Annotated in this window: 107 protein-coding genes (2 of these 107 running past the window's edge); 60 read left to right on the top strand and 47 right to left on the bottom strand. The window is 65.0% G+C overall.

Annotated elements, in window-relative coordinates; genetic code table 11:
- The 5 genes from odhB to sucC form a co-directional block, all read right to left on the bottom strand.
- Positions 1 to 642: the 5' end (the start) of a 2-oxoglutarate dehydrogenase complex dihydrolipoyllysine-residue succinyltransferase gene (gene odhB / locus KTQ37_RS01705; protein WP_218628730.1), read on the bottom strand. Its footprint begins 882 nt before the window's first position; 642 of the gene's 1,524 nt are visible here — the first part of the coding sequence; its start codon is at positions 640 to 642; the stop codon falls past the left edge of the window.
- 3 nt (positions 643 to 645) lie between these two features.
- Complete coding sequence (locus KTQ37_RS01700) at positions 646 to 3,612, bottom strand: 2-oxoglutarate dehydrogenase E1 component (RefSeq protein ID WP_218628729.1); 2,967 nt, start codon at positions 3,610 to 3,612, stop codon at positions 646 to 648.
- Between the two features lie 318 nt (positions 3,613 to 3,930).
- Positions 3,931 to 4,818 carry a succinate--CoA ligase subunit alpha gene (gene sucD / locus KTQ37_RS01695; protein ID WP_218628728.1) on the bottom strand — a complete coding sequence of 296 codons (888 nt, stop codon included), beginning with the start codon at positions 4,816 to 4,818 and terminating at the stop codon, positions 3,931 to 3,933.
- Between the two features lie 10 nt (positions 4,819 to 4,828).
- Positions 4,829 to 5,542, bottom strand: a complete 714-nt coding sequence (locus KTQ37_RS01690) for a sulfotransferase family 2 domain-containing protein (RefSeq protein ID WP_218628727.1) — start codon at positions 5,540 to 5,542, stop codon at positions 4,829 to 4,831.
- A gap of 12 nt (positions 5,543 to 5,554) precedes the next feature.
- Entirely contained in the window at positions 5,555 to 6,748 is a 1,194-nt protein-coding gene (gene sucC, locus KTQ37_RS01685; RefSeq protein ID WP_218628726.1) for an ADP-forming succinate--CoA ligase subunit beta, read from the bottom strand.
- 242 nt (positions 6,749 to 6,990) lie between these two features.
- Between sucC and KTQ37_RS01680 the strand changes: the two genes are divergently transcribed.
- Positions 6,991 to 8,061: a glycosyltransferase family 2 protein gene (locus KTQ37_RS01680; RefSeq protein ID WP_218628725.1), complete on the top strand. Its 1,071-nt coding sequence runs from the start codon at positions 6,991 to 6,993 to the stop codon at positions 8,059 to 8,061.
- Here the strand turns inward: KTQ37_RS01680 and KTQ37_RS01675 are convergent.
- Together KTQ37_RS01675 and mdh are read right to left on the bottom strand one after the other, a co-directional pair.
- Complete coding sequence (locus KTQ37_RS01675) at positions 8,042 to 9,256, bottom strand: hypothetical protein (RefSeq protein ID WP_218628724.1); 1,215 nt, start codon at positions 9,254 to 9,256, stop codon at positions 8,042 to 8,044. The two genes, KTQ37_RS01680 and KTQ37_RS01675, sit on opposite strands and share 20 nt — an antisense overlap.
- A gap of 87 nt (positions 9,257 to 9,343) precedes the next feature.
- A complete protein-coding gene (gene mdh, locus KTQ37_RS01670; protein WP_218628723.1) occupies positions 9,344 to 10,306 on the bottom strand; it encodes a malate dehydrogenase in 963 nt (320 codons plus the stop codon).
- Between the two features lie 252 nt (positions 10,307 to 10,558).
- On the opposite strand from mdh, the gene KTQ37_RS01665 reads away from it, so the two are divergent.
- From KTQ37_RS01665 to KTQ37_RS01610, 12 genes are all read left to right on the top strand, one after another.
- Positions 10,559 to 11,296, top strand: coding sequence for a sulfite exporter TauE/SafE family protein (locus KTQ37_RS01665; RefSeq protein WP_218628997.1), 738 nt, complete (start codon positions 10,559 to 10,561; stop codon positions 11,294 to 11,296).
- A 94-nt stretch (positions 11,297 to 11,390) separates the two neighbouring features.
- On the top strand, positions 11,391 to 12,254 hold the full coding sequence (locus tag KTQ37_RS01660) for an HpcH/HpaI aldolase/citrate lyase family protein (protein WP_218628722.1): 864 nt from the start codon (positions 11,391 to 11,393) through the stop codon (positions 12,252 to 12,254).
- Between the two features lie 10 nt (positions 12,255 to 12,264).
- Positions 12,265 to 12,810: an NnrU family protein gene (locus KTQ37_RS01655; protein WP_218628721.1), complete on the top strand. Its 546-nt coding sequence runs from the start codon at positions 12,265 to 12,267 to the stop codon at positions 12,808 to 12,810.
- 4 nt (positions 12,811 to 12,814) lie between these two features.
- Entirely contained in the window at positions 12,815 to 13,018 is a 204-nt protein-coding gene (locus KTQ37_RS01650) for a DUF1737 domain-containing protein (RefSeq protein WP_218628720.1), read from the top strand.
- Positions 13,018 to 14,052, top strand: coding sequence for a MaoC family dehydratase (locus KTQ37_RS01645; RefSeq protein ID WP_218628719.1), 1,035 nt, complete (start codon positions 13,018 to 13,020; stop codon positions 14,050 to 14,052). The genes KTQ37_RS01650 and KTQ37_RS01645 overlap by 1 nt, the downstream gene beginning before the upstream one ends.
- A 321-nt stretch (positions 14,053 to 14,373) precedes the next feature.
- A complete protein-coding gene (gene sdhC, locus KTQ37_RS01640) occupies positions 14,374 to 14,757 on the top strand; it encodes a succinate dehydrogenase, cytochrome b556 subunit (protein WP_218628718.1) in 384 nt (127 codons plus the stop codon).
- 11 nt (positions 14,758 to 14,768) lie between these two features.
- Positions 14,769 to 15,167, top strand: coding sequence for a succinate dehydrogenase, hydrophobic membrane anchor protein (sdhD, locus tag KTQ37_RS01635; protein WP_218628717.1), 399 nt, complete (start codon positions 14,769 to 14,771; stop codon positions 15,165 to 15,167).
- A 15-nt stretch (positions 15,168 to 15,182) separates the two neighbouring features.
- Positions 15,183 to 16,988 (top strand): succinate dehydrogenase flavoprotein subunit, encoded by a 1,806-nt coding sequence (sdhA, locus tag KTQ37_RS01630; protein WP_218628716.1) that lies wholly within the window; start codon positions 15,183 to 15,185, stop codon positions 16,986 to 16,988.
- Complete coding sequence (locus KTQ37_RS01625; RefSeq protein ID WP_218628715.1) at positions 16,988 to 17,269, top strand: hypothetical protein; 282 nt, start codon at positions 16,988 to 16,990, stop codon at positions 17,267 to 17,269. Before sdhA ends, KTQ37_RS01625 begins: the two co-directional genes overlap by 1 nt.
- Before the next feature lie 18 nt (positions 17,270 to 17,287).
- A complete protein-coding gene (locus tag KTQ37_RS01620; protein ID WP_218628714.1) occupies positions 17,288 to 18,064 on the top strand; it encodes a succinate dehydrogenase iron-sulfur subunit in 777 nt (258 codons plus the stop codon).
- Between the two features lie 181 nt (positions 18,065 to 18,245).
- On the top strand, positions 18,246 to 18,422 hold the full coding sequence (locus tag KTQ37_RS01615) for a hypothetical protein (RefSeq protein WP_218628713.1): 177 nt from the start codon (positions 18,246 to 18,248) through the stop codon (positions 18,420 to 18,422).
- A 93-nt stretch (positions 18,423 to 18,515) separates the two neighbouring features.
- Positions 18,516 to 19,376, top strand: coding sequence for an urea carboxylase-associated family protein (locus KTQ37_RS01610; protein WP_218628712.1), 861 nt, complete (start codon positions 18,516 to 18,518; stop codon positions 19,374 to 19,376).
- A gap of 77 nt (positions 19,377 to 19,453) precedes the next feature.
- On the opposite strand, the gene KTQ37_RS01605 is transcribed toward KTQ37_RS01610, so the two are convergent.
- Positions 19,454 to 19,801: an ArsR/SmtB family transcription factor gene (locus KTQ37_RS01605; protein ID WP_218628711.1), complete on the bottom strand. Its 348-nt coding sequence runs from the start codon at positions 19,799 to 19,801 to the stop codon at positions 19,454 to 19,456.
- Positions 19,802 to 20,016: 215 nt separating this feature from the next.
- Between KTQ37_RS01605 and KTQ37_RS01600 the strand changes: the two genes are divergently transcribed.
- From KTQ37_RS01600 to KTQ37_RS01580, 5 genes are all read left to right on the top strand, one after another.
- The gene (locus KTQ37_RS01600; protein WP_218628710.1) at positions 20,017 to 20,358 is read left to right on the top strand and encodes an AtpZ/AtpI family protein; all 342 of its coding nucleotides are present in this window, start codon (positions 20,017 to 20,019) and stop codon (positions 20,356 to 20,358) included.
- Between the two features lie 29 nt (positions 20,359 to 20,387).
- Positions 20,388 to 21,128: a F0F1 ATP synthase subunit A gene (locus KTQ37_RS01595; RefSeq protein WP_218628996.1), complete on the top strand. Its 741-nt coding sequence runs from the start codon at positions 20,388 to 20,390 to the stop codon at positions 21,126 to 21,128.
- Positions 21,129 to 21,183: 55 nt separating this feature from the next.
- The gene (locus KTQ37_RS01590; RefSeq protein ID WP_009157477.1) at positions 21,184 to 21,420 is read left to right on the top strand and encodes a F0F1 ATP synthase subunit C; all 237 of its coding nucleotides are present in this window, start codon (positions 21,184 to 21,186) and stop codon (positions 21,418 to 21,420) included.
- Positions 21,421 to 21,493: 73 nt separating this feature from the next.
- On the top strand, positions 21,494 to 22,066 hold the full coding sequence (locus KTQ37_RS01585; RefSeq protein WP_375546094.1) for a F0F1 ATP synthase subunit B': 573 nt from the start codon (positions 21,494 to 21,496) through the stop codon (positions 22,064 to 22,066).
- Positions 22,067 to 22,070: 4 nt separating this feature from the next.
- Positions 22,071 to 22,625, top strand: coding sequence for a F0F1 ATP synthase subunit B (locus KTQ37_RS01580; RefSeq protein WP_218628994.1), 555 nt, complete (start codon positions 22,071 to 22,073; stop codon positions 22,623 to 22,625).
- 46 nt (positions 22,626 to 22,671) lie between these two features.
- Here KTQ37_RS01580 and KTQ37_RS01575 read toward each other — a convergent pair whose 3' ends face one another.
- The 3 genes from KTQ37_RS01575 to KTQ37_RS01565 form a co-directional block, all read right to left on the bottom strand.
- Positions 22,672 to 23,442, bottom strand: a complete 771-nt coding sequence (locus tag KTQ37_RS01575; protein WP_218628709.1) for a FadR/GntR family transcriptional regulator — start codon at positions 23,440 to 23,442, stop codon at positions 22,672 to 22,674.
- Positions 23,443 to 23,552: 110 nt separating this feature from the next.
- Positions 23,553 to 24,206 carry an OmpA family protein gene (locus KTQ37_RS01570; RefSeq protein WP_218628708.1) on the bottom strand — a complete coding sequence of 218 codons (654 nt, stop codon included), beginning with the start codon at positions 24,204 to 24,206 and terminating at the stop codon, positions 23,553 to 23,555.
- A gap of 104 nt (positions 24,207 to 24,310) precedes the next feature.
- Positions 24,311 to 25,186 carry a methylated-DNA--[protein]-cysteine S-methyltransferase gene (locus KTQ37_RS01565; RefSeq protein ID WP_218628707.1) on the bottom strand — a complete coding sequence of 292 codons (876 nt, stop codon included), beginning with the start codon at positions 25,184 to 25,186 and terminating at the stop codon, positions 24,311 to 24,313.
- Between the two features lie 113 nt (positions 25,187 to 25,299).
- On the opposite strand from KTQ37_RS01565, the gene nth reads away from it, so the two are divergent.
- Together nth and KTQ37_RS01555 are read left to right on the top strand one after the other, a co-directional pair.
- On the top strand, positions 25,300 to 25,944 hold the full coding sequence (nth, locus tag KTQ37_RS01560; RefSeq protein WP_218628706.1) for an endonuclease III: 645 nt from the start codon (positions 25,300 to 25,302) through the stop codon (positions 25,942 to 25,944).
- Positions 25,941 to 26,927, top strand: coding sequence for an adenosine kinase (locus KTQ37_RS01555; protein WP_218628705.1), 987 nt, complete (start codon positions 25,941 to 25,943; stop codon positions 26,925 to 26,927). Before nth ends, KTQ37_RS01555 begins: the two co-directional genes overlap by 4 nt.
- Before the next feature lie 55 nt (positions 26,928 to 26,982).
- Here the strand turns inward: KTQ37_RS01555 and KTQ37_RS01550 are convergent, their stop codons facing one another.
- Entirely contained in the window at positions 26,983 to 28,263 is a 1,281-nt protein-coding gene (locus KTQ37_RS01550) for an acetylornithine deacetylase/succinyl-diaminopimelate desuccinylase family protein (protein WP_218628704.1), read from the bottom strand.
- Between the two features lie 148 nt (positions 28,264 to 28,411).
- Between KTQ37_RS01550 and KTQ37_RS01545 the strand changes: the two genes are divergently transcribed.
- From KTQ37_RS01545 to KTQ37_RS01515, 7 genes are all read left to right on the top strand, one after another.
- Positions 28,412 to 29,488, top strand: a complete 1,077-nt coding sequence (locus KTQ37_RS01545) for a coiled-coil domain-containing protein (RefSeq protein ID WP_218628703.1) — start codon at positions 28,412 to 28,414, stop codon at positions 29,486 to 29,488.
- Positions 29,489 to 30,610, top strand: a complete 1,122-nt coding sequence (locus tag KTQ37_RS01540) for a hypothetical protein (RefSeq protein ID WP_218628702.1) — start codon at positions 29,489 to 29,491, stop codon at positions 30,608 to 30,610.
- A gap of 85 nt (positions 30,611 to 30,695) precedes the next feature.
- A complete protein-coding gene (locus tag KTQ37_RS01535; RefSeq protein WP_218628701.1) occupies positions 30,696 to 32,630 on the top strand; it encodes an AAA family ATPase in 1,935 nt (644 codons plus the stop codon).
- A complete protein-coding gene (locus tag KTQ37_RS01530) occupies positions 32,627 to 32,932 on the top strand; it encodes a hypothetical protein (RefSeq protein ID WP_218628700.1) in 306 nt (101 codons plus the stop codon). Before KTQ37_RS01535 ends, KTQ37_RS01530 begins: the two co-directional genes overlap by 4 nt.
- Before the next feature lie 30 nt (positions 32,933 to 32,962).
- Positions 32,963 to 34,354: a DUF6638 family protein gene (locus KTQ37_RS01525; protein ID WP_218628699.1), complete on the top strand. Its 1,392-nt coding sequence runs from the start codon at positions 32,963 to 32,965 to the stop codon at positions 34,352 to 34,354.
- On the top strand, positions 34,351 to 34,629 hold the full coding sequence (locus tag KTQ37_RS01520; RefSeq protein ID WP_218628698.1) for a hypothetical protein: 279 nt from the start codon (positions 34,351 to 34,353) through the stop codon (positions 34,627 to 34,629). Before KTQ37_RS01525 ends, KTQ37_RS01520 begins: the two co-directional genes overlap by 4 nt.
- Positions 34,630 to 34,636: 7 nt before the next feature.
- Positions 34,637 to 35,311: a DUF1523 family protein gene (locus KTQ37_RS01515; protein ID WP_218628697.1), complete on the top strand. Its 675-nt coding sequence runs from the start codon at positions 34,637 to 34,639 to the stop codon at positions 35,309 to 35,311.
- A 33-nt stretch (positions 35,312 to 35,344) separates the two neighbouring features.
- Here the strand turns inward: KTQ37_RS01515 and KTQ37_RS01510 are convergent, their stop codons facing one another.
- From KTQ37_RS01510 to KTQ37_RS01485, 6 genes are all read right to left on the bottom strand, one after another.
- Positions 35,345 to 37,684, bottom strand: a complete 2,340-nt coding sequence (locus KTQ37_RS01510; protein ID WP_218628696.1) for an aldehyde dehydrogenase family protein — start codon at positions 37,682 to 37,684, stop codon at positions 35,345 to 35,347.
- A gap of 7 nt (positions 37,685 to 37,691) precedes the next feature.
- Entirely contained in the window at positions 37,692 to 38,639 is a 948-nt protein-coding gene (gene deoC / locus KTQ37_RS01505; RefSeq protein ID WP_218628695.1) for a deoxyribose-phosphate aldolase, read from the bottom strand.
- A 173-nt stretch (positions 38,640 to 38,812) separates the two neighbouring features.
- Positions 38,813 to 39,172: a Grx4 family monothiol glutaredoxin gene (gene grxD / locus KTQ37_RS01500; protein ID WP_218628694.1), complete on the bottom strand. Its 360-nt coding sequence runs from the start codon at positions 39,170 to 39,172 to the stop codon at positions 38,813 to 38,815.
- 90 nt (positions 39,173 to 39,262) lie between these two features.
- On the bottom strand, positions 39,263 to 39,505 hold the full coding sequence (locus tag KTQ37_RS01495; protein ID WP_218628693.1) for a BolA/IbaG family iron-sulfur metabolism protein: 243 nt from the start codon (positions 39,503 to 39,505) through the stop codon (positions 39,263 to 39,265).
- 164 nt (positions 39,506 to 39,669) lie between these two features.
- On the bottom strand, positions 39,670 to 41,832 hold the full coding sequence (purL, locus tag KTQ37_RS01490) for a phosphoribosylformylglycinamidine synthase subunit PurL (RefSeq protein WP_218628692.1): 2,163 nt from the start codon (positions 41,830 to 41,832) through the stop codon (positions 39,670 to 39,672).
- 376 nt (positions 41,833 to 42,208) lie between these two features.
- Positions 42,209 to 43,117: a LysR family transcriptional regulator gene (locus KTQ37_RS01485; RefSeq protein WP_218628691.1), complete on the bottom strand. Its 909-nt coding sequence runs from the start codon at positions 43,115 to 43,117 to the stop codon at positions 42,209 to 42,211.
- A 147-nt stretch (positions 43,118 to 43,264) separates the two neighbouring features.
- On the opposite strand from KTQ37_RS01485, the gene KTQ37_RS01480 reads away from it, so the two are divergent.
- From KTQ37_RS01480 to KTQ37_RS01455, 6 genes are all read left to right on the top strand, one after another.
- Complete coding sequence (locus KTQ37_RS01480; protein ID WP_218628690.1) at positions 43,265 to 46,660, top strand: indolepyruvate ferredoxin oxidoreductase family protein; 3,396 nt, start codon at positions 43,265 to 43,267, stop codon at positions 46,658 to 46,660.
- 88 nt (positions 46,661 to 46,748) lie between these two features.
- A complete protein-coding gene (locus KTQ37_RS01475; RefSeq protein ID WP_218628689.1) occupies positions 46,749 to 47,561 on the top strand; it encodes a glutamate racemase in 813 nt (270 codons plus the stop codon).
- A gap of 27 nt (positions 47,562 to 47,588) precedes the next feature.
- Positions 47,589 to 48,617 carry an N-acetyl-gamma-glutamyl-phosphate reductase gene (gene argC / locus KTQ37_RS01470; RefSeq protein ID WP_218628688.1) on the top strand — a complete coding sequence of 343 codons (1,029 nt, stop codon included), beginning with the start codon at positions 47,589 to 47,591 and terminating at the stop codon, positions 48,615 to 48,617.
- Between the two features lie 67 nt (positions 48,618 to 48,684).
- Positions 48,685 to 49,128, top strand: coding sequence for a cytochrome c maturation protein CcmE (gene ccmE / locus KTQ37_RS01465; protein ID WP_218628687.1), 444 nt, complete (start codon positions 48,685 to 48,687; stop codon positions 49,126 to 49,128).
- 70 nt (positions 49,129 to 49,198) lie between these two features.
- The gene (locus tag KTQ37_RS01460) at positions 49,199 to 49,810 is read left to right on the top strand and encodes a holin-associated N-acetylmuramidase (RefSeq protein WP_218628686.1); all 612 of its coding nucleotides are present in this window, start codon (positions 49,199 to 49,201) and stop codon (positions 49,808 to 49,810) included.
- Positions 49,801 to 50,277: a holin family protein gene (locus tag KTQ37_RS01455; protein ID WP_218628685.1), complete on the top strand. Its 477-nt coding sequence runs from the start codon at positions 49,801 to 49,803 to the stop codon at positions 50,275 to 50,277. The genes KTQ37_RS01460 and KTQ37_RS01455 overlap by 10 nt, the downstream gene beginning before the upstream one ends.
- A 3-nt stretch (positions 50,278 to 50,280) precedes the next feature.
- Here KTQ37_RS01455 and rocF read toward each other — a convergent pair whose 3' ends face one another.
- The 5 genes from rocF to KTQ37_RS01430 form a co-directional block, all read right to left on the bottom strand.
- On the bottom strand, positions 50,281 to 51,201 hold the full coding sequence (gene rocF / locus KTQ37_RS01450) for an arginase (RefSeq protein WP_218628684.1): 921 nt from the start codon (positions 51,199 to 51,201) through the stop codon (positions 50,281 to 50,283).
- Between the two features lie 95 nt (positions 51,202 to 51,296).
- The gene (gene metG, locus KTQ37_RS01445; protein ID WP_218628683.1) at positions 51,297 to 53,006 is read right to left on the bottom strand and encodes a methionine--tRNA ligase; all 1,710 of its coding nucleotides are present in this window, start codon (positions 53,004 to 53,006) and stop codon (positions 51,297 to 51,299) included.
- A 74-nt stretch (positions 53,007 to 53,080) separates the two neighbouring features.
- A complete protein-coding gene (locus tag KTQ37_RS01440) occupies positions 53,081 to 53,725 on the bottom strand; it encodes an SDR family oxidoreductase (RefSeq protein ID WP_218628682.1) in 645 nt (214 codons plus the stop codon).
- Positions 53,726 to 53,816: 91 nt separating this feature from the next.
- Complete coding sequence (locus tag KTQ37_RS01435) at positions 53,817 to 54,248, bottom strand: DUF1178 family protein (protein ID WP_218628681.1); 432 nt, start codon at positions 54,246 to 54,248, stop codon at positions 53,817 to 53,819.
- A gap of 53 nt (positions 54,249 to 54,301) precedes the next feature.
- Positions 54,302 to 55,534 carry a 3-deoxy-D-manno-octulosonic acid transferase gene (locus KTQ37_RS01430; protein ID WP_218628680.1) on the bottom strand — a complete coding sequence of 411 codons (1,233 nt, stop codon included), beginning with the start codon at positions 55,532 to 55,534 and terminating at the stop codon, positions 54,302 to 54,304.
- 200 nt (positions 55,535 to 55,734) lie between these two features.
- On the opposite strand from KTQ37_RS01430, the gene KTQ37_RS01425 reads away from it, so the two are divergent.
- Positions 55,735 to 57,330 (top strand): GMC family oxidoreductase, encoded by a 1,596-nt coding sequence (locus tag KTQ37_RS01425; RefSeq protein ID WP_218628993.1) that lies wholly within the window; start codon positions 55,735 to 55,737, stop codon positions 57,328 to 57,330.
- Between the two features lie 35 nt (positions 57,331 to 57,365).
- Here KTQ37_RS01425 and KTQ37_RS01420 read toward each other — a convergent pair whose 3' ends face one another.
- Together KTQ37_RS01420 and KTQ37_RS01415 are read right to left on the bottom strand one after the other, a co-directional pair.
- Positions 57,366 to 60,434 carry an efflux RND transporter permease subunit gene (locus KTQ37_RS01420; protein WP_218628679.1) on the bottom strand — a complete coding sequence of 1,023 codons (3,069 nt, stop codon included), beginning with the start codon at positions 60,432 to 60,434 and terminating at the stop codon, positions 57,366 to 57,368.
- A gap of 10 nt (positions 60,435 to 60,444) precedes the next feature.
- Positions 60,445 to 61,539, bottom strand: coding sequence for an efflux RND transporter periplasmic adaptor subunit (locus KTQ37_RS01415; RefSeq protein ID WP_218628678.1), 1,095 nt, complete (start codon positions 61,537 to 61,539; stop codon positions 60,445 to 60,447).
- A 347-nt stretch (positions 61,540 to 61,886) separates the two neighbouring features.
- Between KTQ37_RS01415 and KTQ37_RS01410 the strand changes: the two genes are divergently transcribed.
- From KTQ37_RS01410 to KTQ37_RS01395, 4 genes are all read left to right on the top strand, one after another.
- Positions 61,887 to 62,207 carry a hypothetical protein gene (locus KTQ37_RS01410; RefSeq protein ID WP_218628677.1) on the top strand — a complete coding sequence of 107 codons (321 nt, stop codon included), beginning with the start codon at positions 61,887 to 61,889 and terminating at the stop codon, positions 62,205 to 62,207.
- Between the two features lie 58 nt (positions 62,208 to 62,265).
- Complete coding sequence (locus tag KTQ37_RS01405) at positions 62,266 to 62,589, top strand: hypothetical protein (RefSeq protein WP_218628676.1); 324 nt, start codon at positions 62,266 to 62,268, stop codon at positions 62,587 to 62,589.
- Between the two features lie 131 nt (positions 62,590 to 62,720).
- Entirely contained in the window at positions 62,721 to 62,906 is a 186-nt protein-coding gene (locus tag KTQ37_RS01400) for a CTP synthetase (protein WP_218628675.1), read from the top strand.
- Positions 62,907 to 62,979: 73 nt separating this feature from the next.
- Positions 62,980 to 63,471, top strand: coding sequence for a cytochrome b (locus KTQ37_RS01395; RefSeq protein WP_218628674.1), 492 nt, complete (start codon positions 62,980 to 62,982; stop codon positions 63,469 to 63,471).
- A gap of 3 nt (positions 63,472 to 63,474) precedes the next feature.
- On the opposite strand, the gene KTQ37_RS01390 is transcribed toward KTQ37_RS01395, so the two are convergent.
- A complete protein-coding gene (locus KTQ37_RS01390) occupies positions 63,475 to 64,242 on the bottom strand; it encodes an alpha/beta fold hydrolase (protein WP_218628673.1) in 768 nt (255 codons plus the stop codon).
- 77 nt (positions 64,243 to 64,319) lie between these two features.
- Here KTQ37_RS01390 and KTQ37_RS01385 point away from each other — a divergent pair, with 77 nt between their 5' ends.
- Positions 64,320 to 64,685, top strand: coding sequence for a hypothetical protein (locus KTQ37_RS01385; protein ID WP_218628672.1), 366 nt, complete (start codon positions 64,320 to 64,322; stop codon positions 64,683 to 64,685).
- Between the two features lie 5 nt (positions 64,686 to 64,690).
- Here KTQ37_RS01385 and KTQ37_RS01380 read toward each other — a convergent pair whose 3' ends face one another.
- Together KTQ37_RS01380 and glyA are read right to left on the bottom strand one after the other, a co-directional pair.
- Positions 64,691 to 65,536: a DUF817 domain-containing protein gene (locus KTQ37_RS01380; protein WP_328799679.1), complete on the bottom strand. Its 846-nt coding sequence runs from the start codon at positions 65,534 to 65,536 to the stop codon at positions 64,691 to 64,693.
- Between the two features lie 70 nt (positions 65,537 to 65,606).
- Positions 65,607 to 66,899: a serine hydroxymethyltransferase gene (glyA, locus tag KTQ37_RS01375; RefSeq protein WP_218628671.1), complete on the bottom strand. Its 1,293-nt coding sequence runs from the start codon at positions 66,897 to 66,899 to the stop codon at positions 65,607 to 65,609.
- Between the two features lie 168 nt (positions 66,900 to 67,067).
- On the opposite strand from glyA, the gene KTQ37_RS01370 reads away from it, so the two are divergent.
- Entirely contained in the window at positions 67,068 to 67,829 is a 762-nt protein-coding gene (locus KTQ37_RS01370; RefSeq protein WP_218628670.1) for an NAD kinase, read from the top strand.
- Between the two features lie 49 nt (positions 67,830 to 67,878).
- On the opposite strand, the gene KTQ37_RS01365 is transcribed toward KTQ37_RS01370, so the two are convergent.
- Both KTQ37_RS01365 and KTQ37_RS01360 read right to left on the bottom strand, forming a co-directional pair.
- The gene (locus KTQ37_RS01365) at positions 67,879 to 69,774 is read right to left on the bottom strand and encodes a propionyl-CoA synthetase (protein ID WP_218628669.1); all 1,896 of its coding nucleotides are present in this window, start codon (positions 69,772 to 69,774) and stop codon (positions 67,879 to 67,881) included.
- A gap of 229 nt (positions 69,775 to 70,003) precedes the next feature.
- Complete coding sequence (locus KTQ37_RS01360; RefSeq protein WP_218628668.1) at positions 70,004 to 72,280, bottom strand: NADP-dependent malic enzyme; 2,277 nt, start codon at positions 72,278 to 72,280, stop codon at positions 70,004 to 70,006.
- 181 nt (positions 72,281 to 72,461) lie between these two features.
- Here KTQ37_RS01360 and KTQ37_RS01355 point away from each other — a divergent pair, with 181 nt between their 5' ends.
- From KTQ37_RS01355 to KTQ37_RS01335, 5 genes are all read left to right on the top strand, one after another.
- On the top strand, positions 72,462 to 72,854 hold the full coding sequence (locus KTQ37_RS01355; protein WP_218628667.1) for a cytidine deaminase: 393 nt from the start codon (positions 72,462 to 72,464) through the stop codon (positions 72,852 to 72,854).
- Positions 72,854 to 74,176, top strand: coding sequence for a thymidine phosphorylase (locus KTQ37_RS01350; protein ID WP_218628666.1), 1,323 nt, complete (start codon positions 72,854 to 72,856; stop codon positions 74,174 to 74,176). The genes KTQ37_RS01355 and KTQ37_RS01350 overlap by 1 nt, the downstream gene beginning before the upstream one ends.
- Positions 74,173 to 75,396: a phosphopentomutase gene (locus KTQ37_RS01345; RefSeq protein ID WP_218628665.1), complete on the top strand. Its 1,224-nt coding sequence runs from the start codon at positions 74,173 to 74,175 to the stop codon at positions 75,394 to 75,396. The genes KTQ37_RS01350 and KTQ37_RS01345 overlap by 4 nt, the downstream gene beginning before the upstream one ends.
- 16 nt (positions 75,397 to 75,412) lie before the next feature.
- Positions 75,413 to 76,045: a uracil phosphoribosyltransferase gene (upp, locus tag KTQ37_RS01340; RefSeq protein WP_218628664.1), complete on the top strand. Its 633-nt coding sequence runs from the start codon at positions 75,413 to 75,415 to the stop codon at positions 76,043 to 76,045.
- A 64-nt stretch (positions 76,046 to 76,109) separates the two neighbouring features.
- Positions 76,110 to 76,772 carry an SPOR domain-containing protein gene (locus KTQ37_RS01335; RefSeq protein WP_218628663.1) on the top strand — a complete coding sequence of 221 codons (663 nt, stop codon included), beginning with the start codon at positions 76,110 to 76,112 and terminating at the stop codon, positions 76,770 to 76,772.
- Position 76,773: 1 nt separating this feature from the next.
- Here the strand turns inward: KTQ37_RS01335 and KTQ37_RS01330 are convergent, their stop codons facing one another.
- Both KTQ37_RS01330 and KTQ37_RS01325 read right to left on the bottom strand, forming a co-directional pair.
- Complete coding sequence (locus tag KTQ37_RS01330; RefSeq protein ID WP_218628662.1) at positions 76,774 to 77,787, bottom strand: hypothetical protein; 1,014 nt, start codon at positions 77,785 to 77,787, stop codon at positions 76,774 to 76,776.
- Between the two features lie 124 nt (positions 77,788 to 77,911).
- Positions 77,912 to 79,537: an AMP-binding protein gene (locus tag KTQ37_RS01325; protein ID WP_218628661.1), complete on the bottom strand. Its 1,626-nt coding sequence runs from the start codon at positions 79,535 to 79,537 to the stop codon at positions 77,912 to 77,914.
- A gap of 122 nt (positions 79,538 to 79,659) precedes the next feature.
- On the opposite strand from KTQ37_RS01325, the gene KTQ37_RS01320 reads away from it, so the two are divergent.
- Both KTQ37_RS01320 and KTQ37_RS01315 read left to right on the top strand, forming a co-directional pair.
- A complete protein-coding gene (locus tag KTQ37_RS01320; RefSeq protein WP_218628660.1) occupies positions 79,660 to 80,562 on the top strand; it encodes a DMT family transporter in 903 nt (300 codons plus the stop codon).
- Positions 80,563 to 80,621: 59 nt separating this feature from the next.
- A complete protein-coding gene (locus KTQ37_RS01315; protein ID WP_218628659.1) occupies positions 80,622 to 81,278 on the top strand; it encodes a Hint domain-containing protein in 657 nt (218 codons plus the stop codon).
- 48 nt (positions 81,279 to 81,326) lie between these two features.
- Here KTQ37_RS01315 and KTQ37_RS01310 read toward each other — a convergent pair whose 3' ends face one another.
- The 10 genes from KTQ37_RS01310 to KTQ37_RS01265 all read right to left on the bottom strand — a co-directional run bounded on the left by KTQ37_RS01310 (position 81,327) and on the right by KTQ37_RS01265 (position 89,962).
- Entirely contained in the window at positions 81,327 to 83,516 is a 2,190-nt protein-coding gene (locus KTQ37_RS01310; RefSeq protein ID WP_218628658.1) for a 3-hydroxyacyl-CoA dehydrogenase NAD-binding domain-containing protein, read from the bottom strand.
- Positions 83,509 to 84,009 (bottom strand): cupin domain-containing protein, encoded by a 501-nt coding sequence (locus tag KTQ37_RS01305; protein WP_218628657.1) that lies wholly within the window; start codon positions 84,007 to 84,009, stop codon positions 83,509 to 83,511. Before KTQ37_RS01305 ends, KTQ37_RS01310 begins: the two co-directional genes overlap by 8 nt.
- Complete coding sequence (locus KTQ37_RS01300; protein WP_218628656.1) at positions 84,009 to 84,467, bottom strand: cupin domain-containing protein; 459 nt, start codon at positions 84,465 to 84,467, stop codon at positions 84,009 to 84,011. The genes KTQ37_RS01305 and KTQ37_RS01300 overlap by 1 nt, the downstream gene beginning before the upstream one ends.
- Positions 84,468 to 84,470: 3 nt before the next feature.
- Positions 84,471 to 85,682, bottom strand: a complete 1,212-nt coding sequence (locus KTQ37_RS01295; RefSeq protein ID WP_218628655.1) for an acetyl-CoA C-acetyltransferase — start codon at positions 85,680 to 85,682, stop codon at positions 84,471 to 84,473.
- Between the two features lie 9 nt (positions 85,683 to 85,691).
- Positions 85,692 to 86,318 carry a glutathione S-transferase family protein gene (locus tag KTQ37_RS01290; RefSeq protein ID WP_218628654.1) on the bottom strand — a complete coding sequence of 209 codons (627 nt, stop codon included), beginning with the start codon at positions 86,316 to 86,318 and terminating at the stop codon, positions 85,692 to 85,694.
- A 137-nt stretch (positions 86,319 to 86,455) separates the two neighbouring features.
- Positions 86,456 to 86,668, bottom strand: coding sequence for a hypothetical protein (locus KTQ37_RS01285; RefSeq protein ID WP_218628653.1), 213 nt, complete (start codon positions 86,666 to 86,668; stop codon positions 86,456 to 86,458).
- The gene (locus tag KTQ37_RS01280; RefSeq protein ID WP_218628652.1) at positions 86,668 to 87,114 is read right to left on the bottom strand and encodes a GFA family protein; all 447 of its coding nucleotides are present in this window, start codon (positions 87,112 to 87,114) and stop codon (positions 86,668 to 86,670) included. Before KTQ37_RS01280 ends, KTQ37_RS01285 begins: the two co-directional genes overlap by 1 nt.
- Positions 87,115 to 87,153: 39 nt before the next feature.
- Complete coding sequence (locus tag KTQ37_RS01275; protein ID WP_218628651.1) at positions 87,154 to 88,929, bottom strand: acyl-CoA dehydrogenase C-terminal domain-containing protein; 1,776 nt, start codon at positions 88,927 to 88,929, stop codon at positions 87,154 to 87,156.
- Positions 88,930 to 88,953: 24 nt separating this feature from the next.
- Positions 88,954 to 89,352: a MerR family transcriptional regulator gene (locus KTQ37_RS01270; RefSeq protein WP_218628650.1), complete on the bottom strand. Its 399-nt coding sequence runs from the start codon at positions 89,350 to 89,352 to the stop codon at positions 88,954 to 88,956.
- A 241-nt stretch (positions 89,353 to 89,593) separates the two neighbouring features.
- Positions 89,594 to 89,962, bottom strand: coding sequence for a MerR family transcriptional regulator (locus KTQ37_RS01265; RefSeq protein ID WP_218628649.1), 369 nt, complete (start codon positions 89,960 to 89,962; stop codon positions 89,594 to 89,596).
- 193 nt (positions 89,963 to 90,155) lie between these two features.
- Between KTQ37_RS01265 and KTQ37_RS01260 the strand changes: the two genes are divergently transcribed.
- Genes KTQ37_RS01260 through KTQ37_RS01250 form a run of 3 tightly spaced genes read left to right on the top strand, consistent with a single transcriptional unit; the run spans position 90,156 to position 92,432 of the window.
- Positions 90,156 to 90,602: a PaaI family thioesterase gene (locus KTQ37_RS01260; RefSeq protein WP_218628648.1), complete on the top strand. Its 447-nt coding sequence runs from the start codon at positions 90,156 to 90,158 to the stop codon at positions 90,600 to 90,602.
- Complete coding sequence (locus KTQ37_RS01255; RefSeq protein ID WP_218628647.1) at positions 90,599 to 91,111, top strand: PaaI family thioesterase; 513 nt, start codon at positions 90,599 to 90,601, stop codon at positions 91,109 to 91,111. Before KTQ37_RS01260 ends, KTQ37_RS01255 begins: the two co-directional genes overlap by 4 nt.
- A gap of 7 nt (positions 91,112 to 91,118) precedes the next feature.
- A complete protein-coding gene (locus KTQ37_RS01250; RefSeq protein ID WP_218628646.1) occupies positions 91,119 to 92,432 on the top strand; it encodes an MATE family efflux transporter in 1,314 nt (437 codons plus the stop codon).
- Positions 92,433 to 92,478: 46 nt separating this feature from the next.
- Here KTQ37_RS01250 and trpS read toward each other — a convergent pair whose 3' ends face one another.
- On the bottom strand, positions 92,479 to 93,519 hold the full coding sequence (gene trpS, locus KTQ37_RS01245; RefSeq protein ID WP_218628645.1) for a tryptophan--tRNA ligase: 1,041 nt from the start codon (positions 93,517 to 93,519) through the stop codon (positions 92,479 to 92,481).
- A 98-nt stretch (positions 93,520 to 93,617) separates the two neighbouring features.
- Between trpS and KTQ37_RS01240 the strand changes: the two genes are divergently transcribed.
- Entirely contained in the window at positions 93,618 to 94,301 is a 684-nt protein-coding gene (locus tag KTQ37_RS01240; protein WP_218628644.1) for a rhomboid family intramembrane serine protease, read from the top strand.
- Here KTQ37_RS01240 and murJ read toward each other — a convergent pair whose 3' ends face one another.
- The 3 genes from murJ to KTQ37_RS01225 form a co-directional block, all read right to left on the bottom strand.
- Positions 94,302 to 95,849 (bottom strand): murein biosynthesis integral membrane protein MurJ, encoded by a 1,548-nt coding sequence (gene murJ, locus KTQ37_RS01235; RefSeq protein ID WP_218628643.1) that lies wholly within the window; start codon positions 95,847 to 95,849, stop codon positions 94,302 to 94,304.
- Positions 95,849 to 98,560, bottom strand: a complete 2,712-nt coding sequence (locus KTQ37_RS01230; protein WP_236021030.1) for a [protein-PII] uridylyltransferase — start codon at positions 98,558 to 98,560, stop codon at positions 95,849 to 95,851. The genes murJ and KTQ37_RS01230 overlap by 1 nt, the downstream gene beginning before the upstream one ends.
- A 100-nt stretch (positions 98,561 to 98,660) precedes the next feature.
- Positions 98,661 to 99,833: a penicillin-binding protein activator gene (locus KTQ37_RS01225; protein ID WP_218628642.1), complete on the bottom strand. Its 1,173-nt coding sequence runs from the start codon at positions 99,831 to 99,833 to the stop codon at positions 98,661 to 98,663.
- A 144-nt stretch (positions 99,834 to 99,977) separates the two neighbouring features.
- Here KTQ37_RS01225 and rsmI point away from each other — a divergent pair, with 144 nt between their 5' ends.
- Genes rsmI through gshB form a run of 3 tightly spaced genes read left to right on the top strand, consistent with a single transcriptional unit; the run spans position 99,978 to position 102,192 of the window.
- Positions 99,978 to 100,838 carry a 16S rRNA (cytidine(1402)-2'-O)-methyltransferase gene (rsmI, locus tag KTQ37_RS01220; protein ID WP_218628990.1) on the top strand — a complete coding sequence of 287 codons (861 nt, stop codon included), beginning with the start codon at positions 99,978 to 99,980 and terminating at the stop codon, positions 100,836 to 100,838.
- Positions 100,835 to 101,191: a YraN family protein gene (locus KTQ37_RS01215; RefSeq protein ID WP_218628641.1), complete on the top strand. Its 357-nt coding sequence runs from the start codon at positions 100,835 to 100,837 to the stop codon at positions 101,189 to 101,191. The genes rsmI and KTQ37_RS01215 overlap by 4 nt, the downstream gene beginning before the upstream one ends.
- 59 nt (positions 101,192 to 101,250) lie before the next feature.
- The gene (gene gshB, locus KTQ37_RS01210; RefSeq protein ID WP_218628640.1) at positions 101,251 to 102,192 is read left to right on the top strand and encodes a glutathione synthase; all 942 of its coding nucleotides are present in this window, start codon (positions 101,251 to 101,253) and stop codon (positions 102,190 to 102,192) included.
- Here gshB and KTQ37_RS01205 read toward each other — a convergent pair whose 3' ends face one another.
- Positions 102,193 to 103,698: a YifB family Mg chelatase-like AAA ATPase gene (locus tag KTQ37_RS01205; RefSeq protein ID WP_218628639.1), complete on the bottom strand. Its 1,506-nt coding sequence runs from the start codon at positions 103,696 to 103,698 to the stop codon at positions 102,193 to 102,195.
- 205 nt (positions 103,699 to 103,903) lie between these two features.
- Between KTQ37_RS01205 and KTQ37_RS01200 the strand changes: the two genes are divergently transcribed.
- The 6 genes from KTQ37_RS01200 to KTQ37_RS01175 all read left to right on the top strand — a co-directional run.
- Entirely contained in the window at positions 103,904 to 104,782 is an 879-nt protein-coding gene (locus KTQ37_RS01200; RefSeq protein WP_218628638.1) for an RNA polymerase factor sigma-32, read from the top strand.
- The gene (locus KTQ37_RS01195) at positions 104,779 to 105,606 is read left to right on the top strand and encodes a ChaN family lipoprotein (RefSeq protein WP_218628637.1); all 828 of its coding nucleotides are present in this window, start codon (positions 104,779 to 104,781) and stop codon (positions 105,604 to 105,606) included. Before KTQ37_RS01200 ends, KTQ37_RS01195 begins: the two co-directional genes overlap by 4 nt.
- A gap of 61 nt (positions 105,607 to 105,667) precedes the next feature.
- Positions 105,668 to 106,873 carry a bifunctional phosphopantothenoylcysteine decarboxylase/phosphopantothenate--cysteine ligase CoaBC gene (coaBC, locus tag KTQ37_RS01190; RefSeq protein WP_218628636.1) on the top strand — a complete coding sequence of 402 codons (1,206 nt, stop codon included), beginning with the start codon at positions 105,668 to 105,670 and terminating at the stop codon, positions 106,871 to 106,873.
- Position 106,874: 1 nt separating this feature from the next.
- On the top strand, positions 106,875 to 107,345 hold the full coding sequence (dut, locus tag KTQ37_RS01185) for a dUTP diphosphatase (protein ID WP_218628635.1): 471 nt from the start codon (positions 106,875 to 106,877) through the stop codon (positions 107,343 to 107,345).
- Positions 107,346 to 107,348: 3 nt separating this feature from the next.
- A complete protein-coding gene (locus KTQ37_RS01180) occupies positions 107,349 to 108,389 on the top strand; it encodes a HesA/MoeB/ThiF family protein (RefSeq protein ID WP_218628634.1) in 1,041 nt (346 codons plus the stop codon).
- Positions 108,390 to 108,456: 67 nt separating this feature from the next.
- Positions 108,457 to 109,363: the 5' portion of a M3 family metallopeptidase gene (locus KTQ37_RS01175; protein ID WP_218628633.1), read on the top strand. 1,112 nt of this gene lie beyond the right edge of the window; the window shows 907 of its 2,019 coding nt (coding positions 1-907); its start codon is at positions 108,457 to 108,459; its stop codon lies beyond the right edge, outside the window.

Genomic DNA, 109,363 nt, shown 5'->3' with positions numbered 1-109,363 from the left:
GGGCGCATCCTCGACATCCTTGCCTGCGGCTGCGGCGGCCGGTGCTGGCGCTGCGGCGGGAGCGGCGGCCGGCGCTGCGGCGCCAGCCGAGGCGCCTTCGGCCACGACGGCGAGTTTCGCCGAGGCGTCAACGGTGGTGCCTTCGGGCGCGACGATCTCGGTCAGGACGCCCGCGACCGGCGAGGGAACCTCGACCGACACCTTGTCGGTTTCGAGCTCGCAGAGCATCTCGTCCTGGGCGACGGTATCGCCGACCTTCTTGAACCAGGTGGAAACCGTGGCTTCCGACACGCTTTCGCCCAGGGCGGGCACCATAACGTCCGTCATTTTGACCTCATTGGATTGCGGCGCGGTTGCAGAGGGGCTGGCGCCTTCGGATTTCGGTTGCGAAGGGGCGGCGGCCGCGCCCGCTTCGGAAAGGATGGCAAGGAGAGCGTTGACGCCGACCGTCTCGCCCTCGGCGGCGACGATCTCGGTCAGAACCCCGGCCGCGGGGGCCGGGACCTCGACGGTCACCTTGTCGGTTTCAAGCTCGCAAAGCATCTCGTCGACCGCGACCGTGTCACCCGGTTTCTTGAACCAGGTGGCGACGGTCGCCTCGGTCACGCTTTCGCCCAGAGTGGGGACGCGGACTTCGGTCATGGATCAGCCCTCCAGCGCGTCGTTGACGAGAGCTTCCTGCTCGGCCTTGTGGCGGCTGGCGAGACCCGTCGCGGGCGAGGCCGAGGCGGCGCGACCCGCGTAGCGCGGACGACCGTGCTTGGCGTCGATCTTCGAGAGCACCCATTCGATGTTCGGCTCGACGAAGGTCCAGGCGCCCTGGTTCTTCGGCTCTTCCTGACACCAGACGATCTCGGCGCCCTTGAAGCGGCTGAGCTCGTTGACCATCGAATGCGCCGGGAACGGGTAGAACTGTTCGAGGCGCAGGATGTAGACATCCTCGAGGCCGCGCTTGTCGCGCTCGGCCAGCAGGTCGTAATAGACCTTGCCCGAGCAGATCACGACGCGCTTGATCTTGGCGTCGTCCGCGAGCTTGAACTCCGAGTTGCCCTTGTGCTGCGGATCGGCGTCGTCCCACATCACGCGGCGGAAGAACGAGCCAGTGGTGAATTCCTCGGCCTTCGACACGCAGAGCGGGTGGCGCAGAAGCGACTTCGGCGTCATCAGGATCAGCGGTTTGCGGAACTTGCGGTGAATCTGGCGACGCAGGATGTGGAAGTAGTTCGCCGGGGTCGAGCAGTTCGCCACGATCCAGTTGTCTTCCGCCGACAGTTGCAGGAAGCGTTCCAGGCGTGCCGAGGAGTGCTCGGGGCCCTGACCTTCGAAGCCGTGCGGCAGCAGGCACACGAGGCCCGACATACGCAGCCACTTGCGTTCGCCCGAGTTGATGAACTGGTCGAACATGATCTGCGCGCCGTTGGCGAAGTCGCCGAACTGGGCTTCCCACAGGGTCAGCGCATTCGGTTCCGCCAGCGAGTAGCCGTATTCGAAGCCCAGAACCGCGTATTCCGACAGCGCCGAGTCGATGACCTCATAGCGGGCCTGACCGGGTTTGATGTGGTTGAGCGGGTAGTAACGCTCTTCGGTGGTCTGATCGACAAGGCCCGAATGGCGCTGCGAGAAGGTGCCGCGGGTACAGTCCTGCCCCGACAGACGCACACCAAAACCTTCCGAGAGCAGCGAACCGAAGGCAAGCGCCTCGGCGGTTGCCCAGTCGAAGCCGGTGCCGGTCTGGAACATCTTCTTCTTGGCCTCGAGCTGGCGCGAGACGGTCTTGTGGATGTCGAAACTGTCCGGGTAGCTGGTCAGCGCATTGCCGACCTCGGCCAGCAGTTCGGGCGCGATCGGGGTGGTACCCGCGTCGTAATCCTCATGCTCGCGTTCGAGGTGCTTCCAGCGACCGTCGAGCCAGTCGGCCTTGTTCGGCTTGAACTGCTTGCCGGCCTCGAACTCTTCGTTGAGGCTTGCCTGGAAAGCGGCCTTCATGTCCTCGATCTCGCCTTCCGGGATCAGCCCGTCGGCAACGAGGCGCTCGGTATAAAGCTGGAGCGTGGTCTTGTGGCCCTTGATGTTCTTGTACATCTGCGGGTTGGTGAACATCGGCTCGTCGCCTTCGTTGTGACCGAAGCGACGGTAGCAGAACATGTCGATTACGACGTCCTTGTGGAACTTCTGGCGGAACTCGATCGCAACCTTGGCGGCGTGAACCACGGCCTCCGGGTCGTCGCCGTTCACGTGGAAGATCGGCGCTTCCACCATCAGGGCGATGTCGGTCGGGTAGGGCGAGGTGCGCGAGAAGTGCGGCGCCGTGGTGAAGCCGATCTGGTTGTTCACGACGATATGGATGGTGCCGCCGGTGCGATGGCCCTTGATGCCCGAAAGCTGGAAGCCCTCGGCCACGATGCCCTGGCCCGCAAAGGCCGCGTCGCCATGCAGCAGGATCGGCAGAACCGCGATGCGGTCGACGTCGCCCAGTTGGTCTTGCTTGGCGCGGACCTTGCCCAGAACGACCGGGTTCACCGCCTCGAGGTGCGAGGGGTTGGCGGTCAGCGAAAGGTGCACAGTGTTGCCGTCGAAGGTGCGGTCCGACGAGGCGCCGAGGTGGTATTTCACGTCGCCCGAGCCATCCACGTCATCGGGCTTGTACGAGCCGCCCTGGAATTCGTGGAAGATCGCGCGGTAGGGCTTCATCATCACGTTGGCAAGCACGTTCAGGCGGCCGCGGTGCGGCATGCCGATGACGACATCTCGCAGGCCGAGTTGCCCGCCGCGCTTGATGATCTGTTCCATCGCCGGGATCAGCGCTTCGCCGCCATCAAGGCCAAAACGCTTGGTGCCCATGTATTTGACGTGCAGAAACTTTTCGTAGCCCTCGGCTTCGACCAGTTTGTTCAGGATGGCGCGGCGGCCTTCGCGGGTGAAGGCGATCTCCTTGCCGTAGCCCTCGATGCGCTCTTTCAGCCAGCCGGCTTCCTCGGGGTTCGAGATGTGCATGTATTGCAGCGCGAAGGTGCCACAATAGGTGCGCTTGAGCACGTCGAGGATCTGGCGCATCGACGCGATCTGCAGGCCCAGAACGTTGTCGATGAAGATCGGGCGATCCATGTCGACTTCGGCGAAGCCGTAGGATTTCGGATCAAGCTCGGGGTGCAGGCTGGCGTCGCGCATCCCCAGGGGGTCGATGTCGGCGATCAGGTGACCACGGATGCGGTAGGCGCGGATGATCATCAGCGCGCGGATCGAGTCGAGCACGGCGCGCTTGACGGCCTCGTCGCTAACCTCGACGCCGGCGGCCTTGGCGGCCGACTTGATCTTGTCGCCCGCAGCCTTGCCTTCCTTGGGCGCGGCCACCGGCCATTCACCGGTCAGAGCGGCGGTCAGATCGTCATTGGGCGACACCGGCCAGTCGGTGCGGTCCCAAGAGGCGCCCTGGGCGGATTTCTTCACATCCAGTTCGGGATCGCCGAGCGAGGCGAAGAAGGCGCCCCAACTGGGATCGACCGAGTTCGGGTCGGCGGCGTAGCGCGCGTAAAGCTGTTCGACATAGTCCGAGTTGGCGCCTTGCAGGAAGCTCGACGCGTGGAACTGGTCGTTGGGGGATTGGTCGTTCATGACGGTTATCCTTGGAAACGGCTGAGGGGCCAGTGAGGGGCGGGGGGCGGATCAGCTTGCGGAGTCCGCCGCGAAAGAGCGGGGCGATCGCCCAAGGTCGGCGGTGGAGCGAAGGGGAGGGGCAGCGGCAAAGCACCCGACCGGCACGAAATGCGCCGCGGCCAAATGGGCCATCTGGGACAAATTAGCGTCCATTATTCCTCCCGCTCCGGCAAAGCCGGCCTTTGAGCGTCACTCAGAAGGGCGAAAGAGGGCACACCCTCCTTGGCACTTGTGAGTGGGGTGGAGGTCGCGGTAGCCCGCGACCTCCGGCAGGGATCATTCGCCCTTGATCGCCTTCATCACGGCTTCGCCGAGATGCGCGGGGCTTTCCGCGACAACGATACCGGCCGAGCGCATCGCCTCGATCTTCGACTCGGCGTCGCCTTTGCCGCCCGACACGATCGCGCCGGCGTGGCCCATGCGGCGGCCGGGAGGAGCGGTGCGGCCGGCGATGAAGCCAGCGGTCGGCTTCCAGCGGCCTTTCTTCTTCTGCTCCTTCAGGAACTCCGCGGCTTCCTCTTCGGCCGAACCGCCGATTTCGCCGATCATGATGATCGAGGTGGTTTCCGGGTCGTCCAGGAACATGTCGAGCACGTCGATATGCTCGGTGCCCTTGATCGGGTCGCCGCCGATGCCGACAGCCGAGGACTGGCCGAGGCCAAGGTCCGAGGTCTGCTTCACGGCTTCATAGGTCAGCGTGCCCGAGCGCGAGACCACGCCGCACGAGCCGCGACGGTGGATGTGGCCCGGCATGATGCCGATCTTGCAGGCGTCGGGGGTGATAACGCCGGGGCAGTTCGGCCCGATCAGGCGCGACTTGGAGTCGATCAGCGCGCGCTTGACGCGCATCATGTCGAGCACCGGGATACCCTCGGTGATGCACACGATCAGTTCCATCTCGGCGTCGATCGCCTCAAGGATCGAGTCGGCCGCGAAGGGCGGCGGAACGTAGATCGCGGTGGCGTTCGCGCCGGTCACGGCTTTCGCCTCATGGACCGAGTTGAACACCGGCAGGTTCAGGTGCGAGGTGCCGCCCTTGCCGGGGGTCACGCCGCCAACCATCTTGGTGCCGTAAGCGATTGCCTGTTCCGAGTGGAACGTACCCTGCGAGCCGGTGAAGCCCTGGCAGATGACTTTGGTGTTTTCGTTAACGAGGACTGCCATGTCTGATCCTTCATTGAATGGGCTGGGCCACGGCGGGCCCGGCATTGTCCGTTTGCGGTTGCCCCTGGTCATCGAAGGTGAATCCAAAGGCTTCGATTTCACGCCGGTACCAACTGGCGACAAGATCGCGGCTGGCCGGAGTGTAGTAGCTCGAATAGTGCTGGCGCTCTCCGCCGTGCCCGAAGTTGCGGCGCGGCAGGACCAGATCCCGGGGCAGCCCGATCCGGTCGAAGAGACCGGGCAGCGCATCGTTGAGGTCTTCGTAACGGATCACCTGATCCGCGACGATTTCATCGCCGATGGCATAGACGCCCCAATTGTTCAGGCGGTTGTGGTGCAGAAGGTTGTACGTCAATGAGCGTTGCGCGCGGTCGAAATCGCCCGGCACACCACCGTCGCGACCGCGGCGATGGTAGAAGAGCGAGATCTGCCGTTCCCACGGATTCCGTTCGACAGCGAACTTAAAGTAGCTGTCCCAGACCTTGGGGCCGAGGATCCGGCGCACCTGTTCGGCGGTCGCGTGGTAGTGGAGGCCGAAGACCTCCGGGAACCGACGCTGCAGCCCACCCGAAATCCACGGCAAATGCCGCGAGATCGGGGTCCGCAAGTTCGCCTTCAGGTTCTCTTCACGCCCACAGTACTGTGCCAGCGCAGCGGTCAAGGCGGTGCTACCCGTCTTTTCCGTGCGGAGGTAGATGAACTTGTGGGCGTGCGAGACGATCATGACGCGACAGCCTTAGCCTTTCACCGCTTTCACGATCTTCTGGGCGCCGTCGGCGAGGTTGTCCGCCGCGATCACGTTCAGACCCGAGTTCTTGATGATCTCTTTGCCGAGCTCGACGTTGGTACCTTCGAGGCGCACAACGAGCGGAACCTGCAGGCCGACTTCCTTCACCGCGGCGATCACGCCCTCGGCGATGATGTCGCAGCGCATGATGCCGCCGAAGATGTTCACGAGGATGCCTTTGACGTTCGGATCCGAGGTGATGATCTTGAAGGCCTCGGTCACTTTCTCTTTCGTGGCGCCGCCGCCAACGTCGAGGAAGTTCGCCGGCTCAGCGCCGTAGAGCTTGATGATGTCCATGGTGGCCATCGCCAGACCCGCGCCGTTCACCATGCAGCCGATCTCACCGTCGAGCGCGATGTAGTTCAGGTCGAACTTCGACGCTTCGAGTTCCTTGGGGTCTTCCTCGGTGGTGTCGCGCAGCTCCATGATGTCCTGGTGACGGTAGAGCGCGTTGTTGTCGAAGCCCACTTTGGCGTCGAGCAGCTTGAGGTTGCCGTCGGTCATCACGATCAGCGGGTTGATCTCGAGCATCTCCATGTCCTTGTCCATGAAGGCGCGGTACATGTTGCCGAGGATCTGGGTCATCTGCTTGACCTGACCGCCTTCGAGGCCGAGGGCGAAGGCCACGCGGCGACCGTGGTAGGGCATGTAGCCCACGGCCGGGTCGATGGTCAGGGTCAGGATCTTCTCGGGGGTCGAAGCAGCGACCTCCTCGATGTCCATGCCGCCTTCGGTCGAGCACACGACCGAGACGCGCGACGAGCCGCGGTCAACCAGCAGCGCGAGGTAAAGTTCGCGCGAGATGTCCGAGCCGTCTTCGATGTAGATGCGGTTGACCTGCTTGCCGGCCGGGCCGGTCTGGTGCGTCACCAGGGTCTTGCCAAGCATTTGGCGGGCCAGTTCGGCCGCCTCAGCAACCGACTTGGCCAGGCGCACGCCGCCCTTCTCGCCGGCTTCGGGCTCTTTGAACTTGCCCTTGCCGCGGCCACCCGCGTGGATTTGCGACTTCACGACCCACAGCGGGCCGTCGAGTTCGCCCGCGGCGGTCTTGGCGTCTTCCGCCTTGAGAACCACGCGGCCGTCGGAGACCGGGCAGCCGTAGCTCTTGAGGAGCTGCTTCGCCTGATATTCATGAATGTTCATGGCAGTTGTCCCATGCTGGTGCGATTTGGAGGGTTTAGTGGCATATTCGGCCCCCGTAACAAAACGATAAATGCGCCTCGAAGCCCTGTATCAGCAGAAAATTGCACTTTGTGATCACAGGCTGAAAAAGTGTGATCACAAATGCCGCAGTGCAGCATTGCCTGCGAGCGATAACGACTCGGGTTGCGCCTCTGAGCGGGCGGTGCGAAAGTCGCCGCGGCCAAGAAATGCACGAGAAAACGATGCCCGAAACCGCTGTTCTGCCCAGTTGGGGAGTGGTTGCCACGATCGACGAACCTCCTGCGTTGGTTGCTGCATTCGTGGCGTATCATCTCGCGGTCGGCGCGCGAGAGGTGCATGTTTTCCTGGACCGGCCGAACCCCGAGACCGAGGCGCTGCTGCACGGTGTTCCCGGCGTTGTGCTGCGCCATTCCGGCGATGATGGATGGGTGCGCGGCTGGAAAGCGCTCCGGCCCGTGCGACACGAAACGCGGCAGAAATACAATGCAACGCGTGCGCTGGCCGAGGCGGGGCTGGACTGGCTGGTTCATTGCGACGCCGACGAATTCGTGCACCCGCAAAGGTCCTTCGCGCTTGATCTGGCCTCCGCGGGCCCCGAGAAGGCCTGGATCAAGTTTGAGGTCGAGGAGCGTTGCTTTCTGCGCCGCCGCCCGCGTGCTTTGTTCGAAGGTGTCTTCCGTTCGCCTTGGCCCGATTTCGAGGAGGACGGCGCCGAGATCTACGGCGACCGGGCGCGGTTTCTCAACCGAGGCGTGGCGGCGCATTCGGCGGGCAAAAGCTGTACCCGCGCCGCCGAAGGGCGGGTGATCGGCGTGCATTATCCGCTGGCCCATTGGGATGATAGCCGCAACACACTGCCTTATCGGCCCTCGTATAATGCGCGGCTGCGCCATTTCGACGGGCTGACGCCGCTGCATTACATTCTCAAGATTCTGCGACGGGCCACGACAGAGGTCCGCGGCCAGCCGATCCCCCATGGCGCGCCGCGTCTGGCGCAGATGGCGGCGGCCGCCCGGCGGGTGCGCAACCCCGAGGGGCTGGCGCGGCTATGGTGGAAGGTGCTCGGGCTGCGCAAGCCCGAGGCCGAGGCTCTGGAAGCGCGCGGGATGCTCACGCGCGGCGACACGGGGATCGAGGCAACGGTGACGGAGCTGTTCGGCGCGCGCGTGGATCTGAGCCCCGCGGCTTTCGACCGCGCGCTGGTGGTGCATCAGGCCGAACTGATCGACCAGTTGCACGACCGGCTGGGCTTCGACCCCGCGCCGCTGATGCTCAGTTCAGAAACACCATGAACAGCGGCGCCTCGCCCGACACCAGGCGTTCGAATTGCAGCATGTTCTGCGCGGTGACCTGGGGGGCATCGCTCAGATAGGGCAGGGCGGCCCAACCCTGGAACCAACCGACGATATCGACCGGGCGCGGCTCGGTGAAGAGCTTCGATATATCGAGACCGGGTGGCACCTGCGTGGTGGCGCGGCCAAAGAAGATGTCTTTCGGATAGGGCGCGGCAAGGCGGCCGGTCAGCAGCCCCTCGGCATCGTCGAGCACCGCAAGCCAGCTGGCGCCGATCCCTTTGGGGAAGGTCAGCCCGGTAGCCGAAACCTGAGCGTCATTCGGGATCCATTCGCGGTCATTGTCCGTCTCCTGCGCCACCAGCGCCCAGAAGCGGCGGTTCTCGGACACCATCGACAGGTAGTGATCGCGCGCGGCGAGGGTGCGCGTGGCGTCGGGTTCGTGCCGCAGCGTGCCATCGACGATCGCGAACATGTCGACAAAGTTCGAATAGCCATAGGGATCGGACTCGTTGTCTTTCTTGCGCAAGATCGCGCTTGCCTCACCTACCCGGGCAATCGCCGGGGCGGGGTCATAGGCCCGGATCATCTGCGTCGTGCCGGAGATGAGATGCGTATAGGCTGCAAGCCAGGGCGCATCGGCGGCGTCGAAACGCACGGCGGGCAGCGCGCCTTGGGTCTGCTGGCGCTCTTGCCATTGCCAGCCGAAGAGTACCGGCCCCGCGATGTCGCTGAGCGATTCCGCCAGACCGCGCTTGCCGTCGCCATCCGCATCGAGCCACAGATCGGCGAAATCAAGCTCGAACCCGAAGGCGCTGTCGTCGGGAAGATCGGCCAGCGCGGCGCGGGCGCGCTCCATCCCGGCAAGCGTGTCGTCGAGGATCGCGGTGATCTCGGCAGGGTCGAGTTGGCGCGGGTTGGGGTTGTTGCCAAGCTGCCCGGCCATGCCGAATATCATGTCCATGCCGCGCCCCATGCCGACCTGCCAGCGCAGCTGGTAGACGCGCTCCAGCGCGGCCAGAAATTCAAGCCCGCCGATGGCAAAGCGTTCCTCATCGGTGGGCGTGGGCAGGGCCGAAAGGCGGGCGAGTGTGGCGGTGATGCCGGTTTCGCCGATCTCGGCGCTCAGGCCGGTGCCCGCGAGGGCCGGAATGGGCAGGATGGCAAGGGCCGAGGCGAGCAGCAGGCGGCGCATGGCGGGTTCTCCTCACGAAATGCAAAGGCTTAAATGCAAAAGGCGCACCCGGGGGGTGCGCCTTCCACTGTAACCGCTGATCGGCGATCAGGCCAGCGACGGGTCGATGCCCTTGCAAGCCGCGACGAGGCCTTTGACCGCATCGACCGACTTGTCGAACATCACCTGCTCGTCTTTGTTGAGCTTGATGTCCACGATCTTCTCGATGCCGCCGGCGCCGATGATGGTGGGAACGCCGACATACATGCCGTTCAGGCCGAAGGCGCCATCGACATAGGCCGCGCAGGGCAGCAGGCGCTTCTGGTCTTTCAGATAGGCTTCCGCCATCTCGATGGCCGAGGTGGCCGGGGCGTAGAAGGCCGAGCCGGTCTTGAGCAGGCCGACGATCTCGGCGCCGCCGTCACGGGTGCGCTGGATGATCGCGTCGAGCTTCTCTTGCGTGGTCCAACCCATTTCGACCAGGTCCGGCAGCGGGATGCCGGCGACGGTCGAGTAGCGGGCCAGCGGAACCATGGTGTCGCCGTGGCCGCCCAGAACGAAGGCGGTGACGTCGCGCATCGAGACGTTGAATTCGGTCGCCAGGAAGTGGCGGAAGCGCGCGCTGTCCAGAACGCCGGCCATGCCGACGACTTTCTCGGCCGGCAGGCCCGAGAACTGCTGCAGCGCCCAGACCATCGCGTCGAGCGGGTTGGTGATGCAGATCACGAAAGCGTTCGGGGCGTGCTTGGCGATGCCTTCGCCGACCGACTTCATGACCTTGAGGTTGATGCCCAGCAGGTCGTCGCGCGACATGCCCGGCTTGCGCGGAACGCCCGCGGTCACGATGCAGACGTCGGCGCCGGCGATGTCGGCGTAATCGTTGGTGCCTTTGAAGGTGCCATCGAAGCCTTCGGACGGACCGGATTCGGCGATGTCGAGGGCTTTGCCCTGGGGCGTGCCTTCGGAGATGTCGAACAGAACGACGTCACCGAGTTCTTTGATCGCGGCGAGATGGGCGAGCGTGCCGCCGATCTGACCGGCACCGATAAGGGCAATCTTGGGTCGGGCCATGGAATTCCTCCAAAGTCAGGTGGGTTGGGTTGAGCTGACGCGGCATGGGTTAGCCCTTTGCGACCAGTCTGGCAAGGGCGGGGTGGGCAGCTGCGGCGCTAACGGTGCAATTGTATGCCATTGTGCACCGAAATATTCGTTCGTGGTGGCGCTAAAATTTTTAAGAAAGCCCCCTGTCAAACCGCTCCCGGTCTTTTACCAAACCAAAAGACCCCGCGTTTCGGGGCCGATTCTCTGCGGGGGCCGATGGATCTGGACAGTTGGGGATGGGCGATGGCGGTGCTGGCCGCCATCTCGGTCGGCATGGCCAAGGGCGGCCTGCCGATGGTCAGCTCGCTCTCGGTGCCGCTGCTGGCGGGGGTGATGAACCCGGTTGCGGCGGCGGGCCTGCTGCTGCCGGTCTATATCGTGTCGGACATGTTCGGGCTGATTGCCTACCGCAAGGAATTCGACAAGCGCGTGCTCAAGATCATGGTGCCCGCCACGGCGATCGGGGTGGGGATTGGCTGGACCACGGCTTCTTATGTGCCCGAGCGCGTCTCGACCGGCCTTGTCGGCCTGATCGGTGTGGTCTTCGCGCTGAACGCGATCCTGCGGCCAAGACTGGGCGCAGCGGCCGAGCCGAAGGTTGGGCCGGGGATGTTCTGGGGCGCGATCACCGGCTTCACCAGCTTCATCAGCCATTCCGGCGCACCGCCCTATCAGGCCTATACGATCCCGCTGAACCTGCCGCGCACGGTATTCGCCGGCACCTCGACCATTCTCTTTGCATGGGTCAACGCAATCAAGCTGATCCCCTATGCGGCCCTTGGGCAGCTCAACCTGGGCAGCCTGAAACTGGCGCTGGTGCTGGCGATCCCGGCCGCGGTCTCGGTCTTCCTGGGAGTGCGCCTCGTGCGGATCATCCCGCATGAGATGTTCTACAAGCTGGTCACCTGGGCGCTCTTGCTGATCTCGGCCAAGCTGCTCTGGGGCGCGATTCTGGCCTGAGATGCTGACGTAATTCTGCATTGCGGCATTTCTGGGCTTGCCGATTCTGTCTCGTTTATGCTCTTTGGCGAAAGATTGTTGCGAGGAGAGAATCATGACTGCCCGCCCCTACCGCTCGGTTCTGTATATTCCCGGCTCGAAAGAGCGTGCGCTGGAAAAGGCGACCGGCCTTGCCTGCGACGCGATCATCTTCGACCTCGAAGACGCCGTTGCGGTGGATGAGAAGGTCAATGCGCGCTCTACCCTCGCCAAAGCGCTCAAAGAGGCCGACTATGGCCAGCGCGCCCGCATCGTGCGGGTCAACGGGCTGGATACCGAATGGGGCCGCGATGACATCCTGGCCTTTGCCGCCGCGATCCGCGAGGGCGCCAAGGTCGATGCGATCCTGATCCCGAAAGTGTCGAAAACCGCCGACCTCGATGCCGTCGCCGATCTGATCCAGGGCGTTCCGCTCTGGGCGATGATGGAGACTGCGCTTGGCATGATCAACGCCGCCGAGATCGCCGCGCATCCGCGGCTTGAGGGCATGGTGATGGGCACCAATGACCTCGCCAAGGAACTGCAAAGCCGCTTCCGCGCCGACCGCTTGCCGATGATGGCGGGTCTGGGTCAGTGCCTGCTGGCCGCCAAGGCCTATGGCAAGATTATCGTCGATGGCGTCTTCAATGCCTTCAAGGACGAAGAGGGCCTCAAGTTCGAATGCGATCAGGGCCGCGACATGGGCTTTGATGGCAAGTCGCTGATCCACCCGGCGCAGCTGGAGATCGCCAACACGGCCTTTGCGCCCTCGGAAGCCGAGATCGACCTGGCGCAGCGCCAGATCACCGCTTTCGAAGAGGCCGAGAAACAGGGCCTTGGCGTTGCGGTCGTGGATGGAAAGATCGTCGAAAACCTGCATATCGTGACCGCGCGGCAGGTTCTCGCGAAAGCGGAGGCGATTGCCGCTCTGAGCAACTGAGGGGCAAATTATGGCTATCCTGATCCTTGGCGTCCTGCTGTGGGCGCTGCCGCATCTGGCAAAACGTATCGTTCCGGGCTTTCACCGCAACCTCAAGGGGGCCGAACGCCCGATGGTCGCGGGGCTGGTTCTGGTGGGCGTGCTGCTGATGGTGGTGGGCTACCGCGCGGCCGACGGGGCGATCTTCTGGGGGCGCTCGGCGCCGCTCGCGGGGATCAACAACCTGCTGATGCTCGTTTCGGTCTATCTGTTCGCTGCGGCGGGAATGCAGACGGCCGTCGCGCGCAAGATGCGCCACCCGATGCTGAGCGCGATGATCCTGTGGTCGGTGGCGCATCTGCTGGTGAACGGCGATGTGCCCAGCTTCGTGCTGTTCGGCGGCCTCGCCCTCTGGGCTGTGCTGGAGATGGTGCTGATCAACCGCGCTGCGCCCGGCTGGACGCCGCCCAAGCCGGTTCCGGCGAAGAAAGAGGCGATGGCCGCCATTGGCGCGCTGGTCGTCTACGGCGCCATGGCCGGGGTGCACTACGCTCTTGGCTATCCTGCATTCGGGTGATGCGATGAAACTCTACCGCCTTCTGACCGACGATGACACCTCGGCCTTCTGCCACAAGGTCTCGCTGGCCCTGTCCAAGGGCTGGGAGCTGCATGGCGACCCGTCCTATGCCTATGACGCGGGCAAGGGCGTGATGCGTTGCGCGCAGGCCGTCACCAAGGTCGTGCCGGGGGACTATCACCCCGACCTCAAACTGGGAGAACAATGATGGCTAAGACCAATCCGGGCCGCTTTTTCGAGGATTACAAGGTCGGGCAGGTGATCCGCCACGCCGTGCCGCGCACCGTCTCGGGGGGCGAGCGGGCGATGTATCACGCGCTCTACCCGGCGCGCAGCGCGCTCTATTCAAGCGACGAGTTCGCCCGTGTCAGCGGTCTGCCCTCGGCCCCGATCGACGATCTGGCGGCCTTCCATGTTGTCTTCGGCAAGACCGTGCCGGATGTCTCGCTGAACGCGGTCGCGAACCTTGGCTATGCCGAAGGCCGCTGGCTGCGCCCGGTCTATCCGTGCGACACGCTGCGCTCGGAAAGCGAGGTGATCGGCGTCAAGGAGAACTCGAACGGCAAGTCGGGCGTGGTCTATGTCCGCACCACGGGCCTTAATCAGTATGACCACAAGGTCATGGAATATGTCCGCTGGGTCATGGTGCGCAAAGGCGATCTGTCGGCCCCCGCGCCCGAAGCGGTGGTGCCGAACCTCGCCAAGGTGGTGGACCCGAAGGATCTGGTGGTGCCGACCGGGCTCGATTTCTCGAACTACGATTTCGAACTGGCGGGCGAGCCGCATCGCTGGGGCGATTACGAAGTGGGCGAAAAGATCGACCACGTCGATGGCGTCACCATCGAAGAGGCCGAGCACATGATCGCCACGCGCCTGTGGCAGAACACCGCCAAGGTGCATTTTGACGCGACTTTCCGCGAGGATGGCAAGCGGCTGATCTATGGTGGCCATGTCATCTCGATGGCGCGCGCGCTGTCGTTCAACGGGCTGGCCAACGCGCAGATGATCGTCGCACTGAACGGCGGCGCCCATGCCAACCCGTGCTTTGCGGGCGATACGGTCAAGGCCTGGTCCGAGGTGCTCGACAAGGCTGAGACGGGTGCGCCGGGCGTCGGCGCGATCCGGCTGCGGCTGGTGGCAACCAAGCAGGGCGCCGCGCCTTTCGCCTACAAGGGCGAAGACGGCAGATACGCCCCCGAGGTGCTGCTTGACCTCGATTATTGGGCGCTGATGCCGATCTGATCGCGAGGCGCGGGTTTTTCGGGCTTTTTCGGCGTCCGTTTCCGGCGGGCGCCGTTCTCTTGCCGGGTCGCGGGGGCCAGAGACTCACCCTGCGGCGCCGTCGGGTCTGATAGCGGCAACATGTGATCACGGCCTGAAAATTCGTGATCACAAATGCCAATTTTCCGCATTCAATGCACCGAAATGGGCATTTCCTCTATTCTCTTTGCGTGACTTGCGCAAAAATTGCGTTATTGAGAAAGCGCAATTCCGGCCAACCCCGACCGCGCAGCCACCTCAGGCAGCGCCTCAGATCGGGGCCTAGCGACAGAGGGACCCAAAATGGCTGAAGTGAAACGGGTTGAACGGCCCCTTTCCCCCCATCTGCAGATCTACCGCCCGCAGTTGACGTCTTTCACCTCGATCCTGACGCGGATCACCGGCAATGCGCTCATCGTGGGCGTTCTGCTGGCAGTGTGGTGGCTGCTCGCGGCGGCGACGAGCCCTGCATATTTCGAAATGGCGAATGCCGTGGCCACCTCGTGGTTCGGCGACCTGATCTTCACCCTGTCGGCCTGGGCGCTGTGGTATCACTACCTCGCCGGCCTGCGTCACCTGTATTTCGACGCCGGCAAGGGCCTCGACATCGAGACGGCCGAGAAGCTCGGCATGGGCATGATCGTCGGTTCGGTCGTTCTGACCATCATCACTCTCATTCTGGTCTGAGGAGCATCCCCATGCGTTACCTGACCGCCCGCAAGCGCGCCGAAGGCAAGGGCGCGGCCCACACCGGAACCGAGCACCACTGGTTCATGACCGTGACCTCGGTCGCGCTCGCTTTCCTGATCCCGGTTTTCGTCATCGTGTTCGGGCGCGCGCTCGGCCAGCCGGCCGAAGGCGTGATCGCCACTTTCTCGCATCCCTTCCCGGCGATCCTGACCGCGCTGACCGTGTTCGTCGGCATGCGCCACTTCGCCAAGGGTGCGCAGATGATGATCGAGGACTACGCCCAGGGCCCCACCCGCAAGGCGCTGATCATCCTCGCTTCTTCCATTTCCTACATCGTCATCGCTGTCGCGCTCTACGCGCTGGCCAAGCTGACGATGGTCGGCTTCCTCTTCGAAGCCATGCACTGAGACAGGACCAGACAGATGGCAGCTTACACTTACGAGACGCATGAATATGACGTCGTGGTCGTGGGCGCGGGCGGCGCGGGTCTGCGCGCTACCCTCGGCATGGCGGAACAGGGCCTGCGCACGGCCTGTGTGACCAAGGTCTTCCCGACCCGCTCGCACACCGTGGCGGCGCAGGGCGGCATCGCCGCCTCGCTTGGCAACATGGGCCCGGACAGCTGGCAGTGGCACATGTTCGACACCGTCAAGGGGTCGGACTGGCTGGGCGATACCGACGCGATGGAATACCTCGCGCGCGAAGCCCCCAAGGCGGTTTACGAGCTTGAGCACTACGGCGTGCCGTTCTCGCGCACCGAAGAAGGCAAGATCTACCAGCGTCCGTTCGGCGGCCACACCACCGAATTCGGCGACGGCCCGCCCGTGCAGCGTACCTGCGCCGCGGCCGACCGCACCGGTCACGCGATCCTGCACACGCTCTACGGCCAGTCGCTCAAGAACAACGCCGAGTTCTTCATCGAGTATTTCGCCATCGACCTGATCATGTCGGATGACGGCGTGTGCCAGGGCGTGGTCTGCTGGAAGCTCGACGACGGTACCTTCCACGTCTTCAACGCCAAGATGGTCGTTCTGGCCACCGGCGGTTACGGCCGCGCCTATTTCTCGGCGACCTCGGCGCATACCTGCACCGGCGACGGTGGCGGCATGGTGGCCCGTGCGGGCCTTGCGCTGCAGGACATGGAATTCGTGCAGTTCCACCCGACCGGCATCTACGGCTCGGGCTGCCTCATCACCGAGGGCGCGCGCGGCGAGGGCGGTTACCTGACCAACAGCCAGGGCGAGCGCTTCATGGAGCGTTACGCTCCCCACTACAAGGATCTGGCGCCGCGTGACTATGTCTCGCGCTGCATGACCATGGAAATCCGCGAAGGCCGCGGCGTGGGCGAGCATGGCGACCATATCCACCTGAACCTGTCGCACCTGCCGGCCGAAGCACTGGCCGAGCGTCTGCCGGGCATCTCGGAATCGGCGAAGATTTTCGCCGGTGTGGACGTCACCAAAGAGCCGATCCCGGTTCTGCCGACCGTGCACTACAACATGGGCGGTATCCCGACCAACTACTGGGGCGAGGTGCTGAACCCGACCGCAGCGAACCCGACCGCCGTCGTTCCGGGCCTGATGGCCGTGGGTGAAGCCGGTTGCGCCTCGGTGCACGGTGCGAACCGTCTCGGCTCGAACTCGCTGATCGACCTCGTGGTCTTCGGCCGCGCCGCCGCGATCCGCGCCGGTCAGGTTGTCGATCCCAAGGCCCGCAACGGCGCGCTCAACCAGGCGTCGGTGGATAAGGCCTTCGATCGCTTCGACGGTCTGCGCAACGCCACGGGTTCGATCCCGACGGCCGATCTGCGCCTTGAGATGCAGAAGACCATGCAGGCTGACGCCGCCGTGTTCCGCACCGACAAGACCCTGGCCGAAGGCGTCGAGAAGATGACCGCCATCGCCGCCAAGCTCTCGGATCTGAAGGTCACCGACCGTTCGCTGATCTGGAACTCGGACCTGATGGAGACGCTGGAGCTGACGAACCTGATGCCGAACGCGCTGGCGACTATCGTCGGCGCCGAGGCCCGTAAGGAATCGCGCGGCGCCCACGCTTCGGAAGATCATTCGACCCGCGACGACGAGAACTGGCGTGTGCACTCGGTGATGCGCGTGGACGGCAACAAGGTCGACCTGACCTACCGTCCGGTCATCGTCGATCCGCTGACCACCGAAGCCGAAGGCGGCATCAGCCTCGCGAAGATCGCGCCCAAGGCGCGTACCTTCTGATGGCGAAAGGGCTGGCATATGGGCTTTTGGCCGCGGGGGCGCTTGCGCTCGCGGCCTGTGGGCCGATCCCGGTGGATCAGGCCGAGGCACAGTGCCGCGACATGCTCCGCCCGGTCAGCGGCGAGGCCAAGATCGGTGTCAACCAGGACCGCGCGGTCTACGACATCGACATGAAGCTGCAGGTCTCGACGATGATGGGCGGCGATCCGTCCAACGCCTATAACCGCTGCGTATATAACAAATCCGGCCAGTTCCCGACGCGGCCGTATTATTCCCGCTAGGATACGAAGGGATCGAAAATGGTTCAGTTCACGCTTCCCAAGAACTCGAAAATCCGCGTCGGCAAGACCTGGCCGAAGCCGGAAGGCAAGAATGTCCGCAAGTTCCAGATCTACCGCTGGGATCCGGACACCGGTGAAAACCCGCGGGTCGACACCTATTTCCTCGATATGGACAAGTGCGGCCCGATGGTTCTGGACGCGCTCATCAAGATCAAGAACGAGGTCGATCCTACCCTGACCTTCCGCCGCTCGTGCCGCGAGGGGATCTGCGGGTCCTGCGCGATGAACATCGACGGGATCAACACGCTGGCCTGTATCTACGGCCTCGACGAGATCAAGGGCGACGTCAAGATCTACCCGCTGCCGCATATGCCGGTGGTCAAGGACCTGATCCCGGACCTGACCCACTTCTACGCGCAGCACGCCTCGATCATGCCCTGGCTTGAGACCAAGACGAACCGTCCGGCCAAGGAATGGCGCCAGTCGATCGAAGACCGCAAGAAGCTCGACGGTCTTTATGAATGCGTTATGTGTGCCTCGTGCTCGACCTCGTGCCCGAGCTACTGGTGGAACGGCGACAAATACCTTGGGCCGGCGGCTCTGCTGCACGCCTATCGCTGGATCATCGACAGCCGCGACGAAGCCACCGGCGAGCGTCTGGACAACCTTGAAGACCCCTTCAAGCTGTATCGCTGCCACACCATCATGAACTGCGCGAAGACCTGCCCGAAGGGTCTGAACCCCGCCAAGGCGATTGCCGAAATCAAGCGCATGATGATCAACCGCCACGTCTGATCTGGCGCTTGGACACAATATTTAGGCCCCGGAGCGTCTCCGGGGCCTTTTTGTTGCGTTATGGCTTTAATGCTGCATTGCAGAAAAATCATATCACGCTTGCGGCATCAGGGCTTTCCTCTCGCGTCAAGCGGTCCTAAATGGGCGGTAGGGAGGAACTCGTGCAGCAAGGAGTTCCAAGATGACTGTCCTTAAGTTCGTGAAGAAGTCGGAGCGTGACCTCGCACAGGAAGCCCTGCAGGTCCTCGAAGAAGCCTACGCGTATTACACCCCCGAGGCCAAACCGGTGAGCGCCGGTTCCGATCTGCCCAGCGAAACCCCGCTTGAGCAGATGTATGGCTATTATTCGGCAGCTTGAGCCCTGAACGAAATTCACGGAAAGCCCCGGAGCCTCGGTTCCGGGGCTTTTCTTTTCCGAGGCGGCGGGCACGATGGCGCAAAAGGAATCGCCATGAAACTTGTCCATCCCGAACATGCTCCGCCCGCCGATGCCGAGGCGCGCCGTGCCATCGCCCCGGTGATCTGTTATCCGGTGGATGCGCTGCCCGGCTCCGATCTTGCCGCCTATCGCGCCGCGCGGGCGGGTTGGGAGAAGACGTCCGAGGTGATCGTTCCGCCGCGCGAGGCAAGCTGTTTCGAGGTTCCCGCCGGGCATTTCTTTCGTATCGTTTCCGTCGAGGGGCCGCAGGTCGGCGATCTGAACCTTTGGTCGGCGGATCTGTCCGAGCGGTTCTATTCGGGCAAAACGCGGGCGCTGCATGGCACGCATCTGAGCACCGGGGATCGGCTCTGGTCGTCCTTTCCGACCCTGCGGCCGATGGCGACGATCACCGAGGACACGCTGGATTGGTATGGTTTCGATGCTTTCGGCGGCTCGGTCCATGACGTGATCGGGACGCGCTGCGATCCCTATACGCATTGCCTGCTGTCGGACGGCGGGCAGTATCATCATTGCTGCCATTCGAACCTTACTCGGGCGCTGGCCGATGCGCGTGGGCTGTCCTTGCCCGAGGCCGAGCGCCACGTGCATGACGTGCTCAACGTCTTCATGTGCACGGGCTTCACACGTGAGACCGGGCAGTACTTCATGAAGGCCTCTCCAGTGCGCCCTGGGGATTATCTGGAGTTCTTCGCTGAGATCGACCTGCTCGGCGCGCTGTCGGCTTGCCCGGGCGGGGATTGCTCGGCCGAGCACTCCTCGGACACGGCGCACTGCTATCCACTGCTGGTTGAAGTGTTTCGGCCATCAGCACCGCCAGCAGGTTGGGCGCGGCCAGCGACGAGCGGATATGACCGTAGCCACGGGCGGTAAGCGGGGCAGGGGGCTGTCTGCCCCCTCTTCGGCTGCGCCGAATTCACCCCCGAGGATATTTTACCCACATTGAAGGGTCAGGGGCTATCGGGACTGCCCAGTTCGGCTTCGAGGAACCGCTCGAACGCGTCGAGGTCGATGGGTTCGAACTGACCAAAGCCTTGGATCCAGATAGTCGCGTCGCGCAGGGCGTGGGGCTCTAGCTTGCACCATTTCACCCGCCCGCGCTTTTCCTGGGTGATCAGACCGGCGTCGGCCAGGATCGAGAGGTGCTTGGAGATCGCGGCGAGCGACATCGAGAAGGGCTCGGCCACGTCGGTGACGGCCATGTCGTCTTCGAGCAGCATGGTCAGGATGGCGCGCCGTGTCGGGTCCGCAAGGGCGGCGAAAATGGCATCGAGCGGGGAGGCGGCGGCGCTGGTCATGCACAAGTCATGGGGCAGGCTCGAAAAAACGTCAACCAATCGGTTGAATGTGCGATTTCGGCCGGATTTGCTTGGCGGCCGGCAGCTGCGCGATGAAGGCATTTTGAAACTCTTTTAATATCAGTGCGTTGGATAGGTTTCGCGCTGGCGCTAACGGCGTTGACTCACGCGGGTGTGACGTCTATCAAGCTCGAGAGTTTAAGCGGGGGCCGCCCATGTCCGATCGTCCCTCTGACGAGCCTGATCCCGACCGCCTTGAGGCGCTGGAGAAACGGCTGGCAGAGGCGAAAGCGGCGCGGGCGCCCAAGCCGCGGGTCGATACCAAAGCCGCGCAGGCGAACCTTGCCTGGCGAATGGTGATCGAGATGGTTTCGGGGCTGGGGATCGGCTTCGGCATCGGATACGGGCTTGATGTGCTGATCGGCACGCAGCCCTGGATGATGTTGCTGTTTACGATCCTTGGACTCGTGGCGGGGGTGCGGGTGATGCTGCGATCCGCCGAAGAGATGAACAAGGAACGCCCGGCTGCGAATGCAGCCGATGAAGAGGGAAGATAGACGTGTCGGAAGCTAGCGGCGAAGGCCTGATGTTCCACCCGATGGATCAGTTCATCGTGAAGCCTCTCTTCGGTGAGGGGCCGGTCCACTGGTACACCCCCACCAACGCTTCGCTTTGGATGGTTCTGGGTGTTGTCGGCATCATTCTGATGCTGGTCGTGGGCACCCGTGGCCGGGCCATCGTGCCCTCGCGCGGTCAATCGGTCGCCGAGCTTGCCTATGGCTTCATCCACAAGATGGTAGAAGACGTGGCTGGCAAGGACGGGCTGAAGTTCTTCCCCTACATCTTTACGCTGTTCCTCTTCATCGTGTTCTCGAACTTCCTCGGGCTGCTGCCCAAGGCCTTCACCCCCACCTCGCACATCGCCGTGACGGCCGTGCTGGCGGTTCTGGTTTTCGTGACCGTGACCGTGGTGGGCTTCGTGAAGAACGGCGCTTCTTTCCTGAGCCTGTTCTGGGTCAGCTCGGCGCCGCTGGCGCTGCGCCCGGTGCTCGCGCTGATTGAGGTGATCTCCTACTTCGTGCGTCCGGTCAGCCACTCCATCCGTCTTGCGGGTAACATGATGGCCGGCCACGCCGTTATCAAAGTGTTCGCGGCCTTCGCTCCGCTGATCCTCATGTCGGGTATCGGCATTGTCGTGACCCCGCTGTCGATCCTGGCGATCACCGCGATGTACGGCCTCGAAATCCTGGTGGCTTTCATCCAGGCCTATGTCTTCACGATCCTGACCTGCGTCTACCTGCGCGACGCTCTGCATCCGCACCACTAAGGTCCGGGATCCTCGAAAACCAATTCTGCCAATTCCAACCTCAAGGAGTACGAACATGGAAGGCGATATCGTTCAAATGGGTGCTTACATCGGCGCTGGCCTGGCCTGCATGGGCATGGGTGGGGCTGCTGTCGGTGTGGGCAACGTTGCCGGCAACTTCCTGTCGGGCGCTCTGCGTAACCCGTCGGCCGCCGCTGGCCAGACCGCCACGCTGTTCATCGGCATCGCGTTCGCGGAAGCCCTGGGGATCTTCTCGTTCCTCGTCGCGCTTCTGCTCATGTTCGCCGTCTGATCCCTTTTCGCATCCTTGCGGTCGGATGGACCTAATGGGTCCATCCGGTAATTGAAGGGTCCAGGGGGACGACATGGCTAACGAACACGAAGCGGCCAACATGGCGCATGACGCGGGTGCCGTTGCAGCGGAAGCTGCGGGTCACGCCGCTGAGTCCGCTGGCATGCCGCAACTCGATTTCTCGACCTTCGGGAACCAGATCTTCTGGCTCCTGGTGACTCTGGTCGTGATCTATTGGGTGCTGTCGCGCATCGCCCTGCCGCGCATCGCTGCGGTTCTGGCAGATCGTCAGGGGACCATCGCCGGTGATCTCGCGGCTGCGGAAGACTACAAGCTGAAGGCCAAGGACGCCGAGGCAGCCTATGAAAAGGCGCTCGCCGATGCCCGCGCCCAGGCCCAGAAGATCGTTGGGGAAGCCCGCGCCGAGATCCAGAAGGAACTCGATGTGGCGACCGCCAAGGCAGATGCCGAAATCTCGGCGCGTGCTGCGGAATCCGAAGCCCGGATCACCGAAATCCGCGCCGGTGCGCTGGAGGCGGTGGAAGCCGTCGCCCGGGACACCGCTGCCGAGATCGTGTCGACTCTGGGTGGCAAGGCTGACGCGTCCGCTCTGGCCGAGGCTGTCGGCGCACGGCTGAAGGGGTAAGATGATGAAGAAACTTTCGTTCCTCCTCATTCTCGCCGCGCAGCCCGCTCTGGCCGCATCCGGTCCGTTCTTCTCGCTGCGCAACACCGACTTCGTCGTCACGATCGCGTTTCTGATCTTTGTTGCCGTGGTCCTGAAGGCCAAGGTTCCGGGGATGCTGGGCAAGCTGCTCGACAAGCGCGCCGCTGGCATCAAGGCCGACCTCGAAGACGCGCGGGAACTGCGTGAGGAGGCTCAGTCGATCCTGGCCACCTATGAGCGCAAGGCCCGTGAGGTTCAGGCGCAGGCCGACGAGATCGTGGTTGCCGCCAAGCGTGACGCCCAAGCTGCGGCCGAGCAGGCCAAGGCCGATCTGCGCAACTCGATCGCGCGTCGCCTGAAGGCGGCCGAGGATCAGATCGCCTCTGCCGAAGCTTCGGCGCTGAAAGAGGTCAAGGACCGTGCCGTGCTGGTGGCGATCGCCGCTGCGGGCGAGGTCATGGCCAAGCAGATCTCGGCGAAGGACAAGGCTGGCATGATCGACGCCGCCATCGCCGATGTCGAAACGCGTATGCACTGAGCGACAGATACATGAATGAAAAACCCGGCCTCGCGGCCGGGTTTTTTTATGTCTTTTCGGATTGATGTCTTAGGCGCAACTGCGCCAGCGCCTCGTGGCGTTCGGCCTTTCGCTGATCGTGCAGCGCGGTTTCGACGAATTCCATATGGGTTGCCACCGCTGCCCGCGCGGCCGCGCCGTCGCGCGCCTGGATGGCCGTGTTGATGGCGCGGTGTTGTTCCAGCAGCGCATCGCGCGTCGGGCGATTGCGGAACATGACCTGGCGGTTATAGAACACCCCCTCCTGCAGCAAATCGAACATCGCGCGCATCATGTGCAGCATGATGACGTTGTGGCTGGCCTCGACGATTGCCATGTGGAACAGCGCATCCAGCGCGGCTTCATCGGCGGGGTTGCGCTTGGAATGCACCGCCTCCATGCGCCGGAACAGCGTGTCGATCACTTCGAGATCGGTGTCGGAGCCGAGCCGCGCCGCGCGTTCGGCGGCCATGCCCTCGATATCCTTGCGGAAGGAGAGGTAGTCGAAAACCGCCTGATCGTTCTGGGCAAACAGGCGTATCAGCGCGGGGGAGAAGGCCGACCCCAAGACATCCGCCACGAAAATCCCCGATCCGGCGCGCGTGGTCAGCAACCCGACCTCTTGCAACTCCGCGACGGCTTCGCGCAGCGACGGGCGTGAGACGTCCAGCCGCTCTGACAGTTCGCGCTCGGATGGCAGCCGTTCGCCGGGGCGCAGGATACCCTGCAAGATCAGGCCTTCGATCTGCCGGACGACGGCAGAGGCCAGCTTCTCGGACTCGATTTTCTGAAATGGCATCTTTCCCCCCTGTGGTCAAAATGTATGACCGCATTTCGGGGCGGGCAATGAAAATCGGTAAAATAGTAAGGCCGGGCAAAGCCCGGCCTTCAAGGTTGTCGGTCCGCCGCTTACCTGTTCGGGCGGATGATGAACTCGACCCGACGATTCTGGGCGCGGCCCTCGGGGGTCAGGTTCGAGGCGATGGGCTGATCCTCGCCACGGCCATAGGCCACGACGCGGTGGCGCGGCACTCCGGCCCCGATCAGGATATTCGCGACCGAGTTGGCGCGATCCTGCGACAGGCGCTGGTTGTAGCGCGCATCGCCCGTGTTGTCGGTGTGGCCGATGACCTCGACGGTGGTGTCGGGATAGCGGTTCAGGCTGCCGGCGAGCGTGTAAAGGTCGCGCTGCAGGTCGGGGCGCACGGCAGAGCTGTCGATGGCGAAAAGCACATCCTGCGGCATGGTCACGACCAGCTCCGAGCCGGTGTTGACGACGGAAACCCCGTTGGTGTCGAGGTCGCGGCGCAATTCCTGTGCCTGCTTGTCGAGTTGGTTGCCGATCACGCCGCCGATCATGCCGCCCACGGCCGCGCCTGCCAAAGTCTTGGTCAGGCGCTCGTCACCGTCGGCCGTTGCGCCGAGAACGCCGCCGATCAGGGCGCCGGTCACCGCTCCGGTGTTGCGGTTCTGGTTGGGATTGTAGGCGCCGTCGGTCGGCGTACAGGCGCTGAGGGCTGCGATGCCGGGAACGCCGAGAAGCAGGAGGTGTGATTTTTTCATGTAACTGCCTTCGTCTTGGCCCCGCATGGGGGCGTCCTCGACTTATTACGCGAAGCGCGAAGGATTGTTTCATAATATCTGCGCGAGCGGCGGTATTCTGCGCATCACAACTGGGCGAGTGCGGGTTCCGCAGCCTCGGCGCGCGCGGCCTCCCAGGCCAGCATGGCGCGCTTGACGGGCAGGCCCCAGTGATAGCCGCCCAAGGCGCCCGACTTGCGCAGGGCCCGGTGGCAGGGGATCAGGAACGAGATCGGATTACGCCCGACCGCCGTGCCCACGGCCCGCACCGCGCGAGGGGAACCGATCGCCTCGGCGATGTCGGAATAGGTGGTCACCTGCCCCGAGGGGATCGAGAGCAACGCCTCCCAGACCTTGATTTGGAAGGGCGCCCCGATCAGCGTCAGCGGCGCGTCGCCGCGCCCCGAAAGCGCTGCCTCGACCCAGGGCCGGATCGCCTCGGGGTCTTCGCGCAAATCGGCGCCGGGCCAGCGCTGGACCAGATCGGCGAAGGCGCCCTTGAACCCCATCTCGGCGGTGAAGGCCATCCCGCAAAGGCCGCGCCCGGTCGCCATGGCGATGGCTTCGCCGAAGGGCGATGGGAAGCGCCCCCAACGGATCGTCAGCCCCGCCGCACCGCGCGCGAACTCGCCCGGTGTCATCGCTTCCCACCGCAGGATCAGGTCATGCAGTCGCCCGGTGCCCGACAGGCCCGCGCCCTCGGCCACCTGATCGAGGGGCAGCCGGCGGGCAAGCATCTCGCGCGCGAGCGACAGGCTGAGGTATTGCTGATAGCGCTTGGGCGAGACCCCGACCCAGGCCGAGAAGAGGCGCTGGAAATGCGCCTCGCTCATCCCCAGCCGGGCGGCCAGAGACGTCAGCGGCAGGGGTTCGCCTGACGCCTGTGCGCTGTCTATGGCCTCAAGCGCGCGAGCGATGACGCGATAGTGGTAGCTTTGCTCTTCGGACTGGGCGTGGGTCATGGGGCCTCCTTGCTCCCATTCTAGGGCGCGCGTGGCCGCCTTGCGACCCGAAAGCTGCGGTTTCGCGCGCTCCACCTCTTGCCCGAGACGGTCGGGGCGGGCATAGCAAGGCCATGGTCAGACAGCTTGAATATAGAGACATGCAAGAGGTGTTCCGCCGGTTCGAGGCGGGCGAGCCCCACCCGAAAGGGGAGCTTGAGCACACCAATGCCTTCACCCTTCTGGTCGCCGTTGCGCTTTCGGCGCAGGCCACCGATGTGGGCGTGAACAAGGCCACCCGCGCGTTGTGGCCCATTGCCGATACGCCCGAAAAGATGCTGGCGCTTGGTGAGGAAGGCCTGACCGAGCATATCAAGACCATTGGCCTCTTTCGGCAGAAGGCCAAGAATGTCATCAAGCTGAGCCGGATCCTGGTCGAGCGGTTCGATGGTCAGGTGCCTTCGTCGCGCGCCGCGCTGGTCAGCCTGCCGGGCGTCGGGCGCAAGACGGCGAATGTCGTGCTGAACATGTGGTGGGGCCATCCGGCGCAGGCGGTGGACACGCATATCTTTCGCGTCGGCAATCGCTCGGGCATATGCCCGGGCAAGGATGTCGATGTGGTCGAGCGCGCCATCGAGGATAACGTGCCCGTCGAATACCAGCGCCACGCGCATCACTGGCTGATCCTGCACGGCCGGTATATCTGCGTCGCGCGCAAGCCAAAATGCGGTGCCTGTCACATTCGTGACCTGTGCCAGTTCGAGGAGAAGACCCTGTGAAGAAGTATCAGGTTGTCGGGATCGGCAACGCCATCGTCGATGTGATCGCGCAATGCGACGACAGCTTTCTCGAGATGATGGGGATCGAGAAGGGCATCATGCAGTTGATCGAGCGCGAGCGCGCCGAAACGCTTTATGCCGCGATGAAGGATCGCACGCAGGCGCCCGGCGGCTCGGTCGGGAACACGATCGCGGGGCTGGGGAATCTGGGCCTGAGCGCTGCCTATATCGGCCGCGTGCGTGACGATGCACTGGGTCGGTTCTACGAGGTTGCGCTGAATGGCGAGGGGACGGATTTCCCGAACCGCCCGGTGCCCAAGGCCGATCTGCCCACCTCGCGCTCGATGATCTTCGTGACGCCGGATGGCGAGCGGTCGATGAATACCTATCTGGGGATCTCTGCCGAGGTCTCGACCGAGGATGTGTCGCTGAACGTGGTCGAGAACGCCGAGCTTCTGTTCCTTGAGGGCTATCTGTTCGACAAGGATCACGGGAAGGCAGCGTTCCTGAAGGCCGCGCAGGGGTGTCACCGCGGTGGCGGCAAGGCGGGGATTTCGCTGTCGGACCCGTTCTGTGTGGATCGGCACCGCGCCGATTTCCGTCGCCTTGTGCGCGAGCAGATGGATTACGTGATCGGGAATGAGCACGAATGGGCCTCGCTCTACCAGACCGATCTGGAGAGTGCGCTGATGCAGGCAGCCTCGGAATGCGGGCTGGTGGTCTGCACGCGCTCGGGCGCCGATGTGCTGATCCTGCGCGGAGATGAGCGGGTCGAGGTGCCGGTGCATCGCATGGTCCCGGTGGATACGACCGGGGCGGGCGATCAGTTCGCGGCCGGGTTCCTCTATGGTTACGCGACGGGGCAGAGCCTGGAGACCGCCGGGCGGATGGGCTGCATCGCGGCGGCCGAGGTGATCAGTCATTTCGGCGCACGGCCCGAGAGCGACATCAAGGCACTGTTCCGCGATCAGGGCCTCATCTGAAGACGAGGGGGCGCTGCCCCCTCACCCCCGAGGTATTTGGGCCAAGAAGAAAGGGTCAGGGCGCGAGCAGTTCGGCAAGAACCAGCGCCATGACCTTGGCCGAATCCGCCATATCGGTAATGCCGACCCATTCGTCGGGTTGGTGCGCAAGCTCGAGCAGGCCGGGCCCGTAGGCGATACAGTTCTTCAGCCGGCCGATGCGGTCGATATGCTTCTGGTCATAGGTGCCGGGGCTGACGACATAGGCAGCCTCGCGGCCCAGCACGGCCTCGATCGCGGCGGCGGTCGAGCGCACGACCGGGGCGTCGCGGTCAGTCATGGTGGGCTGCACTTCGAAGAGGTCGCGAATCTCGTAGCTGAAGCCGGGGCGGCGGGCGCGAATATGCTCCATCATCGCGGTGATCTCGGATTTCACCTCGTCGATCTGTTCTTCGATCAGGAAGCGGCGGTCGATGACGATGCGGCAGCGGTCGGCCACGCAGGGGGCGGGAAGGCCGGTGAAGTCGGGCGCTTGCTCGGGCGCGCCGCCGTGGATCGCGTTGACGTTGAGCGTGGACTGGCGCGCGCCTTCCGGGATCACCGGCATTTCGGTGCGTTTGGAGGCGAGCAGCGGGTAGAGCGTTTCCTCCATTTCCGTCAGAACCGCGCTCATGTGCCGGATGGCGCTGTCGCCGAGGAAGGGCATCGAGCCATGGGCGATACGACCGTGCGTTTCGATCTCGGCCCACCAGACGCCGCGATGGCCGAGGCAGATCTGATCCTTGTGCAGCGGTTCGGGGATGATGACGTGCTGGACGCGCTCGGGGGCGAAGTAGCCTTTGGTTGCGAGGTAAGCTACGCCGCCGTAGCCGCCCGATTCCTCGTCGGCGGTGGCCGAGATCTCGATGGCGCCGTGATAGTCGGGGCAGGCGGCGATGAAGGCCTCTGCGGCTATGACCGAGGCGGCGAGGCCCCCCTTCATGTCGCAAGCGCCGCGGCCGTAGATTCGGTCGCCCTCGATCTCGCCGCCAAAGGGATCGCGGGTCCAGCCGTGTCCGAGTTCGACCACGTCGTGATGCGAGTTGAAATGCACGCAATCGCCCGGTGCCGCGCCTTCGCGGCGGGCGACGAGGTTCCAGCGCGGGTAGGTGTCGCTGTCGCCCGGCGCGTCATGGGCGCGGATCAGCTCGACCTGGAAGCCCTGCCGCGCGAGGCGCTCGGCGAGGTAGTCGCAGATCTCGCGGTAATGCCGGCCCGGCGGGTTGAGCGTGGGAATGCGGATCAGGTCTTGCGTCAGCGCGACCAGCTCGTCGCGGCGCGAGTCGATCTCCAGTTTGATCAGGGTGTTCAGGTCCATGGCGCAAGGCTAGCTGCGATGAGGGCGGAGGTGCAACCGAAAGCTGTGGCGGGGCGGAGCGGTTTTCGGTAGCCTTTCGGTGGCGGGGTCTGGAAATTGCGGCGAGGCCTCCCCAGATTTGTGAAAGTGATTAACATCGGAGGGTGCGATGGCCGGTTTCGACGCGCAGATTCAGCAAAGCCAGAAGCAGGTGGCGGAGGCGCAGGCGCGCATTACCGAGATGACCACGCGGATCGAGGCGGCGAAAGCCAAGGCCGACGCGGGTGAGCAGTTTGCGCTGGATATCGAGAACGCGACGCTGGCGGATGTGCAGGCCCATGCCGATGCGATGAACGCCAATATCGCCGAACTGATCATGGGGCTCGACGATGTGACGGCCGGTTTCTCGCGCGATTTTGAGGAGTTGCGCACCAAGACCGGCTGGGAGAGCTTTGTCGGTATGTTCGCCCGGCAGAAATCCGAGGCGATGCGGGCAGAGCGTTTGCGGGCGGCCTCGATCGACGCGAAACTGCAGGACCTGATCGCCAAGTCCGACACGATCGTCAAGTTGCTTGAAGGGCAGCTGGCGGTGCTGAACGATCAGAAGGGCAAGGTCGAGACCAATCTGTCGGCAACGCTGGCGGATCGCGAAACCACCGTGGCCGATCTGGAGACCGTGCGCGCCGAGATTCTGGCGATTGACCCGAAAATCATCGAGTTGGAGAACAAGATCTCGGTCGAGCAGGACGCGGCGGCGCGCACCCGGCTGGAGACCGAGCTGGCTGCTTTGAACCAGCGCTACAATGCCATGGTGCAGGACGAGCAGGTCAAACTGGCCAAGTCGCAGACGCTGGAGCGCTATATCGAGAAGGGCAAGACCTGGGTGGACAGCCTGACCAACCAGGCGGCCACGCAGATGGTGCTGATCAACAAGTTGGCCACCGACACGCAGCAGCGCGTGGTGCTGTACGATGCGCTGACCAAGTCGCTCAAGACCGCGCAGCAGCAGGACATCGCGCACCGGATCAATGAGATCGGTGTGCAGACCGATCAGGAGGCGCAGACCGCCATGGCCGGGATTGGCGCCGCGACCAATTCGAAGATGGCCGAGATGCTGGAGGCGCATGAGGGCCATATGGTCTTTGCCCGAAAGGTGCTGGAGCAGAAGGCGAAGGCAGACGAGCGGTTCGCCCGTCGTTTCGCCGAGATTGTCGAGAAACACGACAAGAACCTCTACGGTGGCTAAGTGCCCAAGACCGATCTGACCAACGATCATCACGTCCTGAAGGACGAATTCGCCGCCCGGCGCTACTTTGCCAAGTTCGAGCGGATCACCCGGATCATGTCGGGTGTGGCTCGGCAGATGGAGGGGGAGTTGCCGGGTTCGGATACGGCGATCCTTGCGGGCTATGCCGAGGCGGTGGCAGCGACGTTCCGGGCGCTTTCGCTGAAATACCTGATCGCGGGCCGGATTGTCGGGCCCGCGCGGCGGCACCTGACGATTGACCTGCATGAGAGCGGCTTTCCGATCTTTCAGGAACTGGTCTCGATGGCCAATGACGCAGCGCAGGCTGCCGGGACGCTGACGGGTATGGCCGGGGTCGAGGATCTGAAGGATCGCATGGTGCGCCGCATCGTGGGTGAGCGCGCCGTGCCGACCGATCTGCAATTCGCCCTGAGCCAGCGGCTTTACTACGAGGCGCTGGCAGCGAGGGGGCAGTTCTGGGCGCAGATGCATCCGGTGGCCGAGTGGCGGGGCGATCTGCCGCGCGGGCGGCGCGCCTACAAGCTGCATTGGGCGGTTTATGACAGCCAGCTTAATGTGCCGGTGGTCTATATTCTTGATGTCGAGGATAGCGGCCGCACCGCCCTGCCCAAGGACATTGGCCGGTGGGAGCAGGTGCGCGCGCATCTGATGGCGCAGTCGGTGGGCGGGTTGAAGCTGATCACCATTGCCAAGGGCTTTGATGCCGATTTCGGCGATCTGCATCCCAAGGGGCTGCGCCGGATGCATCTGGGGCCGATGTATTCCTCGGCCTATACCTTGCAGAGCGGGCCGATCCGGGAGGTGCTGGAAGATGCCCGCGCGCCCGCAGGCGAGGACTGGGCGCTGGCCTGGGCCATCGAGGAGCTGGAGGCCGAGCGGGTTGAGGTCGAGAAGGGCTGGTTCAGCGAGACCGAGCGGCAGGTGTTCCGGCTCGATCCGTTCTCGGGGGTGGGGGAGGATCATGGGGCGACGCGGTTGCGCCGTGCGCTGATCCTGCCACAGCGGCCGTTCCAGGTGCTGGCCGAGAAAGATCCGCCGGGGTTTCGGGATGTGCGCAAGTTCGTGGTCGGCGCGGGCGACCGGGTGATGGTTTACGGCTGAGGCCCGGGAAAGGGGGCGCTGCCCCCTCGGGCCTCGCGGCCCTCACCCCCGGGATATTTCGGCCACGTTGAAAGGATAGAGTGGGATGAGCGGGATGCGCGATGAGATGGAGCTTCGGGAAGAGGCGATCCGGGCGCATTACGGGGCGGCCTCGGCGCTGCTGGTGGGGCTTGACCATGCGCCGCGCCTGGCTCAGGCGCGGGAGGTGGCGCCGGTTGAGCGCTCGCCCGGCGTGACGGGGACGGGGCGGCGGTTTCGTTCGACCACGCCGGGATTGGTGACGCGCGCGACCGTGCGGGCCGAAGGGGTGCGCTTGACCGAGCGGGTGCAGGCGGTCGGCGGCGACGATCTGCCGACGCCAGCGCAGGCGGCGGTCTTGCAGGCGTTGCGCCGAGGGCTGGCGATTGCGCTTGCCATGGGCGAGGCGGTCTCGGAGGTGAGCGGCCTTGTCGAGTTGAAGAAAGCCAATCTGGAGGGGCGACTGCCCGAGGCACGCCGCGCGGAATTTACCGAGTTGCTGGGGGCGGAGGCGCTGGCGGTGCTGTCGGTCTTTGCCAATGCCACCGGGTTTCTGTTGGGGCCGCAGGCCGGGGAGCAATCCGTCGAGATCGGCGAGGTTGAGGAGGTGCTGACCGACAATGCTCCGCTTGCGCTGCATGGCGCGCTGTGGGAACTGGATCAGGACATCGCCCTGCATGCAACCGACGAGGGCGCGCTGATCGCCACAGTTCTTGCCTTTGTCGAGGCGTTGAGTGCCAAGGTTCGACTGCGTGGCGAGAATGCGCCGCGGATCGGTGCCTTCACCGGGGCGGCCTGGCGCGTCGAGGCTGACGATCTGCCGATTGCCGGTTTTGCGCCTTCGCGCAAGGCGCGGGGCTCTAGCCTCGTGATGCAGTTCAAGAAGCCCGAGGAGGTCGTCGGCAACCACATCGCCAAGTATCAGGCGATGCGGCTGGCCAAGATGCTGATGGCCTATGATTTCGAGCGCAAGCTCAACCCCTTCGCCGAGCTTGGGGGCTTCATCTTCACCTTTATGGGGGATGGCAAACCCGGCACGGGCAAGACCACGCTCATCCAGATGATGGCAGGGTTGCTGAACGATTACTGCAAGGTGGCGGGCTATCCGTTCCGCTACCAGAACTTCGGCATCGACAATATAGACAGCTATCAGGGCAAGTCGGGGCAGAATGCCAAGGCCTTCATCCAGAATGTCATGGACCCGGCGGTGATCGGTTTCGGCACGGTGGACGATATCGACCAGATTGCGGGCAAGCGCGGCGACCGGCAATCGAGCGCGGGTCAACAGGAGGTCACCGCCGTTCTGATGGAGGCCTTTGCCGGCGCCAACACGGTCGTGCGCGGCAATTGCACCTTCGGTATGTTCTCGAACTACCCCGAGAATGTGGACGATGCGCTGCGCCAGCGCGCCGGGGCGCGGTTTCTGGTGGACGGGCCGCAGACACGCGCGGATTACATCGACATCCTCGCGCTGCTTCTGGGCAAGCGGCACGAGATCCCCTTGGGCGATCACGACCTCTTCGCCGCGCAAGAGATCAAGCGGGCCGTTGCCCACAGCTTTGCCAATCACAACACCCCGCAGGAGGCCGGTCTGCGCGCGGTCTTTGCCGAGGTCAACGCGCGGGTGGGGGCGCTTGATACGATCGAGAAACTGGGGGCCTATCTCAAGGCGATCCAAGAGGCCGATCCGCGCTTTACCGGGCGTGCGATCAAGAACATCACCGATGCGGTGAAAGTGCGCGCGATGGATTTCGAGCTGCCCGATGAATGGATGGAGAGCCCCGATCTCTTCCTCTTCAAGAGCTATGACGAGAAGGTGTCGATGATCGGAGCGTTGCGCCGCCCGATTACCGCCGAGATGGTCATTCAGGAAATCAACCGCTATGCCGACAGCGAGTTCCGCTATGCGGACAAGTCGGACGAGGTCGCGATCGAGGCCATGGTGCGCGACATGAAGCGCGCCGAGGAAGCCAAGCGGCGCTATTTGGAGGAACGCGAATGACCCAGTTTCTGGCCTTCGGGCTGATCATCTGCCTCGCCATGGGCTTTTGGCTGTCGAACAATCCCTGGGGCAAAATGCTGGCCATCCTGCCGCTGGGGATGCTGGTTCCGGCCTTCTACGGTGCCGCGGTGGATTGCGGCTTGGGGTTCGTGACCGAATTCTTCGGTGCCGGGCAGTGCCAAAGCGGCAACACGCCGCAGCAGGTGTTCGCGGGCATGTATGTGCTGAGCTTTGTGCCGGTCGTGGTCTTTGCTGTCCTCTCGAAGATCGGTCGGGGTATCTGGGCCGGTCGCGGCGCGTGATCGGGTGCTGAGTAGCTATCGGGAGCGTTGATGAAACGTCTGATCGAAAAGGGGCTGATGTTCGGCAATCTGGTGCGGGTGGACAGCCCGGCGCTGGTCGAGCGGTATAACCGCGGCCTGCGCCAGCTTGCGCGCAAGGAAACCGCCCTGACCGAGTTTCACATCGACCTGTCGGGCTATTCGCCCGAGATCGGCGAAGAGCTTGGCGATCACCTGTATCTCAACCCGAACGGTTGCAACCGGCAGTTCATCCTGCTCTCGACCGAGCAGAAATCGGCTCCGTTGCTGAATGCCAAGTTCTCGATGTCGCGCTCCATCCTGCGCCGGTTCATCGAAGAAAACGAGGAGCAGCTGTTCAGCCTGACCGCCCGCGATGCGGTGGTGGGCGAGCTTGAGGACACGGTCTATGAGCTTGGCTCGGCTGTGCGTCTCTTCGACATTCAGCGCATTACCGTGGTGGCCGACACCACCGGCAATCATGTGGCTGAATCCGAGAAACTCTCGGGGCTGATCACACGGTTTCGGACGGATCCCGAGGGCTGGTATGACGATGCGCTGATCTCTGAGATGATCGGGCTGGCCGAGCGGACCGGCGATGTCACCCGCAATCCGGTCGCGCTGCGCGCCACAAGTTTCGAGACGCCCGATTTCTGGACGGCGCATTTTGGCGGGCTCTACATCTTTCGCTCGGTTCCGCATCCGGCGGCGATTGCCATGGGCGACCGGATCGCGCTTGGGGCGCTGCCCATCGACTATGTCTTCGCGCATGAGCAGCGCAACGAGATCGCGAAGTTCCTGGAAATGAACGCGCTGGTCGAGCCGATCGTTCGGGCGCGCGGGGCGGATGCGGGGGCGATCCTGCGCCAGAAGATGGACTTCATTCTGGTCGAGGCGGCCAGCCGCCTTGGTCTTGATGCCGGCAGCGGCTCTCGCCGCGAGTTGCGCGCGATCGCGCAGCATCTGGGCTCGGCCCTGCCCGAGGAATTTCAGGCGCTGGCCGCCATCTTGCGCTGGCTTGAGGCGGGCGGCCCCTGGCCCCGGATCGACAGCCGCCACCCGGCCTATTTCTACACACTGCGCGCCGCGCAGGGACCGCTACGTGATCTGGTCAACATGTTGCTGGCCGAGCTTTGCCCGCTGGACGTGCGGCAGATGTTCATCTGCCACAAGGAGCTGTTCTACCGTCTCTATGCGACTTGGCCCGAGGCCAAGAAGGCCTATGTGGCGGATTTTCTGGAAAGGGAGTATCAGATCGACAAGGCGGGCGCGCGCCGGGCGCTCTTCGGCGCGGAGCCGGGCATGGAGGATCTCCCTGCTCCCGGCCCCTGGGATGCCGCGCCCGTGCCGCCCAAGGCGCCAAGCCCGCGTGACGCGGTCGATCTGGTCGGGCCCTGGGGCGCTGTGTTGCGAGGTCGGCGATGATCGGTTTTCTGAGGCTTGCAATTCTCGGGGCAGTGGGTGCGGCGGTGGCCTATTGGGTGTTGCTGATCTATTCGCGCTCGTTGCGCCGCGAGGCGCTGGAAAAGGAATGGGATGCGGACCCGCCCGTGGGTGCCACGCCCGAAGGCCGCGATCTCTTTATCGAAGAGGGGATGGCCGAATATGAGCGCAGCCTGCGGCGCAAGCTGATCTGGCTGGTGCTGGTGCTGCCCGCGGTGGTCGTGGGCGTGCTGATCTATCTGGTGAATTACGCGTGAGGCCGTGATGAAATACGTCAAATGGACATTCTGGGCGCTTCTGGCGCTGATCGTCGGGGGCTTTCTGCACTACACCTTGCCGCAGCATGATATCGTGCGCGTGGTGAATACCTATCAGGAGCGGCAGGATCTGGGCGACTGGACGCGGATCTTCTGGTCCGATCCAGACGACCAGTCCAGCACGCTGACCAATCGCGATGTGCAGTTCATCTCGACCATTCGCGCCAATGGTAAGCCGATGGTGTATCGTAACGAGGATACCGGCTGGAACTGGCCGCCCTATTTCAAGTTCGATACCGCCAGCCTTCAGACCGAGGCGGACGACCTGAAATCCTCGCCAGAGAGCCCGAAATGGGCTGTGATCACCCATTACGGCTGGCGTAACCAGCTGTTCTCGATCTTCCCGAATGCGGTCGGGATCAAGCCGGTCGCCGGGCCTGATGTGCGGATCATCCCCTGGGTCAATATCTTCCTGCTGGTGGTTCTGCTGATCATCGTGCTGACTGTCCGCGCCATCTGGCGGCAGTTCCGCGAACGTTCGATTGACCCGCTGGTCGAGGATGTGGGCGAGGCCTGGGACGAGGTCGAGGAACGCGCCGATGCCGCGGGGGACCGCGCGCGGGGCGTCTGGGGCCGGTTCATGGATTGGCTTCGAACCTGGTCGGGCAAACCCCGGAAATGAATTGGGCGGCGCGGGGCAAACCCCGCGCCGTTTTCATTCGCCGTAGGGCACCCAGATCGTCTTGATCTGACTGGCGCGGTCAAGGAACTCTCGCCCCTGCGCGGCGCTCCAGTCGCGGTTGGGTAGCGTCCAGGTGGCCTTGAGATTGGCCGCGCTTTCCGCCTCGACCATCGCGGCGCCCTCGCTGCCGCCGCAATACCACATCGCGGCAACGTCATCGTGTTGCGCCAGTGTCTTTGCCAACTCGTCGCGCGGGCCGGTGACGATGTTCACGACCCCGCCCGGCAGGTCCGAAGTGTCGAAGACCTGGTAAAGATCGGTCGCGGCGAAGGGCATTGAGGCGGCGGGGATCGCCACCACCCGGTTGCCCATCGCGATGGCGGGCAGCACCAGCGAGGCAAAGCCCAAGAGGGGCGCCGCATCCGGGCAGGCGATGCCGATGACGCCCCAGGGTTCGTTCATGGCGACGGTCACATTGCGCGTCTTGGTGGATTTTACCGCGCCGTCGAACTTGTCCGCCCAGGCCGCGTAATAGAAGGCGCGGCGGATCGTGGCCGCGACCTCCTTGGGGCTGTGGCCAGTGTCGTGCAGGCGGGCCTCGAACTCGGCCTGACGCGCGGCGAGGTTTTCAGCGATGTAATACAGCACCTGCGCCCGATTATGGCCGGTCACCTTGCCCCAGCCGCTGGCCTTATGCGCAGCCTCGACCGCGTTGCGGATGTCCTTGCGGTTGCCAAGGGGGGCCAGGCCGATCTCGCGGCCCTTGTAGGTGACGGCGTAGGAATAGCCGCTGTCGGGGCGGCTTTGCTTGCCGCCGATATAGAGCTTGGCGGTGCGGTCGATGCCGGGGGCGGCGGGGGAACCCGTCTGCGGCGCGGCATCGAGTCGCCCCGCAGCCGCCTCGGGCTGCGCCTTCGGGCCCGGGCGGCGCAGGTAGGCGGCCATGCCCTCGCGCCCGCCTTCGCGGCCAAAGCCGCTCTCGCGCATCCCGCCAAAGCCTGCGGCGGCATCGAAGACGTTGGTTGCGTTGATCCACACGACCCCGGCCTTGACCTTGGTGGCGATGTCCATCGCCAGCGTCAGGTTCTCGGACCAGATCGAGGCCGATAGGCCGTAGCGCGTGTTATTGGCCAGTTCCACCGCCTCATCCGGCGTGCGGAAGGTCGAAAGCGTGGCGACCGGGCCGAAGATTTCCTCGACCATCGCCGGGTTGGCGGGGTGCGCGTCCAATAGGATGCCCGGCGCGTAGAAGCTGCCCTTGGGGGGCAGTTGGCACTCGGCCTGGATCAGGCGCGCGCCTGCAGCCTCACCCGCGCTGATGAGGTCATGGATGCGGGCCAGTTGCACCGGATGCACGATCGCGCCCATGTCGGTGCATTTGTCGAGTGGCTCGCCAACGCGCAGCTTGGCCAGCCGCGCGGTCAGGCGGCGGGTGAAATCCTCAGCCACAGATTCGGCGGCCAGAATGCGCGACCCGGCGCAGCAGACCTGGCCCTGGTTGAACCAGATCGCATCCACCACGCCCTCGACCGCCGCATCCAGATCGGCGTCGGCGAAGACGATGAAGGGCGACTTGCCGCCGAGTTCCAGTGTCAGCGCCTTACCGCTGCCCGCCGTGGCGCGGCGGATGAGGCGGCCAACCTCGGTCGAGCCGGTGAAGGCGATCTTGTCGACTTCGGCCGCGACCAGGGCCGCACCTGTGCGCCCGTCTCCGGTGACGATATTCACCACGCCCTTGGGCAGGCCGACCTCGGCGCAGATCTCGGCGAAGGCCAGCGCAGTCAGGGGGGTATACTCCGCGGGTTTGAGCACCACCGTATTCCCGGCGGCAAGCGCTGGCGCGACCTTCCAGGCCAGCATCAAGAGCGGGAAGTTCCACGGGATGATCTGGCCGCAGACGCCGTGCGGGGCGTGGCCGGGGAACTCGTCCTCGATCAGTTCGGCCCAACCGGCGTGATGGTAGAAGTGGCGGATCGCCAGCGGCACATCCACATCGCGGCTCTCGCGGATCGGCTTGCCGTTGTCGAGGGTTTCGAGCACCGACAGGAAGCGCTCGCGCTTTTGCAGGTGGCGGGCGATGGCGTAAAGCCACTGCGCGCGCTCATGCCCGCTCAGGCCCGCCCATTTCGGCAATGCCTTGCGCGCGGCTTTCACGGCGGCGGTGATGTCATCCTCGGTGCCCTGCGTGACCTCGGCCAAAGGCTCGCCCGTCGCCGGATTGTCGGCGGCGAAGGTCTCGCCCGGCTTGGTGAAGGCACCGTTGATGAAATGGCCAAAGCGCCCGCGCGCGGCCAGCCAGGCGGTCACTTCGCCGCTGGCTTCTGGGGCGGGGCCGTAGTCCATGGTCTCGAGGATCTCTTTCACGGTCGGCATCTTTCCCTCAGGCGATCGCGTGGCGGGACGAGGACGCGTAGCGCCCGGTGACATGGTGTTCGAGCTGGCGTTCAATGTCGGCCAGCATGGACGAGGCACCAAGGCGGAAGAGGTCGGGGCGCAGCCAGTCGGTGCCCATCTCCTCTTTCATGAGGATCTGCCAGGCCAGCGCGTCCTTGGCGGTCTTCATGCCGCCTGCGGGCTTGAAGCCGATCCGGTAGCCCGTGCGCGCGCCATAGTCGCGCAGCGCGCGCACCATGGTCAGGCTGACGGGCAGGGTGGCGTTGACGCCTTCCTTGCCGGTCGAGGTCTTGATGAAATCCGCCCCCGCCTGCATCGCCACCATCGAGGCCTTGTAGACATTGCGCAGCGTCTTCAGATCGCCCGTTGCAAGGATCGCCTTCATATGCGCGGCCCCGCAGGCCTCGCGCATGGCGGCGATTTCGTCATAGAGCGCCTGCCAGTCGGCGCGTAGCACATGGGCGCGGGTGATGACGATGTCGATCTCCTGCGCGCCCTGATCGACGGCATAGCGGATTTCGGCCAGCCGCAGGTCGAGCGGCATTAGCCCGGCGGGAAAACCGGTAGCGACCGAGGCCACGGGGATCGAAGTGCCCTCCAGCGCGCGCACGGCGGCGGCGACCATGGTCGGATAGACGCAGACCGCGCCGGTCGTCACGCCATCAAGACCAAGCCCGGCAAGGATATGATCGGCCAGCGGCGCACGCGCCTTGGCGCAGAGCCGTGCGACGCGGTCCTCGGTATCGTCGCCCGCCAGCGTCGTCAGGTCCATGCAGTGGATCGCGTTCACGAGCCAGGCGGCCTGATAGTTCTTTTTCAGGCTGCGGCGCGTGGTCAGCTGCGCCGCGCGCGCCTCGGTCGCGGGGGTATTGACGGCGATCCGGTCGAACCAGGACAGGTCGAGCGGCACGCCGGGATTGCGGTCAGTGGACATGATGGATCCTGAGCTGGTCCGGTTACGCGCAGGCTAGCGCCAGATCGGGGTTGCATCAACGGGCGCTGCATGGATGGCGCAAGAAATATGACCATTTGGTCCAAAAACTTGATGCGCCCAATAGAAAACCCCGCGCGGAGGGCGCGGGGTCTGGAATACTTGGCGTGGCCCGATCAGGCGTTCGCGGCGCGGATCTGGTCGGCGGCGTCTTTGTTGTAGCTCACGCCCTTGGCGTCAAAGAGCTGGTCAAGCTCGCCCGACAGGGTCATTTCGGTGACGATATCGCAGCCGCCCACGAACTCGCCCTTGACGTAAAGCTGCGGGATGGTCGGCCATTCCGAGAAATCCTTGATGCCCTGGCGGATTCCTTCGTCGGCCAGCACGTTGACGTCCTTGTAGGTGACGCCCATGAAGTTCAACACGCCCGCGACGCGGCTGGAGAACCCGCATTGCGGCATTTCCTTGGTGCCTTTCATGTAGAGCACCACGTCATTGGCTTCGATGTCTGCCTTGATCTGGTCGATAGCGGTCATGGAGAGGTCCTTTGTTCGCGCATGAGCGATACACGCTCTGTCAGTCGGTCGGTTCGGGCGCCTTGACCGAAGTCAGGTGCCCGCCGGATATCACTCGGGGGCCTTGGTCGTAAGAGCGAGCGCATGCAGCGGCGCGTTCGGCCCGTCCATCGCGCCTTTCAGCGCGGCGAAGACGGCGCGCTGCTGCTGGACGCGGTTGAGACCCTTGAACGAGGCGTCGATCACCTCGGCTGCCCAATGGTTCCCGTCGCCCGCAAGATCGGTGATGGTGATCTGCGCGTCGGGAAAGCCCTCACGGATCAGGGCTTCAATATCATGGGCTTCCATCGGCATCGGTATCTCCTCGTGCTTTGCGGTCAATCTAGGCTGACTGCGGCGGGGCGGCAAGGGGCGCGCCGGTCGCATCCGCGCCGTGGGGCGAATTGCCCCGGCGGGCGATGGCCCCAAAAGAAAGGCGCGCGGGTGGCCCCGCGCGCATATGCTTTCAAGCGGTTGTCTCAGCCTTCCACGGCGGCGGCGAAGGCCGAGCGGTAAAGCGCCGACAGATCGGCCAAGGGCGCCTTGGCGCTGCCGAAGGCCACATCGCTGCCCCCGAAGACGCCGACGCGCTCCAGCGGCACATTGGCGGCCTTCGCAGCGGCTTCGAGCGCATTCGCGCCCTCGGCATCGCAAGCCACAAGGTAGCGCGCCTGGTCTTCGCCAAAGAGCGTGCCGATAGCCTGCGCATCGAGCGCAACGCCCAGACCGGCGCCCTCGGCCATCTCGAAGGCCGCCAGAGCCAGACCGCCGTCGGACAGGTCCGAGGCCGCTTTCACCAGCTTGCCATTGGCGCGCAGAAACTCGCCGTGCTTGCGCTCGTCATCGAGATCGACCGACGGAGCGCCGCCTTCCTCAATGCCGAAGGCCTCGTAGGCCAGCGCCGACTGGCCGAGGTGGCCATGCGTCACGCCGATCACCAGCGCGATGTCGCCCTCAGCAGGCTGGCCGCCGATCAGATCGTCGAGCGATTTCAGCAGGCCCACGGCGCCGATGGTCGGGGTGGGCAGGATGCCCTTGCCGTCGGTCTCGTTGTAAAGCGAGACGTTCCCCGAGACGATCGGGAAGTTCAGCGCAAGGCAGGCCTCGCCGATACCTTTGATCGCGCCGACGAACTGCCCCATGATCTCGGGCTTCTCGGGGTTGCCGAAGTTCAGGTTGTCGGTCGTGGCCAGCGGCAGGGCGCCCACGGCAGACAGGTTGCGATAGGCTTCGGCCACGGCCTGCTTGCCGCCCTCGTAGGGGTTGGCACGCACGTAGCGCGGCGTCACGTCCGAGGTGAAGGCCACGGCCTTGTCGGTGCCATGCACGCGCACGACGCCAGCGCCAAGGCCCGGGCGCACCACGGTATCGGCCATGACCTGCGTGTCATACTGCTCGAATACCCAGTTCTTGGCGGCATAGTTCGGCGAGCCGATCAGCGCCTTGAGTGCCTCGATCGGGCCAATGGCGGGCAATTCGGTCAGCGGCTTGGCGGCCGGGGTCGGCACCCAGGGGCGGTCGTATTCCGGCGCGGCCGAGCTAAGCTTAGACAGCGGGATGTCGGCCTTAACCTCATTGCCATGGATGATCAGGAAGCGGTCCTCGGCGATGGTCTCGCCGACGATGGCGAAGTCGAGATCCCATTTCTCGAAGATGGCGCGGGCCTCGGCCTCTTTCTCGGGCTTGAGCACCATGAGCATCCGCTCCTGGCTTTCCGAGAGCATCATCTCATAGGCGGTCATGTTGGCTTCGCGCTGCGGCACGGCGTCAAGCTGCAGCTTGATGCCCAAGCCGCCCTTGTCGCCCATCTCGACGGCCGAGCAGGTCAGGCCCGCCGCGCCCATGTCCTGGATCGAGATGACTGCGTCGGTGCGCATCAGCTCCATGCAGGCTTCCATCAGGCATTTCTCGACGAAGGGGTCGCCGACCTGAACGGTGGGGCGCTTCTCTTCGATGGTGTCGTCGAACTCGGCCGAGGCCATGGTGGCACCGCCGACGCCGTCGCGCCCGGTCTTGGCGCCGAGGTAAACCACCGGCATGCCCACGCCCGAGGCGGCGCAGTAGAAGATATTGTCGGTATCCGCGAGGCCCGCCGCGAAGGCGTTCACAAGGCAGTTGCCGTTATAGGCCGCGTGGAAGCGCACCTCGCCGCCCACGTTGGGCACGCCGAAACAGTTGCCGTAGGAGCCCACGCCCTCGACCACGCCCTTCACGAGGTGGGGGGTCTTGGGATGCGAGGGCAGGCCGAAGGACAGGCTGTCCATCGCCGCGATCGGGCGCGCACCCATGGTGAAGACGTCGCGCAGGATGCCGCCGACGCCGGTCGCAGCACCCTGATGTGGTTCGATGTAGGAGGGGTGGTTGTGGCTTTCCATCTTGAAGATGACCGCCTGACCGTCGCCGATATCCACGACGCCCGCGTTCTCGCCCGGACCGCAGATGACCTGCTCGCCGGTGGTGTGCAGGGTGCGCAGCCATTTCTTCGAGGATTTGTACGAGCAATGCTCGTTCCACATGGCCGAGAAGATGCCGAGTTCGGTGAAGGTGGGCTCGCGGCCCATGATGTCCAGCAGGCTCTGGTATTCGTCGGGTTTCAGGCCGTGGGCAGCGACGAGGTCGGGGGTGATCTGCGGCTCGTTCATGAAACTCCTCCGAAGGCGCGGGTTTGCGCGTTCTTTAGGACATGTGGGCCTGCGGGAAAAGGGGCGATGGCGCGCAAAAGCGGGCGGAAACACGGTTTGCGCGCGGTGCATGGCATCAAACCGCCGTGCGGTGCGATCCGTTGCGCCGCCCGCCCCTCTGGCCCACCGTTTTCGCGCGCAAATGATCGAGGAAAGCGATGGGCGAAAAAAAAGGCCGAGCAAAAGCTCGGCCGTAGTCCAACAGGGAGGTAAAAGGTGATGAGAGTTTCCTCAAATCATCGCCTTCGAAGCTCGATTTATGTGCAGAGTTAGAATCGATCAAGGAGAATCATGCTGCAAGTGCAGCATTCCCGCTATGCGCTCAGGTAATAGCTTGCTATTCGGCGCTCATGTCGCCCATTTGCTGGCGGCGGTAAGCCAGGATTTCTTCCTGAACGAAGTCCCTGAACGCGGTGACGCGGCGCGACTGGCGCAGCTCTTCGGGGTAGGCCAGGAAGACCGGCACCTCGACCGACTCGACATCGGGCAGGACGCGTTCGAGTTCGGGGAAATCCACCGTCAGATAATCGGGCAAGACCCCGATTCCGATGTGATTCAGCACACCCTGAAGCACGCCGAAATAGTTGTTCACCGTTAGCGTCGAGTGGACCTCATGCGACAGGATCTGCTGCACGAGATGCGCGCCCGCCGAGACCTGAGGCGTCACAGGGTTTTGGCAGATCAGGCGATGTTGGCGCAGATCGGCCAGGCTTTCGGGGCGGCCGCAGCGTGCGAGGTATTCCGAGGTTGCATAGAGCCGCATCCGGATATTGAGCAGCCGCTTGCGGATCAGGTCGGCCTGGGCGGGTTCCTTCATGCGGATGGCGACGTCGGCCTCGCGCATCGGCAGGTCCAGAACGCGCTCTTCCAATAGCAGGTCGATCTTCAGCTCGGGGTAGCGTTCGTAAAGTTTGACCAGACGCGGCGCGAGCCAGAGCGTGCCGAAGCCCACGGTCGTGGTCACGCGCAACTCGCCGAACACCTCTTCTTCACTGTCGCGGATACGCGCGGCGGCGGAGTCGAGCTTCTTCGCCATGGTCGAGGTGGCGTCGAACAGAAGCTCTCCCTGCTCGGTGAGAATCAGCCCCCGCGCATGGCGGTGGAACAGCGTCGTTCCGAGCGACTCTTCTAGGGCTCGGATCTGCCGGCTGACCGCCGATTGGGACAAATGCAGCGCGTCCCCCGCATGGGTGAGGGAGCCTGCATCGGCCACCGCATGAAAGATTCGCAACTTGTCCCAGTCCATCGGGGTCACTTTCTGATCACTGTAAGCCTTCTACACTTATATTCATTCGCCGAATTTAACAAACGACTTTGCCCCAAAATTGACTTGGTAGGTCAGCTTTTCCGACCTATCATTCCCTTAGGCCTTTGGCGCAAGGGGAGGTGCACAATGGGCGGGCAGGAAGTGTCCCTTAGGGATCGTTTCGACCTATCCAAGAATCCAGTTCTGTTGAACGGGACGCAGGCGTTGGTGCGGCTGGTCCTGATGCAGGCCGCGCGCGACCGCGCGGCGGGTTTCAATACGGCGGGCTATGTGACGGGCTATCGCGGCTCGCCGCTTGGCGCGGTGGATATCCAGATGAGCCGTGCGCGGCGCGAGCTGGAGGCCGCGCAGGTCCGCTTTCAGCCCGGTCTGAACGAAGACCTGGCCGCGACAGCCCTTTGGGGCACGCAGCAGGCCGAGTTGCGCGGTGAGGGCGCCTATGATGGCGTTTTCGGCCTGTGGTACGGCAAGGGGCCGGGCGTGGATCGCTCGGGCGATGTGATGCGCCACGCCAATATGGCGGGCACCTCGCGGCTTGGCGGCGTGCTGATGGCGATGGGCGATGACCACACGGGCGAAAGCTCGACCGTGCTGCACCAGTCCGACTGGGCGCTGGTCGATGCCTATATGCCGGTGCTCAGCCCCGCAGGCGTGCAGGAAATCCTCGATTTCGGGCTCTATGGCTGGGCGCTGAGCCGCTTCGCCGGGGTCTGGGTGGGGCTCAAGACGATGAAGGACACGGTCGAGGCGACGGCAGTCGTCGACGGCGACCCCCTCCGGCTGAGCTTTGTCACCCCCGATTTCAGGATGCCGCCGGGTGGATTGAACATCCGTCTGGGCGACACGCCCGTCGCGCAGGAAGCGCGGATGATCGACTACAAGCGTTTCGCCGCCGAGGCCTTCGCCCGCGCCAACCGGATGGACAAGCGGATGCATGGCCGCGCTGGCGCCAAGATCGGCTTTGTCGCGGCGGGCAAGAACTGGCTCGACCTCGTGCATGCCTTCAGCCTGCTTGGCCTGACCGAAGCCGAATGCGAGCGCCTCGGCATCACCACCTGGAAAGTCGCGCAGACCTTCCCGATGGACATGCGCTCGTTCAACGAATGGGCCGAGGGGCTCGAACTGATCGTCGTGGTCGAGGAAAAGCGCAAGCTGATCGAAGTGCAGGTCAAGGAGGCGATCTTTGACAACCGCAAGGGGCGGCGCGTTCTGGGCTGGCACCATGACCGCACCGGGGCCGAGCTGTTCCCGACCCGCTTTGCCCTCGATCCGATGACCATTGCCGAGCGTATCGCCGGGATACTCTCCGAGGAAGGCCGCGCGACCGAGGGAGTCAAGGCCGGGTTGGCGCGGATCGAGCAGGCTCGGCGCGCCGACAACGCCCCCGAGATCGCGACCCGCGTGCCGTGGTTCTGCTCGGGCTGTCCGCATAACAGCTCGACCCGCCTGCCTGAAGGCGCGCGGGCCTATGCCGGGATCGGCTGCCATTACATGGTGCAATGGATGGGGCGCGAGACCACCGGCTTCACCCAGATGGGCGGCGAGGGCGCCAACTGGGTCGGCGAGGCGCCGTTCTCGACCCGCCCGCATGTGTTCCAGAATCTCGGCGACGGGACGTATAACCACTCGGGCAGCCTTGCGATCCGGGCGGCCTTGGCGGCGGACGTGAACATCACCTACAAGATCCTCTTCAATGATGCTGTCGCCATGACCGGCGGGCAGCCGAACGAGGGTGGGCTGACCGCGCAGCAGATCGTGCGCGAGATCCTTGCCATGGGCGTGAAGCCGGTCGTCGTGGTTTATGACGCGAAAGAGGATCTGGATCTGTCCAGCTTCCCGCCCGAGGTCGAGAAAGTCGAACGCGCGGGGCTGATGGTGGTGCAAAAGCGCCTTGAGCAAACCAAGGGCGTCTCGGCCATCGTCTATATCCAGACCTGCGCCGCCGAAAAGCGCCGCCGCCGCAAGCGCGGCTCTTTCCCCGATCCCGACAAGCGCGTCTTCATCAATACCGATGTCTGCGAGGGCTGCGGCGATTGCGGCGTGCAGTCGAACTGCGTCTCTATCGTGCCGGTCGAGACCGAGCTTGGCACCAAGCGTGCCATTGACCAGTCGAGCTGCAACAAGGACTTCTCCTGCCTGAACGGGTTTTGTCCGTCTTTCGTGACGCTCTCGGGAGCGAAGCTGCGCAAGGTCCAGCCCAAGGCGCTGGATCTGCCGGACCTGCCCGAGCCCACGCTGCCTGCGATCCGGGGCACCCATAACGTCGTGATCACCGGCGTCGGCGGCACTGGCGTTGTCACCGTGGGTGCGGTGCTGGCCATGGCCGCGCATGTCGATGGCAAGGGTGCGGGCATGATGGAGATGGCCGGCCTCGCACAAAAGGGTGGGGCGGTGCATATCCACCTGCGACTGGCGAACCGGCCGCAGGATATTTCGGCCATTCGCGTGGCGGTGGGCGAGGCCGATTGCGTTATCGGCGGCGATCTTGTGGTCAGCGCCGGGGCCAAGACCCTGGGTCTGATGACCGCCGGGCGCACCGGGGCCATCGTCAACGCGCATGAGATCGTGACCGGCGAGTTCACCCGCAACCGCGATTTCCAACTGCCGGTGGGGCAACTCCGGCTGGCGCTGGAAGCACGGCTGCACGACCGGGTGAGCTTCTTCGACGCCTCCGAACTGGCCCGCCGCGCGCTTGGGGATTCGATCTACTCGAACATGGTTGTCCTTGGGGCGGCCTGGCAGGCGGGTTATCTGCCGCTCAGCCACGCCGCCATCCATCGCGCGATCGAGTTGAACGAAACCGCCGTCGACGCGAACAAGCGCGCCTTCGAGCTTGGCCGTTGGGCCAAGGCGCATCCCGAAGCGGCCGCGAAGCTTATCGCGCATGAAGAACCCGCGGCGGAAGCCGATCCGATCGCCTTCCGCGCAGCGCATCTGACCACTTATCAGGGTGCCGCGCTTGCGACGCGCTTCTCGGCGCTTGTTGCCCGCGCTCCGCAAGAGCTGCGCCTGTCCGTTGCCAAGGGCTACCATAAGCTCTTGGCCTACAAGGACGAGTACGAGGTCGCGCGGCTGCATCTGGAAACGCTGGAAAAGGCGCGCGAGGAATTCGAGGGCGATCTGAAACCCACCTTCCATCTCGCGCCGCCCTTCTTGGCCGGCGAGGGGCCGAACGGGCGCCCGATCAAGCGCAGCTTTGGCGCCTGGATGATTCCCGCCTTCCGGCTGCTGGCACGGATGAAAGGGCTGCGCGGCACGGCACTCGACCCGTTTGGGCGGTCCGAGGAACGCCGCACCGAGCGCGCACTGATCGCCGAATACGAGGCCGATATGGCGCGGATTTTGCCTCTGGTGCGCCCCGAGACGCTCGAGATCGCGCGCGAATTGGCCGAGCTGCCGCTTTCGATCCGGGGTTTCGGCCCGGTCAAGGTCGAAGCGGTGGCGCGTGCTGCCAAGCGCCGGGCCGAGCTTCTGGCGGCCTTCGATCAGGGCGCTCCGCCGTCACAACTCGCGGCGGAATGATTTCAGGCGTTTATTTCCGCGCGCGGGGGGCTTATTAGGGGCCAATTCCCCGCCGCGCGCGGGGCACCCTGAGGGGCGGGAGGCAGGCATGGCTGTTGGGGTTTTCGATAGCGGGCTCGGCGGGTTGACGGTGTATGATGCCGTCTCCAAGCGGCTGCCCGATGTGGCCTTCGTCTATTACGGTGACAATGCCCACGCCCCCTACGGCGTGCGCGATGCCGATGACATCTTCAACCTGACCTGCCGGGGCGTGGAACGCCTTTGGGACGAAGGCTGCGATCTGGTGATCCTGGCCTGTAACACCGCCTCGGCCGCCGCGCTGAAGCGGATGCAGGAAAGCTGGGTGCCCAAGGACAAGCGGGCTCTGGGCGTCTTCGTGCCGATGATCGAGGCGCTGACCGAGCGCAAATGGGGCGACAACAGCCCCCCGCGTGAGGTTGCCGTCAAGCATGTGGCGCTGTTTGCCACCCCCGCGACCGTTGCAAGCCGCGCCTTCCAGCGCGAGTTGGCCTATCGCGCGATCGGTGTGGATGTCGAGGCGCAGCCCTGCGGCGGCGTGGTCGATGCAATCGAAATGGGTGACGAGATCCTCGCCGAGGCGCTGGTGCGCAGCCATGTCGAGGCGCTCAAGCGCCGGATGCCGCACCCCGAGGCCGCCATTCTGGGCTGCACCCATTACCCGCTGATGCAAACGGTTTTCCAGGAGGCATTGGGCCCCGACGTGACCGTTTATAGCCAGGCGAACCTCGTGGCGGAAAGCCTGACCGACTACCTCACCCGCCACCCCGAATTCGAGGGTGCGGGCAAGGTATCAAAGTTCCTGACCACGGGCAAACCGGCCTCGGTCTCGACCCACGCGACGCAGTTCCTGCGACGCCGGATCACTTTCGAAGCCGCCTGAACTCATTCGATTTGCAGGGAGATTCCCATGACGCAGAACATCGCGATCCTTGGCGCCTCGGGATATACCGGCGCCGAACTGGCCCGGATCATCGCCACTCACCCCTCGATGAAGATCACCGCGCTGTCGGGCGACCGCAAGGCCGGCATGAGCATGGGGGAGGTCTTCCCGCACCTGCGCCATCTTGGCTTACCGGATCTGCAAAAGATCGAGGAGATCGACTTTTCTCAGGTCGATCTGGCCTTTTGCGCTTTGCCGCACGCGACCTCGCAGGCGGTGATCGCCGAGTTGCCGCGCGATCTGAAGGTCGTCGATCTGTCCGCCGACTTCCGTCTGCGCGACCCGGCCGAGTATGAAAAGTGGTATGGCAAGGCGCATTCGGCGGTCGATTTGCAGAAAGAGGCCGTCTATGGCCTGACCGAGTTTTACCGCGACGAGATTCGCGGAGCGCGGCTGTGCGCGGGCACGGGCTGCAACGCCGCCGCGGGCCAATACGCCATCCGGCCGCTGATCGAGGCGGGTGTGATCGACCTTGACGAGATTGTGATCGACCTCAAGGCGGGCGTCTCGGGGGCGGGTCGGTCGCTTAAGGAGAACCTGCTGCATGCCGAACTGGCGGGCGGCACCATGCCCTATTCGGCGGGCGGCAAGCACCGTCACCTGGGCGAATTCGATCAGGAGTTCAGCCTCTTGGCGGGCCGCCCCGTGCGTATCCAGTTCACGCCGCACCTGATGCCGTTCAACCGCGGTATCCTTGTGGACGCCTATGTCCGCGGCGAGCCGGAGGCGATTCATGCAGCATTGGCCGCACGTTACGCCGATGAGACCTTCCTCGAGGTGCTACCTTTCGGCGCACTCCCCTCGACGCGGTCGATCGCAGGCTCCAATTTCGTCCATGTCGGCGTGATCGGTGACCGTATCCCGGGCCGGGCTGTGGTGATGGTGGCGCTGGACAACCTGACCAAGGGTTCGTCGGGACAGGCGATCCAGAACGCCAACCTGATGCTGGGTCTTGAGGAGACGGCGGGCCTGATGCTTGCGCCGGTCTTCCCTTGATTTAAGTCAGGGAACAGGAACGGCGGGCGGCCGATAAGGCCGCCAGCAGATTGAGGAGGAAACGCGAATGAAGAGCCTCAAGAAAAAGCGCCGCATCCAGGTGCTGCTGGTGGCCGCTGTGGCGCTGGCGGTTTCGACCGCGATGATCGGCTATGCGATGCGCGACGGGATCAACTTCTTCCGCGCCCCGGCGCAGCTGGCCGAGAACCCGCCCGAACCGGGCGAGGTGTTCCGTCTGGGCGGTCTGGTCGAGGCGGGCACCATCAGACGCGGCGAGGGCGAGACCGTCACCTTCAGCGTCACCGATGGCGGTGCGAGCGTTCCGGTGCGGTTCACCGGCGTTCTGCCGGATCTGTTCGGTGAGAACCAGGGCATGATCGGCACCGGCACGATGGAGGGCGATGTCTTCGTCGCCAGCGAGATCCTTGCCAAGCACGACGAAACCTACATGCCCAAGGAAGTCGTGGACGCGCTGAAAGAACAGGGCGTCTATCAGGAACCCAGTTCCTGAGCGCGCGCTGCCTCGGCGCGGCGTTAACCTGATCGCGTGACCATCCCCCGGCCAAGTCTGGGGGATGTCCATGAAATCAGTCACCGAAATCGCTACCGAGATCGTCGCCCGCGAGGGCGGCTATGTGAATGACCCCGACGACCCCGGCGGGGCCACGAAATACGGCGTGACAATCGGCACGATGCAGCGCCTCGGGATCGACCTGACCGGAGATGGCCGGGTGACCGGAGCCGATGTTCGTGCGCTGAGCCGCGAGAAGGCGGTCGAGATCTTTGTGCAGCATTACTACGAGGGGCCGGGCCTTGCGCGCCTGCCCGAGGTGCTGCGCGCCAGCGTCTTCGACATGTATGTCAACGCCGGGGCCAATGCGATCCGCGTGCTGCAAGGCCTGCTGACCCGCATGGGCCATGCCGTGGCAGTAGATGGGGTGCTGGGGCCGCAGACGCTGGCCGCGGCGCAGGCGGCGGCCGACAGTGCGCCCGGCCTGATCGCGGATGCCTACGGCATCGCGCGGCGCAATTACTACTACCAACTGGCTGACCGCCGTCCGGCGTCGCGCAAATACGCTACCACTCGCAAAGGCGCCAAGGGCGGCTGGATCCTGCGCGTGGAAGAGTTCATCTCGCCGCGCTTTCACCTGAGCGACGCGGATCACAAGGCACGGGTGGCGAAATGGGCCTGATCGAGAAAGTCGTAGGTGGCTCGGCCACCACCACCGCGCTTGGCAATGCCGCCGCGACCGTGGCCGAGGTCTTCGTGCCCAATGCCACCAAGAAGATGGAAGCGGCGCATGATGCCTACCGCGCCGCGCTGGATGAGCACGGGGCCGAGTTCCAATACGTCCGCCCGGGCCTGTTTGATCGTTTCGTCAATGGGTTAAACCGGATGCCCCGGCCGATGCTCGCGCTCGGCACGCTTGGGCTTTTCGTCTATGCGATGATCGACCCCGAGGGGTTCTCGCGCCGGATGATGGGCCTCAACCACGTGCCCGAGCCGCTCTGGTGGCTGTTGGGCGCCATCGTCAGCTTCTATTTCGGTGCGCGCGAGGCTTACTACTTTCGCACCAAACCCGTTGTGGCGGCTGCCCCGGCGCCCATGGATGACAACCCGGCGCTGAGCGAGATCGAGGCCCGCCGCGCGGGCGCCTGAGCCTTAGAAACTGCGGGTGGGCCGGTCGAAGACCTTCCGGCCCATCAGCGAGCCGACCAGATCGACCATCAGCCGCGCGGTGCGCCCACGATCGTCGAGGAAGGGGTTCAGCTCGACCAGGTCGAGCGAGGTCACCAGCCCCGATTCATGCAGCAGTTCCATCACCAGATGCGCCTCGCGGAAGGTCGTGCCGCCGGGGACGGTGGTGCCCACGGCGGGCGCGATGGTCGGGTCGAGGAAATCGACGTCGAGCGAGACATGCAGCAACCCGTTCGCGGCCTCAACGCGGGCCAGGAACTCGCGCAGCGGCGCGCCGATGCCGCGTTCGTCCAGCACGCGCATGTCGTTGATCTCGACCTCTTCGGGCATCAGTGCCGATTGCTCCGCCTCATCGACCGAGCGAATGCCGAACATGCAGATATTGGCGGGCGGCACCGGGGCGGGGAAGGGTGGGAAATCGTCAAACCCCAGGCGCCCGGCGATATAGGCGACGGGCGTGCCGTGCAGATTGCCGCTTTGCGTCGTTTCAGGCGTGTGGAAATCGGTATGGGCATCGAGCCACAGAACGAACAGCGGCCGCCCCACGCGCACTGCGTGACGCGCTACCCCGGCAACCGAGCCGAGCGAGAGCGAATGATCGCCCCCCATGAAGATCGGAAACCCGTTGGCCATGGCGTCCGAGCCAGCCTCGCTCAGCGCCTCGGTCCAGCCGATGGTCTCGGCCAGATGATGCACCGCCGGGTTGGCATGGGGCACCGGATCACGCGGAGCGGGGCTCACATCGCCCCGGTCCTCGACCCCGTGGCCTAGCGCCACCAACGTCTGCGCCAGCCCGGCAACGCGATAGGCCGCCGGGCCCATCAGGCAGCCTGCGCGTTTCTGGCCGCTGTCCACCGGGGCCCCGATCAGGATGCAATGCGTCATCTACGCCTCCGTTTTCCCGATGATGGGGCAAAGGGACCGGCGATGCAAAAGGGGGTAGCGGCGAAAAGCAAGGGGGCCGCGTGGCCCCCTTTTGATCACTCGCGCTTGCCGGCGAAACGGACCTGCCAGTCCTCGCGTTCCTCATCCGTGATCTTGCGGAAGAGAACCTCGGGCGTGGTGAAGGCATGGCCTGCGGGCAGGGCCTCAAGCGCGGCGCGCACATCGGTGGGCCAGCAGCGATCCTCGGTCTGCATGGCAGCAAGCATCGTGTCGGTCGCGTCCGGGATGAAGGGCGCGGAAAGCACCGCGTAAAGCCGGATCAGGTTCAGCGCGAGGCGCGCCTGCGCTGCGGCCTGCTCGGGCTCGGTCTTGAAGACGGTCCAGGGCGCGGCCGATTGCAGGTATTCGTTGCCGGCCACCCAGATCGCGCGCAATTCGGTCGCGGCCTTGCGGACCTCCTTGTCGTCCATGTGGCGCTCATACTCACGCACGCGGGTGGTGAGTTCCGCGATCAGCGCCTCTTCGCGTTCGCCCCAGGTGCCGCCCTCGGGCAGGGCCTCGCCGAATTTCGAGCGGGTGAACTTGGTGATGCGGCTGACGAAGTTGCCCAGAACGTCCGCCAGATCCTTGTTCACCGAGGTCTGGAAGTTCTCCCAGGTGAATTCGCTGTCGGCGCTTTCGGGGGCGTGGCTCAGCAGCCACCAGCGCCAGTAGTCCGAGGGCAGGATCTCGAGCGCCTGATCCATGAACACGCCGCGCCCGCGCGAGGTCGAGAACTGGCCGCCGTCATAGTTCAGGTAGTTGAACGACTTGATGTAATCGACCAGCTTCCAGGGCTCGTCTGAGCCAAGGATCGTCGCCGGGAACGAGAGCGTGTGGAAGGGCACGTTATCCTTGCCCATGAACTGGGTGTAGGTGACGTCCTCGGCGCCCTTGTCGGTGCGCCACCAGCGCGCCCAGTCACCGCCGGTCTTGTCAGCCCATTCCTGCGTTGCCGCGATATATTCGATGGGGGCGTCAAACCAGACGTAGAAGACCTTGCCCTCCATGCCTTGCCACGGTGCGCCGTCGAATTGCGCGGGCACGCCCCAGCTGAGGTCGCGGGTGATGCCGCGGTCTTGCAGCCCGTCACCGTCATTGAGCCATTTCTTGGCGATCGAGGTCGTTAGCACCGGCCAGTCGGCCTTGCTGTCGATCCATTCGGAAAGCTTGTCCTTCATCGCCGACTGGCGCAGGAACAGGTGCTTCGTCTCGCGCATTTCAAGCTCGGTCGAGCCCGAGATCACCGAATGCGGGTTGATCAGATCAACCGGGTCAAGCTGCTTGGTGCAGTTGTCGCACTGATCGCCGCGCGCGCTTTCATAGCCGCAGTTCGGGCAGGTGCCCTCGATATAGCGGTCGGGCAGGAAGCGGCCATCGGCCACCGAATACATCTGCTTTTCGGTGACTTCGCGGATCAGCCCGTTCTCGGCCAGGACGCGGGCGAAATGCTGGGTCAGCGCGCGGTTCTGCGCGCTGGACGAGCGCCCGAAGTGATCGAAGGACAGGCGGAAGCCGCGCGCGATCTCGGCCTGAACGTCATGCATCTCGGCGCAATAGTCGGCGACATCCTTGCCCGCTTTTGCTGCGGCCAGCTCGGCCGGGGTGCCGTGCTCGTCGGTGGCGCAGATGTACATCACCTCATGCCCACGCCCGCGCAGATAGCGCGCGAACAGGTCGGCCGGCAGCTGCGAGCCCACAAGGTTGCCCAGGTGTTTGATGCCGTTGATATAGGGAATTGCCGAGGTGATCAGATGGCGCGCCATTTTCCCGTCCTTTTACCGGTTTTGCGGGGGTTTAGCGCGCTTGGGCGGCCAAGGCCAGAGGCTTCACGGCCCGCTCAGAACGGAATCTGGGTTCCGTCGTAGCTCTCGAAGCATCCCGTCGTGGAAATGTCGAGGGCGGCGAGGCGCGCCGCAAGGCCGCTCACGGATTGTGCCAGGCTGATCTCGGCGCCGGGGCCGCCCATGTCGGTCTTGACCCAGCCAGGGTGATAGATGCCGACCGCGATGCCCTCGGCGCGCAGATCGGTGGCCAGGTTGCGCCCGAGGTTGAGCGCGGCGGCCTTCGAGGCGCGGTAGATATAGCTGCCGCCCGGCGCACGCTCATCCGAACCCATCGCCGAGGAGATGATCGCGATCTTGCCCTTGGCGGCGCGCAGATTGGGCAGCAGGCTCTGGATCGTCAGGAAGACGCCGGTGACATTGGTCGCGAAGGACTGCGACCAGAGCGCGGTGCGATAGCCCGTGTCCAGCGTCTGGCCCTTGTCGGAGTAGATCCCGGCGTTGCACACGAGCAGATCGATCGGCAGCCCGTTCAGCCGCAGCGCAAGCGCCTGATGGCTTTGGGGAAGCGTGACATCCAGCGGCAACAAATCGCCCGAGGGATTGCGCGCGGTGCCGAAGGCAGCCTTTCCGATATCGCGGTAATGCTCCAGCAGCGCGGCGCCGATGCCGCGGCTTGCTCCGGTGATCAGAACGCTCATTACAGTTGCTCCCCTGTGCCGGCCGCATGGTGATTTCCTCCGAAGATGACGCAATCGCTCGGAGGTTCAAGTCAAATCATAGGGTTGCAGGTCAGTTCGTCTTGCGGCGTGGCAGGAAGGGCAGGGGCGCAACGGGGATGCCGTCCTCCAGCAGGGCCTTGGCCTCTTCCAGCTTTGCCTCGCCATGGATGGCGCGCTCGGGCGCGTCGCCGTCATGCATCGCGCGCGCCTCGGCGGCGAAGTTCATCCCGACATAGTCCGAGTTTTCCTCGACATGGCGGCGCATGGCGGCCAGTGCCTGCTCGACCTCGCCCTGCGGCGCGGATAGTGGCGCCTCGGGCTTTTCGCCGGCTTTGCGGGCCGGCTGAACCGAGGGGGCCATCAGCGCCTTGGAGACCTTGGAAGATCCGCAGACCGAGCACGCAACCATGCCCGCGGCCAGAAGCTTGTCGAAAGCCTCGGCCGACTGGAACCAGCTGTCAAAGCTGTGATCGGACTCGCATTTCAGCGTGTAGCGGATCATTGGGCACCTATCGCTATAGGCTACCACATAAGGGATGGGGGCACGAATGCAAGCTAGCCCTGCGCCGAGCCGATCCGCCCGAGCACGCTTTGCGCCAGCCGCGTGGCGCCGTCGGTCGTGCTTAGCGCGCCAAGCGCAAGGGTGGCGGCCTGCGCCATCTGGGCTTGTCGTGCGGCATCCAGGCTGACCAGCGTATCGGCAAGGGTGTCGGGCGTGATCAGGATGGCAGCGCCTGCGGTATCGAGCGCCGCGAAGGCCTCCGCATGGTTCGCGATATCGGGGCCGTGCAGCAAGGCGCAGCCATAGGCCGCGGGCTCGAACGGGGTATGGCCGCCCTTGGGGGCCAGCGTGCCGCCGATCAGGCAGATGCCCGCGCTGGCATACCAATTGGCCATCTCGCCCATGGTATCGGCCAAATAGACCGGCTGCAGTGGCGCCTCGCCTTTCGAGCGTTGCGCGTAGGGCTGCCCGGCGGCCTCGATCGCGCGGGCTACCTCGGGGGCGCGGCGGGGATGGCGCGGCGCGATGATCAGGCGCAGCACAGGGTTCAGCGCGCGCGCCTTGGCGAAGGCGGCCAGGGCGATCTCTTCCTCTTCCTCGTGGGTTGAGGCCGCCAGCACGGTCGCTGCACGCGGCCAATCGAGGCGCTCGCGCGGGGGAGGGGCCGCCACGGCGGTTTTCAGATTCAGCCGCGCCAGCGTGTTGCGGGCCGCAAGACCAAGCGCGCGGAACTCGGCCTCGCTCGCGGCGTCCTGCGCTGAAAGCGCGGTCAGCGACTTCATCAGGCGCGGCCCGAGCCCGATCTTGCGCCAACGCCGTGCCGAGCGGGCCGAGATGCGCGCGCCCACGGCAATGATCGGCACGCCGCGCTCAGCCGTTAGGGTCAGGCGGTTCGGCCACAGTTCATTCTCGACGATGATCAGCGCCTCGGGCTGGAAGCGACCGAGAAACCGCCGCAACATCCAGCGCGCATCCAGCGGTGCAAGCCGTGCCGAGACGCGCGGCAACCCCCAGCCCTGTGCCAGCGCCCGCGCGGTGACGGTGTTCGTGGTGATCAGGATCGCGCTGTGCGACTGCGCCAGCATTGCCTCGATCAGCGGCTTGGCCGAGGCTAGCTCTCCGTTCGAGGCGGCGTGCAGCCAGATCGCCCGCGCGGGGCCATCCGGCCCGCCCCCCAGACGCTCGTTTAGGTCCGACAGGCTTTCCTGACCGCGCAGCACGCGCCACGCCAGCCGCGTCAGCAGCAGCGGCAGGGCAAGGGCAAGAAGCAAGCGATACAGAAACATCGGGTCCGGGGCCTTTGGGTCGCGCCATAATGCGAGGGGGCGGGGGGGATGCAAGGGGGCGCGGCCCATGCTGCGCCTGCATTCGCCCGGTTCTGCAATGGGTGTTTTGCATTATTGTGTGTATGGGGTGCGGTTGCCAACGCGTTATCCATTGTAAAAGTCAAAGCGTCGTCGTTTAACAGATGCGAGCGGGGGAAGCGATGGAGCGTTACGATTACATCGTCGTAGGGGCCGGCAGCGCGGGTTGCGTGCTGGCAAATCGCCTGTCCGAGGATCCGCGCAACCGCGTCCTGCTGCTCGAGGCTGGCGGCAAGGACAATTACCATTGGGTGCACATCCCGGTGGGCTATCTTTACTGCATCGGCAATCCGCGCACCGACTGGGGTTTCAAGACCGAGGCAGACCCGGGCCTGAACGGCCGTTCGCTGATCTATCCGCGCGGGCGGATCTTGGGCGGGTGCTCGTCGATCAATGGCATGATCTACATGCGCGGGCAGGCCCGCGACTATGATCATTGGGCGCAGCTTGGATGCAGCGGCTGGGGCTGGGACGACATCCTGCCGCTGTTTCGCGCACAGGAGGATTTCTACCGCGGCGCGTCGGATCTGCATGGCGCGGGCGGCGCGATCCGGGTTGAGGAGGCGCGCGTGCGGTGGGATGTGCTCGACGCCTTTCTTGCGGCGGCCGAGCAGGCCGGCATTCCGCGCACCGACGATTTCAACCGGGGTGATAATGAGGGCGGCGGGTATTTCCATGTCACGCAGCGGCGCGGCTGGCGCTGGTCGGCCTCAAGCGCGTTTCTCAAGCCCGCGCTTGGCCGCCCGAACCTGCGCGTCATCACCGAGGCGCAGGTCGAACGCCTGCTGATCAGCGAGGGACGCGTGACGGGCGTGCGCTACCAGCGTGACAACGCGCCTTATGAGGTTGAGGCAGGCGAGGTTGTGCTGGCGGCAGGCGCCATCGGCTCGCCGCAGATCCTTGAGCTGTCCGGTATCGGGCGCGGCGATGTGCTGGCAGCGAACGGTATCGCGCCAGTGGCCGAGGTCGAGGGTGTGGGCGAGAACCTGCAAGACCATCTGCAACTGCGCCTGATCTTCAAGGTGAACGGGGTCAAGACGCTCAATACCATGGCGAATTCGCTGTTCGGCAAGGCGATGATCGGGGCGGAATATGCGCTCTTTCGCTCGGGCCCGATGTCGATGTCGCCGAGCCAGGCGGGGATCTTTACCCGCTCCTTCCCTGAGAAGGAGACGGCGGATCTGGAATACCACCTCCAGCCGGTCAGTCTGGATAAGTTTGGCGATGCGGTGCACCCCTTCCCGGCGATGACCGCCAGCGTGTGCAACCTGCGCCCCGAAAGCCGTGGCCATGTCCATCTGCGCGGCCCGGATTTCCGCACGGCGCCTGTGATTGCGCCGAACTACCTGAGCACCGAGGGCGACCGCCGCGTCGCTGCCCGCGCAATCAGCCTGACGCGCGAGATTGCAATGCAGCCCGCATTTGCCCGGTTCTCGCCCGAGGAATACAAGCCCGGTCCCGACTACCGCACCGAGGAAGACCTTGTGCGCGCGGCGGGAGAGATCGGCACGACCATCTTCCACCCGGTCGGCACCTGTCGCATGGGCTCGGACACGGGTGCGGTGGTCGATCCGCGCCTGCGGCTGAAGGCACTGCGGGGGCTGCGCATCGCCGATGCCTCGGTGATGCCCACGATCACCTCGGGCAACACCAATGCGCCCGTGATGATGATCGCCGAGAAGGCCGCGCAGATGATGCTTGAGGACGCGAAAGGCTGAAAGGAAAAGGGCGGGGAGTTCCCCGCCCTTCGTCCTTATCCGGCCGCGATGCGCTTTTCGCGCGCCGTGCGCATGGCTTTGTCGGAGGGCGCGATGAAGCTGTAAAACATCGGCACCACGAACAGCGTGAACATCGTGCCGATGATCAGCCCGGAGAACATAACGATCCCCATCGCCTGACGCGCCGCGGCGCCTGCCCCCTCGGCGATCACCAGCGGGATCACCGCAAGCGCCATCGCGGCGGTGGTCATCAGGATCGGGCGCAGTCGGGTGCGCGCGGCGGCAACGATCGCCGCGCGGCGGGTGGCGCCGTGCTCCTCGCGCTGCTGGTTGGCGAATTCGACCATCAGGATGCCGTGCTTGGTGATCAGCCCGACCAGCGTGATCAGACCCACTTGGCTGTAGATGTTCAGCGTGCCAAGCCCGAGGTTGAGCGGCAGAACCGCTCCGAAAATGGTCAGCGGCACCGACATCATGATGATGAACGGGTCGCGCAGGCTCTCGAACTGGGCCGCCAGCACTAGGTAGATCACCAGCACCGCCGCGCCGAAGGCCAGCAAGATCGTGTTGCCCTGCGTGACCTCAAGCCGTGACTGGCCCGAATAGTCGAGGAAGAAGCCCTCGGGCATGGCCTCGTTGGCGATGCCGACGATCTCGGCCAGACCGTCGCCGGTTGAGACACCGGGCAGCGGCAGTGCCGAAAGCGTGGCAGAGTTGAGCTGGTTGAACTGCTCGATCGCCGCGGCACGCACGCCGGTCTCAATCGTGACCACCGAGGATAGCGGCACCATGTCGCCCGTTGAGGCGCGCACGAAGTAGCTGCCAAGCTGTTCGGGGTTGGAGCGGAACTCCTGCGGGACCTGGGTGATGATGTCATAGCTGTTCGAATCGCGGTCGAACTGCGCGACCGAGCCGCCACCGACAAGCAGCCCGAGCGTGGTGCCGATATCCGAGACCGAAACGTTGAGCGAGGCCGCGCGGTCGCGGTCGATCGTCACGCGCACCTCGGGGGCGTCGAAGCTGAGCGAGTTTTGCACGACGATGAACTTTCCGCTGGCTTGCGCCTTGAGGCGGATTTCCTCGGCCACCTCGGCCACGCGGTCCGCCGGATGGATCGATTGAAGCACGACCGAAATCGGCAACCCGCCGCCCGAGCCGGGCAGGGTGGGCGGGGCGAAGGCAAAGCCCTGCAACCCGGTCGATTGATCCAGCGCTGCCTGAATCTCCGCCTGAATCTCGGCCTGCGAGCGGTCACGCTCGGACCAGTCCTTGAGCGCCCAGATATAGATCCCCTGCGCATCGTCCCCGCCGAAGCCGGCGACCGAGAATTTTGTGCGCACCTCGGGGATATTGTCGGTCAGCGCGCCAACCTCCTCGATATATTTCGAGGTGTAATCCGAGGTCGCGTAGCGCGGCCCGTTCAGGATCGCGAAAAGCGCGCCCTGATCCTCGTCCGGGGCAAGCTCGGTCGAGGTGTTGATGAACATGAAACCCATCACGCCGACAAGAACGCTGACCACCAGCACGGTGATCGAGCGATAGCTGAGCGAGCCGTCCACGCGGCGCTCGTACCAGCCGGCGATGCGCTCGAAAGTGCGATCCACCCAGGCTTGAAAGCCCTTGGCGTGCCCCGAGGTCAGGATGCGGCCCGACATCATCGGCGTGATGGTCAGCGCGATCACACCCGACAGGATCACCGATCCGGCGAGGGTGAAGGCGAATTCCTTGAACAGCGCCCCGGTCAGCCCGCCGGTAAAGGCTAACGGAGAAAGCACGGCGGCCAGCGTGATGGTCATGGCGATCACGGGGCCGGTGATTTCCTTCATCCCCTGCACGGCGGCGGGGATCGGCTTCATGCCGTCCTCGATGTGGCGGTGGATGTTCTCGACCACGACGATGGCGTCGTCGACCACAAGCCCGATGGCCAGCACCATGGCCAGCAGCGTCAGCAGGTTGATTGAATAGCCAAGCGCCAGCAGCACGGCCATCACACCGATCAGCGACAGCGGAATGGTGACCAGCGGCATCAGCACCGAGCGCACCGAGCCGAGGAACAGCAAGATCACGATGACCACGATCACGACGGCCTCGCCGATGGTCTTGAACACTTCCTCGATCGAGGCCGAGATGGTCTCGGTCGAGTCGTAGACCAGCTCGATCTCCATCCCCTCGGGCAGGGTGTCGTTGATCGCGGGCAGTTCGGCCACGACGGCGGCGGCCGTATCGAGCGGGTTGGCCGAGGGCGTCGGGTAGATGCCGATGAAGGTGCCGCCCTGACCGTCGAAGGTCACGATTTCGCCCTCGCCATCCGAGGCCAGTTCGACCTGCGCCACATCGCGCAGTCGCACGACCGCATCGCCATCGGCGCGGATCGGCAGGGCGCCGAAGGCCTCGGGGGTTTGCAGGGTCGATTTCAGCGTGATCGACTGCGTGAAGTATTCATTCTCGGTCTTGCCCGGTGCCGAAAGGAAGTTCGACGCCTGGATCGCGCCCAGAACCTCGGCGGCGGTCACGCCGCGCGCGGCCAGCTTGTTGGGGTCGATCCAGACCCGCATGGCGTAGTTCGAGGCGCCGATCACCTCGATTTCGGCCACGCCGGGGATGGTGGACATCTGCGGCCGGATGACGCGTTCGAGGTACTCGGTCAACTGCTCGGCGGTCATGTTCGGGTTGATCGCCGCAAGATACATCAGCGCGAAGGCCTGGCCCGTGCCCTTGACGATGACCGGATCCTCGGCATCCGAGGGCAGCACGCTGCGCACCTGCTGCACCTTGGCCAGAACCTCGGTCAAGGCCACGTCAGGATTGGCGCCCAGCTTCATGTTCACCGACACGACCGATGCTGAAGGGCGCGAAGACGAGGTCACATAGTCGATATTTTCGGTCGTCGCGACCGCAGCCGCGATGGGTGCGGTGATGAAGCCCTGGATAAGCTCGGGCGCGGCGCCGGGGTAGACGGTGGTGATCGTCACCACGGTTTCGTCCACCTCGGGGTATTGACGCACGGGCAGGGTGAAGAACGCCTGAATGCCCAACAGCAGCATGAAGGCGCCGACCACGGTCGAAAGCACGGGCCGGCGAATGAAGATCTCGGTGAAATGCATCGTGCGCCTCTCAGTTGCCGGCCGGGGCGTCGGCCAGCGTGACCGGCGCGCCCGAGCTGAGGCGGTTCTGCCCGGCGTTGACGACCTTGTCGCCGACGGCAAGCCCCTCCGAGATCTCGACCAGATCGGCACTGCGCCGACCCAGTTTTACGAAGACCTGACGCACGACCAGCGACGGCTCGGCACCCTCGGTCTGCTCCTCGCGCACGACGAAGACGGAATCGCCGTAGAGGGTCGAGGAAACCACCGTCTGCGGCAGGGCGATCACGCCATCCTCGGCCGGAAGATCGACAAGCACCTGAAGGAACTGGCCCGGCGTCAGCTGATCGGCTGCGTTGGGCACGTCCGCGCGGATCGTCACGAGGCGCGAGTTCGGGTCGATCTTGGGCTCGATTCCGACGACAGAGCCGGTCAGGGTCAGATCGCCGACTTCCGAGGTTACGGTGACCGGAAGCCCGGCCTTGACCATCCCGGCCTGCTGCTCAGACAGCGAGAAATCGACACGCATATGGCTACGATCCTGCAAGGTCGCATAGGTGGTTCCGGCGGTGACGAACTGGCCGATCTCGATCTGCGGGATGCCGATGGTGCCGCCGAACGGGGCGGTCAGCTGCTTGGTCTCAAGTGCGGCCGCCAGCTTGGCGACGTTGGAGCGGGCCGCGATTGCCTCGGCCTCGGCAGTGTCGAGCGTCGTCGTGGCCGAAACGCCGCGCTCTAGCAGTTCCTGCGCGCGCTTGAGCGTGATCTCGGCCAGATTCAGCGCGGCCTTGGCGGCGTCCAGATCTGCGCGCTCCTCTCGGTCATCGATCTGAACCAGAACCTGCCCCTTCTCGACCCGATCGTTGGCGGCAAACCGAACCTCACGCACCACGCCCGCGGCTTCCACGGCCAGATCGGTGCCCTGCGCGGCATTGGCGGTGCCGATGGCTGCGATCCCAGGCATCCAGTTTATCGGCACAACCTCGGTCACGGTCACCGGCAGCGGCGCCGGCGCCATGGTGGCAAAGAACTGCGCGATCATTTTCGAGCGGAAAAGGTTGAAACCGACGATCCCGCCACCGACGAGACCAAGCAGCAAAATGGCGATGATAAGGCGCTTGATCATGAGAACTCCGGAACGCGCAGTGTCTATTGGCTTGCCGTAAGGGCAGGAAAATTTCTGAACGAGTGAGTTCAGAATGGGGCTTAAAAGTCAATTACCATTAGGTCAAGATTTGGTGGAGAGAGATCGGAAATCAAGCACGATAGCCAGCACGGTCTGTGCCTGAGCGCACAAAGGGGATTGGCGACTGAGGTTTTTGCAACACCATCGAGCGGTCGAAGCAAGGGAGCCATGCGTTTTTCGCCCTTCCTGCGGCGCCGGAATGCACCCATAAACGCTTGGGAATGCGATCTGATCTTGTTTCGGGGCGCGAAATGGCCGGTTCGCACCGGTACAACAGAAAGCTTCGGATGTTCTTTGACCCACTCTCCCCGTTCTCGCTGACCCTTCAGGCCGCCCGCATCGGAGTGGAGGCGCAGACCATCATCGCGCTGCGACTGGCGGGGATGGCAGGGCTCTGGGGAACGCCCAATTCCGAAGTGCTGCGGATGATCGCCGAAAAGCCGCAAGCCACCGTCGAGGCCGTCGAGGCGGCAACCTGCGCGGTGCTGCGCGGCGAAGGGGCGGGCAAGGCGATGCAGGCCGGAATGCGCGAAATCGGCCGTTACACCTCTAGCAACCTCGCCCGGTTGAGCGAGATGGGTCCGGCTTTCGCGCCTGACCGCGATTAGCATTCCGGTTAAGGCTTCATTAACCTCGATCCGGCAGCATACCCCAAACGGAGGGCTTATGCGGCGCGTGTCTATCTGGATCCTGGCCATGGTGCTTGTGGGGGGCTGCGGAGCCTCGCCCGCGCCGCGGTTCTTTGGCGCCGCGCGCCACGACGTGATGGCGCAGGGGCTACGCTACGCGGTCTTCGTCAAGGGTGACGCGGTCGAGGTGATCCGCCTGGATACCATCAAACGGCAGCATCACGACCGGGCACGGGCAGGGCTGATCGAAGCAGCGGAATCGGTCACCGGCTGCCGGGTCGCGGGGCCGCTTGGCGGATATGCGCGTTCGCCCTCTCTGCCCGGGGACAGCGGCGAGGCGCGCTACCTGATGGATTGTTAAGCACTTGATATCGCGGTGCGCCTGCGACCGACTGCCGCGGACGACCAGTCAGTGCAACTGACTCAGATCAAAGTTCGCATGCATGAAACGTGATTCATCAATATATGAAACGCGCGCTAATGGAGGCTCTTATGTTCCGTCTTTTCGGCATTATCTATGCTCTCGCCGGACCCACGCTTGCCGGCATCATCATCACCGCCGCGCTGACGATGAACAAGTTCGACACGATGACGATGATCTATTCGGCCGCGATCGGCTTTGTCGTTGCCGTTCCCATCGCATGGATCATCGCGAAGCAGATCAACGAGAACGCTTGACCAGCGCCGGAACTCCCGGCCTGCTCCGTTCAATGATCGACCGGCATTATGCCCGTGAATGGAGGCGACTCAAATGGCTGAGGTAAAAGGCTATTCCGCGACGCAGATCGCGTTGCATTGGATCGTAGCGCTGCTGATCGCGGCGCAGTTCCTGCTGAATGACGCGATTGGCGACGCATTCCGCGCGGCCACACGCGGCGAGGAAGTGGGCTTCAATCCGCTTGTCGCGGCGCATGTCTTTGGCGGCATCGCGATCTTTGTTCTGGTTCTGTGGCGGCTTGGGCTGCGCAAGACCCGTGGCGCACCACTGCCGCCCGCCGAAGAGGCGCCGCCGCTTCAACTGCTGGCGAAGCTGACGCATGGCGGGCTTTATCTGCTGATGATCGTTCTTGTGCCCGCAGGCGGCGCGGCCTGGTTTCTTGGCAGCCGCGGCGCGGCCGAAGTGCATGAGGCGCTGACCGGCGTTCTGTTCGTGCTGATCGGCCTGCATGTGGTCGGCGCGCTTTATCATCAGTTCGTCCTCAAGACGAACCTGATGGAGCGGATGAAGCGTCCGGAGGTCTGATCCTCAACCGAGGAAGGCGGCCACGACGGCTTCAAAGGCGCGGGGTTGTTCGGCGTGCAGCCAATGCCCCGCGTTTTCGACCTGCGCGAACTCGGCCTGCGGGAATTGCGCCAGAATGGCGGGTTGATACTCGGGCTTGACGTAATTCGACAAGGCCCCAGACACGAACAGTGCCGGGCCTTCGAAGATACCCGAGGTGCCCGGCCAGCCGAGGATCGTGTCCATCTCGGCGCCCAGAATATCGAGGTTCAGCTTCCAGCGTGGCGGCGTCGCCTTTAGGTCGAGCGATTGCAGCAGGAAGGCACGGGTCGCGGGATCGGGGATCGCCTGGGCCAGCCGCTTGTCGGCCTCGGAGCGTAGCGTAAGATCCTCGACATGCAGAACCTTCATCGCCTGTTGCAGCGCCAGATGCGCGGGGCCGTGGCTGTAGTTGACCGGCGCCATATCGGCAACGACCAGTTTGCGCACCATCTCGGGCCGGGTCAGCGCCAGTTGCATCGCGGCCTTGCCGCCCATCGAATGCCCAAGCACATCGGCGCGCCCGCCGTGCTCGTCGATCACATGCGCGAGGTCGGCGGCCATGTCCTCGTAGGTATGGCTTTCCGTCCAGTAGCTGTCGCCATGGTTACGTTGATCCACGGCGATAACTTCGCGGTCCGCCGAGAGATGCTTGGCGATCACGCCCCAGTTGCGCGCCGAGCCGTAAAGCCCATGCACGATCAGAAGCGGCGGGTGCTCGGTCGGCGAGCCATGAATCTGCAGGTTCAACATGTGTCTTTGCTAACCCGAACGCGTGGCCTCTTCCAGAGGTCTTGTCGCGCGGTTAGCCTGAGCGGGAAGGGGATCAGATGACGCCAGCACAGGTCCAGACCATGATCGCGCATATCTCCGAGCTTCTGGCCGACCGGCTGGGGGCGACGGGGCATAGCCTGTCGCAGCGGCTCGACAGCCGTGCACGGGCGCTGCCGCGCCGTATCCGGCAGGCGGTGCGTGTTCTGGCGACGGCCGAGGGGGTGGCGGCCTCGCCCAAGATGGTGCGCCATCTCGACCTCGATGCGCTTCAGGCCGCCTATGACACCAGCGCGCATTATCTGGAGCATCTGAACGCCGGGCGGCGTTTCTGGGGGCGGGCGCGCGATGCGATCACCTCGACAGTTTTTGGGGTTGCGCTGATGGCGGCGGCGCTTGGTGCGCTGGCGCTGTGGCTGAACTGAGCGCCTCAGCGCCGCGGTCGGCGTTCGAGCGCCGAGCGGCTGACCACTGTCACCGTGACGAAGGCGACGTAGAGCAGCAGATACCACGAACCAAGCTTGCCCCAGTTCACCACATGGCGCCCGGTGTTCCCGGCGTAGAGCCAGGTTCCGCTCAGCGTGCCGACATTCTCGGCAACCGAGAGCGCGAAGCTGGCCAGTAGCGCGGAAAGCGGCATCGGCATCCACCAGCGCCGCTCCGAGATGCAGAAACTGACACGGGTGCGCCCGAAGATCAGCACCGACAGTGCGAAAAGCGCGATGCGGATATCGGGCAGGAAGTGATGCGAGAAGAAGTTCACATAGATCGCGGTCGCGAAGGCAAAGGTGAGCCAGAGCGGCGGGTAGGGCGCAAAGCGCATGTCGAAGATGCGGATCACCCGGGCGATATAGCTGCCGACCGAGGCATACATGAAGCCGGAAAACAGCGGCACGGACAGTATCTTGAACAGCCCTGGCTCGGGGTAGTCCCACGATCCGGCATGGACCTTGAACCACTCCATCGCGGTGCCGGTGAGATGGAAGAGCACGATGACCCGCGCCTCTTCCCAGGTTTCCAGCCCCTTCCACAGGAACACCGCCTGAACCAGAAGCGCGAAGAGAAAGAGCGCGTCATAGCGCGCAATCGGCCAGTCCGGCGACCAGATCGCGCGGGTCAGCAGGATCGCGCCCAGAAGCAGGCCGCCGAACAGGCTTGCCCAACCTTGCTTGAGCACGAACATGACGAACTCGGCCAGGGCGAAGGGAAGCCGCGCACGTGCCCAATCGCCGAGCCTGCGCTCAAGGCGGGTGCTGGCGGGGGCGTGCAGGGACAAGAGAAAAACTCGTGAAAATGCCGAAAAGAAAAGGGGCCGGACGAGCCGGCCCCGAAAGGATCCGATCGGATCACATGCCCGGATAGAGCGGGAACTTGGCGCAGAGTTCGGCCACTTCCTTGCGGACCTCGGCCTCGACCGCGTCGTTGTTCTCTTCGCCATTGGCGGCGAGACCATCCACGACCTTGATGATCATGCGGCCGATCTGGCGGAACTCGGCCTCGCCGAAGCCGCGGGTGGTGCCCGCCGGGGTGCCCAGACGGATGCCCGAGGTCACGGTCGGCTTTTCCGGGTCGAACGGGATGCCGTTCTTGTTGCAGGTGATATGCGCGCGGCCAAGCGCCTTGTCGGTCGCGTTGCCCTTCACGCCTTTCGGGCGCAGGTCCACCAGCATCACATGGGTGTCGGTGCCGCCGGTGACGATGTCGAGGCCACCCTTCATCAGCTCATCCGCCAGCGCCTGAGCGTTGGCGATGACCTGCTTGGCGTAGACCTTGAACTCGGGGCGCAGGGCCTCGCCGAAGGCAACCGCCTTGGCGGCGATGACATGCATCAGCGGACCGCCCTGGATGCCCGGGAAAATGGCCGAGTTGACCTTCTTCGCGATCTCTTCGCTGTTGGTCAGGATCATGCCGCCGCGCGGGCCGCGCAGGGTCTTGTGGGTGGTGGTGGTGGCCACATCCGCATAGGGGAAGGGCGAGGGATGCGCGCCGCCAGCCACGAGGCCCGCAAAGTGCGCCATGTCCACCATCAGGAAGGCGCCGACCGAATCCGCGATTTCACGGAACTTGGCGAAGTCGATCTGGCGCGGAATGGCCGAGCCGCCAGCGATGATCAGCTTGGGCTGGTGTTCCTTGGCGAGGGCAGCGACCTCGTCGTAGTCGATGCGGTTGTCTTGCTGGCGCACGCCGTATTGCACCGCGTTGAACCACTTGCCCGACTGGTTCGGGGCCGCGCCGTGGGTCAGGTGACCGCCCGAGGCGAGGTTCATGCCCAGAATGGTGTCGCCGGGCTTCAGAAGCGCGTTGAACACGCCCTGGTTCGCCTGCGAGCCCGAGTTCGGCTGCACGTTGGCGAATTCACAGCCGAACAGCGCCTTCGCGCGGTCGATAGCCAGGTTTTCCGCCACGTCCACGAACTGGCAGCCGCCATAGTAACGCTTGCCCGGATAGCCCTCGGCGTATTTGTTGGTCATCACCGAGCCCTGGGCCTCCATCACCGCCTTCGAGACGATGTTTTCGGAAGCGATCAGCTCGATCTCGTCGCGCTGGCGGCCAAGCTCGTCGGTGATCGAGTTGAACAGCTCCGGGTCACGGGTGGCGAGGCTTTCGGTGAAGAAGCCGGCATCGCGTTGATCGGTCATGGACGTCTCCTATGGGGAAGTTTGCCGGTCGTTTATCGCAGAAAGAAAGGCTTCGGAAGCGTCCAAAGCGACCAAAAGCCATTTTGGCGCGGCAATTTGGGGCGGCATTGGTGCTTGTGTTTCCGATCGTCGCTTGTCACACCTTTTCCAGAAACAGGGAAAACGCGCGTGAACAGGCCCAACCACATCCATTTCGCCGCATCGAACAGCGAGATTGCGCAAGAGGCGCTGGTCGAACTGACTGGGCGCTACGGGCAGGTGCCGCGCTACGCGGCCGATGTGATCGTGGCTTTGGGCGGCGACGGGTTCATGCTCCAGACCCTGCATGCGGGCACGGGGCTGCCGGTTTACGGGATGAACCGTGGCACCGTGGGCTTTCTGATGAACGATTACGCCCCTGATGAGCTGCCTGACCGGCTGGCCGCCGCCGAAGAGGCGGTGATCCATCCGCTCGCCATGCGCGCGGTCACGGTTGACGGCGTCGTGCATGAGGAACTGGCGATCAATGAGGTTGCGCTGCTGCGTGCGGGCCCGCAGGCGGCCAAGCTGAAGATCTCGATCAACGGCAAGGTGCGGATGGACGAACTGGTTTGCGATGGTGCGATCCTATCGACCCCCGCCGGGTCCACGGCTTACAACTACTCGGCCTATGGTCCGATCCTGCCCATCGGCTCCGAAGTGCTTGCACTGACCGGCATCGCCTCGTTCCGGCCACGGCGCTGGCGCGGCGCGATCCTGCCCGCCTCGGCGGTGGTGCGGTTCGATGTGCTTGAGCCCGACAAGCGCCCGGTGATGGCGGATGCGGATTCGCGTTCGGTCAAGCCGGTGAAATCGGTCGAGATCCGTTCCGAACCCAAGGTCGCCCACCGCATCCTGTTCGATCCGGGGCATGGGCTGGAAGAGCGCCTGATGCGCGAACAATTCGCCTGACAGTCCAGGCAAATGCAAAGGGGGCCGATGATCGGCCCCCTTTGTCGTCTTACTTCGCTGCCGGGAAGCCGAGGGCTTTCAGCGCCTCGGTGATCTCGTCGAGGATCGCCGGATCGTCGATCGTCGCGGGCATCTTGTAGTCTTCGCCATCGGCGATCTTGACCATGGTCGCGCGCAGGATCTTGCCCGAGCGGGTCTTGGGCAGGCGATCCACAACGCTGGCCAGCTTGAAGGCCGCAACCGGGCCGATCTGGTCACGCACGAGGCCCACGCATTCCTTGACGATGGTCTTGTGGTCGCGATCGCAGCCCTTGTTGAGGCACAGGAAGCCAAGCGGCTGCTGTCCCTTGAGGTCGTCGGCAATACCGATCACCGCGCATTCGGCGACATCGGGGTGCGAGGCCAGAACCTCTTCCATCGCGCCGGTCGAGAGGCGGTGGCCCGCGACGTTGATGACGTCATCGGTGCGCGCCATGATGTAGAGGTAGCCGTCCTCGTCCATGTAGCCCGCGTCGCCCGTCTCGTAGTAACCGGGGAAATGCTCGAGGTAGCTCTTCTTGAAGCGCGGCTCGGCGTTCCACAGCGTGGGCAGCGTGCCCGGAGGCAGCGGCAGCTTGATCGCGATGGCGCCCAGCTCGCCCGCCTTGAGCGGATGGCCGCCCTCGTCGAGGACCTGCACGTCATAGCCCGGCATCGGCACCGAGGGCGAACCCACCTTGGTCGGCAGCACTTCAAGTCCGATCGGGTTCGCAGCGATAGCCCAGCCGGTTTCGGTCTGCCACCAGTGGTCGACCACCGGCACGCCGAGGTGCTGCTGCGCCCATTTCACGGTGTCGGGGTCGGCGCGCTCGCCGGCCAGGAACAGGGCCTGAAGGTCATGCAGCTTGTAGCGCTTGATCCACTCGCCGGTCGGGTCTTCGCGCTTGATCGCGCGCAGCGCGGTGGGGGCGGTGAAGAACGACTTGATGCGGTGGTTCTGGATGATGCGCCAGAAGACGCCCGGGTGCGGCGTGCCGACCGGTTTGCCTTCGAAGACGACGGTGGTCGCACCGGCGATCAGCGGGCCGTAGCAGATGTAGGAGTGACCCACGACCCAACCCACGTCCGAGGCCGCCCAGAAGCGGTCGCCCGCCTCGATGTTGTAGATCGCCTTCATCGTCCAGTTCAGCGCGACAAGGTGCCCGCCGGTGTGGCGCACGACGCCCTTGGGCTGGCCCGTGGTGCCCGAGGTGTAGAGGATATAGGCGGGGTGGTTGCCCTCGACCGGAACGCAGTCGGCGGGCTTCACGCCATACTGGAAGCCGTGCCAGTTGAAGTCGCGGCCCTCGATCAGCTTGGCCACTTCCTGCTCGCGCTGGAAGATGACGCAGAACTCGGGCTTGTGCTGGGCCTGTTCGATCGCCGAGTCGAGCAGCGGCTTGTAGTGCACCACGCGGTTCGGCTCGAGCCCGCAGGAAGCTGCGATGATTGCCTTGGGTTCGCAGTCGTCGATACGCACCGCAAGTTCGTTCGCGGCAAAGCCGCCAAACACGACCGAGTGGATCGCGCCAAGGCGGGCACAGGCCAGCATCGCTTCCAGCGCTTCGGGGATCATCGGCATGTAGATGATGACGCGGTCACCCTTCTCGACGCCGCGCATCCGCAGCGCGCCTGCCAGCGAGGCCACGCGGGTTTGCAGTTCCTTGTAGGTGATGCCCTTGGTCGAATGGGTGATCGGGCTTTCGTGCTGGATGGCGATCTGATCGCCGCGACCCGCCAGCACATGGCGGTCAACCGCGTTCCAGCAGGTGTTGACCATGCCGTCTGAGAACCACTCGTAGAGCGGAGCGTTCTCGGCGAACAGTGCCTTCGAGGGTTGCTCGACCCAGTCGATGCCCTCGGCTGCCTGCATCCAGAACCCGTTCGGGTCGGCCTTCCAGGCAGAGTAGATCTCTTTGTATCCCATAGTATGCCTCCTCCAAGCTTGAGAGCTTGTTAGGCAGCCTGAAAGATTCGAGCAAGAATGTTACCGCCCGTCATAATGTGAAGGTGAAAAAAATTTGCAGAATCGTGCCGATTCAGGTGGCAAATTTTTGCAAAGCCGTTTTATCTATGCAGACGTGTGTGTGTCTGGTGGAGGCTTTGCAAATTTGCGAAGTTTGCAAGGCGGGCGGATGTCTCCGCCCGCCCCTGTGTCAGCTGTAATGCGCGACCGGTGTACCGGCGATGGCGGACATGTTCAGCAGGCCGCGCGCGGTGATCGAAGGCGTGACGATATGCGCTTTGTTGCCCATGCCCATCAGAAGCGGGCCAACCTCAAGGCCGCCGGCCTTGGCCTTGAGGATGTTGCGCACGCCAGAGGCAGCGTCGGTATTGGCGAAGACCAGAACATTGGCGGTGCCTTGCAGGCGGCTGTCGGGCAGCAGGCGACCCCGAATGGCGGGATCGAGTGCGGCGTCCAGGTGCATTTCGCCCTCATAGATGAAATCGGGCTCGGCTGTGTCGAGCATCTCAAGCGCGGCGCGCATCCGGCGGGCCGAGTCGGTGTCGAGGTTGCCGAACTGGCTGTGCGAGCATAGCGCGATCTTGGGCGTCAGGCCGAAGCGGCGCACATGACGCGCGGCGCCCATCACGGTTTCGGTGATCTCCGCCGGGGTCGGCTCGTGGTGCACATGGGTGTCGGCGATGAACAGCGGCCCGTCCTCAAGGATCATCAGGCTGAGCGCGCCGACCGGGTGCAGCCCGTCATGCGCCAGCACCTGGCTGATGTAGTTGAGGTGCCACAGATACTGCCCGAAGGTGCCACAGATCATGCTGTCGGCGTCGCCGCGATGGACTGCGACCGCGCCGATGGCGGTGGTGTTGGTGCGCATGATCGCGCGCGCCAGATCGGGGGTCACGCCGCGCCGCGCCATCAGATGGTGGTAGGTTTCCCAGTAATCGCGGTAGCGCGGATCGTTCTCGGGGTTCACGATCTCAAGCTCCGAGAGCTTGAGCGGCAGGCCGGCGCGTTCGCAGCGGCGCTCGATGACCTCCGGGCGACCGATCAGGATCGGGCGGTCGGTGGTTTCCTCCATCATCGCATTCGCGGCGCGCAGGACGCGTTCGTCCTCGCCCTCGGTGAAGAGGATGCGGCGCGTCGCCGTGGCAGCGGCCTCGAAGACCGGGCGCATGAGCAGGGCCGACTTGAAGACCGAACCATCGAGCTTGCGCTTGTAGGCCGACAGATCCTCGATCGGGCGGGTGGCGACGCCGGTCTCCATCGCGGCCTTGGCCACGGCCGAGGCCACGACGCCGATCAGGCGAGGGTCGAACGGCTTCGGGATCAGGTAATCCGCACCGAAGGTCAGCTTTTCGCCGCGATAGGCAGCGGCGGCTTCGGCCGAGGTGGTGGCGCGGGCAAGCGCCGCGATCCCCTCGATACAGGCCAGCTGCATCTCGTCGTTGATGGTCGTCGCGCCCACGTCCAATGCGCCCCGGAAGATGAAGGGGAAGCACAGCACGTTATTGACCTGGTTGGGGAAGTCCGAACGCCCCGTGGCGATGATCGCCTCGGGGGCAACTTCGCGCACCTGGTCGGGCAGGATCTCGGGGGTGGGGTTGGCCAGCGCGAAGATGATCGGGCGATCGCTCATCTTGGCGACCATTTCCTTGGTCAGCACGCCGGGGCCGGAGAGGCCCAGGAACATATCCGCGCCCTCGGCTACCTGGTCGAGCGTGCGCAGATCGGTCGCCTGGGCATAGGCGGCCTTTTGCGGGTTCATGTCCACTTCGCGGCCTTCGTACACGAGGCCGTGGATGTCGCACAGCCAGACGTTCTCGCGCTTGACGCCCAGCTTGAGCAGCATGTTGAGGCAGGCGATGCCAGCCGCGCCGCCGCCGGTCGAGACAATCTTGATCTCGTCGAACTTCTTGCCCGCGATCCGCAGCGCGTTGGTCGCCGCCGCGCCCACCACGATGGCGGTGCCGTGCTGGTCGTCGTGGAAGACCGGAATATTCATCCGCTCGCGGCAGATCTTTTCGACGATGAAGCAGTCGGGGGCCTTGATGTCCTCAAGGTTGATCGCGCCGAAGGAGGGTTCCATCGCGCAGACGATCTCGGCCAGCTTTTCGGGATCGGGCTGGTCCAGTTCGATATCGAAGCAGTCGATATTGGCGAACTTCTTGAACAGGACGGCCTTGCCCTCCATGACGGGCTTTGAGGCCAGCGCGCCGATATTGCCAAGGCCCAGTACGGCGGTGCCGTTGGTGACCACGGCAACAAGGTTTCCGCGTGCGGTGTAGCGGGCCGCCGTGGCCGGATCGGCCTTGATCTCAAGGCAGGCCTCGGCCACGCCCGGAGAGTAGGCAAGACTCAGGTCGCGGCCGTTGGCCAGCGGCTTGGTCGCCCGGATTTCCAGTTTTCCGGGTTTGGGGTACTCGTGGTAGTCCAGCGCGGGATGGCGTCCCGCTTCGTGTCTTGCGTCGGTCATCAAAGCCTCCCATGGAATTGGTTTAGCCTTAAACTATTTTTTGACGTAGGGGAATAGGCTGGTAGCGCCATCACCATGGCGTGTGGCTGTGTGGGCTGTATCCCGCTTGCATCGCGCCCGCGCAGGGCGCAGGATCGGGAAAACTGAACCGCTTGGACAAATCATGCAGGAGGGAAGGCCGATGTCGCTTCTGGAGGCCGCGCGCGAAGTGCGCGAGAACGCCTACGCGCCCTATTCGCGCTTCAAGGTCGGTGCGGCGGTGCGCGGGCGCTCGGGCACGATCTACAAGGGCGTGAACGTCGAGAACGTGGCCTATCCCGAAGGCACCTGCGCCGAGGCCGGCGCGATTGCCGCGATGATTGCGGCGGGCGAGACCGAACTGATCGAAGTTGCCGTCATCGCAGACAGCCCCGCGCCGGTGCCGCCCTGTGGCGGCTGCCGTCAGAAACTGGCCGAGTTCGGACGTTCCGACGTGCCGGTGACGCTGGCCACCACCGATGGCGCACGGCTCGATACCACGATCGGCGAATTGCTGCCCGGTCGCTTCGATGTGAGCCATATGGACAGGTGCTGATGGACGCGCGTTCGGTCATCTTGGCGGTGCGCGATGGCAAGGGCCTCGCGCCCGAGGCGGCGGGCTGGTTTGCGCGTGGGCTGGCGGATGGGTCGGTCTCGGATGCGCAGGCCGGGGCCTTCGCCATGGCCGTGCTGCTGCGCGGGATCGGCACCGATGGCCGGGTGGCGCTGACCGAGGCGATGCGCGACTCGGGGCAAGTCATGACCTGGGATCTGCCCGGCCCGGTGGTGGACAAGCATTCGACCGGAGGGATCGGCGATTCCGTCTCGCTGCTGCTGGCGCCGGCGCTGGCGGCCTGCGGGGTCTATGTGCCGATGATCTCGGGGCGCGGGCTGGGGCACACCGGCGGAACGCTCGACAAGATGGAGGCGATCCCGGGCTATCGCGCGCTGCCGGGCATCGAGGCCCTGCGCCAGGTGGTCAAGGACGTGGGCTGCGCCATCGTTGGCGCGACGGACGAAATCGCCCCCGCCGACCGCCGCCTTTATGGCATTCGCGACATTTCGGGCACCGTCGAGTCGATCGATCTGATCACCGCCTCGATCCTGTCGAAGAAGCTCGCGGCCGGGCTTGGTGCGCTGGTGCTTGACGTCAAGGTGGGTTCGGGCGCGTTCATGGAGGATATCGAGGATGCCCGCGCGCTGGCGCAAAGCCTTGTGCGGACGGCGAATGACGCGGGCTGCCATACCTCGGCGCTGATCACCGACATGAGCCAGAGCCTCGGCCATTCCGCCGGCAACGCGCTGGAGGTGATCGAGGTGATGGAGACGCTGACGGGAACCTCGGTGAACGAGGCGCTGTGGGATGTGACCTCGGCGCTTGGCGGCGAGGTGCTGACGCTGGCGGGCAAGGCCGCCAATCTCGACGAGGGCGCGGCGCTGATCGACCATGCGCTGGAATCGGGTCGCGCGGCCGAGATCTTCGGGCGTATGGTTGGCGCGCTTGGTGGGCCGATGGATTTCGTCGAACGTTACCCCGACCGGCTGCCTTCGGCCCCGGTGTTCCGTATCGTTCCCAGCCCGCGTGACGGCTACGTCGCCCGCGTCAATGCGCGGGCACTGGGGGAGGCCGTCGTGCATCTGGGTGGTGGGCGGCTGGTGGGCACTGATCGCGTGAACCCCTCGGTCGGGCTGTCGGGTCTTGCCGTCATCGGCGAGGAGATGCAGCACGGCGAACCTATCGCAATGGTTCACGCCAGCACTGACGACAAGGCGGACGCCGCTGTGCAGGCCGTTCTGGCCGCCTATGAGCTGACCGGCAAGATGCCGGACGAGCCGCCGCTGATCCACGAACGCATCGGCCCGGAGGATGTGGCATGACGCGCGCTTTCCTGATCGTAATGGACAGCGTGGGTATCGGTGGGGCGCGCGATGCTGCGGGTTTCTTCAACGAGGGCCGCCCCGATACCGGCGCCAACACCGTGGGCCATATCGCGCAGGCCTGTGCTGCGGGGCGTGCCGATCTGGGGCGCACCGGGCCGCTGAGCCTTCCCGCGCTCGATACGCTTGGCCTCGGGGCGGCGGTCGAGCTTGCCTCGGGCCTCAAGGCGCCGGGGCTTGGTGCGCTGCCCAAGGGCATCTGGGGCGCCGCGACCGAGGTGTCGAAGGGCAAGGATACCCCCTCGGGGCATTGGGAACTGGCGGGCGTTCCGGTGCCGTGGGATTGGCACTATTTCACCGAGATGGAGAACAGCTTTCCCCCCGATCTGATCGCGCAGGTGGCCCGCGCGGCCGGAACCGAGGGGATCCTGGGCAATTGCCACGCCCCCGGCACCGCGATCATTGAGCGCCTCGGGGCCGAGCATATGCGCTCGGGCTGGCCGATCTGCTATACCTCGGCCGACAGCGTGTTCCAGATCGCCGCGCATGAAGAGACCTTCGGCCTTGAGCGACTGCTGACGCTGTGCAAGGAACTCGCGCCCACCTTGCACGCGATGAAGGTGGGCAGAGTCATCGCGCGGCCCTTCGTGGGAGCGCCGGGGCATTTCACTCGCACGCCCAACCGGCGTGACTTTGCCATAGCGCCGCCCGCGCCGACGCTGCTCGACTGGGCCTATGGTGCCGGGCGAGTGACCCATGCGATCGGCAAGATCGGCGATATCTTCTCGCATCGCGGGGTCAGCCATCTGCACAAGGGCAAGGGCGACGCCGACCTGATGGAGCATCTGATCCGCCTGGCCGACGAGGCCGAGGAGGGCAGCCTGACCTTCGCCAATTTCGTCGAGTTCGACAGCCTCTATGGCCACCGCCGCGACATTGCCGGATACGCCCGCGCGCTGGAGTGGTTCGACGCGGGGGCTGCGCGCTTCATGGCGCGGCTGCGCCCGGGTGATCTGGCGATCTTCACCGCCGACCATGGCAACGACCCCAGTTGGACCGGCACCGACCACACGCGCGAACGTGTGCCCGTGCTGGCCTTCGGCCCCGACCTTGCGCCGCGCTGCGTCGGGCAGGTCGGGTTTGCCGATCTGGGCGCCACGCTTGCCCATCATCTTGGCCTGACCGAACGCGGAGCAGGCCACAGCTTTCTGACCGAATGAGAATGGAACAAGGGACATGACCGACCATCTGACCGTCGTCACACATCCGCTGGTGCAGCACAAACTGACCCTCATGCGCGAGAAGGATACCTCGACCGCGTCCTTCCGCCGCCTGCTGCGCGAGATCAGCCTGCTTCTGGCCTATGAGATCACGCGCGAGATGGAGCTGACCTCGAAATGGATCGAGACGCCGCTGCAAGAGATGAAGGCCCCGATCCTTGAGGGCAAGAAACTGGCGCTGGTGTCGATCCTGCGGGCGGGCAACGGGCTGCTCGACGGTATTCTGGAACTGATCCCGGCCGCGCGCGTGGGGTTCATCGGGCTTTACCGCGACCCCGAGACGCTCAAGCCCGTGCAGTATTACTGCAAGGTGCCCGCCGAGATCGAGGACCGACTGGTGATCGTGGTCGATCCGATGCTGGCCACGGGCAACAGCTCGGTCGCGGCGATTGATCTGCTCAAGGAGAAGGGCGCCAAGAACATCCGCTTCCTGTGCTTGCTGGCCGCGCCCGAGGGCGTTGCCCGCATGAAAGAGGCCCATCCCGATGTGCCGATTGTCACTGCGGCGCTCGACGAGCGGCTGAACGATCACGGCTATATCGTGCCGGGTCTGGGCGATGCAGGCGACCGGATGTTCGGCACCAAGTAGTCCGGGCGGCTTTACTGTCCGGCCAAGCTGCGGCATCTTCCGGGGAAACCATAAGGGGGCAGAGATGAGGCTTGGGCGCGGGATTGCATCGGCGGCGATGGCGGCATTTTTCTGCAGTCCAGCGGCTTGGGCCGAAACCATCGGTCCGGCCGAACTGCCGCCACCGGGTTTCGTCGGGCGCCAATATGTCGACTCCATGGGCTGCGTCTTTCTGCTGGAAGGCGCGGGGGGCGAGGCGAAATGGGTGGCGCGCGTGACGCGCGACGGGTTGCCGCTTTGCGGCTATCCGCCGAGCCCCAAGGTCGTGGAGATCGCCGAACCGCCCGTTCAGGCTGTGCCGCCCGCGGCCTTGCCCGAGCAGGAACTGACGCTGCCCGCGGCCCCGCCGGTGTTGGCGGAACCCGCGCCCGTCGAGGTCGCCAAGCCCGCGCCTGTGAAGACCGCCGAGCCGGTGATCGAAGCACCGCGCCCCGCCAAGCCCGCCAAGAAGAAGACCCCTGTGCGCAAAGACCCGCTGGCTGGCAAATATGTGCAGGTCGGGGCCTTTGGAATTGCCCAGAACGCCGAGCGTGCCAAGGCGCGGCTGCACGCCCTCGGTCTGCCGGTCTCGACCCAGCAGGTCAGCGGGCTGACGATCGTCTTTGCCGGTCCGCTGGCGCCGGTGGAGCTGCAAGAGGCCCTGCGCGCCGTGCGCCGTGCCGGCTTCTCGGACGCTTATCTCCGCTAGATCAGTCGCAAATCTCGCGCAACGCGATCCATTGCGCGTCATCCAGAACCGGGCGCGGGGCGGGGGCGCCCTTGAACGGGTCGGCCTCGATCACCGACAGCACGCTTTCGCCCGAGGGATCGAGCGAATAGGCATAGGGGGTTGAGGAAACGCCTGCCTGTGCGAAGGCCGCAAGCAAGCTGTCGGTATCCGGCATCGCGGGCGGGTTTGCCAGCAACACCTGACCATAGCCGCGCAGCGCTGAATCGGGCAGATCGCCCGTGGTCAGCAGGCGAAAGGCCGCGCTCGCCCCGGCCCATTCGAGCAGTGTCAGCAGCGGATCCTCGCCAGCACTGGCCAGTTCTGCCGCGATGATATGCCCTGCGGCGACCTCGGGCGTATCGAGGCCCGAGATCGTATCGCGCCCGATTGCCACGACCTTGCCCGGCAGACGCCGCGCACCTTTCAGGGCCTGCGGCAAAACCACGATCTCTTCGGGGCCTGCAAGCCGCGTTCTCAGGGCATTCAACGCTCGTCGTCCTTGCCCGGTTGAGCAGGGCATTCCGGTTAGCGTGGTCAGCTCGGCCAGCACCTGATGCCCGATCTCGACGCGTTTGGCCTGCGGGGCGACCCGCGCGGCCTGTGCAATCAGCGCGCCGGGTAGCCAGAACACCGCCAGCAAACCCGCCAAGGCCAGCGTGCCCCCTGTCAGCCAGCCGCGCAGGCGCCCCGGATGCGGGCGGCGCGACTCGAGGATCGAGTGCACCCGCTCGATCGCCTCGACCATGGTCTCGTCGTCGATCTCCAACTCTTCGCCCGGCTCGTCCGAGGGGGCGTAGATTGCGGGCAGCTTGCCGGGGTTGCGCCGCACCAGTGCGGGCAGCGACCAATGCGCCAGCGCCTTGACCGAGCGGTCATCCGCAATCACCAGCGTCGCGTCACCAAAGGACACGATCACCTCTTGGCGCTGTGCCTCGGGGCTTTCACGCCAGATGCCGGGCGCTTCGAGGCGCTCGTATTGCGGGAGTGCGGTCATTTGGACCTTTGAACTGCTCTTGTTTGGCGCAGGATAGCCTAACGCGCCCCGGGGTCAATTGCGGCAAGGGATGGGAAAAGGGGGGCGCTTGGCCCCCCTTTGCAACTTTGTGCCGATCCTTGGCTCAGTCGAGCAGCTTGGCGACGGCGCGCAGCTCGAACTTCTGGATCTTGCCGGTCGAGGTTTTCGGCAGGTCCGCGAAGATAACACGCTTGGGCGTCTTGAAGCCCGCCAGTCGTTCACGGCAGAACTTGACGATCTCTTCCTCGGTGACGCTGGCGCCTTCCTTCAGCTCGATGAAGGCGCAGGGCACCTCGCCCCATTTCTCGTCGGGCTTCGCCACGACCGAGGCCAGCAGCACCGCCGGATGCGCCGCGATCACACCCTCGACCTCGACCGAGGAGACGTTCTCGCCGCCCGAAATGATGATGTCCTTGGCGCGGTCGGTGATCTTGATATAGCCATCCGGGTGCATGAAGGCGATGTCGCCCGAGTGGAACCAGCCGTCCTTGAAGGCCTCGCGGGTGGCCTCGGGGTTCTTGAAATAACCCTTCATCGTGGCGTTGCCCCGGATCACGATCTCACCTAGGTGCTGGCCGTCACGGGCGACCTCCTTGCCGTGGTCGTGGACCGTGATCTGTTCCATCATCGGCATCAGAACGCCGGTGCGGGCCTTGAGCTCCGCGCGCTCATCGCCGGTGATGCCTTCCCACTCAGGCTTCCAGGTGCATTCCGTCGCCGGGCCATAAACCTCGGTCAGGCCGTAGACCTGCGTGACGTTGAAGCCGAGCGGCTCGATCGCGGCGAGGGTCGAGGCGGGCGGCGGGGCGCCGGCGGTGAAGACCTCGACGATATGGTCGAAGGTGCGGCGGTCGGCCTCTTTGCAGTTGATGATCGTGTTGAGCACGATCGGCGCGCCGCCGAAATGGGTCACGCCATGGTCGGCGATGGCGTCGTAGATCGCCTTGGCGGTCACGTCGCGGCAGCAGACCGTGGTGCCCCCCATCATCGGCATCAGCCAGGGATGGGTCCAGCTGTTGCAATGGAACAGCGGCACGATGGTCAGCAGCACCGGGTAAAGCTGCATCCGCCAGGAAATCGCGTTGCCCATGGTTGCCAGATAGGCGCCGCGGTGGTGATAGACGACGCCCTTGGGTTTGCCCGTCGTGCCCGAGGTATAGTTCAGCGCGATGCTTTCCCATTCGTCCTGCGGCATGACCCAGTCGAACATCGGGTCGCCCATGGCGACCAGTTCCTCATACTCAAGGTAATGCCCGCCCGGCTGGAAGCCATGCTCGGGGTCCGCGACCTCAATGATCTGAGGCGGCGCGCCGTGCATCTGCTTGATCGCGGCCTCGGCCAGCTTCAGGAACTGGGTATCGACCAGCACCATCTTCGCGCCGGAATGCTCGAAGATATAGGCCACGGTGTCCACGTCGAGGCGCGTGTTGATCGCGTTCAGGATCGCACCACAGGCGGGCACGCCGAAATGCGCCTCGACCTGCGGGCCGGTGTTGGGCAGGATCGAGGCCACCACGTCGCCCGACTGAATGCCGCGCGCTTGCAGCGCCGAGGCAAGCTGGCTGACGCGGGCATGGAACTCGACATAGGTCCGGCGGACCGAGCCATAGACCAGCGCGGTGCGATCGGGGAACACCTCTAGCGCGCGGTTCAGATGCGAGAGCGGCGTCAGCGGCACATAATTCGCCGCGCATTTCTCAAGCCCCGTTTCGTCAGCCAGCCAGCCCATGGCAATCCTCCCCAGTCGCGTGAAGATGTCGGAAAAAATGTCGCTTACGGGCGCGATAATTGGCCGGGGGAAGGCGAAAGGGAAGAGGGATCAGAATCCGCGCAAGGAAGTTACGTTACGTCATGATACGTGGAAATCACACCGTGCAGGCGGCTGCCGCAATCTGTGGCTATGCCGTGCTGATCGGGTTCACCGACAACTATGTGCGTGTGATCGCTAGCGAAATCGGCCTGTGGCAGTTTCACCTGATGCGCTCGTTGATGGTGGCGGGGCTTCTGGTGATAGCGGCGCCGCTGCTTGGGCTGCGGCTGCGGCCGGTGAACCTGCGCGGAGTCGTGGCGCGCTCGGCTGTGCATGGCAGCGCGATGCTGTGCTATTTCGCGGCGCTCGGGTTCTTGCCGGTGCCGCAGGTCGCCGCCGGGCTGTTCACGGCGCCGATCTTCGTGCTTCTGATTTCGCGTTTCGCCTATGGTGAGCGGATCGGGCCGTTTCGCATCCTCGCCGTGGCCGTGGGTTTCACCGGCATCCTGCTGATCCTCGGCCCCGAGAGCGCGCGCCTTGGCCCTGCCGCCATCGTGCCGGTGATCGCGGGTGCGCTGTATGCCATGGGCAATATCGCGACACGCCGCTGGTGCCCGGGTGAGGGTGCGGTGACGCTGACGGCGGGGTTCTTCACCGCGCTTGGCATCTTCGGGGCGGTCGGGCTCGCGTTGACCTCGGCGCTGCCGCTCGAGGTGCCGCCGGGCGCGGCCGGGTTCTTGCTGCGCGGAATGACATGGGCCTCGATGCCCGTCATCTTCTGGGTCTTCGTTCAGGCGGCGGGCTCGCTGGTCGGGGTCGGGCTGATGGTGCGCGGCTACCAGCTGGCGGAACCCTCGCGCGTTGCCGTGTTCGAATATGTTGTGCTGCCCGCCGCGGCGCTTTGGGGCTGGACGCTCTGGGGCGAGATCCCCGTGGCGCGCGAATGGCTTGGCATGGCGCTGATCTGGGTCGCCGGGATGCTGATCGTGATGCGCGGGCGCTAGTGCGCATTTCCTTGCCGGGCGCCGGGTGCTAGCCTTCCCGCAGGCAAGCAGGGGAGACGATGGCGGGTCTGTTCGACGAGGAAAGCGGTCCGGGCACCGAGGATGATGGCCTGTTCGAGCGCCCCCGGTCCGGGGAAGCCGCCGACAATCCCTATGGTGCCGGGTTGGCCGAGGGCATCGCGGCGGGCACCCGTATCGCCACCGAGGACGGCTGGCGCCGGGTCGAGACGATCAACCCGGGAGAGCGTGTCCTGACCTTCGATCACGGGCCGCGCCGGGTGCAACAGATCATGCGCGCCACGCTGAGCGATGGGTGTGGCCACTGCCCGCCGCATATGCTGCCGCTTGAAATCCCGCCCGGCGTGTTGGGCAATGCCGAGGCCATGATGCTTCTGCCCGAGCAGATCGTGCTGATCGAAAGCGATCTGGCCGAGACCCTCTATGACGATCCCTTCGCTTTCATCCCCGCCGCTGCGCTTGAGGGCTATCGCGGCGCTGCGCGGATCGCGCCGCAGCAGCCCTTCGAGGTGATTTTCCTGCAGTTCGAGGATGCCGAGGTCGTTTACGCCAATGGCGCGGGGATGATCCTGTGCGGTGCGGCCGATGGAACGCCGCTCGATGCGCTGATGGAGGGGCGCGCGGATTATCGCGTCCTGCCGCTCGACAAGGCGCGGCGGCTGGTCGAAGCGCTGATCGAGGATGAGCGAGCAGAATGAAAAACGCCGGGGTACATGACCCCGGCGTTGCGATGTCTGTCCCGTAGATCAGGCGGCTTTCGCAGCCTGACCGCCGCCGAAACGGGCGTAGAAACCGTCGCCCTTGGCCGCAATATCGCGCAGAAGCGCGGGCGTTTCGAACCGCGCGCCGAACCGGGTGGTCAGGTCGTCGCAGATCTGGGCCGCGCGGGCGGCGCCAAGGATGTCGAGCCAGGCGAACGGACCGCCCGACCAGGGCGCAAAGCCCCAACCCAGGATGGCGCCCACGTCGCCTTCGCGGATGTCTTCCAGCACGCCCTGTTCGAAGGCGCGCACGGCCTCGAGCACCTGGGCCATCAGCAGGCGATGCTGCACCTCGGCCAAGTCCGGCTGTTCGGCCGCTTCGGGGTATTTCGCGGCGATGCCATCCCAGAAATCGCCACGCTTGCCAGCCTCGTCATAGGTGTAGAAGCCCGCCTTGTTCTTGCGGCCCAGGCGGTTCTGCTCGGCCATCCAGAAGACCACCTCGTCCACCGCGCCGTCGGGATAGGCATCGCCCATCGCGGCGCGGGTCGCCTTGGCGATCTTGACGCCGAGGTCGATCGAGGTCTCATCGACCAGTTGCAGCGGCCCGAGCGGCATCCCCACCAGTTTCGCCGCGTTCTCGATGAGCGTGGGCGAGACGCCCTCGGCCACCATGCGGATACCTTCGTTGAGATAGGGGATGATGCAGCGGTTGGCGTAGAAGAAGCGCGCGTCGTTGACCACGATCGGGGTCTTCTTGATCTGCCGCACGAAGTCGAGCGCCTTGGCCACGGCCACGTCGCCGGTCTGCGCGCCCTTGATGATCTCGACCAGCAGCATCTTGTCCACCGGGCTGAAGAAGTGGATGCCGATGAACTGCTCGGGGCGCGACGAGGCGCGGGCCAGCATCGAGATCGGCAGGGTCGAGGTGTTGGTGGCGAAGACCGCATTCGCAGGGATCACGGCCTCGGCCTTCGAGGTGACCTCAGCCTTGACGCCGGGGTCTTCGAACACCGCCTCGACGATCAGATCGCACCCCTCAAGCATCGCGTATTCGGTGGTGGCGAGGATGCGGCCAAGCAGCTCCGCCTTCTGCTCCTCGGTCGCTTTCTTGCGGCTGATCGCCTTGTCCATGAGGCCGGTCGAATAGGCCTTGCCTCGGTCGGCGGCCTCTTGGGCCGCGTCGATCAGCACGACCTCGATGCCCACCTTGGCCGCGACATAGGCGATACCCGCGCCCATCATGCCCGCGCCCAGGATACCCACCTTCTTTACCGTCTGGTCGGCGACCTTCGGGCGGTTCGCGCCTTTCTCCAGCGCCTCCTTGTTGATGAAGAGCGAACGGATCATCGCGGTCGACGACGGGTTCATCAGAACCGAGGTGAACCAGCGTGCCTCAATGCGCAGCGCCTGATCGAAGGGTACAAGCGCGCCTTCGTAGACAGCGCTCAGCAGCGCCTTGGCCGCCGGATAGACGCCCATGGTCTTGCCATGCACCATCGCCGAGGCGCCGACGAAGGTCATGAAGCCCGCCGGGTGATAGGGCGCGCCGCCGGGCATCTTGTAGCCCTTGGCATCCCACGGCTTCACCAGATCGGCGTCCTTGGCGTTCAGCACCCATTCCTTGGCGGCGACCAGCGGATCCTCGGCCACTTCGTCGATGATGCCGGCCGCGCGGGCCTTCTTGGGGTCGCTCAGCTTGCCTTCCAGCAGGAAGGGGGCTGCGACCATCGCGCCCATCTTGCGTGCGAGGCGGGTGGTGCCGCCCGCGCCGGGGAAAATGCCGACCATGATCTCCGGCAGGCCGATCTTGGCCTTCGGGTTGTCGGCGGCAAAGATGCGGTGCGTGGACAGCGGCAGTTCCAGCCCGATGCCAAGCGCGGTGCCGGGCAGGACGGTGGCGATCGGCTTGCCACCCTTGAGGGTCTTCGGGTCCATGCCCGCGCGTTCGATCTTGCGCAGCACGGCATGCATCTGCATCACGCCGTCGAAGATCGCCTGGGCGCCGCCCGCACGCATCTGCGCGATGACGTTCAGGTCCATGCCGCCGGCAAAATCCTTCTTGCCCGAGGTGATGACGACGCCCTTGCAGGCCTCGTCGGCCAGCGCCTTGTCGATGAAGCTGTCGAGAAGCGCGAAGCCCTCCAGGCTCATCACGTTCATCGACTTGTTCGGCACGTCCCAGGTAATGACGGCCACGCCGTCAGTGTCGAGCGCATAGGTAAAGTCAGCCATTGTTCTCTCCCTTCGGCGCGCGGTCGCGGTGCCCCGCCCAATCGCTGCCGTCTTGATAGGTGAAGCGAGCCTTGCCGCCCGCGATATGGATCTGCATGTCCACGTCGGAGTAGGTCGCCACCTCTTCGGGCGACTTGGTGCCGACGATCAGAAACTTGCCCGGCCGGTCCGAGCGGTTGACGAAGCGGTGGCCGTTCGCCACCCCCGCCTTCCACGCGGCACAATCGCCCGGGCGCATGAGGGTTTCGCCCTCGTCCTCGATCAGGGTCAGCTCTCCCTCAAGGACCATGCCGAATTCGTCCTCGCGCAGGTGCCAGTGCCGCAGCGAGGCCACGGCGCCGGGTTCCAGCGTGACGATGTTGACGCCAAACTGCGTCAGACCCGCCAGCTCGCCCAGACGGATCGAGGACCGGCCCGCCATCTGCGCGGCATAGGGCTCGGGGTAGATCGAACCCGTCTTCACGGGTGCCTTGGCGAGATCGAGTTTCGGCATCACTGCCCCTCCACAAAGGGCGAGCCGTCGCGCCGGACCAACCGCCGGGCACCGTTCTCGCGGATCAGGATCTTGTCGATCGTAGAGTAATGCACGACGTCGCTCGTCTTGCGGGTGCCCACGACCAGATAGGAACAGGGCGCATCGGAGCGGTTCTCGAGATGATGCCCGTTCGCCACGCCTGCGGGCCAGCAGCAGGCATCGCCCGGTCCGATCGCGGCCTCGCCCGCATCCTCGATCACCGTCGCCTCGCCCGACAGCATGTAGAGGAATTCGTCTTCCTCCTCGTGCCAGTGACGGTCGGACGAGCGAGCGCCGGGTTCGAGGGTCTCGACGAAGGCGCCGAACTGCGTGAGCCCACCGCTGTCGGAATACAGCAGCGCCTCAAACTGTCCGAGGGCGGCCGCCTGCGCGGGCGTGCCCCGGTCGATCTGCGCATCTGCTTTGCGAATGATCATGGCTCAGATGCGCTCGATGATGGTGGCCGCGCCCATGCCCGATGCGATGCACAGGGTGGCAAGGCCGGTGGACAGGTCGCGGCGCTCCAGCTCGTCCAGCAGGGTGCCGATGATGATCGCGCCGGTGGCGCCAAGCGGGTGCCCCATGGCCATCGCGCCGCCGTTGACGTTGACCCTGTCGGGCGAGACGTCGAAGGCCTGCATGAAGCGCAGAACGACCGAGGCGAAGGCTTCGTTCACCTCGAACAGGTCGATGTCGCCGATCGACATGCCGCTGTCGCGCAGGATCTTCTCGGTCACCGGAACCGGGCCGGTCAGCATGATCGTCGGATCGGTACCGATCTTGGCAGTGGCGCGGATGCGCGCGCGCGGCTTGAGGCCGTGGGCCTCGCCGAATTCCTTGTTGCCGATCAGCACGGCCGCCGCGCCATCCACGATACCCGACGAGTTGCCCGCGTGATGGATGTGGTTGACGTGGCTCAGATGCGGGTATTTCAGCATCGCAACCTTGTCGAAGCCCGGCATCACTTCGCCCATGTCCTTGAACGAGGCTTTCAGCTTGGCGAGGTCTTCGACCTGCGTGCCGGGACGCATGTATTCGTCGTGGTCAAGGATGACGACGCCGTTCTGATCGACCACCGGCACGATGGACTTGGCAAAGCGGTTCTCAGCCCAGGCTTCGGCGGCGCGGCGCTGCGATTCAACGGCCAGCGCGTCGGCCTGCTCGCGGGTGAAACCGTATTCGGTAGCGATGATATCGGCCGAGATGCCTTGCGGCACGAAATAGGTCTTCATCGCAAGGCTCGGGTCAACGGCGATCGCCGCGCCGTCCGAGCCCATGGCCACGCGGCCCATCATCTCGACGCCGCCGGCGATATAAGCCTGACCCGCGCCGCCCTTGACCTGGTTGGCGGCCAGATTCACGGCCTCCATGCCCGAGGCGCAGAAACGGTTGATCGACAGGCCCGGAATACGCTCGTCCAGGTTCGACAGCAGCACGGCCGAGCGGGCGAGGCAGCCGCCCTGTTCGCCAACCTGGGTGACGTTGCCCCAGATCACATCCTCGACGGCGTGGCCCTCAAGGCCGTTCCGCTCCTTGACGGCGTTCAGCAGCCGCGCCGAGAGCGCGACCGAGGTTACCTCGTGCAGGCTGCCGTCCGGGCGGCCCTTGCCGCGCGGGGTCCGGCAGGCGTCGTAGATATAGGCTTCGGTCATCTTTCCTCCTCAGGCCCGGTCCGCAGGGTTGCCGGGCATCATGTCGTAAGGGTGTTTCCATCCGGGCAGCGCCGCGATGCGGTCGAGCCATGCCGAAATGGCGGGGAAATTCGTCCGCTCGAACCCGAAGGGCTCGGGGTAATAAAGATAGCCGCAGCAGGCCGTATCGGCGAGGGTGGGGGCATCGCCCGCCATCCAGTCGCGGCTTTCGAGGTGGCGCTCCAGCGTCTTGAGGGCGGCCTGAGCGCGCCCCGACAGCCACTGGATCGCGGCCTGCGGGCGCTTTTCCTCGGGCAGGAAGTTCATCATGAACCGCAGCGCGCCGAATTGCGAGCTGCCCTTGTGGTTGTCCCAAAACAGCCAGCGCAGGATCTCGTTGCGGTCGCCCTCCATCAGCTTGCCGGTCTTCTCGGCGATATGCATCTGGATCAGGCCCGACTGGGTCAGCGTCACGTCGCCCTCGACGAAGACGGGCGCCTCGCCCATCTCGTTGAGCGCGAGATACTCGGGCGAGCGCGTCTCGCCCCGGAAGAAATCGACGAAGACGGGCTCCCAGTCATAGCCCGCAAGGGTCATCGTCAGCGCCGCCTTGTAGGCATTGCCGGACTCGCCAAAGCAGTAGAGTTTCGCCGTCATCCTCAGTCCTCCCGGCCCGAACGCGTCGGGCTCAACTATAGTTGTTCGACGTTGACGCGCAGGTAAAGACCTGCAGGGGGAAGTTGCGTAACGTCACGAGACGAAATGACCGCACGTCGCGGTGTGCGGTGAGTGGATCAGGCCTTGCGATCCTCCAGTTCGGCCTTGAACAGGCGCAGCCGGGCGGCAAGGTTTTCGTGATGCGTGACCGAGTTGAAATGCTCGAACAGGAAGCACAGCGACTCGTCCGGGCTCAGGCCCGCTTCGGCCGCGAAGCGGTGCAAAGTGCGGTAGGCGTCGTTCGTCAGTGCGACGGGAAAGCGGCGGGTCATGCGCAGGCGCTTGGGCATCAGGCGTCCTTCGATTGGTGGGAAATCACGTCGCGCTCAACAGTCGGCGCGCCGGGGATGTCCAGCCCGGCAAGCCAGTCGTGTCGCCCCTCGATCCCCCATTGTCGCACGGGGCGGAAGGGCACCGTCGGCGGTATCGAGCCCGAGGTAAGCTCGACCCACTGTCCGGCGGTCTGGCGATAGAAAAGGGGAGTGCCGCAGGCCGGGCAATAGCCGCGCTCGGCGATGTTCGACGAGGCGAAGACGCCCGGCGTGCCATGCCAGGTGACCCGATCGGCGGCGACCTTCAAGAGCGCGGCGAAGGGGCTGCCGGTGGCGCGCTGGCACATCCGGCAATGGCAGATCGAGGCAAAGGAAGGGCCGGGCGCCACATCGTAGCGCACGGCCCCACATTGGCAGCCGCCGGAAAAGGCCGGAAGGGTCTGCCAGTCTTTCTCAAGGTTCATGAAATCCTCCGGGGCGGGAACCGTCCGCGCCCCGAAAGCTTAGAACTGATCGACGGAAAGCGCCATCACCGGATCGGCCCCGGATTCGATCCGCGCAAGGTGCATCGCGCAGGCCGGAAGCTGGCGCGCCATGTAGTAGCGGCCGGTGGCGATCTTGCCCTCGTAGAAGGCCTTGTCAGACGCCCCGGCATCCAGCGCCGCATGGGCCGCCGCTGCCATCCGCGTCCACATCAGACCAAGGCAGACATGGCCCATCAGGTGCATGAAGTCGTAGCTGCCCGAAAGCGCCGCGTTGGGGTTTTTCATGCCGCTTTGCATGAAGAACATGGCCGAGGACTGAAGCTGCTTCGAGGCAGCTTTCAGCGCGTCGGTGAAGGGCTTCATGCGTTCATCCGCGTCATGCGCCTTGCACTCGGCCTTGATCATCTCGAAGAAGGCCATGACATGCTTGCCGCCGTCCTGCGCCAGCTTGCGGCCCACGAGGTCCAGCGCCTGCACGCCGTTCGCGCCTTCGTAGATCATCGTGATCCGGGCATCGCGCGCGAATTGCGACATGCCCCATTCCTCGATGTAGCCATGGCCGCCATAGACCTGCTGCGCGAGCACGGTCGTCTCGAAGCCCTTGTCGGTCAGGAAACCCTTGATGACCGGCGTCATCAGCGAGATCAGCCCCTCGGCGTCGTCGTCGCCCGATTTATGCGCGCGGTCGATCAGCGAGGCGCCCCAGAAGGTGAAGGCGCGGGCGCCTTCGAGGAAGCTTTTCTGATCCATCAGCGAGCGGCGGATGTCGGGATGCACGATCAGCGGATCGGCCGGGCCGTTGGGGTTCTCGGTGCCGGTGACGGCGCGGCCCTGCAGGCGGTCCTTGGCATAGGCGAGCGCGTTCTGATAGGCGGCCTCGGCCACGGCGTAGCCTTGCAGGCCCACACCCAGACGCGCCTCGTTCATCATGGTGAACATCGCGCGCATGCCCTTGTGCAGATCGCCAAGCAGCCAGCCCGTCGCCCCGTCGTAATTCATCACGCAGGTCGAGTTGCCGTGGATGCCCATCTTCTCTTCGATCTTGCCGACAGAGACCGCGTTGCGCGCCCCAAGCGAGCCATCCTCGTTCACCAGGAACTTCGGCACGATGAAGAGCGAGACGCCCTTGGTGCCCTCGCCGCCGCCCGGCGCCTTGGCCAGCACCAGGTGGATGATGTTTTCCGCCAGATCGTGATCGCCCGCCGAGATGAAGATCTTCTGCCCGGTGACCTTGTAGCTGCCGTCGTCCTGCGGCTCGGCCTTGGTGCGCATCATGCCCAGATCGGTGCCGCAATGCGGCTCGGTCAGGTTCATGGTGCCGGTCCATTCGCAGGACACCATCTTGGGCAGATACTTGGCCTTCTGCTCATCGGTGCCATGGGCATGGATCGCCGAATAGGCGCCATGCGTCAGGCCCTGATACATGTTGAAGGCCATGTTGGCCGAGACGAACATCTCGCCCACGGCGCAGTTGAGCAGGTAGGGCATGCCCTGGCCGCCGAAGTCGGGGTCGCAATCGAGTGCGGTCCATCCCCCGTCCTTCATCGCCTCGAAGGCCGCGTCGAACCCCTTGGGCGTGCGCACGATGCCGTTTTCCAGCACGCAACCCTCGGTGTCGCCCACGACGTTGAGCGGCGCCAATACCTCGGTGGAGACCTTGGCCGCGGCATCCAGCACGGCGTCGGTGAAATCGCGGTCCATTTCCTCATAGCCGGGGATGCCGGCCTCCGAGATTTTCAGGACCTCATGCAGCACGAACTGCATGTCCTTGGTATTGGCGGTATAGCTGGGCATTTCTCTCTCCCTGAGTCACCTTGTTCAGGCGGCGGAAGACTCCGGGTTCTGCCCGGCCAGCTCCCGCTCGCCCCATTCGATCTGTTCCTGCAACTCGGCAATTGCCTCGCCAAGTTCGTCGCGTTGCCGCGTCATTTCCTCTTTGCGCCGACGCGCCACCTTGAGCGTCTCGGCAAGCTGCGTCTTCTGCTGGTCGCCCATCGAATACATGTCGAGCAACTGGCGGATGTCTTCGAGGCTGAAGCCGAAGCGCTTGCCGCGCAGGATCAGTTTCAGCCGCGCCCGGTCGCGCCGGGTAAAGAGCCGCTTTTGCCCTTCACGGATTGGGAACAGCAGTTCCTTGCTTTCGTAGAACCGTAGTGTGCGCGGCGTTACATCGAACGCGTCACACATCTCTCGGATCGTCATCACCTCTTCACTCATTGCACGAGCCTCTCGTTGTCTTGACGTAACGTTGAGGCGGCAGATTCAATTTCCACCCCCACATTACAAGCTAAGTTGACCTTAACGTCACTATAACGTGGCGTCACAAATTCTCTGACGTAATGTCAGTTCAAATTGACGTAGGGGTAAAGAAATTTTCGAACCCCGCGCGGTTATGGCGCAGGGTGCGTGGGGTCGGAATAAGCCCCAGGGTCAACTTTGATTCGAAGCGCTTTGAGCGTCAGGAATCAAGCGTTTTCGCGACATCGTCGCGCAATTGCTTGAGGTCGGCGATGGTCACTTCCAGCTCATCGCGCTCTTTGCGCAGCACATCGAGCTGCCGGTCGGCCAGTTCGATCCAGACCCGGTTCTGCTCTTCCGTGCCTTTCTGATCGTAGATCAGCAGCCACTGGCGCAGCTCTTCCAGAGAGAAGCCGAAACGGCGGCCGCGCAGGATCAGGGTCATCCGTGCGATCTCGCGCGCGCCATAAAAACGTGAGCGACCAGACTTTTGCGGCGAGAGCAGCTCGATATACTCGTAATACCGGAGCGTGCGCGGGGTCACATCGAAACGTGCGCACATCTCTTTGAAGCTCAGAACATCCGCCATCGGTTCCTCCCTACGTGAGGGCAAGCTATCCGGTGACACCTTTGTCTTCAACTGGCTTTGCGGCCCGGACCGAGGGGCGCAAAGGCCAAATGCCGCTACGGCACTGCGCGACCTGCTTGCCTGTGTCAAAGAGGCGCAGGATAGTCGACTGAACAATCGGAGGACGCAAATGACTGAGTCTGGCGGAGTTTCCATGAGCCATGAGGATGCGGCGAAGCTGGATTTGGCGCGCCGTTTTATCGAGGCGATCCCGCACAGCCATGCGCTCGGGATGCATCTCGACATGATCGGAGGCGGCCGCGCGGTAATCTCGATGCCCTGGGATGAGCGTCTGGTCGGCGATCCGCGCACCGGCGTCATTCACGGCGGGGCCGTCTCGGCGCTGATGGACACCTGCTGCGGGGCTGCCGTCATGAGCCACCCTGACGCCCCGGCCGGCACTGCGACCATCGACCTGCGCATCGACTACATGCGCACGGCCACCCCCCGGCAGCGCATTACCGCCCGCGCCGAGGTCTATCACATCACCCGATCGGTTGCCTTCCTGCGCGCCACCGCCCATGACGAGGAAGAAGGCCTGCCCGTCGCCACCGCGACCGGCGCCTTCACCGTCGAACGTCTCGAAGGAGCCGCGAAATGAGCCGCCGCAAGCCCGAACCCGTTCAGGTCGTCAAGCAACGCCGCGACGCGGCCCTGCGCGCTCTGGTCGAAGGCGTGCCCTATATCGGCTTTCTGGGCATCGAGTTCGACCGCCGCGGCGATGAGCTCACCGCCGTTCTGCCTTTTGACGATAAGCTGATCGGCAACCCGATGCTGCCTGCCCTGCACGGCGGGGTGACCGCCGCCTTCCTTGAGGTCGCCGCCATCGTCGAACTGGGCTGGTCGATGCTGTGGGAGGATATCGAGGCGGGCCGCATCGAGCTTGGACAGGCCGACGAGGTGCTTCTGCCCCGCCTGCCCAAGACCATCGACTTCAGCGTTGATTACCTGCGCTCGGGCCTGCCGCGCGATGCCTATGCGCGCGCGCGGGTCAATCGCTCGGGGAGGCGCTATGCCTCAGTGCATGTCGAGGCCTGGCAGGACAACCGCTCGCGGCTATTCGCACAGGCGACGGGTCATTTCCTGATGCCCGCCCTTGATAACGGCTGATCTTTGCATGGCCGAGATCACGCATCGGCGCGTTTTCAATATCGCAGCGCCGATCGTGCTGTCGAACGCGACCGTCCCGATCCTTGGGGCGGTGGATACCGGCGTGGTCGGGCAACTGGGGCAGGCGGCCCCGATTGGCGCCGTGGGTATCGGCGCGGTGATCCTCGCATCGCTCTACTGGATCTTCGGCTTCCTGCGCATGGGCACGACGGGGCTTGTTGCTCAGTCGGCGGGCGAGGGCGACCGCGGCGAGGTCTCGGCGGGCCTGATGCGCGCGCTGATCATCGCGGTCCTCGCGGGTCTTGCGCTGATCGTGCTGCAATATCCGCTGTTCTCGCTTGCCTTCCAGATCGCCCCCGCCAGCCCCGAGGTCGAACAGCTCGCCCGCGACTACCTCGGCCTGCGGATCTGGGGCGCCCCCGCGACCATCTCGCTCTACGCCTTTACCGGCTGGCTGATCGCGCTCGAACGCACCCGGGCCGTGCTGGTGCTCCAGCTCTGGATGAACGGGCTGAACGTGGCGCTGGATCTGTGGTTCGTACTGGGGCTCGGGTTGGGCGTGAAAGGCGTGGCTGCGGCGACGTTGATTGCGGAATGGTCGGGCGTGCTGCTGGCGCTCTGGCTCGCGCGTGAGGCCTTCGCGGGCGGCCTGTGGCGCGCCGGGGCGATATTCGACCGGGCCCGCCTGACGCAGATGGCGCGGGTCAACACCGACATCATGATCCGCTCGGTTCTGCTGCAAGGCTCCTTCACCGCCTTCCTGTTCCTCGGCGCGGGGCAGGGGGATGTGAAACTCGCCGCCAATCAGGTGCTGCTGCAATTCCTCGGGATCACCGCCTATGCGCTGGATGGCTTTGCCTTCGCCGCCGAAAGCCTTGTGGGGCAGGCGGTCGGCGCGCGCTCTCCCACACGCCTGCGCCGGGCGGCGGTGGTCAGCTCGCAATGGGGCGCGGGTGGCGCGGCGCTGCTTGGTCTTGCCTTCCTGCTCGCGGGCCCCGCGATCATCGACACGATGACGACGGCGCCCGAAGTGCGCGAGACCGCCCGGCAGTACCTGCCCTGGTTGGCCGTCGCGCCGCTCATCGGCATCGCAAGCTGGATGTTCGACGGGATCTTCATCGGTGCCACGCTGACGCGTGAGATGCGCAACGCCATGCTTGCATCGGTGGCGGTCTATGTCGCCGCGCTGGCATTCCTGCTGCCCGCATTCGGCAACCATGGCCTCTGGGCCGCGCTCATGGTGCTCAACGCGACGCGCGGGCTCACAATGGCCCGCCTCTATCCGCGCGCCGAGGCCAAGGCCGCCACTTCTTCTTGGTGAAAATACCTTGCGGGGGCGCGGGGGTGCAAAACCCCCGCCGCTACCCTCACCGCGAGCGGATCATCCCCATGATATCGAGCGTCTTGGCCAGGATCGGCTGCGCGATTGCATCGGCCTTCTCGGCGCCCACACCCAGGATACGGTCGATCTCGGCCGGGTCCGCCATCAGGCGGCTCATCTCGGTCGAGATCGGCTCCAGCTTCGACACCGCCAGATCGGCCAGCGCGGGCTTGAAGGTGCCAAAGCCCTTGCCGCCGAACTCGGCGATCACCTGCTCGGGCGAGATATCGGCCAACGCCGCATAGACATTGACGAGGTTGCGCGCCTCGGCGCGGCCTTCCAGCCCTTCCAGCGTCTCGGGCAGCGGCTCGGGATCGGTCACGGCCTTGCGGAACTTCTTGGCGATCGTATCGGCGTCGTCCGTCATGTTGATGCGGCTCGCGTCCGACGGGTCGGATTTCGACATCTTCTTCGAGCCATCACGCAGGCTCATGACGCGGGTCGCGGCCCCTTCGATCAGCGGCGCGGGCGAGGGGAAGAAATCGACCTTGTAGTCATGGTTGAACTTGGCTGCGATGTCGCGGGTCAGCTCGACATGCTGCTTCTGGTCCTCGCCCACGGGCACCATGGTCGCGTGATACAGCAAGATGTCGGCGGCCATCAGCGTGGGGTAAGCGAAGAGGCCGAGCGATTGCTTTTCGGCGTTCTTGCCAGCCTTGTCCTTCCACTGCGTCATGCGGTTCATCCAGCCCATCCGCGCCACGCAGTTCAATAGCCACCCCATCTCGGCATGGGCCGAGACCTGGCTCTGGTTGAACAGGATCGAGCGCGCCGGGTCGATCCCCGCCGCGATGAAGGCAGCCGCCGCCTCGCGGGTCTGGCGACGCAGCGCCTCGGGGTCCTGCCAGACGGTGATCGCGTGCAGATCGACGAGGCAGTAGATCGTCTCGATCCCCTCGTCCTGCTTTTGCACGAAGCGCTTGAGCGCGCCGAGGTAGTTGCCGAGCGTCAGGTTCCCCGAGGGCTGGATGCCCGAGAAAATGCGCTTTTGGAACTTGGCGTTGAGATCGGCGGGCTGGTCGGTCATGGACGGCTCCTGCGGGCAGGCTGGAAAAACTCTTGCCGAGGGCTTATCGCTAAAGCGCGCGGGGCGTCAACCGGACCCCGTCGAAACGGAGCAGGCCAATGCGCGAAGGTTACGACGAACATCCCATCAACCCGCTGCCGCCGGTGGTCTGGCTGCTTGCCGCGCCAATCATATTGGGCGAGTTGGCCTTCGGCCTCGGCCAATCCGGCTTGATGGGCCCATTGGCGGCGGGATGGCGCATGGATGCGCTGCAACGCTTCGCCTTCGATCCGGGCATCGCGCGCGCCATGGTCGAGCAGGGTGTCTACCCGCCGCATCACCTGATCCGCGTGGCCACCTATGCCTTCGTACATGGCACGGTCACCCATGCGCTCATGGCGCTCGTGTTCATCCTCGCGCTTGGCAAGATGGTGGGTGAGGTCTTCTCGGGCCTCGCGGTGGCGACGGTGTTTCTGGGATCGGTGATCTTCGGGGCGCTGGTCTATGCGATGATGCCCTTCGCCGATGTCGCGATCTACGGGGCCTATCCCGGCGCCTACGGGCTGATCGGCGCCTTCACCTGGATCCTCTGGCTGCGTCTGGGGCAGACCAACTCGAACCGGGCGCGGGCGTTTTCGCTGATCGGCATGCTGATGGCGATCCAGCTGATCTTCGGTTTGATCTTCGGCGGGCGCCCAGACTGGGTCGCCGATCTGGCGGGCTTCGTGGCAGGCTTCGGGCTGAGCTTTGTCGTCGCGCCGGGCGGCTGGCGCCACACGCTTGCGATCATCCGGCGGCGCTGATCAGCCGCGCCGCCGCCGCAGGTTTCGCTTGAGATCGCCAGGGCTGTAGGCGCCAAGCAGCGCGCCTGCGCCGAAGTAAACGACAATCCCCGATCCGCAGAGCAGCGCCAGGGCCAGCCAGCGCGCACCGCCCTTGGCCAGCATCGGCGCAAGCCCCTGCGCCGCCAGCCACAGCACCACCCCCATCAACGCCGAGGCGAGCGCGATGCGCCACAGCCGCGCCCAGAAACGCGCATCGGGTCGGGCGGCCGCACCCATGCTGCGCGCGCCCCACCACAGTTGGGCAAGCATCACCCAGCCGGAAACCGTGGTGGCCAGCGCCGCCGCCATGAAGCCCATCACGGGCATCATCCCCACGGCAAAGCCCGCGTTCACGATCATCGAGGCAACGGCGTAATAGAACGGCCGCCGCGTATCCTCGCGCGCATAGAACAGCGGCTGGACCACTTTTTGCAGCACAAAAGCGGGCAGACCCAGCCCATAGGCCGCCAGCGCGACCGAGGTCGCCCAGGTGTCCTGATCGGTCCAGACCCCGCGATCATAGAGCACCGAGATCAGCGGCTCGGCGATCACCACCAGCGCGACCGCGGCGGGCAGGGTCAAAAACAGCGCAAACTCGGCCCCGCGCGAAAAGCTCTCGCGCCCGGCGGCATCATCGCCCGCGCGCAGCTGCCGCGACAGGGTGGGCAGCAGCACAGTGCCGATGGCGATGCCCACGACCCCAAGCGGCAGCTGGTAAAGCCGGTCGGCATAGCTCAGCCACGCCACGGCCCCTTCGGTGAACGAGGCCACCTGCCGCCCGACCAGCAGGTTGATCTGCACGACACCGCCAGCTAGCACCGCAGGCCCGGCGATGATCAAAAGGCGCTTAAGCTCGGGCGTCATGCGCGGGCGGCCAGGCAGCAGCGTGTAGCCCAGCCGATGCGCTGAGAACCATGTCCAGCTGAACTGCGCGATCCCGGTCAGCGGCACGGTCCAGGCAAGCGTCAGGCCCATGTCCCAGCCGAAGACCGAAGCCAGCCACATCGCGGCGATGAACATCAGGTTCATCAGCACCGGCACCAGCGAGGCCTCGGTGAAACGACCGAATGCGTTCAACACACCCGAGAGCAGCGCGACGAGCGAGATGAACAGGATGTAGGAAAACCCGATCTGGCCATAAAGCACCGCCAGATCAAAGCGCGCATCGCCTGCAAAACCCGCAGCCATCGCCCAGACGAGCCAGGGCATCGCCAAGGTTCCGATCAGGGTGAAGACCACAAGCACCGCAGACAGCCCCTTGAAGGCGTCGCGCGCAAAGCCCTGCGGATCGTCGCCCGCCTCCAGCCGCTTGGCGAACATCGGCACGAAGGCCATGTTGAAGGCCCCCTCGGCGAAGAAGCGGCGAAACATGTTGGGCAGCGAGAAGGCGACCATGAAGGCCTCGGCCACAGGGCCCGCGCCCAGATAGGCGGCCATCATCATGTCGCGCGCGAACCCCAGCAGGCGGCTTGCGAAGGTCCACAGGCCGACCGTCAGGAAACCGCGCACCAAGCGAACGGGCTGCATCAGTTTCCGGCCCTTTTGGCGCCCGACACGATCGCATCGCGCAGGCGCTTTTCAAGCGCCTCCTGCTTGCCCTTGGCGTGCAGTTTCAGGCCGAACATGTCCTTGACGTAGAATGTATCGACCACCTGCGCGCCATAGGTCGCGATCACTGCGCTGGCTATGTAGATGTTCGAGGTCGCCAGCGCCCGCGTCAGGTCATAAAGCAGGCCAGGCCGGTCGCGGGTGTCCACCTCGACGATGGTGTAGATATCCGAGCCTTCGTTGTCGAAGGTGATATGGGTCGGGAAGGTGAATTCGCGCTCGCGCTTCTTGATCTTGTCGCGATCCTTGAGCGCGTCGCGCGCCACGACCTCGCCCTTGAGCGTCTTGTCGATCATCTGGCGCAGACGCGGCAGGCGGGTGGACTCGTAAGGGTGCCCCTCGGAGTCCTGGATCCAGAAGACCGCCGTGGCATAGCCGTCCTTCGAGGTATAGGTGCGCGCATCCACGACGTTCGCCCCCACCAGTGCCAGCGCCCCGGCGAGACGTGAGAAGATGCCCGGATGGTCGGCCAGCGCGAAGGCCGCGCGCGTCGCATCATGGTCGGGGTCGGGGTGCAGGTCGATGCGAATCTCGTTGTCACCGAGTTCGCGCAGCAGCGTGGCGAAGGCCATATGCGTCTCGGTCGAGAGGCCCTGCCAGTAGGGATCGTAATGGCGCGCCGTCTCGGTGCGCAGCTCCTTGGCCTCCCAGTCGGCAAGCGCCTCGCGCAGCGCGCGCTTGGCGTCAGTGGTGCGCTGCTCGCGATTGATGGCCTCCATCCCATGCTCAAGCGCGCGCGCCGAGTCGGCGTAGAGCCTGCGCAGCAGCGTCGCCTTCCAGTTGTTCCACACGTTCGGGCCGACGCCGCGGATGTCGCACACGGTCAGTACCGTCAGCAGGTCGAGCCGCTTGCGCGTCTTCACCATCTTGGCGAAGTCGCGAATCGTGCGCGGGTCGGACAGGTCACGCTTTTGCGCCACGTCGGACATCAGCAGGTGGTGGCGGATCAGCCATTCGACCGTCTCGCATTCCTCGGCATTCAGCCCCAGGCGCGGCGCCACGCGGCGCGCGATCTGCGCGCCAAGGATCGAGTGATCCTCGGGACGGCCCTTGCCGATGTCATGCAGCAAAAGCGCGACGTAAAGGACGCGGCGGTTCACCCCTTCCTTGAGGATATGCGACGAGAGCGGCAGTTCTTCGATCAACTCCTCGCGCTCGATCTGCGCAAGAGTTGAGACCACCTGGATCGTGTGCTCGTCCACCGTGTAGCTGTGGTACATGTTGAACTGCATCATCGCCACGATCGGCTCGAACTCGGGGATGAAGGCCGACAGCACGCCGAGTTCGTTCATCCGCCGCAGCGCGCGCTCGGGGTTGCCGTGTTTCAGCAGCAGATCGAGGAAAATGCGCTGCGCCTCGCGGTTCTCGCGCAGTTCGTCGTCGATCAGATGCAGGTTCGCGCTGACAATACGCATCGCGTCGGGGTGAATCAGCATCCCGGTGCGCAGGCCCTCTTCGAAGACGCGCAACAGGTTCAGCCGGTCGGCCAGGAAGGCGCGCTTGTCGGCCACGTTGATGCGCCCGTTGTCATCGACGAAGGGCGCCTTGAGCGGGCGGCGACGGCGGAACAGCCGCTTGAGCACCGGCGGGCGCTTGACGTGCTGCGCCTCGAGCGCGGTCAGGAAGATGCGCGTGACTTCACCCACCTTGGTGGCGTGGCGGAAGTAATCTTGCATGAAGACCTCGACCGCGCGGCGCCCGGCGGTGTCGGAATAGCCCATGCGGCGCGCCACCTCGACCTGCATGTCGAAGGTCAGCTGGTCGGCCGCGCGCCCTGCGATCATGTGCAGATGGCAGCGGACCGCCCAGAGGTAATCCTCGGCGTCGCGGAAATGCTGGTATTCGTCGGCTGTGAAGACACCGAGCGGCACCAGGTCCGCCGCGCGGTTCACATGGTGGATATACTTCGCGATCCAGTAGAGCGTCTGCAAGTCGCGCAGCCCGCCCTTGCCTTCTTTCACATTGGGTTCAAGCACGTAGCGCTGGCCGCCCTGGCGGCGGTGGCGTGCATCGCGCTCCTCCAGCTTGGCCTCGGTGAATTCGGCGCCCGTGCCGCGGAAGAGATCTGCACGCAGCCGCTCGGTCAGCTCTTCTGCCAGCGCGGCGTCGCCGCCGAGGTAGCGCTGTTCCAGCATCGCGGTGCGTATGGTGTAATCCTCGCGCCCCAGCCGGACGCAATCCTCGATCGTGCGCGAGCTGTGGCCGACCTTCAGCTTGAGATCCCACAGCATGTAGAGCATCGACTCGATCACGCTTTCGGCCCAGGGGGTGATCTTCCAGGGCGTCAGGAACAGCAGATCGACGTCGGAGGCGGGGGCCATCTCGGCGCGGCCATAGCCCCCGACCGCCAGCACGGCCAGCTTTTCGGCATCGGTTGGATTGCCCAGTCGGTGCAGGCGGGTCGTCGCGACATGCAAGATGGCGTTCACCAGCCCGTCCGTCATGCGCGCGTAATAGCGCATGGTGTCGCGCGCGGTCCGGGGATGAGTGGCAAAATCCTCCTCGATCCAGTGCGTCGCCTCGGTGCGGGCCTTTTGCAGGAACTGGACGGTGGCCGCGCGCACCGCGCGTTCGTCCGGTGCATCAACCAGAGTCTCATCAAGCTGATCGGCTAGCTCCGCATCGTTCAGGAGCAGGGGCGCCCCGGCCGGAGCCGGGGGGAAATAGTTCGTATCGTTCACGTGTTCGCCATGTCCTGCTGCGGGGCTTTGTTCAGAAGACAGCGCCGGGTCAGAGACCGGCGCCGCCGAAGGATCTCGGGGCGCCCTCGATCACAACGGTCTGGCCGTTGCGGATCTCGACCACGGAAAGCGCGCGTTCGTTCGTGCCATCGGGCAGCAGGCGGAAGATGCCGTTCACGCCGACAAACCCCGCGCCCTGCGTCAGGCCCGAACGGGTCAGCGCATCGGGGCGACCCGAACGCACAAGCGCGCCGATGGCCGCCACGCCGTCATAGGCAAGGCCCGCGATCGGATGCGGCGCAGAGCCGTAGGTCGCCTGGTAACGGGATTGGAACTGCAGGTTCGGGCCCGGATCGGGCATGGCGAACCAGCCGCCCTGCAGGCCGGGGATCGACAGCGTCGCGTTCGGAATATCCCAACGGGTCAGGCCGATGAAGGTGGTCTGCTGTGCGCTCACGCCCTGATCGGGCAGCAATTGCGCCAGCATCGGCAGCGCGCCAGCGGTATCGGCCGTCAGGAACAGCGCGTCCACATCGCCCGCCTTCACACGGCTTGCGATGCCCGGTACGGCCGAAGCTACGCCCTGTTGCGAGAACGAATACGAGGCCTTACCCGCAAAGGTCGCCCCCGAGCGCGAGATCGCGTTCTGGATCGCCCGCGCGCCGACTTCGCCCGCCGGGGTCTGGTCGTTCACGATCAGGATGCGGCGCTTGCCATGCGAGGCCGCATAGCTGGCAAGCCGATTGGCCGTGTTCTGGAAGGTCTGGCCAAGGACGAAGACGTTCCCCCCCGCGATATCTGCGTTGTTCGAGAAGGACAGCACGTTCACGTTGCGGTTCGCGACCGCAAGGCCCACCGAGTTTGCGGATTCGGCGAAAACCGGGCCGAGGATGATCTTGGCGCCTTCATCAACCGCCTTGTTGGCCATCTGCGCGGCCAGCGCGGGGCTCGCGCCGGTGTTGTAGACGCGCAGGTCGATCTTGACGCCCTGCAGGTCGGCAATCGCCAGCTGCGCGGCCTGCTGCAAGGAAAGGGCCAGAGTCTCATCTCCGGGCTGGCCCGATCCGCCTGGAACCAGTAGTGCTACGGGGACCGCTGCCGAGGTGTCGATGCGCTGTCCGGTGTTGCCGCCGCCCGGTTGGCACGCGGCCAGCAAAAGGGCCGACAGCACCACTCCGATTCGCAGCAAAGGGTTGCGGGCATTGCGTAAAATGGCGAACATGAAATCGTCCTCTGATCCGGGAGCAGGGGGTAAACACCGGCGAACCCTAAGCTTTTCCCGAAGTGAAGTAAACTTTCCCGGCATACGAAAGGCGCGACGATGAGCGAATTGCACGGTACCGGCGAAACCCCGCCGGGCGGCACGATGGGACGTGGCGCGAAACCGCTTGCGCCGGGTCTCTATTTCCTCGCGACGCCCATCGGAACGGCGCGCGACATCACGCTGAGGGCTCTCGATATTCTGGCCTCGGCGGATGTGATCGCGGCCGAGGATACGCGCACCCTGCGCCATCTGATGGAGATCCATGGTATCGCTCTGAACCATCGCCCGCTGATCGCCTATCACGATCACAACGGCGCGCAGGTGCGCCCGCGCATCCTGCGCGCGCTCGAGGAAGGGCAGACGGTCGCCTATGCCTCGGAGGCGGGCACGCCGCTGGTCGCGGACCCCGGCTATCAGCTTGGCCGCGCCGCAATTGAGGCCGGTCATCCGGTCTTTGCCGCGCCGGGGCCTTCGGCGGTGCTGGCCGCGCTGACGGTGTCGGGGCTGCCCTCGGACCGTTTCCTGTTTGCGGGTTTCCCGCCCAATACCGGAAGCGCGCGGCGCAAGTGGCTCAAGGAGTTCGCAGCCATCCCCGCAACGCTTGTGTTTTATGAATCGCCCAAGCGCGTCGGCGACATGCTGCGCGACATGGTCGAGGTTTTCGGCCCTGATCGGCAGGGCGCGGTGTGCCGCGAATTGACCAAGCGTTTCGAAGAGGTCCGCCGCGACAGCCTTGGCGATCTGGCCGAACAGTTCTCGGGCGATGCGCCGAAGGGCGAGATCGTCGTGCTGGTGGACCGGGTGCGCGGCTCGCAGGCCGGACCCGAGGATATCGAAGTCGCGCTGCGCGAACGCCTTGACCGGATGAGCGTGAAAGACGCCGCGAGTGAGGTTGCCGAGGCGCTCGGTCTGCCGCGGCGCGATGTCTATCAGGCGGCGCTCAAGCTGGATCGGGAGGAATGAGCGGCGCGCTTTCCTATCATGCGGGCGCCGCCGCCGAAGAGCAGGTGGCCCGCCACTACGAGGCGGCCGGGTTCGAGATCGTCGCACGGCGCTGGCGCGGCCGCTACGGCGGCGAGGTCGATCTGATCGCACGGCGCGGGTCGCTACTGGCCTTTGTCGAGGTCAAATTTTCGCGCACACATGAGGTGGCGGCGACGCATCTGCTGCCGCGCCAACTCGCGCGGATTTTCCGCTCGGCCGACGAATATCTGGCGCTTGGGCATATTCAGGCCGAGGAAAGCCGCTTCGATCTGGCGCTGGTGGACGCGCAGGGGCGCGTCGCAGTCATCGAGAATGCGGCGCAGGCGGACTGAGCGCGGATTGCATCGGGCGAAACCTCAGGGCATCAAGGGGGCAACGAAAGGGGGCGGACATGGCCTTGAAAGTTGCAATCCAGATGGACCCGATCGGGCCCATCAATATCAACGCCGACAGCACCTTCCGCATTGCCGAAGAGGCACAGGCGCGCGGGCACTCGCTGTTCTACTACACGCCCGACAAGCTGACCTATCGCGAAGGCGGTGTGTACGCGCGCGGCTGGCCGCTGACCGTGCGCCGTGTGCAGGGCGATCACTTCACTTTGGGCGAAGAGACTGAGGTCGATCTGTCCACCTTCGACGTGGTCTGGCTGCGTCAGGACCCGCCCTTCGACATGGGCTATATCACCACGACCCATGTTCTCGAACGCATCCACCCCAAGACGCTGGTTGTGAACGACCCGTTCTGGGTGCGCAACTACCCCGAAAAGCTGCTGGTGCTGAACTTCCCCGAGCTCACGCCACCCACGCTGATCGCGCGCGATCTGCAAACGATCCGTGATTTTAAGCACAGGCATGGCGACATCATCCTCAAGCCGCTTTACGGCAATGGCGGCGCGGGCGTGTTCCGGCTGGACCCGAACGACCGCAACCTGGCCTCGCTGCATGAGTTGTTCACCGGCATCAACCGTGAGCCGCTGATCGCGCAGAAATACGTGCCTGCCGTGGTCAAGGGCGACAAGCGCATCATCCTTGTTAACGGCGAGCCGGTGGGCGCGATCAACCGTGTGCCAGCCGAGGGCGAGACGCGCTCAAACATGCATGTCGGCGGGCGCCCCGAGAAGGTCGGCCTGACCGAGCGCGACCTTGAGATCTGCGCCGCCATCGGCCCGATCCTGCGCGAGAAGGGGCAGATCTTCGTCGGTATCGACGTGATCGGCGAATGGCTGACCGAGATCAACGTGACCTCGCCCACCGGCATTCAGGAGTTGGAGCGCTTCGACGGCGTTAATATCGCCGAGAAGATCTGGCAGGTGATCGAGGCCAAGCGCGCCTGATCAGGCCGCGCTTAACCGATAGCTGATCGCCTCGGCCAGGTGCGGGGCGCGCACCGCCTCCGATCCATCCAGATCGGCAATGGTGCGCGCCGTGCGCAACAGCCGGTGATAAGCGCGCGCCGAAAGCCCGAAGCGATCCGCCGCACGGGTCAGCAGCGCGCGCCCCTCGGCATCGGGGGTGGCGATCTGCTCAAGGATCGCACCATCGGCCTCGGCATTCACGCGCAGCTTGGGGTGATCGGCAAAGCGCGCGGCCTGCACCGCCCGCGCGCGGGCCACGCGCTCGGCAACGCTGGCCGAGCTTTCGCCCGCCGAGGGCAGGTCGAGATCGGTGAACGACACTGCCGGTACCTCGATCCGCAGATCGAAGCGGTCCATGAGCGGCCCCGACACCCGGCCCAGATAATCGGCCCCACATTGCGGCGCCTTGGCACAGGCCCGCGCCGCATCGCCCAGATAGCCGCAACGGCAGGGGTTCGCGGCAGCGACCAGCAGGAATCGGCAGGGGTAGCGGATATGGGCGTTGGCGCGGGCCACGACGACCTCGCCCGTCTCGATCGGCTGGCGCAGGGTTTCCAGCACGGCGCGGGGAAACTCGGGGAATTCATCCATGAAAAGGACGCCGTTATGGGCAAGGCTCACTTCGCCCGGCCGCGCGCCGCGCCCGCCGCCGATCATCGCAGCCATCGAGGCGGTATGGTGCGGCTCACGATAGGGGCGGGTGCGGGAAATGCCGCCCTCGCTCAGCAGCCCCGAAAGCGAATGGATCATCGAGGTTTCCAGCGCCTCGGCGGGGCTGAGCGGCGGCAAGATCCCCGGCAGGCGCGCCGCCAGCATCGACTTCCCCGCGCCGGGCGGGCCGACCATCATCAGGTGATGGCGCCCGGCGGCGGCAATCTCAAGCGCGCGCTTGGCGCGTTCCTGTCCCTTCACGTCGCGTAGGTCGCGGGGCTGCGTTGCCACGGCGACTTCGCCCGGAGTGGCGGGGGGCAAAGGTGAGGCCTGCGTCAAATGCCGGATCGCCTCGCCAAGTGAGGAGGGCGCGAACACCGACCCGGCGCCGACCCAGGCGGCCTCGGCGCCGCAGGACTTCGGGCAGATCAAGGCGCAATCCTGCGCGGCGGCGGTCATCGCCGCTGGCAGCGCGCCGGTGACCGCGATCAGCCGGCCGTCCAGCGACAGCTCGCCAATCGAGACGACGGTTTCGACCTCTTCGGGCGGCACGATGCCGGTCGCTGCCAGCACCGCCAGCGCCAGCGGCAGGTCGAAATGCGAACCCTCCTTGGGCAGGTCGGCGGGCGAGAGGTTGATCGTGATCTTCTTCATCGGCAGCGCGATCGACAGCGCGGCCAGCGCCGCGCGCACCCGCTCGCGCGCCTCCGATACCGCCTTGTCGGGCAGGCCCACGATGGCAAAACCCGGCATCCCCGGCGCCAGCGCGCATTGCACCTCGACCAGCCGCGCTTCGACGCCCTCGAAGGCGACTGTATAGGTTTTGACCACCATGTGCCGCCCCCGGAACCCTTTCCAGCAGGGCTACCGGCTCATGGTTGATGAAAGGTTAACAAGGTGCGGCGGCCGAAACCTGCATTTCATCTGAACATTTTTTTGTGAGAATCATTCTAAAGTGCAAGACAACCCCGCCACCATTCCGCATAGTGTTAGCGCTGAGCACGCCAATTGTGGGTTGGGAGACCCCGGGAGACTGGCCATGGCACTCGAAGGAATGACCGATGAAAGCCTGCCGCGCGAGGCGATGCGCGCGGAGTATCTGGACGCCGAGACCGAGGCGAATCTGGCCCGTGCCTGGCGCGATCACCGCGACGAGGTCGCGCTGCACCGCCTGGTGATGGCCTATATGCGGCTGGCGATCTCGATGGCCTCCAAGTTCCGCCGCTACGGCGCCCCGATGAGCGATCTGATTCAGGAGGCGAGCCTTGGCCTGATGAAGGCTGCCGACAAGTTCGATCCTGATCGCGGGGTGCGCTTCTCGACCTATGCGGTGTGGTGGATCAAGGCCTCGATTCAGGAGTTCGTGATGCGCAACTGGTCGATGGTGCGGACCGGCTCGACCTCGTCGCAAAAGGCGCTGTTTTTCAACCTGCGCCGCGTTCAGGCCCAGGTCGAGCGCGAGGCGGATGCCGGGGGCGTTTCGCTCGATGGCGCGCAGATGCGCCTGCGCGTGGCCGAGCTGATCGGCGTGCCGCTGGCAGATGTCGAGATGATGGAGGGGCGGCTTGCCGGCTCCGACTTCTCGCTCAACACGCCGCAGTCGAGCGATGAGGAAGGCCGCGAATGGGTCGATGCGCTGGAGGATGAAACCGCCAGCCCCGAGGCCGATGTGGTCGATTCTCACGATGGCGCGCTGATGCGTGGCTGGCTGGGAGAGGCGATGGATCGCCTGACCGACCGGGAGCGGTATATCGTCACAGAGCGCCGCCTGATCGAAGAGCCGCGCACCCTTGAAAGCCTTGGGCAGGAACTGGGTTTGTCCAAGGAACGCGTCCGTCAGCTGGAGGCGCAGGCCTTTGGCAAGATGCGCAAAAGCCTTGAAACCCATGGTGAGGAAGTCGCAAGTTTCTTCGCATGAAGAAACTTGTTGCCCTGTTCGTCTGTCTTGCCCTCTCCCCCGCCTCGGCGGAGGAGATCGCTGCTGCCGATCTTCCCGCGCGCCTCAGTGCCGATCCGCCCGAGATCGCGGTCTTGGGCGAGGTGCATGACAACGCAGCCCATCACCACAATCAGGCGACGGCGGTCGCCGCGCTGCGCCCGCGCGCGCTGGTCTTCGAGATGCTGAGCCCCGATCAGGCCGCGCGTGTCACGCCCGATCTGCGCGCCGATCCGCTAGCACTTGGCAAGGCGCTTGGCTGGGAGGAGGCGGGTTGGCCCGATTTCGCCCTCTACGCACCGATCTTCGCCGCCGCGCCCGATGCGCTGATCATCGGTGCGGCGCTCCCGCGAGACGAGGTCCGCCGCGCGATGTCGGAGCCGCTTGATCGCGTCTTCGGTCCTGACGCGCCGCGCTATGGGCTGGACCAGGCATATGCGCCGGAACTTCAGGCGCAGCTTGAGGCCGAGGCGCAGGCCGACCATTGCGATGCGCTGCCCCCCGAGATGCTGCCCGGAATGGTCGCGGCGCAGCGGCTGCGCGATGGGGCCTTTGCGCGCACCGCGCTGCGGGCGCTCAAGACCACCGGCGGGCCGGTCGCGGTGATCACCGGCACCGGGCACGCGCGCAATGACCGGGCCGTTCCGGCCATGATTGCACAGGCCAATCCGGGCGTGCGCGTGCGCAGCCTGGGCCAGCTTGAGGCCGAACCGGGCGAGAGTCTTTTCCCCGATCAACCCTATGACTGGTGGATCGTGACGCCGCCCGCGCCGCGCGAAGATCCCTGCGCTGCGTTCCGGCAATAGGCGCGGCGCTTGCGCCGAGCGCCCCCGCGACCTAAACCTGTCCCAAAGCGCGGAGGCGGGAATGCTGGCTGGCAAGCGAATTCTTCTGATCATCGGCGGCGGTATCGCGGCCATCAAGGTGCCCGAGCTGATCCGCAGCCTGCGGGCCGAGGGTGCCTCGGTCGTGCCGGTGCTGACCCGCGCGGGGGGCGAGTTCGTAACACCCCTCTCGATTGCGGCGCTGGCCGGGAACCCGGTGCATAGCGATCTGTTCGACCTGACGACCGAGGCCGAGATGGGGCATATCCAGCTGTCGCGCGCGGCCGATCTGGTGGTGGTTGCCCCGGCGACGGCAGATCTGATGGGCAAGATGGCGGGCGGGCTTGCGAATGACCTTGCCTCGACACTGCTGATGGCCACCGACAAGCCGGTGCTGATTGCGCCTGCGATGAATGTGCGCATGTGGGAACACCCCGCAACGCAGCGCAACCGCGCCACGCTTGCCGCCGATGGCGTCCGTTTTGTTGGGCCGAACGCGGGCGAGATGGCCTGTGGCGAGTTCGGTGAGGGGCGGATGTCGGAGCCCGACGAGATCCTCGGCGCGATCCGCGCGCTGCTGTCGGACGGGCCGCTCAGCGGGCGCCATGTGCTGGTGACCTCGGGCCCAACGCATGAGCCGATCGACCCGGTGCGCTATATCGCCAACCGCTCCTCGGGGGCGCAGGGGACGGCGCTTGCCGCGGCACTGCGCGATCTGGGCGCGCGGGTGACCTTCGTGACGGGGCCGGCAAGCGTGCCGCCTCCGCCCGGCGTTCAGGTGGTGCGCGTCGAGACCGCGCGCGAGATGCTGGAGGCCGTGCAAGCCGCGCTGCCCGCCGAGGCCGCAATCTTTGCCGCCGCCGTGGCCGACTGGCGCGTGGCCAACGCCACCGGTCAGAAGATGAAGAAGGATGGCTCGGGCCGCGCCCCCGCGCTGGAATTCGCCGAGAACCCTGACATTCTCGCCACCGTCTCGCAGATGGCCAAGGGGCGTCCGCGCCTTGTCATGGGCTTTGCCGCCGAGACCCATGACGTCGAGGCCCATGCCAGCGCCAAGCGCGCCCGCAAGGGCTGCGACTGGATCGTGGCGAATGACGTCAGCCCCGCCACCGGCATCATGGGCGGCACCGAAAACGCCGTGATCATCCTCGATGCGCAGGGGGCCGAGCATTGGCCGCGCATGGGCAAGGACGCAGTCGCGCGCCAGCTTGCCGCGCGCATCGCCACGGCCCTGACCGAGGGGGAATGACATGAGCGCACCGATCATCCGGGTATTGCGCGAGGATTGGGCCGATCTGGCGATCGCGCTGCCATCGTATGAAACCCACGGCGCCGCCGGCGCCGATATCCGCGCCAACCTGATGCCCGAGGATCGTGCGGCGGGATTCACCCTTTACCCGATGCAGCGCGCGATCATCCCGACGGGCCTGCGCGTCGAGATCCCCGAAGGGTTTGAGATGCAGATCCGGCCGCGCTCGGGCCTTGCCTTCAAACATGGCATCAGCCTGCCCAATACTCCCGGCACTATCGACAGCGACTATCGCGGCCCGCTTGGCGTGCTGCTGATCAACCTCGGGGCCGAGCCCTATATCGTCCAGCATGGCGAGCGCATCGCGCAGGCCGTCATCGCCCCGGTCGTTCAGGCCCGCTACGAGGTGGTGGGGGCGCTTGGCGATACCGTGCGGGGGCAGGGCGGGTTCGGCTCGACCGGCAAGGGCTGAGATATGATCGGGCTTTGGCTTCTGGTCGGTGTGGTGGCGCTTGGGCTCGTGCTGCGGGCGCCGGGGCGGCTGATCGTGCTGATGCTGGGTATCCTCTGGGGCGCCTTTACGCTTGCGCATCTGGCGCTGCCGGGCGGGCATCCGTTGCGCATGGCCGTAGGTGGCAGCCTGGCCGCCTGGCTTGGGCTTGGCGGAGTGGCCGCAGTGGTGCTGGCCTATGCCTGGGGCTTGCGGCGGCTGAAGGCCCGCGCCCGTCCCATTGCACCCGAGACCACCACTCCCAAGAGCAGCTTCGCCGAGGCCGAGCTTGACCGCTACGCGCGCCACATCATGCTGCGCGAGATCGGCGGCCCCGGACAGAAGAAGCTGCGCAATGCCAAGGTTCTGGTTGTCGGGGCAGGGGGGCTTGGCTCGCCGGTGCTCCTCTACCTTGCTGCGGCGGGGGTGGGCACGATTGGCGTGGTCGATGATGACGAGGTTTCGAACTCGAACCTGCAGCGGCAGGTAATCCACCGCGACGCCGATATCGGCAAGCCCAAGGTGTTTTCCGCGCAGGCGGCGATGCAGGCGCTCAACCCGTTCATCGAGGTGCGGCCCTATAATCGCCGCCTAAGCGAAGGGGACGCGGCTGAACTGATCGCCGAATATGACCTTGTGCTGGACGGGACGGATAATTTCGACACGCGCTATTTGGTCAATGCGGCGTGTGTGGCGGTGGGCAAGCCGCTGATCTCGGGCGCGATTGCGCAATGGGAAGGGCAGCTGTCGCTCTACGATCCGGCGCGTGACGCACCGTGCTATGCCTGCGTCTTTCCGCAGGCCCCGGCGCCCGGTCTTGCGCCCTCCTGCGCCGAGGCCGGGGTGGTCGGCGCGCTGCCGGGCGTCGTGGGCGCGATGATGGCCGCCGAGGCAATCAAGGAGATCGTCGGCGCGGGCGCCAGCGCGCGCGGGCGGCTGATGATCTACGATGCGCTCTGGGGTGAAAACCGGCAGATCGGCGTGAAACGGCGCAGCGATTGCGCAGTTTGCGGCGCGCGGCACTAGCGCCGGCGCGGCCCCCCTTCCTATTCCCCGCGTGGCACCCTAGCTTGTGCCCAAAGGAGATCTTGCGATGACCAATCCGCTTTTGTCCGACTGGACCGGCCCTTTCTCGCTTCCGCCCTTCGGCGCGCTGCAAGACGATGATTTTGCGCCCGCCTTCGAGGCCGCGCTGACCGAGGCCCGCGCCAATATCCGCGCGATCTCGGACAACCCGGAGGCCCCCAGTTTCGCCAACACGATCGAGGCGATGGAGGGTGCCGAGGCGCTGCTCGACCGGGTCGCGGGTGTGTTCTACAACCTCTCCGGGGCCGACAGCACGCCCGCGCGCGAGGCGCTGATGCGCGATCTGGCGCCGAAAATGGCGGCGTTCTCCTCGGAAGTAACGATGAACCGGGCGCTGTTTGAGCGCATCGACACGCTCTGGCAGGGGCGCGAGGGGCTGGGGCTGGCGCCCGAGCAGGCTCGCGTGCTGGAGCTGTATCACCAGATGTTCGTGCGTGCCGGGGCCGCGCTGGATGGCGAAGCCGCCAACCGCATGGCCGCGATCAAGGAGCGCCTCGCGGTGCTCTCCACCGCCTTTAGCCAGAACCTTCTGGCCGATGAGCGTGACTGGTTCCGCCCGCTCACTGAAGCGGATCTTGAGGGCCTGCCCGAATTCGTCGTGGCCGCCGCCCATGCTGCCGGGCAAGAGCGGGGGCAGGACGGGCCGGTGCTGACGCTCAATCGCTCGCTGATCGTGCCCTTCCTGCAATTCTCGCCCCGCCGCGATCTGCGCGAGATCGCCTATGAGGCCTGGGTCGCGCGCGGCGCCAACGGCGGCGAGACCGACAACCGTGAGAATGCCGCCGAGATCCTGCGTCTGCGCGAGGAACGCGCGCACCTTCTGGGCTTCGCGAATTTCGCCGCATTCAAGCTCGATACCGAGATGGCGAAGACGCCCGATCAGGTGCGCGATCTGCTGATGCGGGTCTGGGCGC

It is taken from the genome of Sedimentimonas flavescens, from assembly GCF_019264375.1.
GTDB lineage: Bacteria > Pseudomonadota > Alphaproteobacteria > Rhodobacterales > Rhodobacteraceae > Rhodobacter > Rhodobacter flavescens.
The sequence above is the reverse complement of the archived record's forward strand: the minus strand, read 5'-3'. Positions and strand labels throughout refer to the sequence as shown.

What these genes read in the sequence shown, in the direction of transcription:
- metG (WP_218628683.1), bottom strand. Translation starts at nt 53,006, where the DNA reads ATGGCGCGCCATCTGATCACCTCGGCAATTCCCTATATCAACGGCATC.
- purL (WP_218628692.1), bottom strand. Translation starts at nt 41,832, where the DNA reads ATGAACGAGCCGCAGATCACCCCCGACCTCGTCGCTGCCCACGGCCTG.
- KTQ37_RS01320 (WP_218628660.1), top strand. Translation starts at nt 79,660, where the DNA reads ATGATACGTGGAAATCACACCGTGCAGGCGGCTGCCGCAATCTGTGGC.
- KTQ37_RS01300 (WP_218628656.1), bottom strand. Translation starts at nt 84,467, where the DNA reads ATGATCATTCGCAAAGCAGATGCGCAGATCGACCGGGGCACGCCCGCG.
- sdhC (WP_218628718.1), top strand. Translation starts at nt 14,374, where the DNA reads ATGGCTGAAGTGAAACGGGTTGAACGGCCCCTTTCCCCCCATCTGCAG.
- KTQ37_RS01615 (WP_218628713.1), top strand. Translation starts at nt 18,246, where the DNA reads ATGACTGTCCTTAAGTTCGTGAAGAAGTCGGAGCGTGACCTCGCACAG.
- KTQ37_RS01395 (WP_218628674.1), top strand. Translation starts at nt 62,980, where the DNA reads ATGGCTGAGGTAAAAGGCTATTCCGCGACGCAGATCGCGTTGCATTGG.
- KTQ37_RS01295 (WP_218628655.1), bottom strand. Translation starts at nt 85,682, where the DNA reads ATGACCGAAGCCTATATCTACGACGCCTGCCGGACCCCGCGCGGCAAG.
- KTQ37_RS01325 (WP_218628661.1), bottom strand. Translation starts at nt 79,537, where the DNA reads ATGGGCTGGCTGGCTGACGAAACGGGGCTTGAGAAATGCGCGGCGAAT.
- murJ (WP_218628643.1), bottom strand. Translation starts at nt 95,849, where the DNA reads ATGCAGCCCGTTCGCTTGGTGCGCGGTTTCCTGACGGTCGGCCTGTGG.
- KTQ37_RS01525 (WP_218628699.1), top strand. Translation starts at nt 32,963, where the DNA reads ATGAAACGTCTGATCGAAAAGGGGCTGATGTTCGGCAATCTGGTGCGG.
- KTQ37_RS01330 (WP_218628662.1), bottom strand. Translation starts at nt 77,787, where the DNA reads ATGACCGCACTCCCGCAATACGAGCGCCTCGAAGCGCCCGGCATCTGG.
- KTQ37_RS01290 (WP_218628654.1), bottom strand. Translation starts at nt 86,318, where the DNA reads ATGACGGCGAAACTCTACTGCTTTGGCGAGTCCGGCAATGCCTACAAG.
- KTQ37_RS01400 (WP_218628675.1), top strand. Translation starts at nt 62,721, where the DNA reads ATGTTCCGTCTTTTCGGCATTATCTATGCTCTCGCCGGACCCACGCTT.
- KTQ37_RS01605 (WP_218628711.1), bottom strand. Translation starts at nt 19,801, where the DNA reads ATGACCAGCGCCGCCGCCTCCCCGCTCGATGCCATTTTCGCCGCCCTT.
- rocF (WP_218628684.1), bottom strand. Translation starts at nt 51,201, where the DNA reads ATGACGCATTGCATCCTGATCGGGGCCCCGGTGGACAGCGGCCAGAAA.
- KTQ37_RS01595 (WP_218628996.1), top strand. Translation starts at nt 20,388, where the DNA reads ATGTTCCACCCGATGGATCAGTTCATCGTGAAGCCTCTCTTCGGTGAG.
- KTQ37_RS01345 (WP_218628665.1), top strand. Translation starts at nt 74,173, where the DNA reads ATGACGCGCGCTTTCCTGATCGTAATGGACAGCGTGGGTATCGGTGGG.
- grxD (WP_218628694.1), bottom strand. Translation starts at nt 39,172, where the DNA reads ATGACCGCTATCGACCAGATCAAGGCAGACATCGAAGCCAATGACGTG.
- KTQ37_RS01585 (WP_375546094.1), top strand. Translation starts at nt 21,494, where the DNA reads ATGGCTAACGAACACGAAGCGGCCAACATGGCGCATGACGCGGGTGCC.
- KTQ37_RS01440 (WP_218628682.1), bottom strand. Translation starts at nt 53,725, where the DNA reads ATGAGCGTTCTGATCACCGGAGCAAGCCGCGGCATCGGCGCCGCGCTG.
- KTQ37_RS01225 (WP_218628642.1), bottom strand. Translation starts at nt 99,833, where the DNA reads ATGTTCGCCATTTTACGCAATGCCCGCAACCCTTTGCTGCGAATCGGA.
- KTQ37_RS01315 (WP_218628659.1), top strand. Translation starts at nt 80,622, where the DNA reads ATGGCGGGTCTGTTCGACGAGGAAAGCGGTCCGGGCACCGAGGATGAT.
- KTQ37_RS01570 (WP_218628708.1), bottom strand. Translation starts at nt 24,206, where the DNA reads ATGAAAAAATCACACCTCCTGCTTCTCGGCGTTCCCGGCATCGCAGCC.
- KTQ37_RS01545 (WP_218628703.1), top strand. Translation starts at nt 28,412, where the DNA reads ATGGCCGGTTTCGACGCGCAGATTCAGCAAAGCCAGAAGCAGGTGGCG.
- KTQ37_RS01650 (WP_218628720.1), top strand. Translation starts at nt 12,815, where the DNA reads ATGAAACTCTACCGCCTTCTGACCGACGATGACACCTCGGCCTTCTGC.
- KTQ37_RS01510 (WP_218628696.1), bottom strand. Translation starts at nt 37,684, where the DNA reads ATGCCGACCGTGAAAGAGATCCTCGAGACCATGGACTACGGCCCCGCC.
- KTQ37_RS01530 (WP_218628700.1), top strand. Translation starts at nt 32,627, where the DNA reads ATGACCCAGTTTCTGGCCTTCGGGCTGATCATCTGCCTCGCCATGGGC.
- KTQ37_RS01660 (WP_218628722.1), top strand. Translation starts at nt 11,391, where the DNA reads ATGACTGCCCGCCCCTACCGCTCGGTTCTGTATATTCCCGGCTCGAAA.
- KTQ37_RS01485 (WP_218628691.1), bottom strand. Translation starts at nt 43,117, where the DNA reads ATGGACTGGGACAAGTTGCGAATCTTTCATGCGGTGGCCGATGCAGGC.
- KTQ37_RS01365 (WP_218628669.1), bottom strand. Translation starts at nt 69,774, where the DNA reads ATGGGATACAAAGAGATCTACTCTGCCTGGAAGGCCGACCCGAACGGG.
- sdhD (WP_218628717.1), top strand. Translation starts at nt 14,769, where the DNA reads ATGCGTTACCTGACCGCCCGCAAGCGCGCCGAAGGCAAGGGCGCGGCC.
- nth (WP_218628706.1), top strand. Translation starts at nt 25,300, where the DNA reads ATGGTCAGACAGCTTGAATATAGAGACATGCAAGAGGTGTTCCGCCGG.
- KTQ37_RS01350 (WP_218628666.1), top strand. Translation starts at nt 72,854, where the DNA reads ATGGACGCGCGTTCGGTCATCTTGGCGGTGCGCGATGGCAAGGGCCTC.
- KTQ37_RS01405 (WP_218628676.1), top strand. Translation starts at nt 62,266, where the DNA reads ATGCGGCGCGTGTCTATCTGGATCCTGGCCATGGTGCTTGTGGGGGGC.
- gshB (WP_218628640.1), top strand. Translation starts at nt 101,251, where the DNA reads ATGGCCTTGAAAGTTGCAATCCAGATGGACCCGATCGGGCCCATCAAT.
- KTQ37_RS01600 (WP_218628710.1), top strand. Translation starts at nt 20,017, where the DNA reads ATGTCCGATCGTCCCTCTGACGAGCCTGATCCCGACCGCCTTGAGGCG.
- coaBC (WP_218628636.1), top strand. Translation starts at nt 105,668, where the DNA reads ATGCTGGCTGGCAAGCGAATTCTTCTGATCATCGGCGGCGGTATCGCG.
- KTQ37_RS01240 (WP_218628644.1), top strand. Translation starts at nt 93,618, where the DNA reads ATGCGCGAAGGTTACGACGAACATCCCATCAACCCGCTGCCGCCGGTG.
- KTQ37_RS01390 (WP_218628673.1), bottom strand. Translation starts at nt 64,242, where the DNA reads ATGTTGAACCTGCAGATTCATGGCTCGCCGACCGAGCACCCGCCGCTT.
- rsmI (WP_218628990.1), top strand. Translation starts at nt 99,978, where the DNA reads ATGGGACGTGGCGCGAAACCGCTTGCGCCGGGTCTCTATTTCCTCGCG.
- KTQ37_RS01435 (WP_218628681.1), bottom strand. Translation starts at nt 54,248, where the DNA reads ATGATCCGCTACACGCTGAAATGCGAGTCCGATCACAGCTTTGACAGC.
- KTQ37_RS01580 (WP_218628994.1), top strand. Translation starts at nt 22,071, where the DNA reads ATGAAGAAACTTTCGTTCCTCCTCATTCTCGCCGCGCAGCCCGCTCTG.
- KTQ37_RS01535 (WP_218628701.1), top strand. Translation starts at nt 30,696, where the DNA reads ATGAGCGGGATGCGCGATGAGATGGAGCTTCGGGAAGAGGCGATCCGG.
- KTQ37_RS01625 (WP_218628715.1), top strand. Translation starts at nt 16,988, where the DNA reads ATGGCGAAAGGGCTGGCATATGGGCTTTTGGCCGCGGGGGCGCTTGCG.
- KTQ37_RS01425 (WP_218628993.1), top strand. Translation starts at nt 55,735, where the DNA reads ATGGAGCGTTACGATTACATCGTCGTAGGGGCCGGCAGCGCGGGTTGC.
- KTQ37_RS01430 (WP_218628680.1), bottom strand. Translation starts at nt 55,534, where the DNA reads ATGTTTCTGTATCGCTTGCTTCTTGCCCTTGCCCTGCCGCTGCTGCTG.
- KTQ37_RS01520 (WP_218628698.1), top strand. Translation starts at nt 34,351, where the DNA reads ATGATCGGTTTTCTGAGGCTTGCAATTCTCGGGGCAGTGGGTGCGGCG.
- KTQ37_RS01455 (WP_218628685.1), top strand. Translation starts at nt 49,801, where the DNA reads ATGGGCCTGATCGAGAAAGTCGTAGGTGGCTCGGCCACCACCACCGCG.
- KTQ37_RS01260 (WP_218628648.1), top strand. Translation starts at nt 90,156, where the DNA reads ATGAGCCATGAGGATGCGGCGAAGCTGGATTTGGCGCGCCGTTTTATC.
- KTQ37_RS01495 (WP_218628693.1), bottom strand. Translation starts at nt 39,505, where the DNA reads ATGCCGATGGAAGCCCATGATATTGAAGCCCTGATCCGTGAGGGCTTT.
- sucC (WP_218628726.1), bottom strand. Translation starts at nt 6,748, where the DNA reads ATGAACATTCATGAATATCAGGCGAAGCAGCTCCTCAAGAGCTACGGC.
- KTQ37_RS01655 (WP_218628721.1), top strand. Translation starts at nt 12,265, where the DNA reads ATGGCTATCCTGATCCTTGGCGTCCTGCTGTGGGCGCTGCCGCATCTG.
- KTQ37_RS01355 (WP_218628667.1), top strand. Translation starts at nt 72,462, where the DNA reads ATGTCGCTTCTGGAGGCCGCGCGCGAAGTGCGCGAGAACGCCTACGCG.
- KTQ37_RS01590 (WP_009157477.1), top strand. Translation starts at nt 21,184, where the DNA reads ATGGAAGGCGATATCGTTCAAATGGGTGCTTACATCGGCGCTGGCCTG.
- glyA (WP_218628671.1), bottom strand. Translation starts at nt 66,899, where the DNA reads ATGACCGATCAACGCGATGCCGGCTTCTTCACCGAAAGCCTCGCCACC.
- KTQ37_RS01180 (WP_218628634.1), top strand. Translation starts at nt 107,349, where the DNA reads ATGATCGGGCTTTGGCTTCTGGTCGGTGTGGTGGCGCTTGGGCTCGTG.
- KTQ37_RS01360 (WP_218628668.1), bottom strand. Translation starts at nt 72,280, where the DNA reads ATGACCGACGCAAGACACGAAGCGGGACGCCATCCCGCGCTGGACTAC.
- KTQ37_RS01265 (WP_218628649.1), bottom strand. Translation starts at nt 89,962, where the DNA reads ATGGCGGATGTTCTGAGCTTCAAAGAGATGTGCGCACGTTTCGATGTG.
- KTQ37_RS01280 (WP_218628652.1), bottom strand. Translation starts at nt 87,114, where the DNA reads ATGAACCTTGAGAAAGACTGGCAGACCCTTCCGGCCTTTTCCGGCGGC.
- dut (WP_218628635.1), top strand. Translation starts at nt 106,875, where the DNA reads ATGAGCGCACCGATCATCCGGGTATTGCGCGAGGATTGGGCCGATCTG.
- ccmE (WP_218628687.1), top strand. Translation starts at nt 48,685, where the DNA reads ATGAAGAGCCTCAAGAAAAAGCGCCGCATCCAGGTGCTGCTGGTGGCC.
- KTQ37_RS01420 (WP_218628679.1), bottom strand. Translation starts at nt 60,434, where the DNA reads ATGCATTTCACCGAGATCTTCATTCGCCGGCCCGTGCTTTCGACCGTG.
- sucD (WP_218628728.1), bottom strand. Translation starts at nt 4,818, where the DNA reads ATGGCAGTCCTCGTTAACGAAAACACCAAAGTCATCTGCCAGGGCTTC.
- KTQ37_RS01275 (WP_218628651.1), bottom strand. Translation starts at nt 88,929, where the DNA reads ATGCCCAGCTATACCGCCAATACCAAGGACATGCAGTTCGTGCTGCAT.
- KTQ37_RS01255 (WP_218628647.1), top strand. Translation starts at nt 90,599, where the DNA reads ATGAGCCGCCGCAAGCCCGAACCCGTTCAGGTCGTCAAGCAACGCCGC.
- KTQ37_RS01305 (WP_218628657.1), bottom strand. Translation starts at nt 84,009, where the DNA reads ATGCCGAAACTCGATCTCGCCAAGGCACCCGTGAAGACGGGTTCGATC.
- KTQ37_RS01610 (WP_218628712.1), top strand. Translation starts at nt 18,516, where the DNA reads ATGAAACTTGTCCATCCCGAACATGCTCCGCCCGCCGATGCCGAGGCG.
- trpS (WP_218628645.1), bottom strand. Translation starts at nt 93,519, where the DNA reads ATGACCGACCAGCCCGCCGATCTCAACGCCAAGTTCCAAAAGCGCATT.
- KTQ37_RS01690 (WP_218628727.1), bottom strand. Translation starts at nt 5,542, where the DNA reads ATGATCGTCTCGCACGCCCACAAGTTCATCTACCTCCGCACGGAAAAG.
- KTQ37_RS01480 (WP_218628690.1), top strand. Translation starts at nt 43,265, where the DNA reads ATGGGCGGGCAGGAAGTGTCCCTTAGGGATCGTTTCGACCTATCCAAG.
- KTQ37_RS01250 (WP_218628646.1), top strand. Translation starts at nt 91,119, where the DNA reads ATGGCCGAGATCACGCATCGGCGCGTTTTCAATATCGCAGCGCCGATC.
- KTQ37_RS01675 (WP_218628724.1), bottom strand. Translation starts at nt 9,256, where the DNA reads ATGCGCCGCCTGCTGCTCGCCTCGGCCCTTGCCATCCTGCCCATTCCG.
- KTQ37_RS01410 (WP_218628677.1), top strand. Translation starts at nt 61,887, where the DNA reads ATGTTCTTTGACCCACTCTCCCCGTTCTCGCTGACCCTTCAGGCCGCC.
- KTQ37_RS01515 (WP_218628697.1), top strand. Translation starts at nt 34,637, where the DNA reads ATGAAATACGTCAAATGGACATTCTGGGCGCTTCTGGCGCTGATCGTC.
- KTQ37_RS01475 (WP_218628689.1), top strand. Translation starts at nt 46,749, where the DNA reads ATGGCTGTTGGGGTTTTCGATAGCGGGCTCGGCGGGTTGACGGTGTAT.
- KTQ37_RS01200 (WP_218628638.1), top strand. Translation starts at nt 103,904, where the DNA reads ATGGCACTCGAAGGAATGACCGATGAAAGCCTGCCGCGCGAGGCGATG.
- KTQ37_RS01385 (WP_218628672.1), top strand. Translation starts at nt 64,320, where the DNA reads ATGACGCCAGCACAGGTCCAGACCATGATCGCGCATATCTCCGAGCTT.
- upp (WP_218628664.1), top strand. Translation starts at nt 75,413, where the DNA reads ATGACCGACCATCTGACCGTCGTCACACATCCGCTGGTGCAGCACAAA.
- KTQ37_RS01215 (WP_218628641.1), top strand. Translation starts at nt 100,835, where the DNA reads ATGAGCGGCGCGCTTTCCTATCATGCGGGCGCCGCCGCCGAAGAGCAG.
- KTQ37_RS01620 (WP_218628714.1), top strand. Translation starts at nt 17,288, where the DNA reads ATGGTTCAGTTCACGCTTCCCAAGAACTCGAAAATCCGCGTCGGCAAG.
- KTQ37_RS01565 (WP_218628707.1), bottom strand. Translation starts at nt 25,186, where the DNA reads ATGACCCACGCCCAGTCCGAAGAGCAAAGCTACCACTATCGCGTCATC.
- sdhA (WP_218628716.1), top strand. Translation starts at nt 15,183, where the DNA reads ATGGCAGCTTACACTTACGAGACGCATGAATATGACGTCGTGGTCGTG.
- KTQ37_RS01645 (WP_218628719.1), top strand. Translation starts at nt 13,018, where the DNA reads ATGGCTAAGACCAATCCGGGCCGCTTTTTCGAGGATTACAAGGTCGGG.
- KTQ37_RS01205 (WP_218628639.1), bottom strand. Translation starts at nt 103,698, where the DNA reads ATGGTGGTCAAAACCTATACAGTCGCCTTCGAGGGCGTCGAAGCGCGG.
- KTQ37_RS01195 (WP_218628637.1), top strand. Translation starts at nt 104,779, where the DNA reads ATGAAGAAACTTGTTGCCCTGTTCGTCTGTCTTGCCCTCTCCCCCGCC.
- KTQ37_RS01335 (WP_218628663.1), top strand. Translation starts at nt 76,110, where the DNA reads ATGAGGCTTGGGCGCGGGATTGCATCGGCGGCGATGGCGGCATTTTTC.
- mdh (WP_218628723.1), bottom strand. Translation starts at nt 10,306, where the DNA reads ATGGCCCGACCCAAGATTGCCCTTATCGGTGCCGGTCAGATCGGCGGC.
- argC (WP_218628688.1), top strand. Translation starts at nt 47,589, where the DNA reads ATGACGCAGAACATCGCGATCCTTGGCGCCTCGGGATATACCGGCGCC.
- KTQ37_RS01700 (WP_218628729.1), bottom strand. Translation starts at nt 3,612, where the DNA reads ATGAACGACCAATCCCCCAACGACCAGTTCCACGCGTCGAGCTTCCTG.
- KTQ37_RS01575 (WP_218628709.1), bottom strand. Translation starts at nt 23,442, where the DNA reads ATGCCATTTCAGAAAATCGAGTCCGAGAAGCTGGCCTCTGCCGTCGTC.
- KTQ37_RS01680 (WP_218628725.1), top strand. Translation starts at nt 6,991, where the DNA reads ATGCCCGAAACCGCTGTTCTGCCCAGTTGGGGAGTGGTTGCCACGATC.
- KTQ37_RS01460 (WP_218628686.1), top strand. Translation starts at nt 49,199, where the DNA reads ATGAAATCAGTCACCGAAATCGCTACCGAGATCGTCGCCCGCGAGGGC.
- deoC (WP_218628695.1), bottom strand. Translation starts at nt 38,639, where the DNA reads ATGTCCACTGACCGCAATCCCGGCGTGCCGCTCGACCTGTCCTGGTTC.
- KTQ37_RS01285 (WP_218628653.1), bottom strand. Translation starts at nt 86,668, where the DNA reads ATGCCCAAGCGCCTGCGCATGACCCGCCGCTTTCCCGTCGCACTGACG.
- KTQ37_RS01310 (WP_218628658.1), bottom strand. Translation starts at nt 83,516, where the DNA reads ATGGCTGACTTTACCTATGCGCTCGACACTGACGGCGTGGCCGTCATT.
- KTQ37_RS01550 (WP_218628704.1), bottom strand. Translation starts at nt 28,263, where the DNA reads ATGGACCTGAACACCCTGATCAAACTGGAGATCGACTCGCGCCGCGAC.
- KTQ37_RS01415 (WP_218628678.1), bottom strand. Translation starts at nt 61,539, where the DNA reads ATGATCAAGCGCCTTATCATCGCCATTTTGCTGCTTGGTCTCGTCGGT.
- KTQ37_RS01270 (WP_218628650.1), bottom strand. Translation starts at nt 89,352, where the DNA reads ATGAGTGAAGAGGTGATGACGATCCGAGAGATGTGTGACGCGTTCGAT.